General features: G+C 72.1%; 107 protein-coding genes (1 of these 107 cut by a window edge). 43 read left to right on the top strand and 64 right to left on the bottom strand.

The annotated features are described in order from the left end of the window. A protein-coding gene (locus ACGFIE_RS06405) for an Hsp70 family protein (RefSeq protein WP_393291690.1) crosses the window boundary here: on the bottom strand, positions 1–845 show its beginning. Its footprint begins 2,065 nt before the window's first position; only the first 845 of its 2,910 coding nucleotides appear in the window; it begins with the start codon at positions 843–845; the stop codon falls past the left edge of the window. Positions 846–1,059: 214 nt separating this feature from the next. Between ACGFIE_RS06405 and ACGFIE_RS06400 the strand changes: the two genes are divergently transcribed. After that, entirely contained in the window at positions 1,060–1,752 is a 693-nt protein-coding gene (locus tag ACGFIE_RS06400; RefSeq protein ID WP_363681854.1) for a response regulator transcription factor, read from the top strand. Then, on the top strand, positions 1,745–2,764 hold the full coding sequence (locus ACGFIE_RS06395) for a sensor histidine kinase (RefSeq protein WP_393291688.1): 1,020 nt from the start codon (positions 1,745–1,747) through the stop codon (positions 2,762–2,764). The genes ACGFIE_RS06400 and ACGFIE_RS06395 overlap by 8 nt, the downstream gene beginning before the upstream one ends. A gap of 11 nt (positions 2,765–2,775) precedes the next feature. Here ACGFIE_RS06395 and ACGFIE_RS06390 read toward each other — a convergent pair whose 3' ends face one another. The 3 genes from ACGFIE_RS06390 to ACGFIE_RS06380 form a co-directional block, all read right to left on the bottom strand. Continuing rightward, a complete protein-coding gene (locus ACGFIE_RS06390; protein WP_393293181.1) occupies positions 2,776–3,384 on the bottom strand; it encodes a class I SAM-dependent methyltransferase in 609 nt (202 codons plus the stop codon). 119 nt (positions 3,385–3,503) lie between these two features. Next, a complete protein-coding gene (locus ACGFIE_RS06385; protein ID WP_393291686.1) occupies positions 3,504–4,184 on the bottom strand; it encodes a DUF2064 domain-containing protein in 681 nt (226 codons plus the stop codon). Continuing rightward, a complete protein-coding gene (locus ACGFIE_RS06380; RefSeq protein ID WP_363681860.1) occupies positions 4,181–4,855 on the bottom strand; it encodes a glycosyltransferase family 2 protein in 675 nt (224 codons plus the stop codon). Before ACGFIE_RS06380 ends, ACGFIE_RS06385 begins: the two co-directional genes overlap by 4 nt. Positions 4,856–5,000: 145 nt before the next feature. On the opposite strand from ACGFIE_RS06380, the gene ACGFIE_RS06375 reads away from it, so the two are divergent. Continuing rightward, positions 5,001–6,494 carry a hypothetical protein gene (locus ACGFIE_RS06375; RefSeq protein WP_393291684.1) on the top strand — a complete coding sequence of 498 codons (1,494 nt, stop codon included), beginning with the start codon at positions 5,001–5,003 and terminating at the stop codon, positions 6,492–6,494. A 57-nt stretch (positions 6,495–6,551) separates the two neighbouring features. Here the strand turns inward: ACGFIE_RS06375 and ACGFIE_RS06370 are convergent, their stop codons facing one another. Further along, positions 6,552–7,616, bottom strand: a complete 1,065-nt coding sequence (locus tag ACGFIE_RS06370; protein ID WP_393291681.1) for an NAD-dependent epimerase/dehydratase family protein — start codon at positions 7,614–7,616, stop codon at positions 6,552–6,554. Positions 7,617–7,855: 239 nt separating this feature from the next. Between ACGFIE_RS06370 and ACGFIE_RS06365 the strand changes: the two genes are divergently transcribed. Together ACGFIE_RS06365 and ACGFIE_RS06360 are read left to right on the top strand one after the other, a co-directional pair. Further along, positions 7,856–9,226 carry a molybdopterin-dependent oxidoreductase gene (locus ACGFIE_RS06365; RefSeq protein WP_393291679.1) on the top strand — a complete coding sequence of 457 codons (1,371 nt, stop codon included), beginning with the start codon at positions 7,856–7,858 and terminating at the stop codon, positions 9,224–9,226. Continuing rightward, a complete protein-coding gene (locus tag ACGFIE_RS06360) occupies positions 9,219–9,752 on the top strand; it encodes a hypothetical protein (protein ID WP_363681867.1) in 534 nt (177 codons plus the stop codon). Before ACGFIE_RS06365 ends, ACGFIE_RS06360 begins: the two co-directional genes overlap by 8 nt. On the opposite strand, the gene ACGFIE_RS06355 is transcribed toward ACGFIE_RS06360, so the two are convergent. The 7 genes from ACGFIE_RS06355 to ACGFIE_RS06325 form a co-directional block, all read right to left on the bottom strand. Then, complete coding sequence (locus ACGFIE_RS06355; RefSeq protein ID WP_393291676.1) at positions 9,719–10,426, bottom strand: RibD family protein; 708 nt, start codon at positions 10,424–10,426, stop codon at positions 9,719–9,721. The genes ACGFIE_RS06360 and ACGFIE_RS06355 overlap by 34 nt on opposite strands. Next, positions 10,423–11,106 (bottom strand): GTP cyclohydrolase II, encoded by a 684-nt coding sequence (gene ribA, locus ACGFIE_RS06350; protein ID WP_363681871.1) that lies wholly within the window; start codon positions 11,104–11,106, stop codon positions 10,423–10,425. The genes ACGFIE_RS06355 and ribA overlap by 4 nt, the downstream gene beginning before the upstream one ends. A gap of 58 nt (positions 11,107–11,164) precedes the next feature. Further along, complete coding sequence (locus ACGFIE_RS06345) at positions 11,165–12,103, bottom strand: lysylphosphatidylglycerol synthase transmembrane domain-containing protein (protein WP_393291674.1); 939 nt, start codon at positions 12,101–12,103, stop codon at positions 11,165–11,167. A 64-nt stretch (positions 12,104–12,167) separates the two neighbouring features. Then, entirely contained in the window at positions 12,168–12,992 is an 825-nt protein-coding gene (locus tag ACGFIE_RS06340; protein WP_393291672.1) for a class I SAM-dependent methyltransferase, read from the bottom strand. After that, the gene (locus ACGFIE_RS06335) at positions 12,989–14,044 is read right to left on the bottom strand and encodes a glycosyltransferase family 4 protein (RefSeq protein WP_393293180.1); all 1,056 of its coding nucleotides are present in this window, start codon (positions 14,042–14,044) and stop codon (positions 12,989–12,991) included. Before ACGFIE_RS06335 ends, ACGFIE_RS06340 begins: the two co-directional genes overlap by 4 nt. Positions 14,045–14,079: 35 nt before the next feature. Next, positions 14,080–14,478: a 6-carboxytetrahydropterin synthase gene (locus tag ACGFIE_RS06330; RefSeq protein ID WP_363681877.1), complete on the bottom strand. Its 399-nt coding sequence runs from the start codon at positions 14,476–14,478 to the stop codon at positions 14,080–14,082. Between the two features lie 2 nt (positions 14,479–14,480). After that, the gene (locus ACGFIE_RS06325) at positions 14,481–15,464 is read right to left on the bottom strand and encodes a dehydrogenase (RefSeq protein WP_393291670.1); all 984 of its coding nucleotides are present in this window, start codon (positions 15,462–15,464) and stop codon (positions 14,481–14,483) included. Between the two features lie 93 nt (positions 15,465–15,557). Here ACGFIE_RS06325 and ACGFIE_RS06320 point away from each other — a divergent pair, with 93 nt between their 5' ends. The 3 genes from ACGFIE_RS06320 (at position 15,558) to ACGFIE_RS06310 (ending at position 23,165) form a co-directional block, all read left to right on the top strand. Further along, positions 15,558–16,484, top strand: coding sequence for a CDP-alcohol phosphatidyltransferase family protein (locus ACGFIE_RS06320; protein WP_393291667.1), 927 nt, complete (start codon positions 15,558–15,560; stop codon positions 16,482–16,484). Next, positions 16,484–18,229, top strand: coding sequence for a sulfatase-like hydrolase/transferase (locus ACGFIE_RS06315; RefSeq protein WP_393291665.1), 1,746 nt, complete (start codon positions 16,484–16,486; stop codon positions 18,227–18,229). Before ACGFIE_RS06320 ends, ACGFIE_RS06315 begins: the two co-directional genes overlap by 1 nt. A gap of 94 nt (positions 18,230–18,323) precedes the next feature. Continuing rightward, a complete protein-coding gene (locus ACGFIE_RS06310; RefSeq protein WP_393291663.1) occupies positions 18,324–23,165 on the top strand; it encodes a collagen-binding domain-containing protein in 4,842 nt (1,613 codons plus the stop codon). Between the two features lie 95 nt (positions 23,166–23,260). On the opposite strand, the gene ACGFIE_RS06305 is transcribed toward ACGFIE_RS06310, so the two are convergent. Continuing rightward, positions 23,261–23,863: a helix-turn-helix domain-containing protein gene (locus ACGFIE_RS06305; protein WP_393291660.1), complete on the bottom strand. Its 603-nt coding sequence runs from the start codon at positions 23,861–23,863 to the stop codon at positions 23,261–23,263. 74 nt (positions 23,864–23,937) lie between these two features. On the opposite strand from ACGFIE_RS06305, the gene ACGFIE_RS06300 reads away from it, so the two are divergent. The 3 genes from ACGFIE_RS06300 (at position 23,938) to ACGFIE_RS06290 (ending at position 29,091) form a co-directional block, all read left to right on the top strand. Next, entirely contained in the window at positions 23,938–25,500 is a 1,563-nt protein-coding gene (locus ACGFIE_RS06300) for an FAD-dependent oxidoreductase (RefSeq protein WP_393291658.1), read from the top strand. Between the two features lie 211 nt (positions 25,501–25,711). Next, the gene (locus tag ACGFIE_RS06295) at positions 25,712–27,436 is read left to right on the top strand and encodes a hypothetical protein (protein WP_393291656.1); all 1,725 of its coding nucleotides are present in this window, start codon (positions 25,712–25,714) and stop codon (positions 27,434–27,436) included. Positions 27,437–27,696: 260 nt separating this feature from the next. Further along, entirely contained in the window at positions 27,697–29,091 is a 1,395-nt protein-coding gene (locus ACGFIE_RS06290) for a dihydrolipoyl dehydrogenase family protein (RefSeq protein WP_393291654.1), read from the top strand. Positions 29,092–29,130: 39 nt separating this feature from the next. Here ACGFIE_RS06290 and ACGFIE_RS06285 read toward each other — a convergent pair whose 3' ends face one another. Genes ACGFIE_RS06285 through ACGFIE_RS06275 form a run of 3 tightly spaced genes read right to left on the bottom strand, consistent with a single transcriptional unit; the run spans position 29,131 to position 31,811 of the window. Next, positions 29,131–29,898: a nucleotidyltransferase domain-containing protein gene (locus tag ACGFIE_RS06285; protein WP_393291651.1), complete on the bottom strand. Its 768-nt coding sequence runs from the start codon at positions 29,896–29,898 to the stop codon at positions 29,131–29,133. A gap of 54 nt (positions 29,899–29,952) precedes the next feature. Next, complete coding sequence (locus ACGFIE_RS06280; protein WP_393291648.1) at positions 29,953–31,320, bottom strand: hypothetical protein; 1,368 nt, start codon at positions 31,318–31,320, stop codon at positions 29,953–29,955. 5 nt (positions 31,321–31,325) lie between these two features. Next, positions 31,326–31,811 carry a hypothetical protein gene (locus ACGFIE_RS06275; protein ID WP_393291645.1) on the bottom strand — a complete coding sequence of 162 codons (486 nt, stop codon included), beginning with the start codon at positions 31,809–31,811 and terminating at the stop codon, positions 31,326–31,328. A 135-nt stretch (positions 31,812–31,946) separates the two neighbouring features. Between ACGFIE_RS06275 and ACGFIE_RS06270 the strand changes: the two genes are divergently transcribed. After that, positions 31,947–32,747, top strand: a complete 801-nt coding sequence (locus ACGFIE_RS06270; RefSeq protein WP_393291642.1) for a copper resistance protein CopC — start codon at positions 31,947–31,949, stop codon at positions 32,745–32,747. A gap of 41 nt (positions 32,748–32,788) precedes the next feature. On the opposite strand, the gene ACGFIE_RS06265 is transcribed toward ACGFIE_RS06270, so the two are convergent. Together ACGFIE_RS06265 and ACGFIE_RS06260 are read right to left on the bottom strand one after the other, a co-directional pair. Continuing rightward, positions 32,789–33,763: a hypothetical protein gene (locus ACGFIE_RS06265; RefSeq protein ID WP_393291640.1), complete on the bottom strand. Its 975-nt coding sequence runs from the start codon at positions 33,761–33,763 to the stop codon at positions 32,789–32,791. 172 nt (positions 33,764–33,935) lie between these two features. After that, positions 33,936–34,322 carry a DUF2267 domain-containing protein gene (locus ACGFIE_RS06260; RefSeq protein WP_363681905.1) on the bottom strand — a complete coding sequence of 129 codons (387 nt, stop codon included), beginning with the start codon at positions 34,320–34,322 and terminating at the stop codon, positions 33,936–33,938. Between the two features lie 159 nt (positions 34,323–34,481). On the opposite strand from ACGFIE_RS06260, the gene ACGFIE_RS06255 reads away from it, so the two are divergent. The 6 genes from ACGFIE_RS06255 to ACGFIE_RS06230 all read left to right on the top strand — a co-directional run bounded on the left by ACGFIE_RS06255 (position 34,482) and on the right by ACGFIE_RS06230 (position 38,044). After that, complete coding sequence (locus ACGFIE_RS06255; protein ID WP_393291637.1) at positions 34,482–35,288, top strand: SAM-dependent methyltransferase; 807 nt, start codon at positions 34,482–34,484, stop codon at positions 35,286–35,288. Between the two features lie 111 nt (positions 35,289–35,399). Further along, positions 35,400–35,732 carry a nuclear transport factor 2 family protein gene (locus ACGFIE_RS06250; protein ID WP_393291636.1) on the top strand — a complete coding sequence of 111 codons (333 nt, stop codon included), beginning with the start codon at positions 35,400–35,402 and terminating at the stop codon, positions 35,730–35,732. A 34-nt stretch (positions 35,733–35,766) separates the two neighbouring features. Next, positions 35,767–36,603 carry an SDR family NAD(P)-dependent oxidoreductase gene (locus ACGFIE_RS06245; RefSeq protein WP_393291634.1) on the top strand — a complete coding sequence of 279 codons (837 nt, stop codon included), beginning with the start codon at positions 35,767–35,769 and terminating at the stop codon, positions 36,601–36,603. Between the two features lie 158 nt (positions 36,604–36,761). Continuing rightward, entirely contained in the window at positions 36,762–37,094 is a 333-nt protein-coding gene (locus ACGFIE_RS06240) for an STAS domain-containing protein (protein WP_363681911.1), read from the top strand. Further along, positions 37,094–37,519 carry an ATP-binding protein gene (locus tag ACGFIE_RS06235; RefSeq protein ID WP_363681913.1) on the top strand — a complete coding sequence of 142 codons (426 nt, stop codon included), beginning with the start codon at positions 37,094–37,096 and terminating at the stop codon, positions 37,517–37,519. Before ACGFIE_RS06240 ends, ACGFIE_RS06235 begins: the two co-directional genes overlap by 1 nt. A gap of 147 nt (positions 37,520–37,666) precedes the next feature. Then, entirely contained in the window at positions 37,667–38,044 is a 378-nt protein-coding gene (locus tag ACGFIE_RS06230) for a nuclear transport factor 2 family protein (protein ID WP_393291630.1), read from the top strand. Positions 38,045–38,067: 23 nt separating this feature from the next. Here the strand turns inward: ACGFIE_RS06230 and ACGFIE_RS06225 are convergent, their stop codons facing one another. The 7 genes from ACGFIE_RS06225 to ACGFIE_RS06195 all read right to left on the bottom strand — a co-directional run bounded on the left by ACGFIE_RS06225 (position 38,068) and on the right by ACGFIE_RS06195 (position 44,930). Next, a complete protein-coding gene (locus tag ACGFIE_RS06225; RefSeq protein WP_393291627.1) occupies positions 38,068–38,538 on the bottom strand; it encodes a molybdenum cofactor biosysynthesis protein in 471 nt (156 codons plus the stop codon). A gap of 40 nt (positions 38,539–38,578) precedes the next feature. Beyond that, the gene (urtE, locus tag ACGFIE_RS06220) at positions 38,579–39,271 is read right to left on the bottom strand and encodes an urea ABC transporter ATP-binding subunit UrtE (protein WP_358099788.1); all 693 of its coding nucleotides are present in this window, start codon (positions 39,269–39,271) and stop codon (positions 38,579–38,581) included. Then, on the bottom strand, positions 39,271–40,047 hold the full coding sequence (gene urtD, locus ACGFIE_RS06215; RefSeq protein ID WP_393291625.1) for an urea ABC transporter ATP-binding protein UrtD: 777 nt from the start codon (positions 40,045–40,047) through the stop codon (positions 39,271–39,273). Before urtD ends, urtE begins: the two co-directional genes overlap by 1 nt. Next, on the bottom strand, positions 40,044–41,237 hold the full coding sequence (gene urtC / locus ACGFIE_RS06210) for an urea ABC transporter permease subunit UrtC (RefSeq protein WP_393291623.1): 1,194 nt from the start codon (positions 41,235–41,237) through the stop codon (positions 40,044–40,046). Before urtC ends, urtD begins: the two co-directional genes overlap by 4 nt. Continuing rightward, on the bottom strand, positions 41,234–42,121 hold the full coding sequence (gene urtB / locus ACGFIE_RS06205; RefSeq protein ID WP_393291621.1) for an urea ABC transporter permease subunit UrtB: 888 nt from the start codon (positions 42,119–42,121) through the stop codon (positions 41,234–41,236). Before urtB ends, urtC begins: the two co-directional genes overlap by 4 nt. 75 nt (positions 42,122–42,196) lie before the next feature. Further along, positions 42,197–43,441, bottom strand: a complete 1,245-nt coding sequence (gene urtA, locus ACGFIE_RS06200) for an urea ABC transporter substrate-binding protein (protein ID WP_393291618.1) — start codon at positions 43,439–43,441, stop codon at positions 42,197–42,199. A gap of 406 nt (positions 43,442–43,847) precedes the next feature. Further along, positions 43,848–44,930: a substrate-binding domain-containing protein gene (locus tag ACGFIE_RS06195; protein WP_393291615.1), complete on the bottom strand. Its 1,083-nt coding sequence runs from the start codon at positions 44,928–44,930 to the stop codon at positions 43,848–43,850. Positions 44,931–45,026: 96 nt separating this feature from the next. Here ACGFIE_RS06195 and ACGFIE_RS06190 point away from each other — a divergent pair, with 96 nt between their 5' ends. Then, positions 45,027–45,491: a MarR family winged helix-turn-helix transcriptional regulator gene (locus tag ACGFIE_RS06190; protein ID WP_393291613.1), complete on the top strand. Its 465-nt coding sequence runs from the start codon at positions 45,027–45,029 to the stop codon at positions 45,489–45,491. A 14-nt stretch (positions 45,492–45,505) separates the two neighbouring features. Here the strand turns inward: ACGFIE_RS06190 and ACGFIE_RS06185 are convergent, their stop codons facing one another. The 3 genes from ACGFIE_RS06185 to ACGFIE_RS06175 all read right to left on the bottom strand — a co-directional run bounded on the left by ACGFIE_RS06185 (position 45,506) and on the right by ACGFIE_RS06175 (position 47,050). After that, positions 45,506–45,880 carry a cupin domain-containing protein gene (locus tag ACGFIE_RS06185; protein WP_393291610.1) on the bottom strand — a complete coding sequence of 125 codons (375 nt, stop codon included), beginning with the start codon at positions 45,878–45,880 and terminating at the stop codon, positions 45,506–45,508. A gap of 171 nt (positions 45,881–46,051) precedes the next feature. Then, positions 46,052–46,558 carry a GNAT family N-acetyltransferase gene (locus tag ACGFIE_RS06180; RefSeq protein WP_393291608.1) on the bottom strand — a complete coding sequence of 169 codons (507 nt, stop codon included), beginning with the start codon at positions 46,556–46,558 and terminating at the stop codon, positions 46,052–46,054. Between the two features lie 147 nt (positions 46,559–46,705). After that, positions 46,706–47,050: a hypothetical protein gene (locus ACGFIE_RS06175; RefSeq protein ID WP_393291605.1), complete on the bottom strand. Its 345-nt coding sequence runs from the start codon at positions 47,048–47,050 to the stop codon at positions 46,706–46,708. A 132-nt stretch (positions 47,051–47,182) separates the two neighbouring features. On the opposite strand from ACGFIE_RS06175, the gene ACGFIE_RS06170 reads away from it, so the two are divergent. Both ACGFIE_RS06170 and ACGFIE_RS06165 read left to right on the top strand, forming a co-directional pair. Then, positions 47,183–47,578, top strand: a complete 396-nt coding sequence (locus tag ACGFIE_RS06170) for a hypothetical protein (RefSeq protein WP_393291603.1) — start codon at positions 47,183–47,185, stop codon at positions 47,576–47,578. A 220-nt stretch (positions 47,579–47,798) separates the two neighbouring features. Beyond that, a complete protein-coding gene (locus ACGFIE_RS06165; protein WP_393291601.1) occupies positions 47,799–49,520 on the top strand; it encodes a cellulose binding domain-containing protein in 1,722 nt (573 codons plus the stop codon). 455 nt (positions 49,521–49,975) lie between these two features. Here the strand turns inward: ACGFIE_RS06165 and ACGFIE_RS06160 are convergent, their stop codons facing one another. Continuing rightward, entirely contained in the window at positions 49,976–50,491 is a 516-nt protein-coding gene (locus tag ACGFIE_RS06160) for a TetR/AcrR family transcriptional regulator (protein WP_393291599.1), read from the bottom strand. Positions 50,492–50,681: 190 nt separating this feature from the next. Between ACGFIE_RS06160 and ACGFIE_RS06155 the strand changes: the two genes are divergently transcribed. Next, positions 50,682–51,659, top strand: coding sequence for an NADP-dependent oxidoreductase (locus tag ACGFIE_RS06155; protein WP_393291596.1), 978 nt, complete (start codon positions 50,682–50,684; stop codon positions 51,657–51,659). 246 nt (positions 51,660–51,905) lie between these two features. Here ACGFIE_RS06155 and ACGFIE_RS06150 read toward each other — a convergent pair whose 3' ends face one another. From ACGFIE_RS06150 to ACGFIE_RS06125, 6 genes are read right to left on the bottom strand one after another with little or no spacing between them, the layout of a single operon-like run. After that, positions 51,906–52,631, bottom strand: coding sequence for an urease accessory protein UreD (locus ACGFIE_RS06150; RefSeq protein WP_393291593.1), 726 nt, complete (start codon positions 52,629–52,631; stop codon positions 51,906–51,908). Continuing rightward, positions 52,631–53,410: an urease accessory protein UreG gene (ureG, locus tag ACGFIE_RS06145; RefSeq protein WP_393291590.1), complete on the bottom strand. Its 780-nt coding sequence runs from the start codon at positions 53,408–53,410 to the stop codon at positions 52,631–52,633. The genes ACGFIE_RS06150 and ureG overlap by 1 nt, the downstream gene beginning before the upstream one ends. Beyond that, a complete protein-coding gene (locus ACGFIE_RS06140; RefSeq protein ID WP_393291587.1) occupies positions 53,400–54,104 on the bottom strand; it encodes an urease accessory protein UreF in 705 nt (234 codons plus the stop codon). The genes ureG and ACGFIE_RS06140 overlap by 11 nt, the downstream gene beginning before the upstream one ends. Further along, the gene (locus ACGFIE_RS06135) at positions 54,104–55,807 is read right to left on the bottom strand and encodes an urease subunit alpha (protein WP_393291585.1); all 1,704 of its coding nucleotides are present in this window, start codon (positions 55,805–55,807) and stop codon (positions 54,104–54,106) included. The genes ACGFIE_RS06140 and ACGFIE_RS06135 overlap by 1 nt, the downstream gene beginning before the upstream one ends. Beyond that, positions 55,804–56,169, bottom strand: a complete 366-nt coding sequence (locus tag ACGFIE_RS06130) for an urease subunit beta (protein ID WP_393291582.1) — start codon at positions 56,167–56,169, stop codon at positions 55,804–55,806. The genes ACGFIE_RS06135 and ACGFIE_RS06130 overlap by 4 nt, the downstream gene beginning before the upstream one ends. Further along, on the bottom strand, positions 56,166–56,468 hold the full coding sequence (locus ACGFIE_RS06125) for an urease subunit gamma (RefSeq protein WP_007461188.1): 303 nt from the start codon (positions 56,466–56,468) through the stop codon (positions 56,166–56,168). The genes ACGFIE_RS06130 and ACGFIE_RS06125 overlap by 4 nt, the downstream gene beginning before the upstream one ends. 416 nt (positions 56,469–56,884) lie before the next feature. On the opposite strand from ACGFIE_RS06125, the gene ACGFIE_RS06120 reads away from it, so the two are divergent. Next, positions 56,885–57,709, top strand: a complete 825-nt coding sequence (locus ACGFIE_RS06120; RefSeq protein WP_393291579.1) for a hypothetical protein — start codon at positions 56,885–56,887, stop codon at positions 57,707–57,709. Between the two features lie 61 nt (positions 57,710–57,770). Here the strand turns inward: ACGFIE_RS06120 and ACGFIE_RS06115 are convergent, their stop codons facing one another. After that, complete coding sequence (locus ACGFIE_RS06115) at positions 57,771–58,961, bottom strand: LLM class flavin-dependent oxidoreductase (RefSeq protein ID WP_393291576.1); 1,191 nt, start codon at positions 58,959–58,961, stop codon at positions 57,771–57,773. A gap of 192 nt (positions 58,962–59,153) precedes the next feature. Here ACGFIE_RS06115 and ACGFIE_RS06110 point away from each other — a divergent pair, with 192 nt between their 5' ends. Genes ACGFIE_RS06110 through ACGFIE_RS06085 form a run of 6 tightly spaced genes read left to right on the top strand, consistent with a single transcriptional unit; the run spans position 59,154 to position 64,772 of the window. Further along, positions 59,154–60,131: an aliphatic sulfonate ABC transporter substrate-binding protein gene (locus tag ACGFIE_RS06110; RefSeq protein WP_393291574.1), complete on the top strand. Its 978-nt coding sequence runs from the start codon at positions 59,154–59,156 to the stop codon at positions 60,129–60,131. Beyond that, on the top strand, positions 60,128–60,961 hold the full coding sequence (locus ACGFIE_RS06105) for an ABC transporter permease subunit (protein ID WP_363681950.1): 834 nt from the start codon (positions 60,128–60,130) through the stop codon (positions 60,959–60,961). Before ACGFIE_RS06110 ends, ACGFIE_RS06105 begins: the two co-directional genes overlap by 4 nt. Beyond that, the gene (locus ACGFIE_RS06100) at positions 60,934–61,665 is read left to right on the top strand and encodes an ABC transporter ATP-binding protein (protein ID WP_393291571.1); all 732 of its coding nucleotides are present in this window, start codon (positions 60,934–60,936) and stop codon (positions 61,663–61,665) included. The genes ACGFIE_RS06105 and ACGFIE_RS06100 overlap by 28 nt, the downstream gene beginning before the upstream one ends. 15 nt (positions 61,666–61,680) lie before the next feature. After that, positions 61,681–63,087 (top strand): selenium-binding family protein, encoded by a 1,407-nt coding sequence (locus ACGFIE_RS06095; protein ID WP_393291568.1) that lies wholly within the window; start codon positions 61,681–61,683, stop codon positions 63,085–63,087. Beyond that, positions 63,084–63,713 (top strand): hypothetical protein, encoded by a 630-nt coding sequence (locus ACGFIE_RS06090; protein WP_393291566.1) that lies wholly within the window; start codon positions 63,084–63,086, stop codon positions 63,711–63,713. Before ACGFIE_RS06095 ends, ACGFIE_RS06090 begins: the two co-directional genes overlap by 4 nt. A gap of 42 nt (positions 63,714–63,755) precedes the next feature. Then, on the top strand, positions 63,756–64,772 hold the full coding sequence (locus tag ACGFIE_RS06085; protein ID WP_393291564.1) for a methyltransferase: 1,017 nt from the start codon (positions 63,756–63,758) through the stop codon (positions 64,770–64,772). A gap of 84 nt (positions 64,773–64,856) precedes the next feature. Here the strand turns inward: ACGFIE_RS06085 and ACGFIE_RS06080 are convergent, their stop codons facing one another. The 3 genes from ACGFIE_RS06080 to ACGFIE_RS06070 all read right to left on the bottom strand — a co-directional run bounded on the left by ACGFIE_RS06080 (position 64,857) and on the right by ACGFIE_RS06070 (position 67,989). Beyond that, entirely contained in the window at positions 64,857–65,708 is an 852-nt protein-coding gene (locus tag ACGFIE_RS06080) for an alpha/beta fold hydrolase (RefSeq protein ID WP_393291562.1), read from the bottom strand. A 149-nt stretch (positions 65,709–65,857) separates the two neighbouring features. Further along, complete coding sequence (locus ACGFIE_RS06075; RefSeq protein WP_393291560.1) at positions 65,858–67,054, bottom strand: epoxide hydrolase family protein; 1,197 nt, start codon at positions 67,052–67,054, stop codon at positions 65,858–65,860. Positions 67,055–67,266: 212 nt separating this feature from the next. Then, positions 67,267–67,989, bottom strand: coding sequence for an HAD family hydrolase (locus ACGFIE_RS06070; protein WP_393291557.1), 723 nt, complete (start codon positions 67,987–67,989; stop codon positions 67,267–67,269). A gap of 190 nt (positions 67,990–68,179) precedes the next feature. Between ACGFIE_RS06070 and ACGFIE_RS06065 the strand changes: the two genes are divergently transcribed. Beyond that, entirely contained in the window at positions 68,180–69,076 is an 897-nt protein-coding gene (locus tag ACGFIE_RS06065) for an alpha/beta hydrolase (protein ID WP_393291554.1), read from the top strand. A gap of 67 nt (positions 69,077–69,143) precedes the next feature. Here the strand turns inward: ACGFIE_RS06065 and ACGFIE_RS06060 are convergent, their stop codons facing one another. Further along, positions 69,144–70,295, bottom strand: a complete 1,152-nt coding sequence (locus ACGFIE_RS06060) for a helix-turn-helix domain-containing protein (RefSeq protein WP_393291553.1) — start codon at positions 70,293–70,295, stop codon at positions 69,144–69,146. After that, positions 70,282–70,467, bottom strand: a complete 186-nt coding sequence (locus ACGFIE_RS06055) for a hypothetical protein (protein ID WP_393291551.1) — start codon at positions 70,465–70,467, stop codon at positions 70,282–70,284. The genes ACGFIE_RS06060 and ACGFIE_RS06055 overlap by 14 nt, the downstream gene beginning before the upstream one ends. Before the next feature lie 198 nt (positions 70,468–70,665). Between ACGFIE_RS06055 and ACGFIE_RS06050 the strand changes: the two genes are divergently transcribed. Continuing rightward, positions 70,666–71,415 carry a helix-turn-helix domain-containing protein gene (locus ACGFIE_RS06050; protein ID WP_393291549.1) on the top strand — a complete coding sequence of 250 codons (750 nt, stop codon included), beginning with the start codon at positions 70,666–70,668 and terminating at the stop codon, positions 71,413–71,415. A 26-nt stretch (positions 71,416–71,441) separates the two neighbouring features. Beyond that, the gene (locus ACGFIE_RS06045; RefSeq protein ID WP_393291547.1) at positions 71,442–71,912 is read left to right on the top strand and encodes an NUDIX hydrolase; all 471 of its coding nucleotides are present in this window, start codon (positions 71,442–71,444) and stop codon (positions 71,910–71,912) included. Here ACGFIE_RS06045 and ACGFIE_RS06040 read toward each other — a convergent pair. After that, positions 71,900–72,454, bottom strand: a complete 555-nt coding sequence (locus ACGFIE_RS06040; RefSeq protein WP_393291546.1) for an HDIG domain-containing metalloprotein — start codon at positions 72,452–72,454, stop codon at positions 71,900–71,902. The genes ACGFIE_RS06045 and ACGFIE_RS06040 overlap by 13 nt on opposite strands. 322 nt (positions 72,455–72,776) lie before the next feature. Here ACGFIE_RS06040 and ACGFIE_RS06035 point away from each other — a divergent pair, with 322 nt between their 5' ends. Continuing rightward, the gene (locus ACGFIE_RS06035) at positions 72,777–73,193 is read left to right on the top strand and encodes a hypothetical protein (RefSeq protein ID WP_393291545.1); all 417 of its coding nucleotides are present in this window, start codon (positions 72,777–72,779) and stop codon (positions 73,191–73,193) included. Between the two features lie 277 nt (positions 73,194–73,470). On the opposite strand, the gene ACGFIE_RS06030 is transcribed toward ACGFIE_RS06035, so the two are convergent. The 5 genes from ACGFIE_RS06030 to ACGFIE_RS06010 all read right to left on the bottom strand — a co-directional run bounded on the left by ACGFIE_RS06030 (position 73,471) and on the right by ACGFIE_RS06010 (position 78,652). Next, the gene (locus ACGFIE_RS06030; RefSeq protein WP_393291544.1) at positions 73,471–74,220 is read right to left on the bottom strand and encodes a DinB family protein; all 750 of its coding nucleotides are present in this window, start codon (positions 74,218–74,220) and stop codon (positions 73,471–73,473) included. A 161-nt stretch (positions 74,221–74,381) separates the two neighbouring features. Further along, positions 74,382–74,807 (bottom strand): NUDIX hydrolase, encoded by a 426-nt coding sequence (locus ACGFIE_RS06025; RefSeq protein WP_393291543.1) that lies wholly within the window; start codon positions 74,805–74,807, stop codon positions 74,382–74,384. Between the two features lie 16 nt (positions 74,808–74,823). After that, a complete protein-coding gene (locus ACGFIE_RS06020; RefSeq protein WP_393291542.1) occupies positions 74,824–75,486 on the bottom strand; it encodes a tetratricopeptide repeat protein in 663 nt (220 codons plus the stop codon). A gap of 116 nt (positions 75,487–75,602) precedes the next feature. Beyond that, positions 75,603–77,981 (bottom strand): discoidin domain-containing protein, encoded by a 2,379-nt coding sequence (locus ACGFIE_RS06015; RefSeq protein ID WP_393291541.1) that lies wholly within the window; start codon positions 77,979–77,981, stop codon positions 75,603–75,605. A 95-nt stretch (positions 77,982–78,076) separates the two neighbouring features. Beyond that, on the bottom strand, positions 78,077–78,652 hold the full coding sequence (locus ACGFIE_RS06010; RefSeq protein WP_393291539.1) for a TetR/AcrR family transcriptional regulator: 576 nt from the start codon (positions 78,650–78,652) through the stop codon (positions 78,077–78,079). Positions 78,653–78,801: 149 nt separating this feature from the next. Between ACGFIE_RS06010 and ACGFIE_RS06005 the strand changes: the two genes are divergently transcribed. Next, on the top strand, positions 78,802–79,998 hold the full coding sequence (locus ACGFIE_RS06005; protein WP_393291538.1) for an FAD-dependent monooxygenase: 1,197 nt from the start codon (positions 78,802–78,804) through the stop codon (positions 79,996–79,998). Between the two features lie 80 nt (positions 79,999–80,078). Here the strand turns inward: ACGFIE_RS06005 and ACGFIE_RS06000 are convergent, their stop codons facing one another. From ACGFIE_RS06000 to ACGFIE_RS05990, 3 genes are all read right to left on the bottom strand, one after another. Further along, entirely contained in the window at positions 80,079–81,932 is a 1,854-nt protein-coding gene (locus ACGFIE_RS06000; protein ID WP_393291536.1) for an adenylyl cyclase, read from the bottom strand. 148 nt (positions 81,933–82,080) lie between these two features. After that, positions 82,081–83,094, bottom strand: coding sequence for a hypothetical protein (locus ACGFIE_RS05995; RefSeq protein ID WP_393291534.1), 1,014 nt, complete (start codon positions 83,092–83,094; stop codon positions 82,081–82,083). Between the two features lie 133 nt (positions 83,095–83,227). Further along, positions 83,228–83,824 (bottom strand): HD domain-containing protein, encoded by a 597-nt coding sequence (locus tag ACGFIE_RS05990; protein WP_393293178.1) that lies wholly within the window; start codon positions 83,822–83,824, stop codon positions 83,228–83,230. 281 nt (positions 83,825–84,105) lie between these two features. On the opposite strand from ACGFIE_RS05990, the gene ACGFIE_RS05985 reads away from it, so the two are divergent. Beyond that, positions 84,106–84,747, top strand: a complete 642-nt coding sequence (locus tag ACGFIE_RS05985) for a GNAT family N-acetyltransferase (RefSeq protein ID WP_393291532.1) — start codon at positions 84,106–84,108, stop codon at positions 84,745–84,747. Between the two features lie 30 nt (positions 84,748–84,777). Here ACGFIE_RS05985 and ACGFIE_RS05980 read toward each other — a convergent pair whose 3' ends face one another. Continuing rightward, positions 84,778–85,533, bottom strand: a complete 756-nt coding sequence (locus ACGFIE_RS05980; protein WP_393291530.1) for an alpha/beta fold hydrolase — start codon at positions 85,531–85,533, stop codon at positions 84,778–84,780. A 251-nt stretch (positions 85,534–85,784) separates the two neighbouring features. Here ACGFIE_RS05980 and ACGFIE_RS05975 point away from each other — a divergent pair, with 251 nt between their 5' ends. Together ACGFIE_RS05975 and ACGFIE_RS05970 are read left to right on the top strand one after the other, a co-directional pair. Then, on the top strand, positions 85,785–86,459 hold the full coding sequence (locus tag ACGFIE_RS05975; RefSeq protein WP_393291528.1) for a hypothetical protein: 675 nt from the start codon (positions 85,785–85,787) through the stop codon (positions 86,457–86,459). Between the two features lie 18 nt (positions 86,460–86,477). Continuing rightward, positions 86,478–89,519, top strand: a complete 3,042-nt coding sequence (locus ACGFIE_RS05970) for a BTAD domain-containing putative transcriptional regulator (RefSeq protein ID WP_393291525.1) — start codon at positions 86,478–86,480, stop codon at positions 89,517–89,519. A gap of 18 nt (positions 89,520–89,537) precedes the next feature. Here ACGFIE_RS05970 and ACGFIE_RS05965 read toward each other — a convergent pair whose 3' ends face one another. From ACGFIE_RS05965 to ACGFIE_RS05945, 5 genes are all read right to left on the bottom strand, one after another. Further along, positions 89,538–90,092, bottom strand: a complete 555-nt coding sequence (locus ACGFIE_RS05965; protein WP_393291523.1) for a dihydrofolate reductase family protein — start codon at positions 90,090–90,092, stop codon at positions 89,538–89,540. A 71-nt stretch (positions 90,093–90,163) separates the two neighbouring features. Then, complete coding sequence (locus ACGFIE_RS05960; protein ID WP_393291520.1) at positions 90,164–90,730, bottom strand: hypothetical protein; 567 nt, start codon at positions 90,728–90,730, stop codon at positions 90,164–90,166. Positions 90,731–90,747: 17 nt separating this feature from the next. Beyond that, on the bottom strand, positions 90,748–92,598 hold the full coding sequence (locus ACGFIE_RS05955) for a S9 family peptidase (RefSeq protein WP_393291518.1): 1,851 nt from the start codon (positions 92,596–92,598) through the stop codon (positions 90,748–90,750). Then, entirely contained in the window at positions 92,599–94,377 is a 1,779-nt protein-coding gene (locus tag ACGFIE_RS05950) for an N-acetylglutaminylglutamine amidotransferase (protein WP_363682010.1), read from the bottom strand. A gap of 98 nt (positions 94,378–94,475) precedes the next feature. Further along, positions 94,476–97,142, bottom strand: coding sequence for a glutamate--cysteine ligase (locus ACGFIE_RS05945; RefSeq protein ID WP_393293177.1), 2,667 nt, complete (start codon positions 97,140–97,142; stop codon positions 94,476–94,478). Positions 97,143–97,354: 212 nt separating this feature from the next. Here ACGFIE_RS05945 and ACGFIE_RS05940 point away from each other — a divergent pair, with 212 nt between their 5' ends. Continuing rightward, complete coding sequence (locus ACGFIE_RS05940) at positions 97,355–98,026, top strand: GNAT family N-acetyltransferase (protein ID WP_393291515.1); 672 nt, start codon at positions 97,355–97,357, stop codon at positions 98,024–98,026. Between the two features lie 10 nt (positions 98,027–98,036). Here the strand turns inward: ACGFIE_RS05940 and ACGFIE_RS05935 are convergent, their stop codons facing one another. Next, entirely contained in the window at positions 98,037–98,606 is a 570-nt protein-coding gene (locus tag ACGFIE_RS05935; protein ID WP_393291513.1) for a DJ-1/PfpI family protein, read from the bottom strand. A 52-nt stretch (positions 98,607–98,658) separates the two neighbouring features. On the opposite strand from ACGFIE_RS05935, the gene ACGFIE_RS05930 reads away from it, so the two are divergent. Then, positions 98,659–99,603, top strand: coding sequence for a GlxA family transcriptional regulator (locus ACGFIE_RS05930; RefSeq protein ID WP_393291512.1), 945 nt, complete (start codon positions 98,659–98,661; stop codon positions 99,601–99,603). 116 nt (positions 99,604–99,719) lie between these two features. Here ACGFIE_RS05930 and ACGFIE_RS05925 read toward each other — a convergent pair whose 3' ends face one another. The 6 genes from ACGFIE_RS05925 to ACGFIE_RS05900 form a co-directional block, all read right to left on the bottom strand. Continuing rightward, positions 99,720–101,120: a cellulase family glycosylhydrolase gene (locus ACGFIE_RS05925; protein ID WP_393291510.1), complete on the bottom strand. Its 1,401-nt coding sequence runs from the start codon at positions 101,118–101,120 to the stop codon at positions 99,720–99,722. 120 nt (positions 101,121–101,240) lie between these two features. Beyond that, complete coding sequence (locus ACGFIE_RS05920) at positions 101,241–102,107, bottom strand: hypothetical protein (protein WP_393291508.1); 867 nt, start codon at positions 102,105–102,107, stop codon at positions 101,241–101,243. A gap of 87 nt (positions 102,108–102,194) precedes the next feature. Then, positions 102,195–102,956 (bottom strand): maleylpyruvate isomerase family mycothiol-dependent enzyme, encoded by a 762-nt coding sequence (locus ACGFIE_RS05915; protein ID WP_393291506.1) that lies wholly within the window; start codon positions 102,954–102,956, stop codon positions 102,195–102,197. Positions 102,957–103,011: 55 nt separating this feature from the next. Further along, on the bottom strand, positions 103,012–104,034 hold the full coding sequence (locus ACGFIE_RS05910; protein ID WP_393291503.1) for an LD-carboxypeptidase: 1,023 nt from the start codon (positions 104,032–104,034) through the stop codon (positions 103,012–103,014). A gap of 111 nt (positions 104,035–104,145) precedes the next feature. Further along, positions 104,146–104,748, bottom strand: coding sequence for a dihydrofolate reductase family protein (locus tag ACGFIE_RS05905; RefSeq protein ID WP_393291501.1), 603 nt, complete (start codon positions 104,746–104,748; stop codon positions 104,146–104,148). A gap of 179 nt (positions 104,749–104,927) precedes the next feature. Continuing rightward, a complete protein-coding gene (locus ACGFIE_RS05900; protein ID WP_393293175.1) occupies positions 104,928–106,190 on the bottom strand; it encodes an SGNH/GDSL hydrolase family protein in 1,263 nt (420 codons plus the stop codon). Positions 106,191–106,371: 181 nt separating this feature from the next. Between ACGFIE_RS05900 and ACGFIE_RS05895 the strand changes: the two genes are divergently transcribed. Beyond that, positions 106,372–109,761 carry a BTAD domain-containing putative transcriptional regulator gene (locus ACGFIE_RS05895; protein WP_393291498.1) on the top strand — a complete coding sequence of 1,130 codons (3,390 nt, stop codon included), beginning with the start codon at positions 106,372–106,374 and terminating at the stop codon, positions 109,759–109,761. Here ACGFIE_RS05895 and ACGFIE_RS05890 read toward each other — a convergent pair. Continuing rightward, the gene (locus tag ACGFIE_RS05890; RefSeq protein WP_363682030.1) at positions 109,701–110,444 is read right to left on the bottom strand and encodes a DUF2071 domain-containing protein; all 744 of its coding nucleotides are present in this window, start codon (positions 110,442–110,444) and stop codon (positions 109,701–109,703) included. The genes ACGFIE_RS05895 and ACGFIE_RS05890 overlap by 61 nt on opposite strands. A gap of 106 nt (positions 110,445–110,550) precedes the next feature. On the opposite strand from ACGFIE_RS05890, the gene ACGFIE_RS05885 reads away from it, so the two are divergent. The 3 genes from ACGFIE_RS05885 to ACGFIE_RS05875 all read left to right on the top strand — a co-directional run bounded on the left by ACGFIE_RS05885 (position 110,551) and on the right by ACGFIE_RS05875 (position 113,083). Then, positions 110,551–111,519 (top strand): RNA polymerase sigma factor, encoded by a 969-nt coding sequence (locus tag ACGFIE_RS05885; protein WP_393291496.1) that lies wholly within the window; start codon positions 110,551–110,553, stop codon positions 111,517–111,519. Positions 111,520–111,631: 112 nt separating this feature from the next. After that, a complete protein-coding gene (locus ACGFIE_RS05880) occupies positions 111,632–112,516 on the top strand; it encodes an alpha/beta fold hydrolase (RefSeq protein WP_393291494.1) in 885 nt (294 codons plus the stop codon). Between the two features lie 114 nt (positions 112,517–112,630). Then, a complete protein-coding gene (locus ACGFIE_RS05875; RefSeq protein ID WP_007461315.1) occupies positions 112,631–113,083 on the top strand; it encodes a DUF5709 domain-containing protein in 453 nt (150 codons plus the stop codon). Positions 113,084–113,179 lie beyond the last annotated feature (96 nt).

Below are 113,179 nucleotides of genomic sequence, written 5' to 3'. Positions count from 1 at the left end.
GCGGAGCGGGACAGCATCTCCTTCGCGCCGCGTACCTCGTCCCAGAGTCGGACCTGGTCGCGGCGCTGCGCCGCATCCGAGGGCCGGACCAGCCGCGCCCACCGCCGGGCGTGCCGCTCGCCCAGCAGCTCGCCGACCCGCTGCACCAGCGCCGCGTCCAGGTCGAGGCCGCCCAGGTCGGGCAGGCCGCCGTCGGCGACCACCCGGAAGCCGGAGTCACCCCACGGGTCGGCGCCCTCGTTGCGCAGCACCGCGACGTCGAGCGTCCCGCCGCCGAAGTCGAACACCGCGATCGCGCCGCCGACCGGCACCGGCCGGTGCAGCACCTGGGTGTAGTAGCGGGCGGCGGCCACCGGCTCGCGCAGCAGACGCGTGCCCGGCGGCGTCGGCCCGGCGAGGGTGTGCTCGGCCGCCTGCGGCCACCCGGCCCGCAGCAGCGCGTCGGCGAGCACCTGCCGGCGCGTCTCGTCCCAGGCCGCCGGGCAGGTCAGCACGGCAGGAGGCAGGAAGCCGACCGCGTCCACCGCGGCCCGCCCGACCGCCGCCAGCACCGCCGCGAGCAGCTCCGCCGGGAGGTACGAGCGCTCACCGAGCCTGACTGTCGGCTCGTCCACCCGACGCTTCGGGTTCGGCTCGAACCGGGCCGGGTCGGCCTGCGCCAGCCGTCGGGCGTCCGTGCCGACGTGCAGGGTGCCGTCCGGGTCGGCGTACACCGCCGAAGGGCTGACCGGCTGACCGTCCATCAGCACAGGACGGGTCCGCCCGTCCGGCCACCGCAGCACGGCGACCGTGTTGGACGTGCCGAGGTCGACACCGAGGGCGAAACCCTCGTGCTGGCCTGCCATCTGCCCGATACCTCCGCCGCGACGAGGGAAACCCAGCCCCGCATCGTACGCAGCCCGCGCCGCCGGGCTGATCACTCGGTCAGCCCGCGCCGGCCGGCCCGTGCCGGATCAGCCGTCGGGTCGACGACCAGGGGCTCGGCGGTAAGCAAACCGCAAGGTCTGCGCAATCGCCGACCGCATCCGTGCTGGCTACGCTGGCCCGGGGAGGTGGCCAGTGGCGCAGCGGGTGCTCGTGGTCGACGACGACAGGACCGTCAGCGACGTGGTCTGCCGCTACCTGGAGCACGCCGGGTACGAGGTGAGCCACGTCGGCGACGGCCTGGCCGCTCTGGAGGCCGTGCAGGACCGGCCGCCGCACCTGGTCGTGCTGGACCTGATGCTCCCCGGCCTGGACGGGTTGCAGGTGTGCCGGCGACTGCGGGAGCAGCCGGACGGCGTACCCATCATCATGCTGACCGCGCGCGGCGACGAGGCGGATCGGGTGCTCGGCCTGCAACTGGGCGCCGACGACTACCTGGGTAAGCCGTTCTCGCCGCGTGAGCTGGTACTGCGGGTCGGTTCGGTGCTGCGCCGGGCGGGTGAACCGGCCGCCCCGGCGGCCGAGCTGCTGGCCGACGCGGGGTTGGAGGTGGCCACCGGGCCACGGACAGCCCGGCTGCACGGCCGCGACCTGGCCCTGACGCTGCGCGAGTTCGACCTGCTGGCGCACCTGATGCGGCACCCGACGCGGGCGTTCCGGCGCGCCGAGCTGTTGGAGCGGGTGTGGGGGTGGAACTTCGGCGACCAGTCCACGGTGACCGTGCACGTGCGGCGACTGCGGGAGAAGATCGAGGACGATCCGGCCGAACCGCGACGGATCGTCACGGTCTGGGGCGTCGGCTACCGGTACGAGCCGGCCGATGCGTGACCTGGCGCTGATCTTCGCGGCGGCGCTCGCGGCCGCGCTCGGCGTGGGCCTGCTGGGCGCGCTCACGCTGCGGCTGCTGCGGCACCGGTCGATCACCGTGCACGTGTGCGTCCTGCTCACCGTCACGGTGGCCGCCGTGGTGGCCGGGGTGGTGGTGGTCGCCCAGGCGATGTTCCTGTCCCCGCACGACCTCCAGGTCGTCCTGCTGACGGTCGCCGCGGCGGCGGTCGTGAGCCTCGGCGTCGGCTGGTACTTCGGGCGCCGACTGGCCGTGGCGGCGGTCTGGGCGGCCCAGGCCCGGGAGCGGGAACGGCGGGTCGAGAAGGGCCGCCGGGACCTGGTGGCCTGGGTGTCGCACGACCTGCGGACGCCCCTCGCCGGCCTGCGGGCGATGGCCGAGGCGCTGGAGGACCGGGTGGTCGACGACCCCGCGACGGTCGCCGAATATCACCGGCGGATCCGCCTGCAGACCGACCGGATGACCCGACTCGTCGACGACCTGTTCGAGCTGTCCCGGATCAACGCCGGGGCGCTGCGCCTGACACTGTCGGCGGTGCCGCTGGGCGAGGTGGTCTCCGACGCGCTGGCCGGCGCCGCGCAGCTGGCCAAGGCCCGTCGCATCCGCCTGGTGGCCGCCGAGTCGGGCTGGCCCACGGTGCTGGCCAGCGAGCCGGAGCTGGCCCGGGTGGTGGGCAATCTGCTGCTCAACGCGGTGCACTACACGCCGAGCGACGGCACGGTGCGGGTGGACGCCGGGCGGGAGAGCGACGCCGCCTGGCTGGCGATCGCCGACACCTGCGGCGGCATTCCGGAACACGACCTGCCCCGACTGTTCGACGTGGCGTTCCGGGGTGAGCCGGCCCGGACACCCCGCTCCGGCGGGGAGGGCTCCGGAGGGCTGGGGCTGGCGATCGTGCGCGGGCTCGTCGAGGCGCACGGCGGCCGGGTGGACGTGCAGAACGTCGTCGGCGGCTGCCGTTTCGTGGTCCGCCTCCCGCTCCCGACCGCCTGACACCGGCGGCGTCAGCGGCTCGCCGTCAGCTCGCCGAACCAGCGTCGCCCCCTCCGGAACACCTCCCGCACCGCGAGCCCGGCGGCGTCGGCGACCGGGTGCACGGCGCGCGCGTCCAACCGGGCCCACCGGAACGCCGGGCCGAGCAGGAGACGGCCGGCCCGCTGCTCGGCGGCCACCCGGGCCTGGCCCTGCCACAGGCCGGCGCCGGGCGGCTCCAGCTCGACCAGGACCGTGCCGTCGGGTACGAGCAGGTCCCGGCAGCGGCGCAGCAGCGCGACCGGCTCACCGCCGATGCCGATGTTCCCGTCGATCAGCACGGCGTGCGCCCACCGGCCCTCGCCGGGCAGCGGTTCGAACAGGTCACCGTGCACGGCCACCGCGCCCCGGGCCCGCGTCAGCCGCACCGCCGTGGCGGAGACGTCCACGCCTACCGCCGTCCGGCCGGCCCGGGTCAGCGCCACTGTGAGCCGCCCCGGCCCGCAACCGAGGTCGAGTGTCGGCCCGGCACACCGCTCGACAAGCGCGGAGACCGCCGGCTCGGCCGGTCCGTGCCAGCGGTCCACCGGCAGCCGGCTGCGGACACCGTCGCCGTGAACCAGCCACCGGCCACGGGCCACACGGTCGGCGAGCGCGGCGGCGAACGGGTCCGATTCGTCGTACCCCCGGGCCGTCGCCGACGGGAGCGTGGGCGACGGCCTCGCCGGTGCGACGTCGACCGGGGCGGTGTCGACGGGGTTCACCGCCGGCCTCCCGGCAGCAGGGCGAGGCGGACCGCCGCGACCTGTCGGGCGAAGCGACCCTCGGGCACCTCGACGGCCACCGCGAGGGCATCGGACCACTCGTCGACATCGCGCAGGACCGGCAGCGGCGCGGTACGCAGACCGCGCCCGGTCAGGGCCGCCCACGTGCCGCGACCGGTGTCGGGCGTCGACATCGGCACGTCGCGCAGCACCTCGGCGTGCCGGGGATCGCGTAGCCCGAGGGACCACCACCCGCCGTCGCGTGCTCGGCCGAGCACCGCGTCGGCGGCGCGCAGGCGCAGCACCGCCGCGGCCAGCCCGGCCGGCGTGACCTGCGGCGTGTCCATGCCGATCTGCAACACCGGCCGGCCCGGGTAGGCCACCGCGACCTCGGCGTACGCGTTGGCGAGCCGCTCGCCCAGGCCGGCGCCGCGCTGGTCGAGCACCGGCCAGCCGGCCAGCGCGGCGGTCAGCGCGGCCGCGTCCTCGGCCTCGGCCAGCCGACCCGACCAGGCCAGCACCGGGGTGACGCCGGGGGTGGCGCGGACGGCGTCGAGGGTGTCGCGCAGCGCGGCGGCGGCGATCCGGGCCGCCTGCTCCGGGGTGGCGGGTGGGCAGAGCCGCGTCTTCACCGCCCCGGCGACCGGCGCCTTGGCGACCACCAGCAGAACTGTCACCGGGGGCCTTCCACGGTACGCAGCACGCCGGCGAAGTCACGGGTGGCCCGCAGGGTGCCCCGCACCGAGCCGGACACCTTGGACCGGGTGCCGGCGGCCCGCGGCGCGTAGGTGACGTCCAGCTCGTGGATCCGCCAGCCGGCGGCGGCGGCCCGGATCAGCAGTTCGAGGGGGTAGCCGAAGGCCCGGTCGGTGACGCCCAGGCCGAGCAGCGCCTCGCGCCGGGCCACCCGGATCGGGCTGAGGTCGCGCAGCGGTACGCCCCGACGGCGCAGCAGCGCGGCGACAAGCGCCGTGCCGGCGCGGGCGTGCCACGGCCACACCCCGGCCCCGACCGGCCGTCGCCGGCCCACGCTGAGGTCGGCGGTGCCCGCGACCACCGGCGCGACCAGTGCCGGCAGCTCGGTGGGGTCGAACGACCCGTCGGCGTCCAGGACGCACACCACCTCGGCGTCGGCGGCCTCCAGACCGGCGTGCACTGCCGCGCCGTAGCCGCGTCGGGGCTCGTGCACCACCCGGGCGCCGTACCGGGCGGCCACCTCGGGCGAGCCGTCCCGGGAGCCGTTGTCCACCACGATGGCCCGGTAGCCGGGCGGCAGCGCGGTGAGCACGCCCGGCAGGGCGGCGGCCTCGTCCAGGCAGGGCAGCACCACGTCGATCTCAGTCGGCATACCGCCGACGCTAGGGCGGCACTCCGGCGACGGAGGCGGAAATGTGCTTACCGAACCCTTACCACCCGGGCATTTCTTACCGTCCGGTGACGGGAGGCCGATTCCGGGGCGCGGGGTCGGGCTGTCGCCGTACCGTCCGGTGGTCATGGCCTCGACCACCGCTCTCGCCGCCGCCCCCGGGCGGACCCCGCCGCGCCGCCACGCCAGGGACCTCCTGGTGGTGGGCGTGGAGGCGGCGCTGCTCGCCATCGCCGTGCTGGTGGGGGCCGTGCTCAACGCGCGCGGCGCCGGGATGCACGCCGACGCGGCGCCGCTGTACGCGACGTGGCGACCGCACGTCGGCTGGGGCAGCCCGGCCGCGCTTGCGGTCGCGGTCGCGGTGGTGGGCTGGGGAGCGCGGTGGGCCCGTACCGCCCGGTGGGGTGTCCTGCTGACCGCCGCGTGGCTGACGGCGGTGGCCTGGACGTTGTCGCTGGCCCTGGTGGACGGTTGGACGGCGGGGCTGACCCGGAAGCTCACCCCGCAGGCCGAGTATCTGCACGAGGTTCCCGGGATCACCGACATCCCGGCGATGCTCGCCGGTTTCGCCGGGCGGATCCTCGACTTCCAGCCCGGCTCGTGGGCCACCCACACCGCCGGTCACCCTCCGGGCGCGCTGCTCATCTTCGTCTGGCTGGACCGCATCGGCCTCGGTGGAGGCGCGGCCGCCGCGTTGGCCTGTGTGCTGGTCGGCGCCACGGTCGCGGTGTCGGTGCCGGTGACCCTGCGGGCTCTCGGCGCACCCGACGCGGCGCGTGCGGTGCTCCCGTTCCTGGTGCTGCTGCCGGGGGCGGTCTGGGTGGGCGCCTCGGCCGACGGCATCTTCGCCGCCGTGGTCGCGGCCGGCCTGGCGCTGCTGGCGGTCCGTGGCCGCGTCGCCGCTCTGGCCGGCGGGGCCGTGCTCGGGTTCGCGCTGTACCTGTCGTACGGGTTCCTCCTGGTCGGTCTTCTCGCGCTGGCCGTGGTGGCGCTGCGCCGTACGCACCGTGGGAGCGTGCTGCTCGCCGCCGTCGTCGGGGTCGCGGCAGTGGTGGCGGCCTTCAGCGCGACGGGCTTCCACTGGTGGGTCGGCTACCACCTGGTCGTGCAGCGGTACTACCAGGGCTGGGCCGCCGACCGCCCGTACGCCTACTGGGTGTGGGCCAACCTGGCCGCGCTGCTGCTCAGCGCCGGGCCCGTGCTCGGGCCGACGCTGCGCCGCGTGCTGGCGGCCGCGCGATCGTCGTGGCCGGGGTTGCGCGCGGCGCTGCCGGCCCCCGCCCCGACCTCGGCGGGCGGGCCGGCGCCGGGCGGGCCGCGCTTCGGGCCGGGCGCGGCCGCGAGCGGGTGGCGGGCCGTCGGCCGGCTGGCCACGCCTGCGGCAGCAGCGGTACGCGCAGCGGGCCCCACCGTGCTGCTACCGCTTGCCGCCCTCGTCGCTGTCCTCGGCGCGGACCTGTCCGGACTGAGCAAGGCGGAGGTGGAGCGGATCTGGCTGCCGTTCGTCGTCTGGCTGCTGGTGGCCACGGCGTGGTTGCCGGCGAGGTCGCGGCGCTGGTGGCTGGCCGCGCAGGCGCTCACCGCGCTGGCCGTCAACCATCTGGTCTGGACGGTCTCCTAGTCACCCCGGCGGCAGGGGCCACGGACGGCAGGGCCACGGACGGCCGGTGCCGACGGGTCAGCCCGCGACGGCTGCTGGTTCGCGCAGCGGGTCGGTGGCGAAGCCGGCCACGCCCTCGGCGAAGCCGACCCGGGCCGTGTAGCCGAGCAGTTCGGTGGCCCGGCGCGGGTCGGCGACCACGTGCCGCACGTCGGCGGCGCGGGCCCCACCCACGACCTGCGGGGCCGGCCCGCCCATCGCCTCGGCCAGGGTGACCGCCAGCTCTCCGACGGTGTGTGGCTCGCCCGAGCAGACGTTCACCGGCACCAGCGTGGCCGCCGGCGCGCTGCTGGTGAGGGCCAGCAGGTTGGCCCGCGCCACGTCGGTCACGTGCACGAAGTCGCGCCGTTGCCGGCCGTCCTCCAACACGCGCGGCGCCACGCCGGCCGCCAGCGCGGACCGGAAGATCGATGCCACCCCCGCGTACGGAGTGTCGCGGGGCATCCGGGGGCCGTAGACGTTGTGGTACCGCAGCGCCCACACGGCGCCGCCGGTCTGCCGGGCCCATGCGGCGGCCAGGTGTTCCTGGGCGAGCTTGCTGGCCGCGTACGTGCTGCGGGGCTCCAGTGGCGCGTCCTCCGGCACGAGCACCGGTTCGAGTCCGTGGCCGCAGTGCGGGCAGGTCGGGTCGTACCGGCCGGCCATCACGTCCTCGGGGCGGCGGGGCGCGGGGCGCACCGTGGCGTGCTCGGGGCAGGCGTAGCGTCCCTCGCCGTAGACCACCATGGAGCTGGCCAGCACCAGCCGGCCGATCCCCGCCCGGTGCAGGGCCGCCAGGAGCACCGCCGTGCCGTAGTCGTTGTGCGTGACGTAGTCGGGGGCATCCGACGGGTCGAGGCCGTGGCCGACCATCGCCGCCTGGTGGCAGACCGCGTCCACGCCGCTCAGCAGCCGGTCCAGCAGGGGCCCGTCACGAACGTCGCCGCGGACCACGTCGTGTCGGCGGGACCACGCCGGCAGCTCACCGCCGTGCGCCTGGGGCAGCAGCGCGTCCAGCGCCACCACCTCCTGACCCTGCTCGACGAGCAGATCGACGACCTGCGACCCGATGAACCCGGCCGCGCCGGTGACCAGTACGCGCATGCCGGTCACGGTAGGGCGGAACGGGCGCCCGGCGGGCCGGTTCGGCGGACCCGTAAGGACTTCGCAACAGCTCGGACGGCGCCGGCGGCCCGGTAAGCGTTCGGTAATGCGGTAAACCCGGCCCGGCCGTACCCGCGCGGTCTAACCTGCCGGCAGTGCCCGCCGCCGGTCCACGCGCCCGGCCGGGCCGAGGAGTGTGGACGACGTACGGCGCGAGAACGGCGAGGAAGGAGCGGCGGGTGCCGGTAAGCAGACCCGGTTCGGGCGGCAGCGGGACCAGGGCCGCGGACGCGGACGGCGGCTACGGGGCGCCGCGCCGGCTCTGGCGAGGGCTGGCCCAGCACCGCCCGCCCGGTGTGGACGCCGCCGAACGGAGCTGGCGCAGCCCGTTGCGCGGCCCCTGGCTCACCGCCGTCTACGGGTCGGTGCTGCTGGTGGCCCTGCCCCTGGTGATCATCACCGGGCTGCTCGACTACGCCGCCTACGGCCCGCAGTTCGATCAGGCGTTCCCGTCGCACGTGGGCTGGTTGCGGCTACCCGCCTTCGACTGGCCGACGCGGCCGTCGTGGCTGTTCCGGGTCACCCAGGGACTGCACGTGACGCTCGGCATCGTGCTCGTCCCGGTGGTGCTGGGCAAGCTGTGGTCGGTGCTGCCGAAGCTGTTCGACTGGCCGCCGGCCCGCTCACTCGCCCAGGTGCTGGAACGGCTCACTCTCCTGCTGCTGGTCGGCGGGATCCTGTTCCAGATCGCTACCGGCCTGCTCAACATCCAGTACGCGTACGTGTTCGGCTTCGACTTCTACACCGCCCACTACTTCGGGGCCTGGATCTTCACGGCTGCCTTCGTGGCGCACGTGCTCATCAAGTTCCCCCGGCTGGTGACCGCGCTGCGGTCCCGCCCTCTGGGCGCGGAGCTGCGGACCCCGCGCGCCGCGACGCGGCCCGAACCGCCCGACCCGGACGGCCTGGTCGCCGCCGAACCCGGGCCCGCCACGGTCAGTCGACGCGGCGCGGTCGGCCTGGTCGGCGGCGGGGCGCTGCTGCTGGCCGTCCTCACCATCGGGCAGAGCCTCGACGGTCCGCTGCGGCGCACCGCCCTGCTGCTGCCCCGGGGGCGACAGCCCGGCACCGGGCCGAACGGCTTCCCGGTCAACCGCACCGTCGCCGCCGCCGGCATCCGCCCCGACCAGACCGACGCGAGCTGGCGGCTGACCCTGCGCGGCGGCGGCCGGACCGTGACCCTGGACCGGCCCGGCCTGCTGGCCATGGCGCAACACACCGCCGCGCTGCCCATCTCCTGCGTGGAGGGTTGGTCGACCCGGCAGACGTGGACCGGCGTCCGTCTTCGTGACCTGGCCGCCCTCGCCGGGGTCGCGGACCCGGTCTCGGCGCGGGTGTCGTCGCTGGAGCAGGGCGGGCTGTTCCGTACGGCGGTACTCGCCGCCAACCAGGTCCTCGATCCGGATTCGCTGCTCGCCCTGCGGGTCAACGGCGTCGACCTGGCCCCCGACCACGGCTATCCGGCTCGGGTCATCGTGCCGGCCCTGCCCGGTGTGCACTGCACGAAGTGGGTCGCCGAGATCGACTTCCGGGTCCGGACCGATGGCTGAGCGCGACGAGCCGACCGAGGGACGGGACAGACCGACCGAGGGACGGGACAGGCCGACGGCGGGGCCGGCCGGGCGGCTGCGGGCCGGCTACGGCGCGGCGCCGTGGCATCTGCTCCTGGTGACCGCGGTGATCGTGCTCGCCGGCTGGGTGGCGCTGCGGCTGGCGCAGGAGGCGACGTTCGGCCGGATGCTGCTCTGGTTCGTCGGCGCGGTCATCGCCCACGACCTGGTGCTGTTCCCGGTGTACGCGAGCGCCGACCGGGCGCTGCGCGCGGTGGTCCGCGATCGTGTCACGCTGCTCAACCACCTGCGTGTGCCGGCGCTCGGCACGGCGCTGCTGTTCGTCGTCTACTCCCCCGGCATCCTGCGCTGGGGCGAGACGACCCACGAGGCGGCCACCGGCCTGACCCAGCGGCCGTACCTGGTGCGCTGGCTCCTGCTCAGCGCGGCGCTCTTCCTGCTCAGCGGACTCGCGTACCTGCTGCGTCGTATTCAGGCGTCGCGGCAGCGCTCGGAGAGCGCGTAGCGGAGCAGGACCACGTCGCCGATCTGGCGGGTCTCGGCCAGCCGGGCGCGGCGACCGGGATGCCAGGGGAAGCTCCCCTCGCCGACGAAGCGCGGCGCCCGGCGGTCGCCGACGAAGAAGGGGGCGACCACCAGGTGCAGCTCGTCGGCGAGGCCGGCGGTGAGGAACTGGGCGTGCACCGTCCCGCCACCCTCCACCATCAGCCGGCGCACACCCCGCGCCGACAGGTCGGCGAGGACCCACCCGAGGTCGACCGGCTCGCCCCCGTCCACCACGGTGGCCACCCGGCCGACCCGCTCCCGGGCCTTGTCCAGCGCCGCGCTGGCACAGTAGACAAGCCGGACGGCATCGCCCGCGGTGAAGAACCGGGCGGTCGGGTCGAGGTCCCCCCGGGCCGTCAGGGTCACCTTGGTCGGCGACGCGGGCCGCCCGCGCGCCATCCGCTCGGCCCGACGCGACGCGGACCGCACCAGCAGGCGGGGGTCGTCGCGGCGGACCGTGGCGGCGCCGACCAGGATCGCGTCGCAGGTGGCCCGGACCGCGTCGACGCGGTCGAGGTCGTCGGAGTTGGACAGCAACAGCCGCCGCTCGGAAGCGTCGTCGATGTACCCGTCGATACTTGTGGCGCAGCTCAGCAGCACGTAGGGCCGCGTCGGCGCCGGCCGGCAGCTCACCGGGAGACGTGCCGGTCAGGGGTACGACCGGACTCCGCCTCCGCCGCCTCGGTCTGTGCCGCCTTGGCGGCCTTCGCCGCGAGGTACTCGGCGTTGGCCGGGGAGAGGAAGATGCTCGTCGGTACACGTTCGACGACGTCCACGCCCAGGCGGGTGAGCTGTTCGGCCTTGTCCGGGTTGCTGCTGAGCAGGCGGACCCGGGGCACGCCGAGGGTGGCCAGCATCTGCGCGGCGACGCTGTAGTCGCGCTCGTCCTCACCCCGGCCCAGCGCCACATTGGCCTGGTAGGTGTCCAACCCGGCGTCCTGCAGGGCGTACGCGTCGAGCTTGGCGTACAGGCCGATGCCCCGGCCCTCCTGGCGCAGGTAGAGCAGGAACCCGCCGGTCTCGGCGATCCGCTGCACCGCCTCGCGCAGCTGCGGCCCGCAGTCGCAGCGCTGGCTGCCGAACACGTCGCCGGTGAGGCACTCGCTGTGCGGGCGGACCAGCGGCGGCTCCCCGCCGGCGGCGAGCCGGTCCAGCGCCCCGGCCCAGTCACCCAGGCCGAGGGCGAGGTGTTCCCGACCGTCCACCAGTCCCTTGAACGTGAACACCCGGACGGTGGTGGTGTAGCCGTCGGGAAACGCCAGCGGCACCGTGACCTGCGTACGGACCGTGGCGACCGGCAGTGCTTCGAGCATGGGACTCCTTTGTCCGGCGCCGCCCGGAGGCGACGGCGCGTACCGTCTCACCACTGACTCAACAGCCGCCGCCGGAGGCAGCTTCCCGAGCGGTGGCGGGATTGTGGGCCCGTCGGGCGAGCAGGACTGCCGCGCCGGGCAGGCTGGCCACCAGGACGAGGGCGCCGTAGACGGTGGCGGTGGCGACACCTTCGGCCGCGCTGAGCCCGGCCGCGCCGAACACCCACGCGGCCACCCCCTCACGGGGGCCGAAGCCGGCGACGTTCAGGGGCAGGCCCATGGCGAGCAGGGCGAGCAGTGTCAGGGGCAGCAGCCGGGTGAGCGGGGCGTCGGAGCCGGCGGTCCGCGCCGCCAGCAGGAAGGTGGCCAGGTGACCGGCGACCATCACGGCGGAGGCGACAAGGACGCCGAGCCAGGTCCGTCGGGCCAGCAGGCCGGCACGGACGTCCGCCACGGCGGTCCGTACGCCGCGGGCCCACCGGGAGCGGCCGGTGCCGGGCAGGAGCCGCGCCAGCAACACGACTGCCAGCCCACCCGCGAGCAGCAGGGCGGCGGCGGCCGGCAGGTACGGCCGCACCGGGGACGGGAACGCCGCGAGCACCACAAGCGCGACACCCACCAGGACCACCTGGCCGGCGGTACGTTCCCAGATCACCGCGCGGATGCCCCGGCTGACATCGCCGGCGTCGCGGCCGTGGCGCACCGCCCGGTGCACGTCCCCGAGCACCCCGCCGGGCAACGTGGCGTTGAGGAACACCGCCCGGTAGCAGTGCGCCACGGCGGTCGACAACGGCAGGCGTACGCCGAGGCCACCGGCGACGAGGCTCCACCGCCACGCCGCGCAGACAGTGGTGAGCACGCCGATGAGCAGGGCCGCGGCCAGGGACGGCGCGTTGATCAGCCGTACGCCGGCGAGGAACGGGCCGCCACCCACCTGCCACAGCAGGACGGCGAGCAGGCCCACCCCGCCGACCACTCGTGCCCAGGCCCACAGCATCGACGCCGGTCCTCCCCGAAGATCGTCCACTCTCTCTAGAGCACGTACCCAGGGCGGCGACGGTTCATCCGCCGGCCAGCAGGTCCTGATGTTCGACAATCACGCCGAGCCGGCCGGCGGCCGCGTCGGCCAGCCGGCGCTGGGCGTACGCCCGGGCCGGACCGACCAGATCGGAGCGTTGCTCGCAGGCGGCGCCCAGCCAACCGCGGAACCACTCGGCGGCCAGGTCGGCCTGCTCCGGGCCGAGCCGCCACGGGCTGGGCCGCTCCCGTACGCGCACGCCCCGCCGGGCGAACGCGGCGGCGGTGGCGGCGACGGCGTCCGGGCCGAGCAGCCGGCGGCCGTCGACGGCACGCCGCTGGTGCGCGTTGAACGCCTCCTGGACCTCGGCGTCGAGGGGGTCGGCCGGGGTGAGCCGGACCCGTCCGGTCACCGAGACCGCGAACAGGGCGGGACGGTCGGCGTCGACGCAGGCGGCCACCACCCGATCGACCTCCTCGGCGGTCAACATGTCCAGCAGCGCGGACGCGGTGACAAGCGCGCCGTCGGACAGGTCGGCGGCGCTCAGCCGGGTCAGGTCGCCGCAACGGGTGTCGACGGTGACCGGCGCTCCGTCGGCGGCGGTCACCCCGGCCATGCCGTCGGCCGCGCGGGCCAGCAGATCGGCGTCGCGGTCGTGCAGCACCCAGTGCTGCGGCCCGCTCAGCCGCGCCGCCAGCCAGCGGCTCATCGAGCCGGTGCCGCTGCCCAGGTCGTGGATCAGGATCGGGGCGTCGCCGGTCAGCGGGGGCCGGACGGCGTCCACCAGGTCCTCGGCGCGGGCCGCCGCGTCGGCCGGCTCGCGCAGACGCAGCCAGTCGGCGAACGGCAGGGTCTCCTCGACGGTCACTCCGCCACCTCCTTGAGCACTGCGGCCAGGCGCGCGGTCGTCGCCGGCCAGTCGGTCAGGGTGTCGCGGCGGGCGAGCGCGGCACGCCGGAGCCGGGCCCGCAGCTCCTCGTCACCCCACCACCAGCTCAGGGCGCCGGCCAGGGCGGCCGGGTCGTCCGGCGGGACCAGCAGCCCCGGCAGGTCACCGTCGGGCGCACGACCGAGCGCCTCCGGCAGGCCACCCACCTGGGTGCCCAGCACCGGCACGCCCCGGGCCAGCGCCTCGGTGACGACCATCCCGTACGTCTCGCCGCGCGACGGCAGCACGAGCAGATCGGCGGCGGCGTACGCGGCATCGAGCGCCGCAGGAGTCAGCGGGCCGGCCAGCCGGACCCGTTCCGCCAGCCCGGCGCCGGCGAGCCGGTCGCGCAGCCGGCGCACCAGCTCGGGTTCCCGGGTCAGCGTGCCGGCGCAGACAAGCGTCCAGGGCATCTCGGCCAGCACGCACAGGGCGTCGACAAGCACGTCGTGGCCCTTGTGCCGGGTGACCGCGGCGACGCAGAGCAGCCGGTCGCCGGCCGCCGAGCCGGAGGGCGCCGGTGTCGCGGGCGTCACTCCCGGCGGTGCGACGCGGACACGGTCGGCGGACAACCAGTGGCGGGCCAGCAGGCGACGGCGGGTCCACTCGCTCGTGGTGACGACGGCCCGCGCGGTGGCCAGCGCCCGGCCCTCGGCCTCGTCGTTCAGGGGCATGTGCACCAGCACGACGAGGCGCAGCCGTCGGGCGTGCGGGGCGAGCAGGTCCGGCACGGTCGAGGCGATCAGGCCGTCGACGAGCACGACGGCGTCGTCCGGCAGGGCGGCGAGCAGCCGGGCCAGCACCGCCCGGGCGGCCGGGTCGGGGTGCGGCCACGCTCCGGGCGTCGGGTGCTCCCGCACCACCCAACCGCTCTCGCCGAGACCGGCGCAGACCCGCCGGTCGTAGGCGTTGCCGCCGCTGGGCGTTGCCGGGTCGTCGATGTCGCCGGGCAGGACGACGTGCACCGTCCTGCCGTGCGCGCCGACGACCACGGCGGCGTGGGCCGGCGTCGGCCGGCCCGCGTCGGTCACAGCGACCGCTCGTAGCTGGCCCAGGCGACGTGTGACTCGTGCAGGGTGACGGTGATGCCGGCCAGCTCACGCGCCCCCGCGCCCAGCTGACCGGCGTGCACGCGCTCCGCCAGGCGGTCGGCGACGGTACGGGCCAGCACCTCGGTGGTGGTGTTCATTCCGGCGAACGCGGGCTCGTCGTCGAGGTTGCGGTAGGACAGCTCGCCGACCACGGCCCGCAGCTGCTCGGTGGCCAGGCCGATGTCCACGACGATGCCGTCGGCGTCCAGGTCGGGGCGGCGGAACGTCGCGTCCACCACGAACGTCGCCCCGTGCAGGCGCTGGGCCGGCCCGAACACCTCGCCCCGGAAACTGTGGGCGATCATCATGTGATCTCGAACTGTCACGCTGAACACTGTCACTCCCCGTCGTCGTAGGTGATGAGGTGGCAGAGCGCGGGCAGGTCACCCGTGCTCAGTCGGGCGAGTACGTCGGGCAGCTCCGCGAACCGGGACGCGCCGGTGATCAGCGCGTCGAAGGCCGGGTCGTCGAGCAGGTCCAGGGCCAGCGCCAGCCGGTCGGTGTAGCTGCGGCGGCCCCGCCGTGCGGGCGCGACCATGCCGACCTGGCTGCTGCGCACGGTCAGCCGTCCGGAGTGGAAGGCGCCGCCCAGCGACACCTGCACCGGCCGGTCGCCGTACCAGCTCAACTCGATCACCGTGCCCTCGGGCGCGAGCAGGTCCAGCGCGTGTTGCAGGCCGGCGGAGGTGGCGCTGGCGTGCACCACCAGGTCCCGGTCGCCTGTCGCGTCGCCCGGCTGGGCGAACCCGACACCGAGGGCGCCGGCGATCCCGGCCCGGCGGGCGTCGGTGTCGACAAGCTCGACCTGCACGCCGGGGAACCGGGCGAGCAGCGCCGCGACGCAGCAGCCCACCATGCCCGCGCCGACGACGCTGACCCGGTCGCCGACCAGGGGCGCGGCGTCCCACAGGGCGTTCACGGCGGTCTCCACAGTGCCGGCGAGCACGGCGCGGGCGGGCGGTACGTCGTCCGGCACCGGCACCACTGCGGTCGCCGGCACGACGTACGCGCTCTGGTGCGGGTGCAGGCAGAACACCGTACGCCCGAGCAGCTCCGGCGGGCCCTGCTCGACCACGCCGACGCTGAGGTAGCCGTACTTGACCGGGCCCGGGAAGTCGCCCTCCTGAAACGGGGCGCGCATCGCCGCGTACTGGTCGACGGGCACTCGACCGGCGAACACAAGCGTCTCGGTGCCCCGGCTGACCCCGGAGTAGCGGGCTCGCACCAGCACCTCGTCGGGCCCCGGAGCGGGCAGCGACACCGGCCGGATCTCCGCCGCGCCGGGCTCGCGCACCCAGCAGGCGTACGCCTCGCGGATCACCCTCGCACACCTCACCTTTTGTCCCTGTCGAACCGAACGGCCCTGATTTCCGTGTTCCCTGTCGGGGTCGTCGATCATAAACACGGAGGTACGGTGCCCACAGTTCGAAGCGGTCCGGTGATCGGGCTGAGCGCGCAGTTGGTCGTGCTGGCGGCGTTGGCCGCCACCGTGGGTCTGAGCGCGGCGGGTTGGCTGGCCGGGGCCGGCTACGCGGCGTTCACCTGCCTCGCGTTGAGCCGGGGCCTGCACCTGGCCGGCGCGTCCCGTCTCGGTCCCGCGGACCGGGTGACGCTGGCCCGGGCCGTCCTGGTCGGCGCGGTGACCGCGCTGGTGGTGGACTCGTTCGGCCGTCCGACGCCGGTGGGGCTGCTGGTCGCCGTGAGCGCGGTGGCCCTGCTGCTGGACGCGGTGGACGGTCAGGTCGCCCGCAGCACGGGCACGGTCAGCGCGCTCGGGGCCCGCTTCGACATGGAGGTCGACGCGTTCCTCATCCTGGTTCTCAGCGTGTACGTCGCCCCGGCGGCCGGGAGTTGGGTGCTGGCCGTCGGCGCGATGCGGTACGTCTTCGTCGCGGCGAGCGCCGTGCTGCCCTGGCTGCGTGCCGCGTTGCCGCCGCGCTACTGGCGCAAGGTGGTGGCCGCCGCGCAGGGGGTGGTGTTGGCGGTCGCCGCCGCGCGGGTGCTGCCGGAGCCGTGGACCACCGTGGTCCTGGTGGCGGCGCTGGCCCTGCTTGTCGAGTCGTTCGGCCGCGACGTGGCCTGGCTGTGGCACCGCCGCCCGGCCGCGCCGCAGGTCACCGCGCCGACGGTCACCGTGCCGACGGTCACCGCGCCGACCGTCACCGCGCCGATCGCGGTCGCGCCGCCGATCGCCACGCCCGCCGCACCTGTGGCGCTGCCCCTGCTCCCGCTGGGCGGGCACGCGCCGCTCGTCGTGCCGCCGCTGCTGCCGGTCCCCGGACCGGTGCCCGCGCTTGCGCTCCGCTCGGGCGGTACGGTCCACTCCGACTGGAGGTCGTGATGAGCCTTCCCTCCCGGCTGCGCCGGCTGACCGCCCGCCAACGCCCGAGCCCCGCCCCGACCGGTGACGCTTCGGGGCGTACTCCCGTGGTGTCGCCCGTGCGGCGCGGCCGTGCGCGGCGGACGTGGTCGGCGGCCGGCGCGGTGCTGGCCGTGGGTCTGGTGTACGCGGTCCTGGTCGGCCCGGACCGGCTCGGCGAGCTGACGCCCGGCGCGTTCCTGCGCATCCCGCTGGAGGGTCTGCTCGTCGCGGCGCTGCTGCTGGCGTTGCCGCCACGGCCCCGGCGGGTGGTGGTGGCGGTGGTGGGGCCGCTGCTCGGGCTGCTGGCCATCGTGAAGCTCGCCGACCTGGGTTTCCGCACGGCCCTCGACCGGCCGTTCGACCTGGTGCTGGACTGGCTGCTGCTCGACGACGCGTACGGGTTCGTGCGGGACTCGGCCGGGCGGGCCGGCGCGGTCGGCGCGGTGGTGGGCGTCGTGCTGCTGGTGGGCGCGCTGCTGGTGGCGGTGACCGTGGCGGTGCGGCGGCTGGCGTCGCTGCTGGTCGGCCACGAGCGGGTGGCGACGCGGGCGGTGGCCGCGTCGACCGTCGCCTGGGTGCTCTGCGCGGTCGTCGGGGTGCGGATCGTCCCGGGCGTGCCGGTGGCCGACGCCGGGACCACCGCGCTTGTCGGCGCGCACGCCGAGCAGGTGGACGCCCGGCTGGGCGACCGTGGCCGGTTCACCGCCCAGATCGACGCCGACCCGTTCCAGGACGTCCCGGGTGACCAACTGCTGACCGGGTTGCGCGGCAAGGACGTCGTCCTCGCCTTCGTGGAGAGCTACGGGCGCGACGCCGTCGAGGATCCAGAGCTGGCGCCGCAGGTGAACGCGGTGTTGGACACCGGGACGGAGCGGCTGCGCGCGGCCGGGTACGGCGCGCGCAGCGGCTTCCTCACCTCCCCGACGTTCGGCGGCGGCAGTTGGTTGGCCCACGACACGCTGCTGTCGGGTCTGTGGACGAACAACGAACAGCGCCACCGCTCTCTGCTGGCCAGCGACCGGCTCACCCTCAACGGCGCGTTCCGCCGAGCCGGTTGGCAGACCGTCGGAGTGCTGCCGGCGGCGACCCAGCCCTGGCCGGAGCGGGGGTTCTTCTCCTACGACCGCTACTACGACGCCGCGGCGCTCGATTATCGGGGCCCGAAGTTCAGTTACGCCCCGATGCCCGATCAGTACACGCTGTCGTTCTTTCAGCGGCAGGTCCGCGCGGGCGCGGACCGTCCGATCATGGCGGAGATCCCGCTCATCTCCAGCCACTCCCCGTGGACGGCGGTGCCCCACCTGATCGGCTGGGACGAGGTGGGCGACGGCGCGGTCTACCACGGTGACGCCGGCGCGAGGAACGACGGCGCTTCCGACGACCGGGACACCGGCCGGATCCGGGCCGGCTACCGGCAGGCCGTGGCCTACTCGCTGGAGACGCTGATCTCCTACGTGCAGACCTACGGCGACGACGATCTGGTGCTGGTCTTCCTCGGCGATCACCAGCCGGCCCCGGTGGTGACAGGCGAGGGCGCGAGCCGGGACGTGCCGATCACCATCGTGGCCCGGGACCCGGCGGTCCTGAACCGGGTCGCGGGATGGGGCTGGCAGGACGGCCTACGGCCCGGCCCGCAGGCGCCGGTGTGGCCGATGGACACCTTCCGGGACCGGTTCCTGACCACCTTCGGGCCGTCGGCGCCGCCGCTGGCCGCGCCGCGCTGATCTCCCACCCCCGTCATCATTTCGGACAAATAGCTCATAGGTCGACATTTGCCTCGCTACGCTCCCCTGGCACATCGGACACAACGGGGGCGTGATGAGGATTTCTTCGTGGGGTAGCCGCAGGACCCGCGCGGCGGCGCTTACCGCCGTCGGCGCCATCCTGGCGGTGAACGCGCTGCTGGCGCCGACGCCGGCCGCGCCCCTGCCGAATCGGGTACTGACCGCGGCCGAGGACGTCGGACCGGTGGACCCGGTCGCCGAGGCGCTGAGCTTCGGGGTCATGACCGAGGGCGACGCCAACGTCGTCAGCGACGAGAACGAGGGCACCCTCGCCGTCGGCGGAGACCTCACCTTCGGCAACTACCAACTCGCCGGGGCGACCGCCGGGTCGTTCGTCGTACCGGGCGACGCCCGACCGAGCGCCCTGGTCGTCGGCGGGCGCGTGAACTTCGCCGGCAGCGTCGGTGGCACCCGTCTGCAGGTGCTCTCCAACGGGTACGCCAAGGTCGGCGACCTGACCGGCACCTTCGTGCGCGACACCGACAACAACGGCGCCCAGGTCAACACGCGGATCCTGCCGTCGAACAACTACGACGCGTCCCCGCGGGTGGAGCTTGTCACCAGGCAGCCCGTGGCCAGCGTCGGGCCCACCTCGCCGATCAACTTCGCGGGCGCCTTCGCCGCCTTCCGCGACACGACCGCCGGCCTCGCCACCTGCGACAACACGGTGGTGCTCCGGACACCGAACGGCGACGTGCTCCCCCGGCCGATCCCTGCGGGCAGCAACGCAGTGGTCACCCTCACCCCGGGCGTGACGAACGTGCTGAACCTGACCGCCGCCGACCTGGCCAACATCCAGACGCTCACCTTCGCCAACCAGCCCACCGCCAGCACCCCGCTGCTGGTCAACGTGGACACCACGGGCGTCGGCAACACGTTCGCCTGGACCGCCCCGAACTTCTCCGGCATCGGTGGCCCGCAGGCGCGCTACGTCCTGCTGAACTTCCCGACCGCCACGGCGCTCACCCTCACGCCGGGGGCCGCCACGGTCGAGGGCACCATCTACGCCCCCAACGCCAGCCTCACCGACCTCTCGGCCAGCAACACCGAGGGCAGCGTGATCACCCGTACGCTTGACCACCGCGGCGGCGAGATCCACTACTTCCCGTTCAGCACCACGCTGTCCTGTGCGGGCGCGAGCCCGGCCGGCATCGACCTGATCAAGGCGTCGACCACCACGGTGATCACGACCGTCGGCCAGCAGGTGCCGTACTCGTTCCACGTGGTCAACACCGGCGGCGTCCCCCTCACCACCATCTCGGTCACCGACCAGCAGACCCCGCCCTCGTCCAACGACAACCTCGGCCCGATCACCTGCGTGGCCACCACCCTCGCGCCGGGCGCGCGGACGGCGTGCACCGCCACCTACACGGTCACCCAGGCGGACCTCGACAACGGCGGTGTCACGAACGTCGGCACCGCCCAGGGCTCCCCACCCACCGGACCGCCTGTGGTGTCCGATCCGGACACCCTGACCATTCCGGCGCAGTCGCTCACCGCCGCCGTCACCGTCGTGAAGTCGTCGACCACCACGTCCATCACCTCGGTGGGCCAGCAGGTGCCCTACCGGTACCTGATCGCCAACACCGGCGGCCTCACCCTCACCAACGTCGGCGTCACCGACGTGCAGACCCCGCCCTCGTCGAACGACAACCTCGGCCCGATCACCTGCGCCGCCACCACCCTCGCGCCGGGCGCGACCACCACCTGCACCGCCACGTACACCGTCACCCAGGCCGACCTCGACAACGACCGGGTCGCCGACACCGCCACCGCCCGGGGTACGCCACCCACCGGTCCCCCGGTCACCTCACCGCCGTCCACGCTGACCATCCCGGCGGCGGGGCTGATCCCGTCGATAACGGTGACGAAGACCTCCACCACCGCCTCGATCACGACCGTCGGGCAGCAGGTGCCGTACTCGTTCCACGTGGTCAACACCGGCGGACTCACCCTGACCAACGTCAACGTCACCGACGTGCAGGCACCGCCCTCGTCGAACGACAACCTCGGCCCGATCACCTGCGCAGCCACCACCCTCGCGCCCGGCGCGCGGACCGGGTGCACCGCGACCTACACCGTCACCCAGGCCGACCTCGACAACGACGGGGTCACCAACACCGCCACCGCACACGGCACCCCACCCGGCGGTACGCCGGTGGACTCGCCACCCTCGACGCTGACCCTGCCGGAGACCGGCCTGGTCGCCTCGATCGCGGTCCTGAAGACGTCCACGACCACCACGATCAGTGTGATCGGGCAGCAGGTGCCGTACTCGTTCCATGTGGTCAACACCGGCGGGCTCACCCTGACCAACGTCGGTGTCACCGACGTGCAGTCGCCGCCGTCGTCTAACGCCAACCTCGGCCCCATCACCTGCGTCGCCACCACCCTCGCCCCCGGCGCCCGCACCGCGTGCACGGCCACGTACCTGGTCACCCAAGCGGACCTGGACGCGGGCCTGGTGCGCGACACCGCAACCGCACACGGCACCCCGCCCGGCGGAGCTACTCCTGTGCAGTCGCCGCCGTCGACGCTGACCATCCCGACCGGTAACGTGTTTCCGGCCATCGCGATGGTGAAGTTCTCCACCACCGAGACGATCAGCTCCGTGGGTCAGCAGGTGCCCTACCAGTTCCTGGTCGCCAACACCGGTGGCATCACGCTGAACAACGTCAACGTCACCGATGTGCAGGACCCGCCGTCGTCGAACGCGAACCTCGGCCCGCTCACCTGCCCACAGACCACCCTCAGCCCCGGCCAGACAACGACGTGCACCGCGACCTACACCGTCACCCAGGCCGACCTGGACCATGACGAACTGACCGACATCGCCACCGCACACGGCACCCCGACGGGGACCGAGGAGCCGGTCGACTCGGACCAGGTCGTGCTGACCATCCCGGCGGCCGACGTCACGCCGTCGCTCTCGGTCGTCAAGTCGTCCACCACGACGACGATCACCACTGTCGGGCAGCAGGTCCCCTACCAGTTCCTCGCGATCAACACCGGTGGCGTCACGCTTACGAACGTCAACGTCACCGACGCGCAGACGCCACCCTCGTCCAACGCCAACCTCGGCCCGATCACCTGCCCACAGACCACGCTCGCGCCGGGTGCGGTGACCGCCTGCACGGCCACCTACACCGTCACCCAGGCGGACCTGGACAACAACGCGGTCGCCGACACCGCCACCGCGCACGGCACGCCACCGGGCACCGAGACTCCGGTGAACTCGCCGCCGTCCACACTGACGATCCCCGAATCCGGGCTGGTCGCCACGATCTCGGTGGTCAAGGTCTCCGACGTCACCACGATCGGCACGGTCGGGCAGCAGGTGCCCTACCGGTTCCACGTCGTCAACACCGGCGGGCTCACCCTGACCAGCGTGAACGTCACGGACGTCCAGGCACCGCCCTCGTCCAACGCCAACCTCGGCCCGATCACCTGCGCGACGACGACCCTCGCGCCGGGTGAGTCCACCGCCTGCACGGCCACCTACACGGTCACCCAGGCCGACCTCGACAACAACGGCGTCACCGACACCGCCACCGCACACGGCACCCCACCCGGGGGTACGCCTGTGAACTCGCCGCCCTCGACGTTGACCATTCCCCAGGCGGGGCTCGTGGTCGACATCGACGTGATCAAGTCGTCGACCACCGTGGCGATCACCGCGGCGGGCCAGGAGGTGCCGTACACCTTCCTGGTGGTCAACACCGGCGGCCTCACGCTGACCGGAGTGACAGTCAACGACACCGTGTTGCCGCCGTCCGAGCGGGGCGAGCTCGGCGAGATCACGTGCGGACCGCAGAACATCCCGAACGGCGAGGTGACCCTGACGCCGGGCGCGTCCATCCAGTGCCGGACGACCTACATCGTCACGGCGGAGGAGTTCGCCGGCTCGTCGCTGCGCAACGTCGCCACCGCCACCGGCACGCCACCGTTCGGGCCGCCGCCGGTCTCACCGCCGTCCCCGTTGGACATCCCGATCCCGCACCCGGCGATCGCCATCACCAAGTCGGTCACACCCACGGTGGTGTCGACAGCAGGTGACGTGGTCACGTACCGGTTCGTGGTGACCAACACCGGCACCACCGCGCTCAGCGCGGTGAACGTCGACGAGACGGAGTTCTCCGGCACCGGCACGCCCGGGGCGATCACGTGCGGCAGCCCGCCGGTCGCCAACGGCAGCGTCACCCTGGCCGCCGGGGCGAGCACCACCTGCACGTCGACCTACGCCGTCACCGCGGCGGACATCGACGCCGGCACGATCACGAACACGGCCGTGGCGGCCGGCACGCCGCCGACCATCCCCGGCCAACAACCACCGTCACCGGTACGCTCCCGACCGGCCACCGCCGAGGTCACGGCCACCCGGGGCGGCGCCGCCATCACGGTGGTGAAGTCCAGCAGCACCGAGAAGATCACTCGTCCGGGTCAGCAGGTGCCGTTCCAGTTCGTGGTCACCAACACCGGCCGCGTGGCGCTTACCGACGTGACTGTCACCGACACCCTCACGGCACCGGCGGCATCCGCCAACCTCGGCCCGATCACCTGCGGCCCGGAGCGGACACCCAACGGCTCGGTCACCCTGGCCGCCGGTGCTGCCGTGACCTGTGCGGCGACGTACACGGTCAGCAAGGCCGACTACCACCACGGCTCGCTGCGCAACACCGCGACGGCGACCGGTACCCCGCCGGAGGGCCCCGCGCCGGTGGCGCCGGAGTCCACCATCACCATCCCGGTGAAGGGGAAGCTGCCGGTGACCGGCACGTCGTTCCCGATCGGCGGCTGGATGTCGGCCGGTGTGCTCGCGGTGCTCCTCGGTGCCGCGTTGCTGCTGGTCGTCCGGCAGCGCAGACTCCGCGCCTAGCGCGGAACGTTCGCGAGGGTCGGACCGGAGGGGAACCGGTCCGGCCCTCGCGGCAGGTCACCAGCAGGTTGGGCGGTGCGCACGGCCGCGAATGATCAGCGCTCGGTCTCCCGGTCGGACGTGGCGGGGCGGGCGCGGACGTGCAGCCGCTCCCCCTGCGGCCCGAAGAGACTGAGCGCCTCGGCGGCGCCGGGGCCGGGATTCATGATCAGGTGCGGGACGCGGGTGTCGAACTCGGCCACCTCCCCGGGCGTCAGGATGATGTCGCGGTCACCCAGCAGCAGGCGCAGCCGACCCGAGAGCACGTAGAGCCACTCGTACCCCTCATGGGTCTGTGGGGTCCGCCCCCCGGCGGTCGGGTCCGGCGGGAGGATCTGCTTGAACGCCTGGAGGCCGCCCGGTCGGCGGGTCAGCGGCAGGTATGTCACGCCGTGCATGACTATCGGCTTGGGGCGTACGCGAGGGTCGCCGGTGGCCGGGGCGTCCACCAGCTCGTCCAGCGCCACCTGGTACGCCCGCGCGAGCGGGAGCAGCAGCTCCAGGGTGGGCCGGCGGGTGCCGGACTCCAGCCGGGACAGGGTGCTCACCGAGATGCCGGTCAGCTCGGCGAGCTGGGTCAGCGTGGTGCCGCGCTGATGGCGCAGGGCACGTAGTCGGGGGCCGACGGCCGCCAGCGCGGCGCTGTCCTCGTTTGCCATAACGGCAACGATACTTGCCACCGGGGCGACGGCGACGGATGGTGGGCTCAGCCGACAAGTAGGGGGACGATCCGGTGGACGAGACATACGACGTGGTGGTGGTGGGCGGCGGCGCGGCCGGGCTCAGCGGTGCGCTGGCACTGAGCCGGGCCCGGCGGTCGGTGCTGGTGATCGACTCCGGCGAGCCGCGCAACGCGCCGGCCGACCACGTGCACAACTACCTGGGCCGGGAGGGCACGCCTCCGGGTGAGCTGCTCGCGGCCGGACGCGCCGAGGTGGCCGGGTACGGCGGGCAGTTCCGCGCCGGCCGGGTGCAAACCGCGAGCCGCGACGGCGACGGCTTCCGCCTCGCCCTCGACGACGGTGCTTCGGTGTGGGCCCGTCGCCTGCTGGTGGCCACCGGGCTCACCGACCAGTTGCCCGACGTGCCCGGAGTGGCGCAGCGGTGGGGCCGTGACGTGCTGCACTGCCCGTACTGCCACGGCTGGGAGGCGCGGGACCGGCGGGTCGGTGTGCTGGCGACCGGGCCGATGTCCGTGCACCAGGCCGAGATGTGGCGGCAGTGGACCTCCGACGTGCTGCTCCTGCTGCACGACGCCCCGACCCCGGACGAGGAGACGGCCGAGCGACTCGCCGCGCGGGGAATCGCGGTGGTGCCCGGCCCGGTCGCCGCGCTGGAGGTGGACGGGGACATGCTGAGTGGAGTACGGCTCGCCGACAGCCGGGTGGTGGCCCTCGAGGTGGTGGTGGTCGGGACCCGCACGGTGCCCCGCGCCGACCTGCTGGTGGGGCTGGGCCTGGCCCCCGAGGAGGTGACGATGGGCGGGCACGTGATCGGCACCCAGATCCCGGCCGACGCGACAGGCGCGACGACGGTGCCGGGTGTCTGGGTGGCCGGCAACGTGGCCGACCTGCGAGGCCAGGTCATCACCTCCGCCGCCGCCGGCCTCACCGCCGCGGCGGCGATCAACGCCGACCTCATCGCCGAGGACACCCGCGACGCGGTGACCGCGTACCGGCAGTTGGTGGCCACGACCTTCGAGGAGCCGGCGTGGGAGGAGCGGTACCAGTCCAAGCCGGCGGTGTGGAGTGGCCGCCCGAACCCTCAACTCGTCGCCGAGGCCACGGACCTGGCGCCGGGGCGAGCCCTGGACGTGGGCAGCGGTGAGGGCGCCGACGCCGTGTGGCTGGCCGAGCGGGGCTGGCGGGTGACGGCTGTGGACATCTCGACCACCGCGCTGACCCGGGCCGCCGAGCACGCCGAGGCCGCCGGTGTCGCGGACCGGATCGAGTTCACACACGTCGACCTGCGTGACAAGCCGCCCGCCGAGCAGGCGTACGACCTGGTGTCGGCGCAGTTCATGCACCTGCCCCCGACACCACGGCGGGAGCTGTTCGCCAGGCTGGCCGACGCGGTGGCCCCGGGCGGCGTGCTGCTGATCGTCGGGCACCACCCGTCGGACCTGTGGACGTCGGGGCACCGGATGCACATGCCGGACATGATGTACACGGCCGAGGACGTGGCGGCCTCGCTGGACCCGACCCGGTGGGACGTGCTCGCCACCGACACCCGCGCCCGTCCCGGCCCGCACGACGTCGTCCACCACGACGCGGTTCTGCTGGCTCGCCGCCGCTGAACCTGTCGATCGTGGAGTCGTGGCGGATGACAAGAGCCGCGGATCAGGGCCTTCCGGACGCCACGACTCCACGATCGACAAGCGTGCGGCATCGAGACGGGGCGGGCCTTCGCACCGGAGTGGGCTCGGCGGTAGCGTTGCGCCACACTCACGGCCCGCAGGGGCGGCCGACAGCCGGCCCTGACGCCCCCGATCGTACGGAGGATGGTGCATGTCCATCGGCGCTGAGCCGCTCGCAGCACGCGACGACGCGGCCTCGCGGCCGAGCTTCGAGCTCGCCCTGCGCGGCTACGACAAACGCCAGGTGGACCGGCACCTGGAGCAGCTCGACGGCCAGATCGCGATGCTCAGCGGCGAGCACGGGCGCTCGGCGGTGCGGGTTCGTGAGCTGACCGCCGAGGTGCAGCGGCTGCGCGCCGAGCTGGCCGAGCTGCACGAGCAGCCGGTACAGGTGGACCGCGCCTCATTCCAGGACCTGGGCCCGATGGTCGGCGAGATCCTCACCCTCGCCGAGAAGCAGGCCGCCCTCATCACCGAGTCGGCAAGCGACCGGGCCAACGAGTTGCGCACCGAGGCGGAGCGGATCCTCGCCGACACCCGCGAGCGGGCCGCGCAGGCACGCCAGGACCTGTCGGAGGAGCTGGCCGCGCGGCGCACCGAGCAGGAGCAGGCGTACGAGGAGCGACGCGCGGTGGCCGAGGCGGAGCTGACCGCGATCCGGGAGCGCGCCGAGCAGTTGCGCGCCGACGGCGAGGCCGCGCACGAGCGCGCCCAGCACGAGTCGAAGCGCATCACCGAGCAGAGCGCGCAGCAGCTCAACCAGACACGCGTCGCCGCCGACGCCCTGATGAAGTCGGCCCGCACCCAGATCCAGCAGGAGGTCCAGGCGGCGCGGGCCAAGAACCAGCAGGAGATGGCCCAGTGGCAGGCCGGTGTGGAGCGCGAGGTCGCCGAGCGGCGCAGCGCCGCCGAGCAGGAGATCGCCGAGTTGCAGGCGGCCGCGGAGGACGAGCTGGCCGAGCAGCGCAGCTTCACCGAGCAGCAGATCGCCGCGCTGCTGGCCGAGGCGCAGCAGCATGTGACCGAACTGCGGAACCGGGCCGACGAGCAGGCGGCCAGCCACCGGGAGCAGCTGACCGCGCTTCAGCAGGAGATCGCTGAGCGTCGGGAGGAGTCGGCCGAACTGCACGCCGAGTTGGAGACTGCCCAGCAGCAGCTCGCCGAGGTCCGCCGGGAGGGCGAGGCCCTGGAGAACGAGCTGTCCCGCGTCCAGCAGCGGTTGAGTGAGGTGCGGCGGGACCTGACCGCCGAGGCGACCCGGCTGGACGAGGCCCGACGGGCCGGCGATTCCGCCGAGCGGCACGCCAAGGACGTCCGCGCCCGGGTGCAGCGGGAGGCGAAGCGGGTGGCCGACCTGGCCGCTGCCGCCGTGATGGCCGCCGCGGCCGGCGGTACGGAGACCGCCGAGTACCCGATGGTCGGTTCCCGGTCGAGCGCGGCCCGCACCGGTGTCGACCTGCTCCCCGTCGACCGGCCCGCGAGCGACCGGGCCGACGCCGACCGGGCCGACGCAGACCGGGGCGACGCAGACCGGGGCGACGCAGACGACAGCCGGGCCGACCAGACCCGGGCCGAGGCCGAGCACTCCGACGCCGAGCACCCCGAGGCCGAGCACCCTGAGGCCGAGCACCCCGAGGCCGAGCACGCCGACGCCGAGCACGCCGACGCCGAGCGCACCGGTGGTGACCAGGCCGGCGGTGAGCGCCCGGCTGGGGTGCCCCTGCGGTATCCGGTGGAGCCGACCGATCGGACGGCCACGTCGGGGATGCAGGCCAACCGCCCCGAGCCGATCTTCACGCGGCCCGAGCCTCCGACGCCCGTACCGTTCCTGGCCTTCGGGCAACCGGTCAGCGACAACGGCACCGCCCGGCACTGACCTCGCCGTGCACCCGGGTCCGTGCGCCTGCGCGCGGGCCCCGGGTAACGGTCTACCGCTGACGACGGGGAGCCCGGCCGAGGATCGACCCGCGCGCGGTGGGCCGGTCGCGACGGTCGGGGACGACGTACGCCAAGGCGGTTATGCGCGGAATCGTCCCGAACGTCCCAGCGGAGCTGGCAGGCTGGGTTGGCCGACACGCACCGACGGCCGCCGGCCGGACCGGCGACCAGGAGCGCCGCGCGGCCGAGAGGAGCCCCGTGACCGACCAACCGGAGGACTTCGACCTGCTCGTCGTGGGTGGCGGCAAGGCCGGCAAGACACTCAGCATGGACGTCGCCCGGTCCGGCCGTCGGGTGGCGATGGTGGAACGCGGCATGATCGGCGGCAGCTGCATAAACGTCGCGTGCATCCCCACGAAGGCGTTGGTGACGAGCGCGCGGGCGGCTCGCCAGCTCCGCGACGCCGCCGCGCTCGGCCTCGTGGTCCAGGGCGGCCGGGTCGACGTGGACCTGCTGCGGGCGCACAAGCAGGACGTCGTCGAGGGGATGGTCGCCGCCAACCGGCAGCAGTTCCTCGACTCGGGTCTGCACCTGGTGATCGGTCAGGCGCGGTTCGTGGGCGCGCGGACCGTGCAGGTGTCGCTGGCCGACGGCGGCGAACGACTGCTGCGCGGCGACGACGTGGTCATCAACACGGGCACCCGCCCGTATCTGCCGTCCGTACCCGGGATGGTCGAGGCCGGGGTGCTGACAAGCGACGACCTGCTGCGCCTGGATCGGCTGCCGGCACGGCTGGTGGTGCTCGGCGGCGGCACGGTCGGGGTGGAGTTCGCGCAGATGTTCGCGTCGTTCGGCAGCGCGGTGACGGTGATCGAGGGCGGTCCCCAACTGCTCACCCGCGAGGACCCGGACATCGGCGACGCGATGATGCGGGTCTTCCTCGACGACGGCATCGACGTACGCGTCGGGGTGACTGTCGCCCGGGTCGACCGCGACGCCGACGGTACGGCCCGGATCACCCTCGACGACGGCAGCGTGGTGACCGGGGACGAGGTGCTCGTGGCGGCCGGTCGGGCGCCTGTGACCGACGGGCTGGGGCTGGACGCGGCAGGTGTCCGCCTCAACGACCGGGGCTTCGTGGTCGTCGACGAGTACCTGCGTACCAGCGCCGAGCGGACGTGGGCCGCCGGGGACGTCGCCGGCAGCCCGCAGTTCACCCACGCCTCGCTCGACGACTACCGGATCATCCGGGCGAACCTGGCCGGTGAGCAGCGCAGCACGGCGGGCCGGCTCATCCCGTACACCGTCTTCACCACCCCGGAGCTGGCGCGGGTCGGTCTCAGCGAGAGCGACGCGCGCCGCGCCGGGTACGACGTCCAGGTGGCCCATCTGCCCGTCGCCGCGATCCCCCGGGCCCGCACCCTGCGCCAGACGCGGGGCATGTGGAAGGCGGTGATCGACGCCCGCACCGACCAGATCCTGGGCGCGGCGCTGCTCGGCCCGGAGGCGGGCGAGGTGATCACCTCGGTGCAGTTGGCCATGCTCACCTCGATGCCGTGGACCGCGCTGCGGGACGCGGTCATCACGCATCCGACGATGACCGAGGGCCTCAACCTGCTCTTCGCGTCGCTGAAGTCCCGCCCGGTGCGCTGAGCCGGCCCGACAACGCTGAGCACGTCCCGCCGGGTGAGGTCAGCCGGCGATCTCGGCGCGTACCCGCTCCTGGAAGGCGCGCGCCTGGGTACCCGTGGGCGGTGGCCCGCCGTGCCGCGCGGCGATCGCCCGGCGGATCACCTCGGCCGGGTCGCCGGTGTCGACGAGCCGCCGGCCGGCCGCCACCTTGGACAGCCACACACCGTCACGGTGGCACACCAGGGAACGGCAGGCGCCGAGCACCGCGTCCTCCGCGCCGGGCGCGGGCCTCTCACCCGGCGGCGTCGGCAGGGCCAGCCACCAGGTCAGCGCCTCGATCAGCAGGCGGCGCCTGTCGGCCGGGGTGAGGTCGGCGAAGACCTCCCCGGCCGGCGGCCCGGCCAGCGCCAGCCCGCTCTGGTGCAGGATGCTGCGGTCCAGCGCGTACCAGAACCGGCCGTCGCTCGGCGGGCGGTCGGCCGGGTCGAGGGTGCGGCGGAACGGCATCGCCTGCCCGGTGTTCAGCTCGACCTCGAAGCCGGGCTCGGGGCTGCCGGCCGCGGCCACCGCCCGCCGGTACACGACCAGTTCCAGCCCGCGTGCCGGGCAGGGCAGCGCCTCGTGCCGCAGCCGCGCCACAAGCGCCACCTTGGCCGCCTCGGTCAGCGGGCCGGCGCAGACCAGCGCCACGTCCACGTCGCTGCGGCCGGCCTGGTACGCGCCGAGACCCACCGAGCCGGCCGCGTACGCGCCGACGAGGTCGCCGCCGAGCACGTCCCGGGCGGTGTCCACGAGGTCGTCGAGGTAGCGCCGAAGAGCGGAGTCCACGCCCCATCCTCACCCGTGTTCGCGGGCACGTCGGCACCGGGCCGGTGCGCCGCCCTAACCGGCGTAGAGCAGCAGCAGTCCGGCGACGGTGTACGCGACCATCAGCGCGAGCAGCGGGAGCTGACCGGCGACCGCCCGCGCCCGGGGGAACAGGTACAGGGCGCGGTCGTGGGCGAGCAGTGTGCCGAGCAGGTGCCCGACGATGATGACGGTGATCTGCAGGTTGGCCACCCCGGACGGGGTGACGAGCGCGGTGTGCGGTTGCCAACCCGCCGTGCCGAACCAGTCCGCTCCGGTGTCGCGGGGGTCGGACAGCAGGGCGACGGTGCGCTGACCCTCCAGGATCAGCAGCGAGTAGTAGTGCGCCACCACGTAACCCACGGCGATCGGCACGATCGAGTGCGCGAGTTCGCCCGGCACCCGCCGGGACCCGACACTGACCGCCGGGTCCGCGGCACCGGCCGATCCCGCGCGACCGACGCGGGCGGCGGCGACGGTGGCGACGAGGTACGCCACGGCGACGACGCCGATGACCCCGACCAGTCCGGCGCTGCCGGTGACCGCCGGGTGCAGGCCGTTCTCCTGGGCGAAGCGCAGCCACGCCGGCGCGTTGGAGAGGCTGTCGAACAGGGTCGAGCCGAGCAGCACGATCACCACCGCGACGAGTCCGGGGCGGGGTCGCAGCCCGGCGATCCCGTCGAGCGGGTTGCGCCACACCAGCACACCGTCGGCGGCCCTGCCGATCGGGGCGAGCCGCCCGACGAGCGCGCCGTAGACCTCGAACGGATCGGCCCTGTCGAACCAGTCCGCGCCGAACAGCGCGGCCCCACCCAGCATGACCACGGCGTACCCGGCCAGCCACGCGGTGATGACCGGCAGGGTGGCACGCTCCGGCGCGACCAGTTCCAGCCAGACGAACCCGAACAGGGTGAGCGCGGCCGGCCAGAGCCCCAGGCCGGCGGGCAGCTCCCGGACGCCGCGCGCCGGATCGCGCCGCGCCGCCAGGGCGACGAGCAGATGCACCGTACGCAGTGGGCTGACCGCCCGCCAGACCGGACCGAACAGCAGCGAGACGGGAACCAGCCCGACCCAGAGGAGCACGTAGAGCGCGCCGGCCGTCGGGTTGTCCGGGGTGTCCGGCCCGGCGAGCAGGCCCACGCAGAACCAGCCGGCGGCGAGCAGTCCCAGTCCACGCAGCGTCCACCGGAACGCGGGGGCGTCGACGAAGCCGGCCAGCCGGTCGGGCACCGGCCGACCACCGGCGGCGTCCCGGTCGAGGCGTGGCTCGCGCCAGAGCAGGCCCAGGGCGACGAACGTGACGACAAGGGTGAGGGCGGCGGCGACGACCAGTTCGGGCAGCGTGATCGGCAGGTCCTGACGGCCGCCGACGCCGTGCGCCAGCAGCGCGGGTCCGGCGGTCATCGGGCTCAGCGGACGAGGAGCTGGAACAGCACCAGCTCGGTCTCGTGCGTCTCCACCTCGAACAGCCCGGTCTTGTCGGCCCGGAACTCCACCGAGGCGGGCTTGGCGGCGGGCAGTCGGGCGCCCAGGTCGTAGCCGTGCACGTGCAGTTCGTCGGCGACGTCCGAGGTGACCGTGATCCGGACCAGTTGGCCCTTGGCCACTGTCACCCGGCCGGTCGGCGGGCTGATCCGTCTCTTGGCGATGGTCACGGTGATCTCGCGGTCGACAGCGGGCGTGCTGGCGGTCGCGGAGGGAGTGGGACTGTCCGTCGAGGCCGGCGAACCAGCGGAGGTCGGTGCGGCGGCCGACGTCGGCGGCGTCGCGGGGGTGGCCGCGGACGGGTCGTCGTCGTGCCCGCAGCCGGCGATGAGCAGGGTGCCGAGTAGACCGGTCACGAGGAGGGTGGTGGGGATGGCGGTGCGGCGGGCACCGGGGGTGCGGACGTACACGGGCGGACTCCGAACGACGCGGGGGGACGGGGTGTCGAGCTGATCGTCGGAGGGTGAACTCTACGTCTTGTTCGGCGGTGGGGAAATGACCATGATGAACGAATGCGATCGAGGCTGGTCACTTTCTGTCACGTTGTGTGCCGTACCGTCGCCGTGCTGGCGGCGCTGCTGGTGGTGTCGCTGGCGTTGCCCGCCGCCCCGGCGTCGGCGCACGGACAGTTGGCGACCTCCACGCCGCTGACCGGCACCGTGGTCCGCAAGCCCCTGACCCAGATCGGCCTGTACTTCACCGAGAAGCCGGCCACCAACGCGCACTTCACAGTCACCGGCCCGAACGGGTCACGGGTGGACAGCGGCTGGTCACACGGCGAGCCGAAGCGGCTGGACAAGCCGGTGCAGGAGTACTTCCTGGTCAACGGCACCTTCGAGCCGCGGCTCTACCACACAGGCTTCCCCGCCATGGTGACCGTCGCGCACTGGCCGGCGAAGGGCCGCTACACCGCCACCTACCTCACTGTCGCCTCGGACGGCGAAGCGGTGCGGGGCACCGTCACCTTCGACTACCAGGGCCCGAGCACGGCGGCCCCGGCCGGCTGGACGGCACCGACGAACGGTCCCGATCCGGCCCTGCTCGCCCAGGCCGAGGGCACCCCCTCGGCCTCGGCCGTGCCGTTGGCGACACTCGACCCGGCCGTCACCCCCGCGGCCGCGCCGCCGGCGTCCCCGCCGTCCGGAGGGCTTCCGCCCTGGCTGGTGCCCGCCGCCGTCGTGCTGATTGTCGGCACGATCGTCGTGGTGGCGGCCCGCCGCCGGCCGGCGGCACGCCCATCCCGCGGCGCCACCCCTGCGCGCGGCGCGGTCCCGCGTCCACGGGGCGGGGCCTCTCGTGCGCGCGGCGGAACGAACGGTCGGCCGGCGCGACGCGGCCGCCGCTGACCGCCGTCGGCACTCCCAGTCAGGACCGCGTTCCGCGCCGGTCAGCGGAACAGGAGTGGCCGTCCCTCCCGGCCGCCCACCAGCCAGCCCCGGCTGTTGATGTCCTCGATCGAGTCGTCCACCCGTACGCCCCGGCCGGTGAGGTCGGTCAGCACCCCGTCACGCCACAGGAACGCGTGCCGCCCCTCGTTCGGAACGCTGCTGAAGCCCACCACCACGCCCCGGTCGTTGATCGCCGTGGCCCAGCTCCGGCTGCCGCCGAGGGTGCCCAGATCGGTGAGCCTCCCGTTCTGCCACCGGAACGCGTGACCGTTGGCCTCGCCCACCACCTGACCGCGGTTGTTGATTCCGAGGGCCGCGCTGCCGATCTGGGTGAACACCCCGTCGCGCAACAGGCCGCCCACGCAGGTGCAGGGGTAGTCCCGCGGTGGCACGTTGAACCCGCCCACCACGTCGCCGCGGTTGTTGACGTCGGCGGTGAACTCGTAGAAGTACTGCAGTCCCAGGTCGGTGAAGACGCCGTCGCGCCAGAGGAAGCGGTGCGGCATTTCGCCGGCGGGTTCGCTGGTGCCGAGGACCTGCCGCCGGTCGTTGACGCCTATCGCCTCGCTGTTCTCGCCGCCCAGGGTGCCCAGGTCGATGAGCCGGCCGTCGCGCCAGAGCACCGCCCGGGTCAGGTAGTCAGCGCCGTACGAGGTGATGGCGACGTCCCCGAACTCGTTGACGTCCACGGCGGCGGAGTCGGTGTCGCCGGGCAGCACGCCGAGGTCGGTGAGGACACCGTTGCGCCAGCGTACGGCGTGCCGGGCGCCGCTGGCGACGGTGCTCCACCCGACGATGTCGCCACGGTCGTTCATCGCTGTCGCGGCGCCGGCGCCGCCGCTCAGGGTGCCGAGATCGACGACGCGGTAGGAGGGCGGGGATGCGAGGGCGGAGGTCGGGGTGAGAACTGTCGACGCGACGATGGCGGTCGTCGCGGCGGTCAGCAGGGTGCGCGGGGACAGCAGGGACGTCAAGGGGGCGCTCCTCGGCTCGGAGCGGCGGAGCTCCGGCGGACGGGAGCGGCCGGTCGCCACCACTGCGCGTTCGATCAGTCACGCACAGTAGATACGCCGACGCGTCGAGACGCCAGGGACCGAACGGTCATCGATGCCAGGCGTCCGAAAGCCGGGGTGAAGTGGCTCTCGGTCAGGGACCGTGCGGCAGGGGTTGGGCCAGTGCGCGCAGGTCCGCCGGGAGCTGGGCCAGGGCATCGGTGAACTCCCGGTGACCGACCACCCGGTGCATGGTCTGAAGAACCGCCCGTACGCCCCGTTCGGCCCCGGGCCGGTCCGTCCCGGCGCGCTCGGCCACGCGGCGCAGGAACTCGTCGTACCCGAAGGTTTCCGGCGGTTCGGCGGCCTTGACCAGCAGGGGGCTCAGCTCGTCGGCCAGATGGGGGGCGAGCGCCGCGGCCTCGCCGCCGCTGAGACGTTCGGTGAGCGTCCGCAGCACGGCCTCGGTCAGCGGGCGTGCCTGCGTCGGTGAGACGCCCGCCCGTGCCGCGACCTTGTCGACGAATCCGAGATCGGCCATGGTCCCGCCCTTCCGTTGCCGAGACGCGTGGCTACCCCCGCCCACCGGCGGCAAACCCTGGTGCGTCGCAGGGCACAGGTGTCCGCTTTACGCATCGAAGGGCTGTGCGAACATGGTTGTCCTTCGTGTCTTCCCCACCCCCGAGCGGAAGGACGCCCCATGGCGGAAACCGCCCCCCTGTCGGCCGCCGACCAGCCCAAGATCGACACCAACGTGCCGCACTCGGCCCGGATCTGGAACTACTGGTTGGGCGGCAAGGACAACTTCGAGATCGACCGGCTGGCCGGCGAGCAGGTACGCGAGCTGTTCCCCGCGATGATCGAGACCGCCCGCGAGTCACGGGCGTTCCTGTCCCGCGCGGTGCGCTTCCTCGCCGGTCCGGCCGGGATCCGCCAGTTCCTCGACGTGGGCACCGGTTTGCCGACCGCCGACAACACCCACCAGGTGGCCCAGCGGGTCAACCCGCGGAGCCGGGTCGTCTACGTCGACAACGACCCGATGGTGCTGGCCCACGCGCGGGCGCTGCTGATCGGCAGCCCGGACGGGCTGACCCGCTACATCCACGCCGACCTGCGCGAGCCGGAGGCGGTGCTCCGGCAGGCCACCGAGCACCTCGACCTCAGCGAACCCGTCGCCGTCCTGCTGTTCGGGGTGATGGGCCACGTCGGCGACGACGACGAGGCGGTCGCCATCATCCGCACGCTGCTCGACGCGGTCCCGTCGGGCAGCTACCTGGCGCTCTCCGACGGCACCGACACCAGCGAGGCCGTCGTCGAGTCGCACCGCCAGTACAACGAGAGCGGCGCGCTGCCGTACCACCTGCGCAGTCCGCAGCGGATAGCCCGGTTCTTCGACGGCCTGGAGCTGGTCGAGCCCGGCCTGGTTCCGTTCACCCACTGGCGACCCGAGCACGACGGCACGCCGGCGCCCCTGGACGGCTATTGCGCCGTCGGCCGCAAGCCCTGACCCGCGTCGGTTCTGTGGTTGCTCCGCGCCCGGCCGACGCCGTCTCGTACGGTGAGGTCGGACCGGTACACGCCGGCCGCCCGACGGCGGCCCGTGCCGCAGGAGGAGCAGATGGCGGTCGACCTACCCGACGTGATCGACCGGTACTTCCGGGCCGTCGGCGACGGTGACGTCGACGCCCTCGTCGCCTGCTTCGCGGACACCGCGAGCGTGGCCGACGAGGACCGGCTGTACGACGGCAGGCCCTCGATCCGCTCCTGGGCGCAGCGGACGACGGCGGCCACCTCGTACACCGCCGAACCGGTGGGGGTGACGCCCCAGGCGGGCGACTCGTACCTGGTCCGCACGCGGGTGTCGGGCGAGTTCGCGGGCAGCCCGATCGAGCTGCGGCACCGGTTCACCCTGCGCGACGACCTGATCGGCGCGCTGGACATCCGCCCGTAACCACTACGCGGACCGCCCGTCAGGAGGAGACGTCGTGCCCCGAGTCTGGCTCGTCACCGGTTGCTCCCGAGGGCTCGGCCGGGCGCTCGCCGAGGCCGTGCTGGCCGACGGCGACCGGCTCGTCGCCACCGCCCGCAACCCGGCACAGCTCGACGACCTCACCGACAGGTACGGCGACCAGGTCCGGACGGTCGCGCTCGACGTCACCGACCCGGCCGCCGCCCGGAGCGCCGTACGCGGCGCGGTGGACGCGTACGGAGGCCTGGACGTCCTGGTCAACAACGCCGGGTACGCCGACGTGGCCGCGATCGAGGACATGTCCGAGGACGCCTTCCGGGCACAGATCGAGGCGAACTTCTTCGGGGTGGTCAACCTGACCCGCGCCGCCCTGCCTGTCCTGCGGGAGCAGGGGCGTGGGCACATCGTGCAGATCTCCAGCGTCGGCGACCGGGTCGCCAGCACCGGGCTGGGCGCGTACCAGTCCGCCAAGTGGGCGGTCGCCGGCTTCTCGGCGGTGCTCGCCACGGAGGTCGGGTCGTTCGGGATCCGGATCACGACTGTCGAGCCGGGCGCGCTGCGCACCGACTGGGCGGGCGCCTCGATGAGCATGTTGCCGGTCAGCGAGCCGTACCGGCCGGTCATCGAGCCGGTGGTGGAGCGGATGCGCCGCACCAGCGGGAACCAGCCCGGCGATCCCGGCCGGGCCGCCCAGGCGATCATCCGGATCACCCGCGTCGACGATCCGCCCGCACGGTTGCTCCTCGGCGCCGACGCCGTGGCGGCCGCCTCGACGGTCGCCGAGGCGCTCGCCGCGTCCGACGCGCGGTGGCGCGAGCTGAGCGAGTCGGTCGCGTTCGACGCAGCGCCCTGACCCGTCGCGCCCGCCGATACCGCACGCGTCCGGCCTCGGCCGCTCGGCGGAACGGCTCTTCGTGATCAACCGCCGAACGGACGACGTGGCCGGTCCGCCGACGGATGACATGATGTGCCGACAACAGCTGACGCTACGAGGAAGGGTGCTGCTGTCCGATGGCGCACTTCGAGGCCCGCACGTCCACGACACCCGGGCGGATCGTGGTCACGCTGACCGGTGAGTGCGACCTGGCGGCCCAGCCCGAGCTGACGGTCGTACTGTCCGCGGCGGTGCGCGCCGCGCCGGTGGTGGTGGTCGACGTCGGCGGGTTGCGCTTCCTCGACTCCACGGGCCTGCACGGCCTGGTGACCGCCCACCAGGAGGCCCGCGCCAACGGCCGCCACCTGTACGCGGTGAACGCCGCCGGCCCGGTCGCGACAGTCCTCGACATCACCGGCATCGGCAACCTGCTGCGCCCGCCCGCCGACGACCCGCGGCTGGCGGGCTGATGGCGGCCAACCAGCGGGAGACCCGCGCCGTCGCCGAACAGCTCGCGCCCGCCCTGCCGACGGACACCATGGCGTACGAGGTGGCGACCGACCTGCGGGAACTGCGGGCGTTCGTCTGTGCCGGCGCCACCGCCCGGGGCCTGCCGGCCGAGCGGGTGGAGCTGCTGGCGCTTGCGGTCAGCGAACTGGCCACCAACACGTTGCAACACACCGCCGAGGGTGGACGGGTCCGGCTCTGGGCCGAGGGTGACCAGTTGTTCTGCGACGTCGTCGACCAGGGCCCGACGCGGGCGTTCGGCCGGGGCATGCCGGCCGCCGACGCGGTACGGGGCCGCGGGCTGGCCATCGTCGAGCAGATCTGTGACGAGGTGGCCGTGTTGGCAGCCGGTGAGGGCACGGTGGTCCGGATCCGACTGGCCCTGTGAGTCGGGCGGCTCCGGGCAGCACGCGCACGGCCAGGGTGCACGGAACGCGCCACCGCGCCGATGCGCCCACGTCGGGGCGGCGCCGGCTGCCACAATGCGGTCAGTCCGGACGGTGGCGCCGGGCGGAGCAGACCAGGAGGACGGCCCATGCCGGACAGCGCACGCGAGGCGGAGCTGCTCGACGCCGAACGCACCCTGCAGGCCGCGCAGCGGGCCGGTGACGTCGCGGCCCTCGACCAGTTGCTCGTCGACCAGCTCATCGCGATCGGCCCCGACGGCCGCCAGCACGGCAAGGCCGAGGACCTGGCCGCGCACCGGGACCGCACCTCGATCATCGAGGAGCTGGTCGAGGAGGAGCTGGACCTGCTCGTCGTCGGCCGGACGGGTGTGACGTTCTTCCTGGGCCGGGTCGCCGGGGTGTTCAACGGTCAGCCGTTCGCGGCCCGACTGCGCTACACGCGGACGTGGGTCCACGACGACCCGCACGGCTGGCGGATCCTCGCCGCCCACATCAGCCCGGTCTGACCCACACGACTGGGCTGTCCCGCTCAGCTCACGGTGGCGTCGAGCGGGCCGATGCGCAGCACGCCGTCGTCGAGGGGCGTACAGCGGATGCCGCCCGTGGTGCGCAGCGCCTTCCAGGCGCCCGGCCCGACCGTGACGTCCATCCAGGCGCACGGCCGGGCCGCGCGGTTGACCCGTAGGCTGACCGGGCCGTCGCCGGAGTCCAGGATCAGGACCTTGCCGATCAGCTCGTCCACGGCGATGCCTGTGGTGAGGATGTTGCGGCGGACCTGCGCCAGGCCGATGCCGGCCGGCAAAGACTCCTGGGCGATCACTGTCACGCTGGCGTCGCGGTGCGCCGGTTTGCCGAAGTAGCGGTCGCCGACGATGCCGAGGCCGGCCCGGATCTGGACGGCGTCGACCAGCTCGCCGGGCGGGGCCGGCGTCGGACCGTCGGAGGGCCGGCCCCGGAACCGGTGCACGGGCGAGGCCAGCAACTCGACGATCTGCGCCATGGCACGGATTCTACGAACCGGAGGACGCCGCCGGGCGCGGTCAGACCGCCAGGGCCGCCCGGACGTCCCGCTCCGCGGTGACACCGCCGTCGCCGTCCGAGGTGACCCGGCCGGACTCCAGCACGTGGTAGCGGTCCGCCACCCGCAGCGCGAAACCCAGATGCTGCTCGACCAGCAGCACACTGAACCCGGACTGCCGGGTCAGCTCGACGATCCGCTCCTGGATCTCCGCGACCACCGACGGCTGGATGCCCTCGGTCGGCTCGTCGAGCATCAGCAGCCGCGGCCGGGTGATCAGCGCACGGGCGATGGCCAACTGCTGGCGCTGGCCGCCGGAGAGCAGCCCGGCCCGCCGGCGCAGCAGCGGGCGCAGCGCCGGAAACAGGTCCAGCACCTCCGCCGTGGCCACCGGGCCGTCGCGCCGGCCGTCGGCGACCAGCCGCAGGTTCTCCGCGGCGGTCAGGTGCGGGAAGCACTGCTGGCCCTGCGGGACGTACGCCATTCCGCGCTGCACCCGCTCGTGCGGCGCGAGACGGGTGACGTCCTCGCCGTCCAGCTCGACGGTGCCGGCGCTGGGACGCAGCAGGCCCGCCGCGACCCGCAGCAGGGTGCTCTTGCCGGCGCCGTTGTGCCCGAGCACCGCGGCCACCCCGTCGGGCGGGACGGCGAGGTCCACCCCGTGCAGCACCCTTGAACGCCCGTATCCGGCGTGCACCCCGCGCAGGGTCAGCATCATGCCTCCAGACCGCTGGGGGCCGACCCGGCGGCGACCGGGTGGCCAAGGTAGACCTCCTGCACACGCGGGTCCGCCTGGACCTGCGCCACCGTGCCCTCACTGAGCACCTTCCCCGCGTGCAGCACTGTGACGCTGCGCGCGAACCGACGCAGGAAGTCCATGTCGTGCTCGATCACCACCACCGTGCGGTCCCGGCTCACCGTCTCCAGCAGCGCCCCGGTCGCGTCACGCTCCTCGTGGCTCATCCCGGCGACCGGCTCGTCGAGCAGCAGCAGCCGCGCGTCCTGCACCAGAAGCATGCCGATCTCCAGCCACTGCTTCTGGCCGTGCGCGAGCGTCCCGGCGAGCTGGTCGGCCCGCCCGGTCAGACCGATGGTCTCCAACGCGGCCGCCACCTCGTCGGGGATCCCACGCCGCCGGCGGGCCAGGGTCACCCAACTGCGCCGGGCGCCGGCCGCGATGTCGAGGTTCTGCACGACCGACAGCTCCTCGAAGATCGTCGACGTCTGGAAGGTCCGCCCGATGCCGAGCCGGCTGATCCGGTGCACCGGCCGACCGAGCAGCTCCTGGTCACCGAACCGGACCGAGCCGGTGGCCCGCACCAGGCCGGTGATCGCGTCGACGAGTGTGGTCTTCCCGGCGCCGTTCGGGCCGATCAGGAACCGGATGTCGCCGGCGGGCACCTCCAGCGAGACGCCGTCGACGGCGGTGAAGCCGTCGAAGCTGACCCGCACGTCACGGACGGACAGGCCGTCCAACCGCTCGCCGCTCATAGGGCCTCCACCTCCGTCCGCTCGGCGCGTCGTCGGCCCAGCGGTGACCACCCGCGCCGCGCCGGCCGCGCGCCGACGTCGCGCCGGCGGGCCAGCGCCCACAGCGACGCCAGGCCGCCGGGAAGGAACGCCACCACCACCACGAATAGCAGACCCTGCAGGTACGTCCAGGTGCCCGGGAAACGCTCCGACAGGGCGGTACGTGCCCAGGCCACCGCCACCGCGCCGAGCACCGGCCCGAGCAGCGTGGCACGGCCGCCCACCGCTACCCCGATGACGAACTCGATCGACGGGACGATCCCGATCAGCGCGGGCGAGATGATGCCCACCGCCGGCACGAACAGCGCACCGGCCAGCCCCGCCATGCCGGCCGCGACGACGTACGCCACCAGCTTGACCGACGCCGGGTCGTAGCCGAGGAAGCGGACCCGCTCCTCGCCGTCGCGGACCGCCACCAGCAGCTCGCCGTAGCGGCTCTGGATGAGCTGACGGGTCAGCGCGAGCAACGCCAGCAGGACGCCGGCGATGATGAAGTACACCATCCGCTGGTTGACCGGGTCGTCCAGGTCGTACCCGAAGAAGCCCTTGATGTCGGTGAGCCCGTTGGTGCCGCCCGTGGTGCCCTGCTGGCCGATCAGCAGGATCACCATGGCGGCGGCGAGGGCCTGACTGAGAATGGCGAAGTAGGCGCCCCGGACCCGGCGGCGGAACACGAGCGAACCGAGCCCGAAGGCGACAACCATCGGCAGCAGCACCGTGGCGGGCAACGCGAACCAGGGGCTGGCGAACGGACGCCACCACAGCGGCAACTCGTCGAGCTGCCCGTACAGCTGCATGAAGTCGGGCATCCCACCGGGACCCGCGTCGGCGAGCTTGAGGTGCATGGCCATCGCGTAGCCGCCCAGGCCGAAGAAGACGCCCTGACCGAGGGTGAGCATGCCGCCCCGGCCCCAGGCGATCCCGATGCCTACCGCGACCATGGCGACGCAGAGGTACTTGGCGAGCAGCGCCAGCCGGAAGTCCGACAGCAGCAGCGGTGCCACGGCGAACAGCAGCGCCGCGCCGAACGCGAAGCCGGCCACCGTCCGTAGCCGCGAACGGCCGCCGGAGCGGGCCGGGGGCGCGGCGCCGGCCGAGGCCGTGGCCGGTGCGGTGGCGGTGCTCAAAGGCGCGGGCGTCACGGCGGTCATGCGAGGCTCCTCGTCCGCAGGGTGAACAGGCCCTGTGGCCGCCACTGGAGGAACGCGACGATCGCCACGAACACGATCACCTTGGCGATGCTGAGGGTCGTCAGGTACTCCCCGGTGGCCTGGAGCACGCCGAGGGCGAAGGCGACGATCACGCTGCCCTTGAGTTGGCCGATCCCGCCGACCACGACCACCAGGAAGGCGTCGATGATCAGGTTGGTGCCCATGGTCGGGCCGATCGGACCGAGCAGGGTCAGCGCCACCCCGGCGAGCCCGGCCAGGCCGGACCCGAGAAAGAAGGTCGTCCGGTCGACCCGGGCGGTGGGAATGCCGGACACCGCGGCGAGGTCGCGGTTCTGCACCACCGCGCGGATCCGGCGACCGAGCGGGGTGAGCCGTAGCGCCAGGGTGAGCGCCGCGACGGCCGCCAGGGCCAGCGCCAGGATGAACAGCCGGTTGTTGGCGACGGTCAGCCCGCCGGGCAACGCGACGTTGCCGGTGAGCAGTTCCGGCGCGCGGGTCTGCACGTTCGGGCTGCCGAAGACGTCGCGGGCGAGCTGTTGCAGCATCAGCGACACACCCCAGGTGACCAGCAGGGTGTCCAGCGGGCGGGCGTAGAGCCGACGGATCAGCAGGACCTCCAGCAGCACACCCATCGTGCCGGCGACCACGAACGCCACCGGCAGCGCGACCACAAGCGACAGGCCCGCGCCGGTGATGCTCTGCTGCAGGACGTACGTGGTGTACGCGCCGGCCATGATGAACTCGCCGTGCGCCATGTTGATGACGTTCATCTGGCCGAAGGTCAGCGCCAGCCCGAGCGCGATGAGCAGGAGCACAGCGCCGATGCTGATGCCCGTGAAGAGTTGACCGAAGAGGACTGTCACGGTGGGTACTCCGTACTGCTGGTCGGGTGGCCCGGGCGAGCCGCGCGGCAACGCGCCCCGCCCGGGCCGGCGTCGTCAGCTCAGGCCGCTCGCCCACGGGTAGGTCTTGAGGTACGGGTCCGGAGCGACAGGCTTGCCGGAGTTCCACACCTCGGTGATCAGACCGTCGGCGCCGACCTTGCCGACCCGGGCGGTCTTGGCGATGTGCTGGGTCTTCCCGTCGACGGTGACCAGGCCCTCCGGCGCGTCGAAGGTGATCCCGTCGGAGGCGGTGCGGACCTTCTCGACGTCGAACGCGCCGGCCTTCTCGACCATCGCCTTCCACAGGTACACGCTGACGTAGGCGGCCTCCATCGGGTCGCTCGTCGGCTTGTCCGCGCCGTACTTCGCCTTGTACGCGGCCACGAACTTGGTGTTCGCCGCGCCGGGCGTGGTCTGGTAGTAGTTCCAGGCGGTCAGCTGGCCCTCCAGGTACTGGGTGCCGATGCCCTTGACCTCCTCCTCGGCGATCGACACCGACACCACAGGCATCGCGGCGGCGGTCAGGCCGGCCGACTTGTACTCCTTGAAGAACGCCACGTTGCTGTCACCGTTGAGGGTGTTGAACACGGCGTCCGCCCCGGAGGACTTGACCTTGTTGACGATCGTGCCGAATTCGGTGGACCCGAGCGGCGCGTAGTCCTCGCCGAGCACTGTCATCCCGTTGGCGGCCGCGTACGCCTTGATGATTTTGTTGGCGGTACGGGGAAAGACGTAGTCACTGCCGACCAGATAGACCGACTTCGCCCCCTGCGCCTTGAGGTAGTCGAGGCCGGGAACGATCTGCTGGTTGGTCGTCGCCCCGGTGTAGAAGATGTAGGGCGACTGTTCCAGACCCTCGTACTGCACGGGGTAGAACAGCAGGGCCTTGTTCTTCTCGAACACCGGCTTGACCGCCTTGCGGCTCGCCGACGTCCAGCAGCCGAAGACGGCGGCCACCCGATCCTCGGAGATGAGCTTCTCGGCCTTCTCCGCGAAGGTCGGCCAGTCCGAGGCGCCGTCCTCGCCGACCGGCTGGATCTTCTTGCCGAGCACCCCGCCGGCCGCGTTGATCTCCTCGACGGCGAGCATGATGGAGTCGCGGACGGTGACCTCACTGATCGCCATGGTGCCGGAGAGCGAGTTGAGCAGGCCCACCTTGACGGTGTCGCCGGAGACGTCGGCGGTGACGCCGGCCGCGCCGCCCTCGTCGGAGGTCTTGCTGCCGCAGGCGGTCAGCGCGGCCGCGGCGACGAGGGTCAGGGCGCCCGCCAGGATGCGGCGGCTCCAAAGAAGTGACATCTATTCTCCCTGCGGTGCACTCAAGTGGCGAATGGACGGTCGGTGCGGTCCGGTGGAGCTGACGTGGGCGATGCCGGGGTCGACGGGTGGACGCCGCCTCTGGCCATCGCATCGGGTACGGGCACGCAAAGCGTCGACCGACTTGATTGCGTGAGTGTTTCCCGGCCCTTAATTGACTGTTTCCCACGACCTTGCAGATGCGCCCACCACAATGGCCGGCACCGTCAGTCGAAGACGGTGCCGGCCAGGGAGAATCCTGCGATAAAATTGCCACCACAATGGCCGGCGAACAGATTCCGCCGACGGTGGACACACATTCGCGGCATCCGACCCTCGGCCAGATACTTCACGCAGGAAGCATCTTAGGGTCGAGCCGGGTGGGGCTGTCAAGGGCCGGGAACGGCGGTCAGAGCTGGGCGAGCACCGTGAAGTCGAGACCGTCGGCCTCGGCGAGGTAGATCCGCTGGCGCACGTGCCGCCGTCGCAGTCGCAACCGACCGCGCGGCCCGTGGTACGCCACCGTGTCGGCGGCCGTCTCGATCGCCCGCACGTCGAGGGTGCGGGCCTGCCCGATCAGGGCGGCGAGCAGCATCACGCCCTCGTAGCAGGACTCCCCCAGGCTGCCCAACGGCGGCGCCTCCACCCCGAACCGGCGGGCGAACTCACCGTGGAAGTCGAGATTCTCCTGCGTCACGAGACCCGCGAAGAACCCCGCCGTGCTGTAGAGCCGCCGCGTCGCGCCGACGCCGCTCGCCAGCAGCATGTTCTCGTCCATCAGGGTGCTCAGCCGCAGGCAGCGTTGATCCATCCCGACGCGGGCGAACGCCCGGTTGAACCGCACCGCGTCGGCACCGACGAGCAACATCACCACCGCGTCGGCCTCGCTGCGCTCGATGTGGCGCAACACGTCGTCGAAGTCGTGCGTCTCCAACGGCAGGAACGCCTGCCCCACCACCCGCCCACCGCCGCGCAGCGCGTACCGCTGGGCGGCCCGCGCGGTGCGCCGCGGCCACACGTAGTCGTTGCCGACCACGAACCAGCGTCGTACGCCCTGCTCCCCGGCGAGCAGCCGCATCGCGGGCCACAGCTGGGCGTCCGGCGTCTCGCTGGTCAGGAACACCCCCTCGGTACGCTCACCGCCCTCGTACAGGGCGGTGTAGACGTACGGCACCCGGTGTGCGACACGGGGCGCCAGCGCCTGCCGCACCGAGGAGATGTGCCAACCGGTCACACCCTGCACGGCGCCCACCGACACCAGCGCCTCGACCTCCGCGGCCACCTCGGCCGGCGGGGCGCCGCCGTCGACAGGCACCAGCCGCACCTCGCGGCCCAGCACCCCACCACACCTGTTGATCTCCTCGACCGCGAGCTGGGCGCAGAGCTCGCAGGTCGGGCCGAACATTCCCGCCGGCCCGCGCATCGGATAGACAAGCGCGATGCTGACCACGGCCCGATCGACGGTGAGCCACGGCGGTGCCGGCGCGGACATGAGCACATGATTGCCCGGCCCACGTCGGAAGACCAGAGCTCACCACGGACCGGGACGACTCGGTAACATGGCAGGGCCACCGGACCAGGGAGATCCATGTCAGACGTGCCCGGGGCGCCAGCCGACCTGCTGCGCTCGCTCACCCGCGCCGAACGGCTGCTCTCCCGCCGGCTGGGCGCAGTCCTGGCCGACGACGAGCTGACCACCGAGGCGTGGCGGGTGCTCTGCCTGCTCGCCGACGGTCAGGGTCATCCGATGAGCGAGGTGTCGGCCGAGGCGTCGCTGCCGCCGGGCACCCTCACCAAGCTGGTCGACCACCTTGTCGACCGTAACCTCGTCTTCCGGCGGATCGACCCCTTGGACCGCCGACGGATCCGCGCCTACCTGACCGCCCGGGGCCGCCGCGAACACGCCCGCCTCGACGAGCGGGTCCGGGCCAGCCTCGCCGACCTGGGCGTACCGGCCGACGCCGCCCTCATCGGCCAGCTCGACGACCTGATCGACCGCCTCGACCCGGCCCGTCCTCGCGATCACGCCGATGCGGCCGGCTCGCGCCACTGACCCGATCCCGGCGGTCACTCCACCTTGGTGAGAAGCGGCTTACCCTTCTCGACGACGTACGTGGCAAGTTCGACCGCGACGCCAGTGCCCACGTTGCGGGCCTGGTGGTGGACGCCGTACGGCACGGTCAGCGCATCGCCGGCGTTGCACACCACCGGTGACTGGCCCTCAAGGGTGTACTCCAGCGATCCCTGAAGCACGCAAATGATCTCTTCGCCGGGGTGGAAGTGCTTGAACGGCGGCGAGTCCGGCGTGAACTCCACCCGACTCTGGATGACCTCACGGCCCTCGATGCTGAGATCGTGTCTCTGGAGATCGACACGCCACAACCCGGGAGCGCCCTCCACCGCTGTCGGACTGATGCCCTCGGGTCGATCTTTCCCACTCATCACGGCCTCCTGTGAGCCGTCATCCGAACGGCAGTCGCTCCGGTTGGCACATCCTCTCGAGGATAAGAAGCCGCAGGACCGTCAGGTGCGGGGATGCGCAAACGGGGCAGACTCCCACGATCGTGTACACGGTCGGGGAACTCCTGCGGCAGTGGCGACGGCGCCGAGGGATCAGCCAGCTCGACCGGGCGAAGCCCTGGGCCCGAGGATCCGATGGTCGGCTGCCTCGGCAGCGGTTCCCGGAGCGCCGAAAATCTGATCCACGCCGTTGCTGTCGTCGTAGAGGTGAACGAAGCCGACTCGCTCGTAGAGCCAGCGCGCCGTGCTGCCCCGGTCGATGGCAAGCCGGAAAGGCCTCGCGTCACGGTGGGCGTCCATGACGTGCCTGAGTACCTGACCGCCTATGCCCTGACCCTGAATCGCAGGATCGAGATAAAAGTGCTCTATCCACTGCGCATCGACCTCGGGCCGCACGGCGATGACACCCACCGGCTTCTCGTCGACCTCAATGATGTCGGTGTTGGCAGGAACGTAGGTATCCAGGAACCGGCGGCGAGCCCACTCCTTATCCCACAGTCCCAGGCGTTCCAGGTCTGGGCGCATGGCGCGCGCCTTGAGGTCAGCAAGCCATTCCGCATCCGCAGGCAGCGCCGGACGAAGCCTCCATGCTCTATCCATGGAAGCGAGTATGTCGCGCCCGCGCCCAGCATCCGCATCTGCCGCCGATCGTGCGTGCTGTCCGATCGCACGTTCGCCACCTACGTTGACCGTTGGGTGTCCGAAGCCGGGTACACAGCTTGCGCGCCAGCGGGAAGTCGACGTCAGCTAGGAGCGAGAACTGCCCGAATTTGCCAGTTCGCGGATCATGCTGACCAGCTCTGCGGCGCGGGGACCACGTTGCCGTAACACCATCTTGAGGTGTTCCTGGGCGTTGCTCCCGGCGAACTGGATGCTCGGCGCCCTCGCTGGCAGCACGATGCCCACGTAGGCGCGCCGCTCATCCGTGGTTTCCAACAGCGTGCCGTCGGGATCCACACCCCACGAGTGCTGCCGCCAGAGTTCGTCGTCAGACAGCGCGTAGCCCGTGCCGATTGACTCGATGACTCCGTCGATCCAGAGCGCCGCGACGTTGCGATGACACTCACTGGCGTCGCCCTGTACGTACCGCACGGTCGATCCGAACGCAGCCGCGTGGGCACGCAACTCTTCAAGATCGGACTTGGGCTTGCCTGGCGGAACGACGAGCGAGCCCCCGAACGACAACGTGGCGGGCAGCCGCCGGCCGCCGAAATCATCGCGACGGTGCTGCGCTGGACGGAGTGGGTCGTCGCCCCGGCCGCCGTAGCGGGAGCCGTCGTCATCGGAAGGGAGATGTTCCTGGCCGACCGCCCCGGTAACAACGCCGGCCTGCCGTCACACCTCGCCGACGAGCCGTCCCCGTGGACCCGGCCGGTGTTCGTGGTGTCGGCCGTTGTGGTGGGACTCATCGTGCTGGGCGGCATCGTCGTGGCCGTCCAGTCGGCCAACCCCGACGATCCGCTCTCCTCCGCCGACGGCGCGCCGGGTGGGCGCGCCGATCCGCGCCGGCCGCCTCGACAACGCGGGCGCGCCAGGGGTTGGTGCGGGCAGCCGGGCGGTCCGTCCCATCTTCGCCCGCGGGTGGCGCGAGGCAACGAAACGGTTCGATCAGGGTCGTAAAGTCACACGTATCGATTGACATCGACGAAGGTCGCTGCCTATGGTCGCGTTCGAACCGATTCGACTGGGTGTCGAGCGGCCGTAGGCCGACGACGCCACGGACCCCGAGGAATCCATCGCGCAGCTTCCCGCCGATCTCGCTGCGTGACAGCACCGTCCCCGCACCCGCCCGAGCCGCTTCCCCGTCCCCTGAAGCCGTTCCCCGTCCCCTGGAGGCAACGTGAGATCCGCACCCCCACCCCGCTTCCGCGCCAGCCATTTGCTGGCCGGTGTGCTGATAGCGGCCGGCGTTTTGTCCGTCTCGGTTCCGGCGCACGCCGACAACCAGAGCATCAGCGTGAACTTCGCCACCGGCACCGCAGCGCCGACCTACCGGGCGTCCGGCTGGATTTACGGCATGTCCGAGAACGGCGCCAACCCACCGAGCAACTACTTCACCGACATCAAGTTCCAGGCGATGCGCGCGGGCGGAGCGCAACTGTCCGGCGGCGGCTGGCAGGGCGGCGGGTACGACCGGCGGTGGAACGCCACCCGGGCGCAGATGCTGCGCACCAAGGCCCTCGGCGGCACGTTCATCCTGCTCCCCCACGACCTGTGGGGTGCCGACGGCGCCAACATCCCGCGTTACCCCGGCGACAACGGCAACTGGACCGACTACAACAACTTCCTCACCCGGGTGATCGCCGACGTCAAGGCCACGGGTGTGCCGGTGCAGTGGGACATCTGGAACGAGCCCAACATCTCGATCTTCTGGAACCGGCCACAGTCGCAGTATTTCGAGCTGTGGCGGCGCACCTACCAGCGCCTGCGCGCAGAGATGCCGGGCACCCTGATCGTCGGTCCCAGCTATGCCGGCGTACCGACCACCAACACCGGTGCCTGGTGGAACCAGTACCTCGACTACGTCAAGGCCAACAACGTGGTGCCGGACATCTTCAGCTGGCACTCCCTGCCCGGTGACCCGGTCGCCAACGTCGCGGCGGCGAACACCACGCTCGGCTCCCGCGGCATCCCGCACACCCGGCCGTACCAGATCAACGAGTACGGCGCCTCAAACGAGCAGAATCCCGGTGACGGCGCCTGGTACATCACCCGGCTGGAGCGGGCCGGCGCCGACGGGCTGCGGGCCAACTGGGCCAGCGGCGGCAACCTGCACAACGACCTGGGCAACCTGCTGATCCACAACTCCGCCGGTCAGTACCAGACCAAGGGCGAGTGGTGGGTCTATCGGTTCTACGCCGGACAGACCGGCACCGTGGTGGCCACCACGCCGTCGGCCGGCTACGACGCGTACGCCACGAAGGACACCGGCACCGCCAAGGTCCTGATCGGCGGGGGACGCACCACCGGGAACATCGCCGTCTCGCTGCAGGGACTCAACGGCACCAGCGGACTCGTCGTGAACAACCAGGTCCGCGTCGTGGTGCAGCGCATCCCGGACAACAACGGCGGCGCGGTCACCGGCCCGGTCACCGTGCAAGACCAGGTGGTCAGTGTGAACGGCAACTCGGCCACGGTGAACGTCGCCAACAGCAACGTCAACGACGCGTACACGATCACCCTGCTGCCGTCGTCCACGCCGCCGCCGACCTCCCCGCCGCCGACCACGCCGCCGCCGACCTCCCCGCCGCCGGTGCCAGGTACGGCGTGCAGCGCCAGCTACCAGGTCGTCGGCAGCTGGCAGGGTGGATTCCAGGCCGAGGTGGCGGTCGCGAACACCGGCTCGGCGGCCACCCGCGGTTGGACCGTGAGCTGGACGCTGCCGTCCGGGCAGACGATCAACCAGATCTGGAGCGGTTCCCTCACCACCAGCGGAAGCACCGCCACGGTGACCAACGTGTCCTACAACGGGACGCTGGCGCCAGGTGCCAGCGCGACGTTCGGCTTCCTCGGTTCCGGCAGCTCGGCACCCACGCCGTCACTTACCTGTTCAGCGACCTAGGCGAAGAAGTCAGGTAACACTCCGAACGAGTAACGGACCACACGAACACCTGTGCACTGTCACAGGTGTTCGTGTGGTCCAGTCGAGTCCGCGACCGAGAGAGGGCAGTCAGCGGCCGAAGGTGAGCCTTGTGCGCGAAAGTCGATAACCACGTTGGACAGATGCGGCAAAAGTGTCTTCTGAAGTCCCGTGAGCACGGCCCAGATGTTGATAGTCCACCAGCCGCCGTCACAAGATCAGCGACAGAGCCGCTGAACGTGCACAGCGTCCTGCAGACGGCGGAGGCACGCCCGAGCCTTCAGCCGCCCGCGAGCCGGTCAGCGGATTCAGCGAGCTCCACAGGAACGTGCGGCCGGCCATCGTGACGTTCCGTCACCAGCGAGCCAGCACCGGCGGTATGGCGTATCCGCTTCTGCCGAATAGAGTGCGTTGCCGAAAAGTCCAAGCTTATGACGCTAATCTGGCCGCCGGAAGGCGAGAGCGTCGATCACTAGCGCAAGCATCTTCTCTCGCCGATCTGCCAAAGTTGGATCCTGTTCAGCGACCCATCCCACGGCATTGACAAGCGCAAACAGGTCGGTCCCGTCGACGTCGGACCTGATGTCACCGGCACCCTGGGCTCGAGCCAGCAGCTGCGTGCCGGCTTCTCTCATCGCCTGACAGGACGCATGTAGGGGCGAACGCTCGTCGGCAAGTGTAGCCAGCATGGAAGCAGGAAGGCCTCGGAATGCGCTGGAATTCTGAACGAAATCGCCCATCCAAGTTCGCAGCGCCTCTGCTGGTGCAGGCTGCGTCAGTAGGTGGCCGGCTTCGGCGGCCAAGCGGTCGAATTCTTGCCGGAGAAGGGCCTCCAGTAACGCCTCACGAGTGGGGAAATGTCTATACAACGTGCCGAGTCCCACCTCGGCACGACGTGCGATCTCACGAAGGGAAGCTTGGATCCCTTCCTTGCCGATGACGGTTCTGGCCACCGCCAGAAGGTGATCGTAGTTCCTCTGGGCGTCCGCGCGTTGCCCCCGCGGCTCACGTGCACCCGGGGCGGATGGATCAGGCACGCGGCACCTCCCACCGTTGACATCCGGAGCAGTGCCCCGCTTAGATAGACGGAGCAGTGCTCCGAATATACCGGACAGCTGATCCGTATGCTCACCAGGAGGCACGATGTCCGCACCGACGATGCGAGCGATACAGGTCCACGCCTTCGGCGGACCCGAGGTGCTGACGTACGAACGAGTACCTCTGCCGGAACCCGCACCAGGTGAGGTCCTCATTCGCGTGCACGCGGCCGGCCTGAACCCTCCGGACTGGTACGCCCGTACGGGATTCGCCACGCTGCCGTCGACGATCCGACCTGAGCTTCGGCTGCCCTTCACCCCGGGCTCCGACGTATCTGGCGTGGTCGCGAAGGTCGGATCCGGCGTCACCCAGTGGCGGGTGGGCGATCCGGTATTCGGCCTGGTGCGATTCCCACAACTGAACAACGGCGGTAAGGGCTACGCCGAATACACGACATCGCCATCCGCGCATCTGGCGCGTAAGCCCGCCAACCTCAGTCACATACAGGCCGCCGCCGTACCGATGTCCGCCTTGACGGCCTACCAGTTCCTGTTCGACCACATCAAGCCCTTGCCGGGCACGACCGTGGTGATCAACGGCGCGGCTGGGGGAGTCGGACACTTCCTGGTGCAGTTGGCCAAGTTGCGGCAGGCGCGCGTCATCGCCATCGCCTCGGGGCGGCACGAAGCGTTCCTGCACAAGATCGGCGCTGATGAGTTCATCGACTACACCACCACCGACGTTCAACACGTGCTGCGGGACGTCGACCATCTGATCGATACCGTCGGCGGCCCACAAGGTCACCGATTCGTTCCCCTCGTGCGGACCGGTGGCACGATCAGTCCAGTCTTCTTCGGCGAGTACCACCGGGAGGAGGCCGCGCACCGGCGCATCACCTTGCCTGCTGGCCAAGTGCACTCCGACGGGCACCAGATGAACCAACTCGCCCACCTCATCGAAGGAGGCCGCATTTGCGTTGGCGTCGACAGCACATATTCATTGCCTGACGCAGCGAAGGCTCATGAACGTGCCGAGCTCGGGCATATTCAAGGCAAGATCGTCCTATCCGTCGTGGAGGAGTAGGCCTGCTTCCGTGCCCGCTCGAGCTCAACGGCTATGCCGATCAACGGCCATCACAATTTAGCTGAACTTCTGCGACGTCCTCAACTGCCGCGATACGCGCGTTCAGCCCCGCTCCCGACGACGTCCCCGCACGTACCTCCGCCCTGCGGTAACCAGACGTAGTCAGTTCAGTCGGCCGGGCGCTCACTACCAGCGCAGACAGGCGAAGTCAGGTTGGAGTACCAGGGGATCGGCTGTCGGACTCGATCACTCCTCGCGCACGGTGAGGTGGGCGCGCAGGGTGTGCGCGTCGGGGGCGGTGGCGGTCCACAGGGTCGCCGGGCCACCGGCCAACGGCAGCCGGGCAACGGTGCCTTCGGCCGTCGCGGGCTGGGCGGGCCGCGACGGGTCCACCACCAGCAGCGAGCCGGTGGCCGGGGCCCCACCGAGCACGGCGGGGCCGGCCCAGCCGGGTGCCTGCGGTCCCACTGCCAGCGATTGGCGCAACAGCGGCCGGCCGTCGTAGTCGACCCGGGTGTGCACGACAGCGCCGCCGGGCGCCTCGCCGTACCGGCCGCAGATCAACTCGTCCCGCCAGCTCAGCCTCGCCCCGGCGGCCAGCTCGATCCGGGATTCGGCGAGGTGGGCGCAGCCGGCCGCCGCGACCAGTTGCTCGGGCAGCCAGTGCAGTGCCGCGCCTTCGTGCACCACCGCCCGCACGGCCATCCGCGACACCGCCCCGGGCCGGCCCGGCAGGACCACCGACGCGGCGACGCTGTGCACCCGTACCGCCGCTCCCGGTCCCACGTCGATCTCCAGGCGGAGGTCGTCACCGGCGAGCGGGCCGGCGGCCCCGCCCACGACGTGCACGGTCGCGACGCCACAGTCGCCCGGCGTCTGCCGCAGCAGCAGCAGCGTCTCGCCGTGCACCTCGGTCAGGACCGTGCCGCCCCGGCCGTCGGCGCGGGCCACCAGCCGGGCGAACGCTCGCATCAGGCCGGGCCGGCCGGTGCGGCGACGGGGTGCAGGGCCACGTGATGGGCCAACTCGTGCCGGATCCAGTCGGCGACCCGACCCGCCGTCGGATCGCCGACGATCGACAGGAAGAGGGTCGGGAGGTCGCCACGGCGGGCACGGGCGTCCCGGGCCATCACCGCGAGGTCGGCGCCCACCATGGGCGCCAGATCGGTCTTGTTGATCACGAGAAGGTCCGCGGACGTGACGCCGGGCCCGCCCTTGCGCGGCACCTTGTCCCCGCCGGCCACGTCGACCACGAAGATCTGCCGGTCGACCAGGCCCCGGCTGAACGTGGCGGTCAGGTTGTCCCCGCCGCTCTCCACCAGCACCAGGTCCAGAGGGCCGAGCGCCTCGGCCAGTTCGTCCACCGCGTCGAGGTTGGCGCCGATGTCGTCGCGGATGGCGGTGTGCGGGCAGCAGCCGGTCTCCACCGCGCGGATCCGGCTCGGGTCCAGGACGCCGGCCCGCTTGAGGAAGTCGGCGTCCTCGGTCGTGTAGATGTCGTTGGTCACCACGCCGAGCCGCAACTCGTCGGCGAACGCCCGGCAGAGGGCCGCCACCAGGGCGGTCTTGCCGGATCCGACAGGTCCGCCGATGCCGACCCGCAGCGCCCGGCCCGACCGGGCCAGGGGCGGGTGCGGGTCCACCCCCGGTTCGGGGTGGGTGTGCGGAACGCTCTCGTCGTGCGGTGGAATCGGCCCGGCGGCGGGCACAGCGGCGGGTACAGCGGTCGGCTCAACAGTGTCAGGACGCAAAGAGACGCACCTCCCAGGTGGCGTGGGCTTCGGCATGGATGTCGGCGAGCGGGGCGGCGGCGGCCGGCAGCCGCTCGGGTGGATCGTCGGCGGCGCGTGCCGCTTCGGCGGCCGTGCCGTCGCACAGGTCGGCGAGGCCGACCAGCAGGGCCTGGACCTGGTAGGGATCGAGACCGAGCAGACGTACGCCGGCACTGGCCGCACCGGTCACCGTCCCGTACGCGGCGACCGTGGCGGTCTCGGTGCGGCTCAACCCGGCGGCGGCGCAGAGCAGCCCGAGCACCAGCGGCTGGTGCGCTCCCCCGGGTGTGGCGGGCAGGTCACCGAACGGCGCCTGCGGCCAGATGGCCCGTCCGGCGCGCAGCAGTGCCCGTCCCTGACGGCGGGACACGGCCCGCAACGCCGGGGCGGCGGTCCGCGCGTCCAGCTCCGCGTCGAGCTGGGCCAGGGCACGCGACCGCGCGCCGGAACCGTCCGGTTCGCCGACCGGCAGCGCCACCCGGTGCGCCGCCGCCGCGAACGCCGCGCCGACCAGCCCGGCGGTGGTCAGCCGGCCGACCAGGAACGACTCCAACGAGGCCAGGTCGGTGACCCGGCCGGCGGCGACGGCCGCCTCCAGACCGCCGGAGTGCGCGTGCGCGCCGGCCGGGAAGCGGCCGTCGGCGAGCAACAGGAGCAGGCTCGACGTCGCCATCAGAACAGGAAGTACCGCTGAGCCATCGGCAGCTGAGGCACCGGGTCGGGCTCCACCACCTCGCCGTCGATCCGCACGGTGAAGGTGTCCGGGTCCACCTCGATGTGCGGCATGGCGTTGTTCTCCGGCAGGTCCGCCTTGCCCCGGGACCGCACGTCGGCGACCGGCACCACGCGCCGCCGCACGTCCAGGCGCAGACCGGCGTCCAGGGCCGCCGGCGCCACGAACGTCAGGCTGGTGGCGGCCGCCGCGGCGCCGTACGCCCCGAACATCGGCCGCGGCAGCATCGGCTGCGGCGTCGGGATCGACGCGTTGGCGTCACCCATCTGGGCGTACGCGATCATGCCGCCCTTGAGCACGAGGTGCGGTCGTACGCCGAAGAACGCCGGGTCCCAGAGCACCAGGTCGGCGAGCTTGCCGGGCTCGACCGAGCCGATCTCCCGCTCCAGCCCGTTGGCCATCGCCGCGCAGATCGTGTACTTCGCCACGTACCGTCGGGCGCGGTGGTTGTCGGCCGCGCCGTCGCCCGGCAGCGCGCCCACCCGCTCCTTCATGACGTGGGCGCTCTGCCAGGTCCGCAGGATCACCTCACCCACCCGACCCATCGCCTGCGCGTCGGAGCCGATGATGGAGATCGCGCCGAGGTCGTGCAGCAGGTCCTCGGCTGCCATGGTGGACGGTCGGATCCGGCTCTCGGCGAAGGCCAGGTCCTCCGGCACGGACGGGTTGAGATGGTGGCAGACCATCAGCATGTCCAGGTGCTCGGCGAGGGTGTTCCGGGTGTACGGGCGGGTCGGGTTTGTCGACGACGGCAGCACGTTCGGCTCGCTGGCCACCGTGATGATGTCCGGCGCGTGCCCGCCTCCCGCTCCCTCGGTGTGGTACGAGTGGATTGCCCGTCCACCGATCGCGCGCAGGGTGTCGGCCACGAAACCGGCCTCGTTGAGGGTGTCGGTGTGGATCGACACCTGCACCCCGGAGGCGTCCGCCACCCGCAGGCAGGCGTCGATCGCCGCCGGCGTGGTGCCCCAGTCCTCGTGCAGTTTGAAACCGCCCGCGCCCGCCCGCAGCTGCTCCCAGAGCGCCTCCGTGGAGACGGTGTTGCCCTTGCCGAGCAGCAGCACGTTGACCGGCAGCGTGTCCAGCGCCTCGTGCATCCGGGCCAGGTGCCAGGCGTTCGGGGTGACAGTGGTGGCCCGGGTGCCCTCGGCGGGACCGGTGCCGCCACCGACGAGCGTGGTGATGCCGCTGGCGAGCGCCTCGGTGACGATCTGCGGGCAGATGAAGTGCACGTGGGTGTCGACCGCGCCGGCGGTGAGGATCCGGCCGTTGCCGGCGATCACCTCGGTGGCCGGGCCGATGACCAGGTCCGGGTGGACGCCGGGCATGGTGTCCGGGTTGCCGGCTCGGCCGAGGGCGACGATCCGCCCGTCCCGCAGTCCCACGTCGGCCTTGACCACACCCCAGTGGTCGAGCACCACGGCACCGGTGATGACGGTGTCGAGGGCACCTTCGGCGCGGGTGGCCCGCGACTGCCCCATCGACTCCCGGATCACCTTCCCACCGCCGAAGACTGCCTCGTCGCCGCCGACGCAGTGGTCGGTCTCCACCTCGATCAGCAGGCTCGTGTCGGCCAGCCGGATGCGGTCGCCGGTGGTGGGTCCGTACAGGTCGATGTAGCGGTCCCGCCGCACGGCGCTCACCGCGCCGGCCCGTCAGTCGCCGCCACGTCGGTCGTCGGCGTGGCCGGGGATGGCTCATCCAGCGGGCCGGCGCACTCCCCGCGCAGGCCCGGCACGATGCGCGCGCCGCCGAGCGGGACCAGGTCCACGCTGCGGCTGACGCCCGGCTCGAAACGGACCGAGGTGCCCGCCGGTACGGCGAGGCGCTGCCCCCAGGCGGCGTCCCGGTCGAAGCTCAGGGCCGGGTTGGTCTCGGCGAAGTGGTAGTGCGAGCCCACCTGCACCGGCCGGTCGGCGGTGTTGACCACGACCAGAGTGGTCACCGGCCGGCCCACGTTGATCTCCACCGGGCTGGCCGCCGGCAGGATCTCTCCGGGGATCACGGGATCGGGTGGTGCACCGTCACGAGCTTGGTGCCGTCCGGGAACGTGGCCTCCACCTGCACCTCCCTCAGCAGCTCGGGGATGCCGTCCTGGACGTCGTCGCGGCCGAGCACGGTCCGGCCGGCCGACATGAGGTCGACCACCGACCGGCCGTCGCGGGCCCCTTCGAGCAGGAAGGCGGTGATCATCGCGACAGCTTCGGGATAGTTGAGGCGCAGGCCGCGTTCGCGGCGGCGCCGGGCGACATCGGCCGCGACGTGGACGAGCAGGCGGTCCTGCTCGTGGGGGCTGAGGAACACAGGGACTCTCCGGTGGTGATCGGCGTGTCCGGCTCGCCGTCGGCTCCGCCTGGAGCCGCGCCGGGCAGCAGCCACCCGGGGTACGAGCTGGAGTCACACGTCCGCCGGAACTCCCGCCCACGGGGTGGCCCGGGACTCCACCATCCCGGCCCGCGCGACGAGCATCCGGCGGTGTTCGGTCGGATGCGGACCGCACCGCCCACCGCTTCAGCAGACCGTAGAGGATCGTCACCGGCCGGGGCAACAGTCCGTTCGGGATCGACGGCGACGCCGTGGCCCGTCGGATAGCCGACTCGCCGTCCGCACATCCTCGCGGTGTGCGGCGCCTGGCGTACGAGCGCGTCGATGGAATCATGACGGGGCGGGTGGTCCCGCCCACCCGTGAAGTCGTGCTACATCCACAGTGGAGGCAAGCGTTGGGAGAGTCGGCCACGCCGCCCGCAGCGAGCGGCAGCGGCGATCATCGGATCCGGACGCTCGCCGTGATCGGCGTGGTGGCCAACGTCCTCGGTGTGGTGACCGCTGTGGAGAGCGTGCTGCGCCGGGACGTGCTGCTGTTCGCTCTCACCCTCACCGCGGTCCTGCTGCTCGCCGGGTTCTGGCTGTGGTATCGGCGGACCCGCCTCGCGATCGCGCTGCTGGCGCTGGGCTGCCTGGTACTCGGCGGTGTCGTGGCGACCCAGCTCGGCCGCCAGTCGACGCCGCCGCCCACCGCCGGCTCGTCGACGGCAACGCCGCCGACGTCGGCGCCCGCGCCCGCACCGACCACCACCGCCGCCGCCGCGCCGCTCGGGTCGACGCCCACCCAGGCCACCACGGCCCCAGGGGGTACGACCGCGACGGACCCGGACGCGCCCCGCACGCTCGTGGACCGGAGCGTCGTGTTGCCCCGTTTCGCCGCCGTCGACGTCGACCGGCCCGAGCAGCAGGTCGTCGCGAAACACTCCGGCGGGGCGACCGACGGGCTCGACCTCTACCACGACTGGGGACAGGTGCGGGCGGACAACGTCCGGGTCGCCAACGGGCCCAACGTCTACCCGTATTCCGGGGGCAACCCCGCCCAGGCGTACGCCGGCTGCGTCGCGTCGGCCGCCGGGTCGGCGCTGCCCTCGTTCACGGACGGCGCCGACTTCTGCTTCCGTACCTCGGAGGGTCGGCTCGGGTTCGCGACGATCACGGACACCCGCGCCGACCAGGCGTTCGTCGTGCACGTGGTGGTCTGGGACGCCACCGGCGCGTAACCGGAGGCGGCGCGGCGATCGGTGGCAGCTCAGCAGGGCGGTGCGCGGCGTGTCGAGTTGCTCAGCTGCCACCGATCAGGGACGCGGGTCGCGGGCGCGGCGTCGACGTCCCGGCGAACGGGACCTCGACGTGGTCCGTCGGCCCCGGCTGGCCGTCGGGGTGCCGCCACAGGCCGCGCTCGCGCAAAATCGGCAGGACGCCCTCGCCGAACCAGTACGCCTCCTCCAGGTGCGGATAGCCGGAGAGGATGAACTCGTCGATGCCCAGCGCGTGGTACTCGGCGATCCGGTCGGCGATCTCGCGGTGACTGCCGACGAGTGCGGTGCCCGCGCCGCCCCGGACCAGCCCGACGCCTGCCCACAGGTTGGGCGAGACCTCCAGGCTGTCGCGGGAGCCGCCGTGCAGGTCGAGCATCCGGCGCTGTCCCTCGGACTCGCTGCGGCGCAGCCCGTCCTGCACGGCCCGGATGTCCGCCTCGGAGATGCCGCTGAGCAGGCGGCGAGCCTGCGCCCACGCCTCGTCGGCGGTGTCCCGGGCGATGACGTGCAGTCGGATGCCGAAGCGCAGCTCCCGCCCGGCGTCGGCGGCCAGCGCTCGCACCCGGTCCAGTTTGTCGGCGACCTGGGTCGGCGGCTCGCCCCAGGTGAGGTAGACGTCGCTGTGCCGCACCGCCACCGGCAGGGCGGCGGCGGACGAGCCACCGAAGTAGACAGGCGGCGTCGGGTCGGGCAGCCGATGCAGCCGCGCCTGCTCGACGCGCAGGTGGTCGCCGTGGTGGTCGACCGTCTCACCTCGCCACAGCGCGTGGACGACGTGCAGGAACTCGTCGGCCCGCGCGTACCTGGCGTCCTTGTCCAGGAAGTCGCCGTACGCCCGCTGCTCCGAGGACTCTCCCCCGGTGACCACGTTGAGCAGCAGACGGCCCCGGGACAGTCGCTGGAACGTCGAGGCCATCTGAGCCGCGAGGGTGGGTGAGGTCAGGCCGGGCCGGAAGGCCACCAGGAACCTGAGGCGTTCGGTGACCTCGGTGAGCATCGCCGTGCTCAACCAGGCGTCCTCGCACCACGCGCCGGTGGGGGTGAGCGCGCCGACGAAGCCGAGCTGCTCGGCGGTGCGGGCGATCTGACCCAGGTAGGCCACGCTGGCCGGTCGGGCGCCTCCGGCGGCCCCCGTCGGCACGCCGTGGCCGCCGCCGACGACGTCCCGGCTGTCGCCGTTGGTGGGCAGGAACCAGTGGAAGGTGAGGGTCATCGGGGCTCTTTCCTCCAGTGCGCGGCGGTGCGGGTGCGGGCGGCGCGCGCGGTGAGGCGGGCACCTCCTGAGGGGTGGGACGATCCCGGCGACAGCCTACCCATAAAACCTATCGGGTTAGTAGGCTACCGCCCACGCCACCCCACGCCGGTCGATGCGGCCCGGCGCACCTGCCCGATCCAAGGAGCCGCCATGCGTACCCCCTCGCCGAGTCATCCCCCGCGTCGCCGCCTGCTGACGGCCGCGTTCACCGCAGTGGTCCTGCTCGCCGGCGCCGCCGTGAGCGCCTGCGGCGAGTCCGCCGACGCCGGAGGCAAGGCGGGCAAGCTGCGGATCGGCTACCAGCGCTTCGGAGGGCTCAGCCTGGTCAAGGCGCGCGGCGAGACCCCGGGCGTCGAGTGGTCGCTGTTCGAGAGCGGGCCGGCGCTCACCGAGGCGCTCAAGGCCGGCTCGATCGACATCGGACAGGTCGGCGAGGCCCCACCCGTCTTCGCCGCCGCCGGAAAGATCCCGTTCTCCATCATCGGCACCTCGGCGCCGATCCCGCAGGGTGAGGCGGTGCTCGTCAAGGCCGACAGCGGCTACCGCAGCTTCGCCGACCTCAAGGGCAAGACCATCGCCCTCAACAAGGGCTCCAACGTGCACTGGCTGCTGGTCCGGCTGCTGGAGGCCAACAAGATGACGTTGCAGGACATCAAGGTCAAGTACCTCAAGCCGGCCGAGGGGCGACCCGCGTTCGACAGTGGGCAGGTCGACGCCTGGGTGATCTGGGACCCGTACTTCGCGCTTGCCGAGCAGCCGGGCGTGCGGGTGCTCGCGGACGCGACAGGCCTGGCCAGCAACCGCGAGTACGTGCTGGCCGCCCCCGACGCGGTCGCCAAGCGCACGGACGACATCCGGGCGTTCCTACAGCGCTACCGCGAAGTGACCGACTGGGGCATCGCGAACCCGCAGGAGCGGGCCCGCACGCTCGCGCCGGAGCTGAAGATCCCGGAGGACGTCACCAGCCGCGCCCTGGACCGCAGCGCCAAGCCGCTCGCCCCGGTCACTCCGGCCATCGGCGACGAACTCCAGGCCATCACCGACAGCTTCATCGCGCTGGACCTCATTCCGGGCCCGGTCGACATCAAAGGCCGGGTGGACGACCGCTTCAGCGCGGTGTTCCAGTGAGCCGTACACCTCTGTTGGAAACGCCGCCGGAGGCCGCGGCCGTCGCGGCGCCCGACCTCCGACGACCCCGGCCGACCCGGCGGTGGCGACGGCTGGTCAGCCCGGTCGTGTTGGTGCTGGGCTGGGAGCTGGCCGCCCGCACCGGGGTGCTGGCGCCGGAGAAGCTGCCCGCGCCGAGCGACGTGCTCGCCACCGGCTGGCGACTGTCCCGCGACGGTACGCTCGCCGTCCACCTCCTGGACTCGCTCACCCGGGCCGGCGCGGGGCTGCTCATCGGCGGCGTCCTGGCGCTGGTCCTGGGTACGGTGGCCGGCCTGTTGCGCCTCGGCGACGACCTGGTCGACCCGCCGGTGCAGATGGCCCGGATGCTGCCGCACCTGGGCCTCGTGCCGCTGCTGATCATCTGGGTCGGCATCGGTGAGTCGTTGAAGATCAGCCTGGTGGCCCTGGGCGCGTTCTTTCCCATCTACTTCAACACCTACGCCGGCATCCGGGACATCGACGAACGGTTGGTGGAGGCGGCCCGCGCCTGCGGGCTCGGGCAGGCCGCCCGGCTGCGCCACGTGGTGCTGCCCGGCGCGCTGCCGTCGCTCTTTCTCGGCCTGCGCCTCGCGATCGGGGCGGCCTGGCTCAGCCTCGTCGTCGGCGAACAGGTCAATGCCCAGACCGGCATCGGTTTCCTGATGATGGAGGCGCGGGAGTTCAGTCAGACCGACGTCGTGGTCCTCGGCCTGCTCGTCTACGCGCTGCTCGGGCTGATATCCGACCTTGCCCTGCGCGTTGCGGAGAGGAGGATGTTGACATGGCGACGCGGACTGCGAGCCAGCTGACCGGCGCGACGCCGGTGCTGACCGCCCACGCGATCCACCGGGCCTTCGGGCCGGCGGTCGTGCTGGCCGGGGTCGACCTGACCATCGCGCGGGGTGAGGTGGTGGCTCTGCTGGGCTCCAGCGGTTCCGGCAAGAGCACCCTCCTGCGGGTCCTCGCCGGCCTGGACGGCGACGCCGGCGGCGAGACGGTCGTGCACGGCACCGCCGCCGTGGTCTTCCAGGAACACCGGCTCCTGCCCTGGAAGCGGGTGGCGGCGAACGTCGGGCTCGGCCTGTCCGGTCCGGACACCGCCGGGCGCGTCGACAGGGCGTTGCGGGAGGTTGGGCTTGCCGAGCGGCACCGGGCCTGGCCGGCCGAGCTGTCCGGCGGGCAGGCGCAGCGGGTGGCCGTCGCGCGGGCCCTGGTCCGCGAACCGGACCTGCTGCTGCTCGACGAACCGTTCGGGGCCCTGGACGCGCTCACCCGGCTGCGGATGCAGGTGCTGCTGCGCCGGCTGCGCGCCGAGCACGGTTTCGCCGCCCTGCTTGTCACCCACGACGTGGAGGAGGCGCTGCTGCTCGCCGACCGGATCCTGCTCCTCGACGACGGCCGCATCGCCGCGGAGTTGCCCGTCGACCTCGGCCCCACCCGTACGCCTGACGACCCGGGCTTCGGCGCGCTGCGCCGCCACCTGCTCGACCGACTCGGCGTTCCCACCACCTGAACGAGCGGAGACCCGATGACCCGCTGGACGCCCGACCCCACCTTCTACCCGTCGCCCAGCGAGGCGGCGACCGCGCCGGCGGAGAAGCTCGCCTACGTGGCGGCCTTCGACCGCAGCGCCAGCCGTCCGGACGCCATAGCGGTGCTGGACACCGACCCCGACTCCCCCGACTACGGCCGGGTCGTCGGCTGGACCGACCTGCCGCACCTGGGCGACGAGGTGCACCACTTCGGGTGGAACGCGTGCAGCAGCGCGCTCTGCCCGACCGCCCCGCACCCGCACGTCGAGCGGCGCTACCTGATCGTGCCCGGCCTGCGCTCGTCGCGCATCCACGTGCTCGACACCCAGCCCGACCCGCGCCAACCGCAGGTCGTCAAGGTGATCGGGCCGGAGGAGCTGTCGAAGCGGGCCGGCTACTCCCGGCCGCACACCGTGCACTGCGGCCCGGACGGCATCTACCTGTCCGCCCTGGGCGGCGCGGACGGCGCCGAGGGCCCGGGTGGCATCGCCATCCTGGACCACACCACGTTCGACGTCCGCGGGGCGTGGGAGGCCGACCGGGGCCCGCAGTTCCTGGCGTACGACGTGTGGTGGCACCTCACCCAGGACGTGCTGGTCACCAGCGAGTGGGGCACCCCGTCGATGATCGAGGACGGGATCATCGGCGAGCTGCTGCTGGGCCGACGCTACGGCCATGCCATCCACTTCTGGGACCTCGCGAAACGTCGGCACGTGCAGCGGGTCGACCTGGGTGATCAGTACCAGATGCCGCTGGAGCTGCGCCCGGCGCACGATCCGCGCAAGTCGTACGGGTTCGTCGGGGTGGTGATCAGCGTCGAGGACCTGTCCGCCTCGATCTGGCTGTGGCACCGCGACGGGGACGCCTGGGCGGTCACCAAGGTGATCGACATCCCGGCCGAGCCGGCCGACCCGGCGGATCTGCCGGACCTGCTCAAGCCGTTCGGCGCGGTGCCGCCGCTGGTGACCGACATCGACCTGTCGGTGGACGACCGGTTCCTCTACGTCTCCTGCTGGGGCACCGGTGAGCTGCGCCAGTACGACGTCAGCGACCCGCTGCACCCGGTGCAGACCGGTTCGGTGCACCTCGGCGGGATCGTCCGCCGCACAGCGCACCCGTCCGCACCGGACGAGGCCCTCGCGGGTGGTCCGCAGATGGTCGAGGTGAGCAGGGATGGGCGGCGGGTCTACGTCAGCAACTCCCTCTACGGCGCGTGGGACGACCAGTTCTATCCGGACGGCGTGGGCGCCTGGCTGGCGAAGCTCGACGTCGACGTGGACGCCGGCGGCCTCACGCCGGACGAGAGGTTCTTCCCGCACGGTGAGGAGTTCCGGGGCCGGCGGGTGCACCAGACCCGCCTGCAGGGCGGGGACGCGTCCTCCGACTCGTACTGCTTCCCGTGACCGTCGGGACCCTCGCCACGCTCGCGGCGCTCGGCGCGTTCCACGGCCTGAACCCGGCGATGGGCTGGCTGTTCGCGGTGGCCCGGGGCCTGCAGGAACGCGACCGGGCGGCGCTGCTGCGCGCGCTGCCACCGATCGCGGCGGGGCACCTGGCGTCGGTGGCGATCGTCGCCGCCCTGGTCACCGCGACCAGGTCGGTGACGGCGAGCACCGCCCTGGCGGTGGTCGGCGGCGTGCTGCTGGTCGGCTTCGGGTTGTGGCGGCTGCTCTCCGAGCGGCACTTCCGCTGGGCGGGGATGCGGCTGTCCTCGGCACAGCTCGTTGGCTGGTCGTTCCTCATGTCGTCGGCGCACGGCGCGGGGCTGATGCTGCTGCCGGTGCTGGTCGCCGAGCCGGTGCCCGGAGGTCACTCCGGGCACCTGGCCGCCGCGCCGGTCGGTGCGCTGACCGGGTTGGCGGCGGCGGGCGTGCACACCGTGGCGATGCTGGGCACCGCGTTCGTCGTGGCGATGCTTGTCTACCAGGTGCTCGGGGTCGGGGTGCTGCGTCGGGCCTGGTTCAACGTCGATCGGCTCTGGGCCGGGGTGCTGGTGGCCGCGGGGCTGGTGACGCTGATCCGGGCGTGACCGTCCATCGTGGAAACGTGTGATGTGTGATCTCATGTCGCCATGGTCACTCCGACTCCGCTCATGCAGCTCGTGGCCGGCGTGTGGGGGTTCAAGACCCTCGCGGCCGGCGTCGACCTCGGTCTGTTCACCCGGCTAGCCGGCGGGCGGACGATGACAGTCGAGCAGGCCTCCGCCGAGTTCGGGCTGCCCGACCGGCCGGCGGACCTGCTGCTCGCCGCGTGCGCCTCGCTCGGCCTGCTCGAGAAGGCCGGCGACGGCTACCGCAACACCGAGTTGGCCGAGCAGTTCCTGGTCGAGGGCCGCCCCTACTACTTCGGCGCCCAGATCCGCTACTCCGACCTGCGCACCTACCTGCCGTGGCACCGGATCGGCGACGCGCTGCGCACGGATCGACCGTTGACCTGGGACCCCGAGTCGCAGCAGTCCATGTTCGACACCGAGGACCCGTTGATGCTGGCGCAGTTCTGGGACGCCATGTATTCGACGTCCAGCTTCACGGCGAGCGCGCTCGCCGACGCGTACGACTTCTCCGCGTACCGTCGGCTGCTCGACGTGGGTGGCGGGGCCGGCGCGTTCCCGATCGAGTTCTGCCGCCGCCTACCCGAGCTGCGCGCGACGGTCCTGGACCTGCCGCACGTGTGCGTGCGGGCGCGGGAGCGGATCGCGGAGGCGCGTCTGACCGATCGGATCGACGCGGTGCCCGGCGACTTCCTCGCCGATCCCGCGTTGCCGGACGGGCACGACGTCATCCTGCTCAGCATGATCCTGCACGACTGGGACGAGCCGACGAACCGGGCGCTGTTGGCGAGGTGTCATGAGGCGCTGCCGTCCGGCGGGGCGATAGTCGTCTGCGAGCTGCTGCTCAACGACGAGCGCACCGGGCCACCGGAGGCGGCCCTGATGGGCATGAACATGCTTGTCGAGACCGAGGGGGGCCGGAACTACTCGGCCGCCGAGTACGGCGCGTGGCTCACCGACGCGGGTTTCGTCGACGTCCGTACCGTGCCGTTCGACGCCCCCGGCGCGAACGGCGCGGTGGTGGCCCGCCGGCCGTGAAACGCCGACGGCACCCGACCCGGGAAGGGGTCGGGTGCCGCAGCGTCATCGTGACGCTGGCGTCCGATCGGCTACCGGTACTCGTCAGGCGCGAGCCTTGGCCGGCTGCTTCATGAAGTCCATGATCGCCTTGTTGACCTCGTCGGCGTGCGTCCACGGAATGCCGTGCGGCGCGCCCTTGAGCGTGATCAGATTGGCGGTCGGCATCATCGGCCCGAGCCGCTGACCGGTCACCGGGTAGGGCAGCACGTTGTCCTTGTCGCCCTGCATGATCAGGATCGGCACGTCGATCTTCGGCAGGTCGGGGCGGAAGTCCTCCTGCCAGGCGCTCACGCTGTCGTGGGTGGCCCTGGCGGAGGCCATCGCGCCGATCTGCCAGTGCCCCCGGTAGGCATCCTCGCTGACCGACTTGCCCTTGTTCTCGCTGTAGTTGAAGAACGCGTCGCAGAACGACGTCAGGTAGGCGTAGCGGTCCTTGATGATGGCCTGCTGGAATCCCTTGAAGAGGCTCGTGTCGACGCCCTCCGGGTTGTCCTTCGCCTTGGCCAGCATGGGTTGCAGCGGGCTGAGCAGCACACCGCGACTCACTCGCTGGGAGCCGTAGTTGGCCAGGTAGCGGACCACCTCGCCGGTGCCCATCGAGTGACCCACGAGGGTCGCGTCGTGAAGGTCCAGCTCGGTCATCAGCACGTCCAGGTCTGCCGCGAACGTGTTGTAGTCGTACCCGAACGCCGGCTGGGCGGAGTTGCCGTAGCCGCGTCGATCGTAGGTGATCGTCCGGTATCCGGCGTTGAGCAGGGCGTTTGTCGCCTTCTCGAAGGTCGCCCCGTTGAACGGGAAGCCTGCGATCAACACGACCGGCTGACCGGATCCGTGGTCCTCGTAGTACAGGTCGATGGGTGCGGAGTTTTCCGTCCCCACGGTGATGAAAGGCATGTTTTTCTCCTGCTCCGGTGTGGGCTCTCGGACGCCCCGCGCTTTCCCGTCGGGTCGCCGGATATGCGGCCGGCCACCGTCGCCCAGGTCAGGCCAGATGCCACGCACAGGGGTGTTCCGATCGGCACGTCCGTCAGCGGGTGAGGCCGTCAGGCGTTTCGCAGCGGTCGGAACGACGCCCGCAGCTCGGCGGAGAAGAGTTCCGGCTCCTCCCATGCCGCGAAGTGCCCGCCGCGGTCGGCCTCGTTGAAGTACGCGATGCCGGGGTACACCGCCTCGGCCCAGCTACGCGGAGCGGCCCAGATCTCGCCCGGGAACGTGGTGAAGCCAACCGGAACCGTGACCGGCGGCGGAGTCTGACCGGCCGCCTGGGCCGCTGCTTGAAACCGCCCCTGCTCCCAGTACCACCGGGCGGACGAAGCACCGGTGCCGGTCAACCAGTACAGCGTGATGTTGTCGAGGATGCTGTCCCGGGTGAGACCGCCGACGGACTCACCGTCGAGGAACGCGCGGGAGATCTTGTAGTAGCTGTCCGTGTCGTGGTCGAGCATCCAGGCCGCCATCCCGACAGGCGAGTCCAGCAGCGAATAGCCGATCGTCTGCGGCCTGGTGGACTGCTCCAGGAAGTAGCCGAAACCGTCCATCGAGAACAGCTTGAGCGCGTCGAGCGCGGCGCGTTCCTGCTCAGAATTTGCCGGCAGCTGATCCTTGATCGCGCTCGCCCCGGCGAGCAGATTCACGTGAATGCCGACAAGCCCTTCGGGTCCTTGGCGCCCCATGGCGTCCGTGACGGCGGCGCCGACGTCGCCACCCTGTGCGACGTAGCGCGAATACCCGAGGCGGTCCATGAGTTTCGCCCACGCCTGTGCCATCCGCGCCGAATTCCAGCCAGGCTCGGTCGGCTCGCCGGAGAAGCCGTAGCCGGGCAAGGAGGGCAACACCAGGTGGAACGCGTCCTCGGGGGTGCCGCCGTGCGCCGTCGGGTCGGTCAGCGGACCGACGGCCCCGAGCAGCTCGACGACCGAGCCCGGCCAGCCGTGCGTCATGATCAGTGGCAAGGCGCTCTCGTGCTGCGACCGCACGTGGATGAAGTGAATCTCGACGCCGTCGATGTTCGTCGTGTACTGCGGCAGCGAATTCACCTTCGTCTCGCACGCACGCCAGTCGTAGTCGGTCATCCAGTAGCGGGCCAACTCCTGGACCGTCGCCAGCTGCACCCCCTGCGAGCGATCGGTGACCAATTCGCGAGTGGGCCAGCGGGCAGCCGCAATCCGGCGACGTAGGTCGGCGATGGCGTCCTCCGGTGTGTCCAGCCGGAAGGGACGGATTTCGTTGTCGTTGGCCATCTTCCCCACCTCGCCACGTCGAGTCGGCCAGCGCCGACGCACCGACAGTGCCGGCACTCGCCCAGTCTCACAGCGGGCCGGCACCACCCGGGCGGAAACGCGATTCGTCGACGCGCCTCCGCGTCAAACCCGCGGGACGATCAACCGGTGAGCCAACCGGACGAAGTCGACGACAACTGGCTGAATGGCTGAGGGCGACACTTGAGGCGCGGCTACGCCGATGCGACTCCGGCGGGCGATTCCGTGACTGACGTGAAGGCGGAACGTGGACCGGTCGACTCGCGCAGCAGGCCGGGCAGGTCGCCAAGGGTAGCGATCGCACGTCCGCCCCAGCCTGGGTCGGTGTCGTTGTGCTCGGTGGTACGAAGCACTGTCATACCGACTGCCGCCGCGCCGGCCAGTTCGCCGTCTGCGCCGTCACCGACGAAGACGCATTCTGGCGGCGCGACGCCCAACCGCTCAGCGGCGATGCGATAGATCGCGGGGTCGGGCTTGGCCAGTCCGACTTCGCAGGAGAAGACCGCGACGTCGAAGCGGCGGGCAAGCCGGCTGTCCGGCCATGCCTCGGCGGTCTCCGAGGTGGCGTTGCTGATCAGGGCCAACGGATGCCCGTCGTCGCGCAGCGCGTCCAGCACGTCCAACGTGGCGGTCGAGACAGTGCCCAGCACCCGGCGCGCGAGGGCTCGCCGATGTCCACCGGCCCGTGTCACCTGTTCGTCGGTTGGCGTGCCGCCGAGGCGACCGGCGAGAATGCGGACGGTCTCCTCCACGTCCCACCGGACCAGCCGGTCGCGCCAGGTGGCGTGGTACGCAGCGACCAGCGCGGCCGGCGCCACCCCGACCACGAGCGCCATCTCACCAACTACCCGGTCACGTTCGTCGTCGGCACCGTGGACGAGAGTGTGGAATAGGTCGAAGATCAGTGGCCGAGACATGCGCGCATCCTATTGAGATCGCCACCGCTGACACCTTCGGACGTCGTCGGTAACCCGCTACTCTGCCCTGGCAGCCCGAGGGGCGCGACAGGACGGGTGATTCTTCGCCGATTGCCACGGCTGGGCTGAGAAGCGCAGCTCGGTCAAGTTCACCACCCCCTGTTCGGAGCGCAGCCACTACGGTGACCGGATGCCGATCAGTCGACGCCGATTCCTCCAGTTGGTGGCCGCCGCTGGCGGCGTCACCGCGCTCGGCGTGGGCGGCATCGCCCTGGTGGACGCCGAGGTGCTGCCCGGCCGGTCGGTGCTCGACCACGCGCTGGGCCGCTGCGACGCCGCACCGCCGACCGCGCCGCAGGGCACGCCCCAGCCGCCGGTCATCGGCAGCTTCCGCTCGACGGCACGCCGCCGGGAGGTCGGCTTCGCCACCTCCTACCCACCCGGGTACGCCCCGGGCGCGCGGCTGCCCGTCTGCCTGGCCCTGCACGGGTACGGGGCCGACGCCCGCTCCGCCGTCACCGCCGCCCGGTATCCGGAGTTCCTGGCCGGCGCGCTCGCGGCAGGGGTGCCCCCGTTCGCGCTGGCCGCACCGGACGGCGGCGACGGCTACTGGCATCCGCACGCCACGGACGACCCGCTCGGCATGCTCGTCGACGAGTTCCTGCCGCTGCTGGCCGGGCGCGGCCTGCGCACCGACCGGGTCGCGGTGGCCGGCTGGTCGATGGGCGGGTACGGCGCGCTGCTCGCCGCGCTGACCCATCCGGACCGGTTCCGGGCGGTGGTGGCCACCTCACCGGCGATCTTCCGCTCGTACGCCGACGCGGAGGGGGTCAACGCCGGCGCGTTCGACGATCCCGACGAGTGGGCCCGGTACGACGTGACGGCCCGCGCCGCGCAGTTCGCCGGCCTGCCGGTGCGGATCGCGATCGGCGCGGCCGACCCGTTCGCGGACGCGGTCCAGACACTGCGGGACCGGCTGCCCGACCCGGGGGTCGTGACGATCGGCGTGGGCTGCCACGACGCCGACTACTGGGCGTCGGTCGCGCCGGCGCAGGTGCGGGCGATCGGCGCGGCACTGGCCGGCTGACCCGTAGCCGAAGCAGTGCCGACGGACGCCCGCACCTGCGCCGGGGCGACGGCCCGGCGCGCGTCCGTCAACGAATGAGGCCGACGAGCGTCGCCAGTCGCGCCACGCCGGCCGGTGCCGGCTGCGCACGGGCGACATCGGCGATGAGAGTACGCGCCAACGGCCGGCACCGGACCTCAGCGGGCGCGACACTGTCCGCGTCGACCAGGGCGCGTGCCGCCCCGCGCAGGTCACCGATCTGGAGGTACGCCCGAGCGGCGTCGAGCAGGTAGGCGCCCCGATGCTCGGCCGGCAACCGCCGCCACCCGTCCCGCCGAACGACCCTCACATGCCGGTGCACCGCCTCGTCGGCGTCACCCCGTAGCGCCGCCACCAGCACCCGCGCCAACTCGACGGCGACCGGCCCGAAGCTGGTGCGGTGCTGATCGTCGTACCCCCGAAGGTGTGCGGCGACGCCCGCGGCCCGGTCGGCCAGCTCGTCGGCGCGGCGGTGCTCGCCGCAGCCGGCGGCGGCCAGGGCGGCCTGGACCAGCAGCGTCCCACCCACCGCCCACTCCCCCGGCGACCGCTGCGGCCGGACGCGGTTCGCGGCGGCGAGCGTCGCGGCCAGGGCGAAACGGTCGCGGCCCGACGCGCGCAGCGCCTGCCCGACCGACACGGCAGCCGTCGCCGCGAGCGCCGGATCGTCACCGGCGGCGGCCATCGCCCGGTCGGCGGCCAGCCAGGCCAGGTCGGCCTCGCCGAGCTTGACCAGCAAGGCGGAGGTGATCCGGTACGTCTGCACCCCCACCTCCGGTGACCGCGCGCCCTGCACGACGTCGAGCAGGCTCGGCAACACCCGCACCAACTGCGCGTAGTGCGCGTGCTGGTAGGTCAACCAGGCGTACCCGACCTGCCTCCTCGCCTTTTCCGTCGTCTGCGGTGCGGCCTCCGGGGCGTCGTAGCGGGCGAGAGCGGCTCGGATGTCGTCCACCCCTTCGAGAGCGCCGACCGGCGTCCTCTGCGGCTGCTGGCCGAGCAGCACCTCCGGGTCGACCCGCAGCACATCGGCCAACTCCTGGATCACCGAGTACCGGTCCAGGGCCCGCACTCCCCGCTCGACCTTGTCGACCCAGCTCTTCGACCTGCGGAGACGATCGGCGAGCTGCTGCTGGGTCATCGACCGCCGCACCCGCCAGCGGGCGACCCGGCGGCCGATCGGCAGGTCATCGCTTGTCACGCCGCCACCGCCGGTCCGGGACCGCACGAGTCGTGTCTTCCACGGGTACGCGGTCCGCCTCGGCCTGGGCCAGGAGGCGCTGCTTGGCAGCCTCCCGCTCGGCTGCCTCGGCCTGCTCACCCTTGCTCGCCGTCTCGTCGCCCTGCATTCCCACCTCCGTCAACCGGCGCACGACAAGCCCTGCTTCTGTGAAGCGAGCTTCGAACTCTGGCCGGACCGCCCATGTCCTGTCTGGACCACAGGACTTGCAGAACCAGGCTCCGCCGATTGGTAGTGACAACCTCACCGCGAGTCACGGACGAGTGGGGACGTCCTTGTTAGGGTGAGTCGTCCCCGATGCCGTCCCAAACCCCGGTGAGCAGGAAACGCGATGCCGAACGACCGTCTTCGCAACGGGATGCTCAAGAAGGGCCTGACCGCATCTGCGCTGGCCGAGAAGCTTGGTGTCGACCCGAAGACCGTCGAGCGGTGGGTGACGCAGACCCGCAACCCGTACCCGCGCTATCGCCACTCCATCGCCGAGCTGCTGAACGAGAGTGAGTCGTACCTCTGGCCGGACGCGCTTCCGACGCAGCGAGCCGTACAGATCAGCCAGTCGGAGCTAGTCCACGTGTACCCGCGCCGCGGAGCCGTTCCTACCGACCTCTGGCAGCATCTCTTGGAGCAGGCCACCCGACAGGTCGGCGTCCTGGTCTACGGAGGGTTGTTCCTCCCGGAGTTCAACCACCGCTGGATCCCGACGCTTCGCGAGAAGGCGTTGGCCGGGGCGCAGGTGGAGTTGCTGTTCGGCGACCCGGACGGCGAGCACATCACCGAGCGTGGAGACGCCGAGGGCATTGGCCCAGCCATGTCCAACAAGATCCTGAACGCGTTGGCCTTCTATAAAGAGCTTCGGGACCTGGACAACGTCGGGATCTACTACCACGACACCATCCTCTACAACTCCATCTACCGCTTCGACGACGAGATGCTGGTCAACACCCACCTCTACGGCACGCCGGCCGCTTACGCGCCGATGCTGCACCTGCGACGGCTTGGAGGTGGGGACCTGTTCGACAGCTACGTCGCCAGCTTCAACCGAGTACTCGGCAAGAAGCGTGCCGTCTGGCCCGAGCACTGAGTCGCCAACCGAGAAAGGCTGAGGGCATGGCCCGGATCGAGCACTTCAACAACGCGAACGCCCCGAAGCCGAACAGCATCGTTGTAGCCGTGACCGTCTTCGTTCAGGACGAGCAGGGGCGAGTGCTGCTCATCCAGCGGACCGACAACGGCCTGTGGGCACTGCCGGGCGGTGCTCAGGACTTCGGCGAGTTCATTGCCGAGACAGCCGTTCGGGAGACGCGCGAGGAGACCGGCATTGAGGTCGAGGTGACCGAGATCGTGGGGATCTACTCCGACCCCAGGCACGTGGTGGAGTACAGCGACGGCGAGGTCCGTCAGCAGTTCTCAATCTGCTTCCGCGCCCAGTACCTCTCGGGCGACCCCAAGACCAGCGACGAGTCCTCGTCCGTGGTCTGGATGGCCCGCGACCAACTGGACCAGCTTCCAATCCACCCGTCGATGCGGCTCAGGGTCGACCATGGACTTCAGCGGCGTCCTGCCCCCTACATCGGCTGAGCTGACAGGCGATGCTGAGTCCTGCTTATGGCATATCGGAGCATCGGCTCAGCTCTCTCCCAGAACCGTGTCACGACGTCGTCCGGCCCATAGCGCTGCCGGATCTCCGTCAGCCTCTCATCGACGGTGAGGTCTTGGCCGTCCGGCCCAGTCGTCATGTCCACGTACCAGAGCGCATCCGAAGTCGCCGTTTCCTCGCGCGGGAACTCGTTGGCCAACGCCTGTCCCAGACCCCGCTCGTCTGCTTCGTGGACAGCGCAGGAGTGGTAGGCAACCAGAGCCGCGATCCGATCTGAAAAGCCATGCCTCCGAAGCCATCGTGCGCCGTCCAGTGCGTGGAAGCCTGTATCTGCGATATCTGGGGCGTACCCGATGTCGTGCAGCCACGCAGCAGCCGTCAGCACGTCCGCGTCGTCTCCGACCAGGCACGCAAGCTGCTCCGCCTTGGCTGCCACTGCCTGCACGTGCAGCCAGCGGCGGGGTAGGACATTCCGCAGATGGCGCTGCGAGGTTGCCGCAGCTAGCTCGGACGAGGGGCCCACTCGCGAATTCTAGAGCCTCGGCCCACCTGAAACCTGCCCGCTAGCGTCCCCAAGGTGACCTGGACGGGTCCCTCGCCAGTCTTGACGGCGTCACGTTGTCGAGGCAGGAGTTGGAGGACATCGCCCTTCTTCACCCGCCGAGAGGCCGAGCAGCGTCTTCCCGCCAACGTCGCCACAAGCATCCGTGCGGCGGCGAGGGCCCGTGACCAACAGGCGCCGGCGGCTCAACAGTGCCGCCGGACCGGGTTCGCGGGCCAGACAGTGTCAGAGGTCGCGAGTAGCTTGTCTCCGACGCGGACCACGTGACGGAGGAGGGCCGAGGATGCACCTGCCGGTCAGGCGAGTCGAGCGCACCGAGACGCCTGTCATGTTCATCGAGGCAAGAGACGGGTCCGACGAGATCGGGCCGGCCTGGGACCAGCTGGAGACGGTGCTGGGGTCGATGCGCGGACGCACATTCCTCGGCGTGTTCGACGACACCGGCATCTACCGCTGCTGCGTACAGATCCGGGCCGGTGACGCCCCCGACCACCTCGGCCTACGAACGGGCGTCGTTCCGGGCGGCCGATACCTGAGCGCGACCGTGCGTGGCCCGCAACCCGCCGCCTATGCCCTGCTCACGCCGACCTTCGAACAGTTGCAGCGCACGGCCGACCGAGACGACACGCGCCCGTGCATCGAGTACTACCGCCGCCACGACCGGATCGATGTGCTGATGCCCCTGCGAGACGGAGACTGACCGCTCCTCCACTCCACAATCGCCTACCGTGCACCGGTGCATAACGCTTCCGTCTCGGACGGCCTGGCGGAGTTGGCCGGCGTGCGGCCCGGTGGTGCCGAGGCGGCTGCTGCCTGGCTAGGTATCCACAGCTGGGTCGTGGACGGCGGCCCCTAGATCGTTGCCGGTAATTCTGGGCAGGTCATCAATGGTCGTAGGCGATCAAGGAGCGTTCGACGGGTGCGTCGATGGTCCAGTTGTGCCAGATCGCGGCCTCAGCAGTGGACCTCCCGGAGCATCACGCATACTCCTGTTCCAGGATGGCCAGGTCGCGGTCGGCGAACTGCACGTGCGCCCACTGGTCGCTGAAGATGACTTGCAGGCACTTGACCGCCGTACGTTCGGCGGGCGGCGGGCAGCCGATCGCGGTGTTCGGCCCCCGCACGCGGTCCAGCTCCTCCTGCGTGACCTGCGCCAGATATGCGCGCAGATCGGCGATCCGCTCGGCGCGCACGGCGAGGATTTCGCCGAGGGTGGGCGCGGCCGACTCGTCGATGCCGAACTCGGTGCCGTTGGTGGTGAACGATGCGGGTACGCCGATCGGATGGAACGGGTTCGGGCGAAGGGCCGCCGCGTGGCCATACCAGGCGTCCACGACGAAGATCGTGTGGCGCAGGGTTTGGGCGAGCGACCATTCGTCGTTCACTGATCTGTGGACGGCTTCCTCTGGCAGCACGCTTGCGCGTCGCAGCGTCGCTTGCCACAGCTCCTCGATGACATCCACCGCATCGCGCATCGTCTCGGGCGTGGTTGGCTGCAGTCGAAGCCGTTCGGGGTGCAGGCGATCCAGCTCAGCCTCGATCAATGGCATGATCTCCACGCCGTTGACGCGCAGGCCGTCGATCGCCCCGTCGATGTCGGCGTCCAACAGCAGCACGCCACGCATCCGGGCGCCGCTGAGATCCACCTCGCGGAAGGTTGCGCTGGCCATTGACAGGTCGACGAACTCCGCACCCTCGTAGTCGGGCTGCTGTACGAATCGCGTCATCGGCACAACGTAGGGGCCCGGTACGACAAGACCACCAAATCAAGATCCCAGCATTGGGCTGCCCGGAGGTTTCCGGACAGGGGTTCCATTCGGGACCATTGACCGGGAGCGGAGGAGATAGTAGTGGCACCGGGTGAAGAGGAGAAATACCGGTGAACGATCTAGCGGCCGCGAAGCATGTCGGCGAGGCCTGCGGGATAGAGCGGGCTGCCTGCGGTGAAGCTGCTCAAGGAACGCCACACGACTTTCGTGCCCGGCTCGTCGAGTATCTCGCCGACCGTGTCCCGCTCGTAGAGCGACTGGTCGGTGAGCCGGCAGTCGTAGACGAAGACGATCTCATGCCCGTCGCGGTCGAACGCGTGAAAGAGGTTTTCCAGAACGCCCAGCAGGCGTACGTCGAGGAGTTCGACGTCGAGTTCCTCGCGCAGTTCGCGACGTACGGCGGCCTCGGCTGTCTCGCCGAATTCGATCCCGCCGCCCAGGGGACGGTAGAAGGTTTCGTCCTTCGCGGAGTCGTGGCTCTCGAACACGAGCAGGTCCTCACCACGACGTGGCACGGCAAGGGCGACCGGGCGGATCGACGACATCAGTCGAGGCTAGTGCCTAGATCTGTGTTCTTGCCTGCTCGATCTGCCGCACGATGGCATGGGCGCCGTGGGCCTGGGCGATGGCGTTCGCCTCGTCGAGTGTCGCGAGCGCGTCCGCATGGCGGTCCTGGGCAGCGGCGATGTAGGCCAGGCCGACCATGTTCGCGGCCACGCCCGGCAGCGCCCCCACCTCACGGCGCAGCCGTGACGACTCCTCCAGCCGCTCGCGCGCTTCGTCCAGTCGGCCGGCCGTGTGCGCCGCGATGCCCAGGTGTCGCAGTGCCTCGGCCTGAGTGGGCTTGTCGCCGACCTGCGCCGCCATCCGGTGGGACCGTGCCAGGTACGGAACCGCGGTCTCGTTGTCGCGCCGGATCACCTGATGCAGGCAGCCGATCCAGAACAGCGCCTCGGCCTGGCCGCGCGTGTCGCCCAGCGCCTGGTACAGCGCGATCGCACGCTCAAACAACCGCAGTTCAGCCGGGTCTTCGACGGGTGACGAGCCGATGACGGCGCGTTCGTTGAGGAATCGCGCGTGCAGGATCCGCCCCCGGGCCAGCGCGGCGTCGGCCTCCACCGCGTCCAGGTCCCGTTCGGCGTCGACCAGCACGCCAGCATCGCCGCTGAACACGGCGTGTTCATAGAGGACCCTGGCCCGTTCGATGCGATCTTCGGTGCTCATCGCCGCCCCCGTCCCGGCATCGCCACTGCGTGCCGGGTAAGCAGTTTAGTGCTGCGCCCGTTCGCCGCATGGGTGGCGGCCGCCGGTCGGCGTCCGGCGGCCGCCCCCACAACCGGTCAGCTGGCGTACACCTCCAGTGCCGCCAGTTGCCCGGCCGGCCAGCCGGTGTTACCGGTCACGGTGACCCGCACGTAGCGCGTCTGCGCGGCGCCGAACGTCAGCGCCACCTGGTTGCCCGTCGACGGGTTGAAGGTCCGCGCCGCCGAGGAGACAAGGGTGCCGAAGCTGCTCCCATCAGCGCTGCCCGTCACGGCGAGGGTCTGCGTGCGGGTCGCCCAAGCCGACGACGGCGGCAGCTTCAGCACCACCCGCCCGACCGTGCGCGTCGCACCCAGGTCGACCTGGACCCACTGCGGGAACGCGTTGTTGGCGCTCTCCCAGTAGCTGTTCGCGTCGCCGTCGACCACGCTGCCCGACCCGTAGCTCTGGACGTGGCTGCTCTCGCTCGTGGATCGGCCGCGGGCGAGGTCGGAGTTGGCCGGGGGGTCGGTGGTGACGGTGACCGCGTTCGAGGCCGCCGAGGTGTTGCCGGCCGCGTCGCGGGCGGTGACGGTGAAGGTGTACGAGGTGGAGGCGCTGAGCCCGCTCACGGTCGCCGTGGTGCCCGTGACGGTGCTGACCACCGTGCCGCCCTGGCGCACCTGGTAGCCGGTCACGCCGTTGTCGTCGGTCGACGCCGTCCAGGCCAGGGACACGCTGCTCAACGTCCGGCCGGTCGACGTGAGGCCACTCGGGGCGGACGGCGGGTTGTCCGTGGTGCCGCTTGAGGCGTACACCTCGACCTGGGATAGCTGGCCCGCCGCCCAGCCGGTGTTGCCGGCGATGCTCAGCCGGATGTGGCGGGCCGTGGTGGTCGTCAGCGTGCGCGTGACGGTGTTGCCGGTGGCCGGGTCGAAGGCGAACGCGGAGGCCCCGGCGATTGTGGAGAAGGAGCTGCCGTCGACGCTGCCCTGCACGGTGATGGTCTGGGTACGCGCGCCCCAAGCGGCGGGCAGCCGCACCACGAGCTTGTTGACCGGGTGGCTGGCGCCGAGGTCGACCTGCCACCAGTGCGGGAACGAGCCGCCGCCGCTCTCCCAGTAGCTGCCGGCGTCGGAGTCCACCGCGTTCGAGGCGGCGAACGAGCCGTTCTGGCTGCTCGCGGAGGTGGACCTGCCGGCCGCGAGGTTTCCGGTGACCGGCGGCGGGGTGCCTACCATCGGCGGCGTCGGGCGGACGGCGGTGAGTGCGAGTTGGCCCTTGAGCATCCGGCCGCCGTCGCCGGTGATGCGCAGGTAGTAGTCGGAGGAGCAGGCCACGCCGTCCTCGTCGAGCGCCCGGATGTTCGCGCCGGCCGGGGTGGTGGCCTGCGTCTCGGACGTCTTGGCGATCTGGTTGCCCTCGTTGTACTCGTCGAACATGGACACGTACAGGCCCTGGGAGCCGAGCCGGACCATGTTGTAGATGTGCCGCCAGTAGAAGTCGCCGTGCTTGCGGTGCCCACCGGCGAGGTCGCCGGGCATCACGCAGGGCAGGTAGTCGATGCCGCGCGCCGCGCAGTCGGCCATGTCACCGATGTTGACGTTGTTGTAGTACGAGTCCAGCTCCTCCACGGTCCGGGCGCGGTAGACCATCCACGGCGAGATGGCGTGGAAGGCGTGGTAGACGTCGAGGAAGCCGGGGCGGGAGTCCTCGATGCCCTGCCGCCACCAGGTGGGCACGCCACCGATGACGTAGCAGCCCTGCGCCTTGAACCAGTTGATGACCTCCAGGCAGGGCCCGGGGGTGAAGGGTCGGCTCGACTCGCTGAAGCCGAACCCCCAGATGCAGACGACAGGCTTGCCGTTCTGGCGGGCGTACGCGCTGGACGCGGTGTGCGCCGACATCTTCGTCGTCCAGTCGGTCTTGATGTCGGTCTGCATGGTCAACCAGTCGGTGACGTCGTACATGATGTAGAACTTGCGGCCGTAGCGCTCGGCCGCCGAGCGGACCTTCTGCGTCATCGCGTCGCGGGTCGGCCCCTCGTCGCCCGTCGGGTTGAACCGTTGCAGCGCGGCGGTGTCGCAGCCGTACTCCTGCATCCAGCGGAAGTGGGTGTCCACCGTCTGCTGGTCGTACGAGGAGAAGAGGGTGGCCGGCGATCCGTTGCCGAGGTTGGGGTACGCGGTGGGATAGCTGCGCGTGTACTCGCGCATGTCCGGCCAGGACACGATCGTGGTGTTCGACGGCGACGGCGGCTGGAAGCGGTCGCGGCTCCAGTGCCACCAGCCGCCGATGGGCGCCGAGTCGCCGGGCGCGCTGAACCAGCCCTGGTAGCCGACAGTCACCTTGCCGACCACGTCCCCGACAGGGCTGGCGGCGCGCGCGGGGCTGGCGAGCAGTTTGGTGGTGGAGGTGGCGGCGAGGGCGGACCCCGCTAGCACGGACGTGACGAACCTGCGGCGGGAGACCGCCATGAGGACCACTCCTTCGGGACGGAAGGCATTGACGGCCATCGTGGCAGCAGTGGATGCTTCCCCGCAAGAGTGCGACTGATCGATGAAAATTTGAATCAGCGAGCCGGAAGCGGCCGCTTTCGCTGGGGGCGGAGGCCGTCCATGATCACCGTCAGGTAGCTCTCGGCGAGGGCGCGCGACGCCGACGCCGACCTCGCAATCGCATAGGTCAGTTCGTTGATCAGCACGGCGACGACCGTGGCGTCGATGTCGGTACGGATGGCACCGTCGTCGCGGGCCCGGCGGATCAGATCGAGCCCCACCCTGTCCAGAGCGGCTCGTTGCGCCGTCGTGGCGGGCAACTCCATCGCCCCGAGCCGCTCGCCCATGACCCAGTGGGCGGACTGGAACGCTATCGCCTCGACGAGGAAACCCCGAAGGGCCTGCTCGGCGCCTGGCTCGGACAGCGCATCTCGGCCTCGTTGAATGAGCGGTTCGAGCAACTCGGCCACGGCGGCGTCGACGAGCGCTTCCTTGCTGCCGAAGATGCGAACGACGGTAGCCGCCCCGACGCCGGCCCTGCGCGAAATCGCGTCGACGGTCAGGGCGGCGCCACCCTCGGCGAGGAGCGCCTTGGTCGCCTCCAGGACGAGGTGGTGGTTGCGGACGGCATCCGCCCGACGTCGGGTCACACCGTTCCCGGCAGGGGTTGACATCTGAAACGTCCGTTCCATATCGTGAAGTGGAACACGCATTTCACTTAGACTACGAACCCTCACCGGATGACGCAAGCCGCGCGCCCTACCCGCGTGCTCCTCGTCATGCCAGAAGGCAGGAGTCAATGAACCGGCGGATTCTGATCTCGGGGGCCAGCATCGCTGGACCGACGCTGGCGTACTGGCTGGCCAGGTACGGATTTACGCCGACGGTGGTCGAGCGTGCACCTCGACTGCGCGAGGGCGGCAACGGAGTTGACGTACGTGGACAGGCAGTTGAGGTCGCCGAGCGGATGGGGATCATGCCGCGGATCCGAGCGGCGGCAACCGACGTCACCGGCCTGTCGTTCGTGGACGCCGCCAACAGGAGTGTGGCCCGCATCGACATGCGGGCCATCCAACGGCGGGCCGCCAGCGCCGAGGTAGAGATCATGCGCGGTGACCTGGCCGCGATCCTCCACGAGGCGACGAGGGACGTCGAGTACGTCTTCGGTGATTCCATCCGCGCCATCGAGCAGGACGAGGACGGAGTGACAGTCGGCTTCGAGCACGGGCCGACCCGCCGCTTCGACCTGGTCATTGGCGCCGACGGCACGCATTCCACGGTGCGGCACCTGACCTTCGGCCCGGAAGCACAGTTCGTCAAGCACCTGGGCTACTACTTCGCCTTCGCCGAGGCGGACCCCGCCCTGGGTGAGCAGCGGTGGGTGACCCTCTACAACATGCCCGGCCGGGCCGCCTCGATCTACCGCTCCGGCACCCATGCCGGGGCGAAGGCGAACTTCATCTTCCGCAGCCGGCCGATCCCGTACGACCACCGCGACGTGGAGCAGCAGAAGCGCCTGTTGAGCGAGGCGTTCGCGGGCCTGCCATGGCTCGTACCGGACCTGCTGGCAGGCGCACTCGCCGATCCTGACTTCTACTTCGACGCGTTGAGCCAGGTAAGGATGGCGTCGTGGTCGTCGGGGCGGGTGGCCCTCGCCGGAGACGCCGCGCACTGTGCGTCACCGGCTGCGGGTGCCGGGGCGACGCTGTCTCTCGTCGGCGCGTATCGACTCGCGGGCGAGCTCTCGTCGGCTGCCGGGGATCACCGGATCGCCTTCCGCCGGTACGAGCAGGGCTACCGCACGACGGTTGAGCGAAGCCAGTCGAACCTCTTCATCGGCATGCTCGCGCCGAAGAGCCGCCGCGGCATCTGGGCTCGCAACACGATGGCCCGGCTGCCACTGCTCGCAGCGATGGCCCGAGTGGAACGCCGCCTGCAGCCCAGGATCCGGCCGCTGCCGGACTATGGGTCGGCCACGGGCTCGTTGCGGGCCTGACAACGGAGCTGATCCGCAGCGGGGCCGTCGGGGCCGGAGCCACACCGGCTCCGGCCCTCCTGTCGTACGCCCCGAAACGGCTACGGCGTCGGGTACTGCGCGACGAAGACCGGCTCGCCGACCTTCGTCATGTCGGCCGCGTCGCCGACGCCGTTGACCACGTGGTCGATCGTGCCGGCGCTGAGGTTGACGGTCATGATGTGGTGCAGTCGCACTCCCGGCGTGACAGGCGCCTCGAAGCCGTTCTCGGTGTGGATCGACGGGTTGTTCTGGTTGAAGACGTACACCCCGCCGCCGTAGAGGTCGTGGTGGCGGACCCGGTCGCCTACCTTGTATCCGGCGAAGCCCTCGACCGTGCCGTTCATCCAGTCGGCAGGCGTCGGCGGATCGTACGGCAGCTCGTTCTGGTAGAGGATCGTGGTGCCGTGCTCGCCGTTCCAGACGGTGTTGTACCGCTGGAAGTGCTCGACGAACAGGCCGGTGGCGGTCACGTGGTCGCCGTTGATGACAGCGCCGTAGCGGCCGGTGTTGGTGCGCCAGCGATCGGTGTCGCCGTTGACGCCCTCGGTGAAGCCCTCAACGCCGTGGTCGCCGCGCCACACCCAGGTGTGGTCGATGAGCACGTTGTCGCTGTTGACCTCCAGCGCCGTGTTGGTCCGGCCGATGTGCGGGCCACCGACGCGGAAGTACACGTCGGACAGCGTGGTCGGGTTGACCGGGCTGCTGTGACCGTGGCCGTGCTGACGGCCCACCCGCAGCAGGGCCGGCGACTCGACGGTGCCGGCGTCGATCGTGACACCGGCGACGATCACGCCGGGCACGTCGGCGACGTCCAGCGGGACCGCGCCGTTCACCGCGGTGAGGGTGGCGTGGCCGATGCCGAGCACCACCGTGTCGGCCCGTCGGATCTCGATGCTGCGGGCGATGTCGTAGACGCCGGGGGTGAGCAGCAGGTTCTTGCCGCGCGCCAGTTGACTGTTGATCAGCCGTACCGGGTCGGACGGCTTCGCGACGAAGAAGTCGTCGATCCCGATGGACCGCCCGGGGGTCAGGCCGTCGGCCCACGAGACGCCCCGACTGTCGCGCTGCGCCGCCGGCACCCGCACGTTGTAGCGGCCCTTGCCGTCCACGTACAGGTAGGGCTTCTCCCGGCTCAGCGGGGTGGCGTCGAGCGTGGTGTACGGCGGGTCCGGGAACGTGGCGTCGTCAGGTGCGCCCTCGACGCCCGCGAAGACCTGGTTCCACACGGCGTTAGACCACCCGGCGACCTCGCTGTTGCGGGTGAGCCACTGCTGCTGGGAGCCGTTGGTGGTGGCCGGCAGCCGCGAGTCGGCGATGAAACCGCCGCTGGCGTACTGCGGGCCGGCCGTGCAGTAGTCCATCAGGGACAGACCGCCACCGGCGATGTTCAGTCGGCGCATCGAGACCGCCTGGGACACCGCCCAGAAGTTCGCCGTCGCCCGGCAGCCGTCCTGCCCGGCGCCGTCGACGGTGAGCGAGAGATTGGACAGGGTGCGCCAGAAGTTGACGAGCGCGAGGCAGTTGCCGGTGCCACCGTCGGCCAGGCAGCGGTTGTAGACCTCCAGCTTGCCGTTCACGGCGACGTCGGTGGGCGAGCCGCCCAGGCCAGCGACCTCGGTGTAGTAGCCGACCTTGGCCTGCAACGGCTGCTCGGCGGTGCCGTACGCGCCCGGCTTGAACAGGTAGGCGTGCCGCTCGGTGCCCATCTCGTTGTCGACCTGCCGAGCGTGCGCGGCGTCGAGGGTCTGCTGGATCTCGCCTACCGGCATGGTCGGGTCGAAGATCGTCACGTTCGGCCCGAAGTCGGGTGCGCCGTGCGTGGGGCGGCCGGCGGTGGCGGCGGTGCCGCTCGTCGCGAGGGCGGTGGTGACCAGAAGAGCGAGGATCAGGGTACGTCGGGACGGGGTTGTCATGTGGTTCGTCCTCTCCGCTGACCGGGCGTGCTCCCGGCGCAGCTGGGGGCGGTGAGAGCGCTCTCTGATGTTTCTACCCGGTTCTCCGGCCCCACGCCATGTCGTCACGGGCGGCGGATTGGACATCTTCGCCTACCTCGTCGTGAGGTCAGGCCCGGCGCCCGCCCGTCCTGAGCGCGAACCAGCCAGCGGTGAGGACGACGAGCAGCATCACCACATTGTGGGCGTACTTGGCGCCGACCGAGACCTCGCCCAGCAGGGGAAAGTAGGTGAAGGCCAACAGGCCGTTGGCCACCAGGAACGCGAGCGCGACTGCCGCTGCGTGCCGGATCCCCCATCCCGGACGGCGTGCCGACCACCAGACAAAGGCAGCCGCGAGGGCGGTCACGACGACGCCCTGCGCTAATCCCGCCCAGGTCTCGGCCACGAGCGCTCGTGCCACGGCGAGGACCAGCGCGATCGTGAAGGTCACCGCGATGGTCGGCGCCCGGCGACCGCGTCGCACCTCCGGCGCGGGTCGCTGACGGTGGCGCCGGCCGACCAGGGCAGCCAGCCCTCCGCAGCCGACAACCAGTCCGACCGACACCACCAACTGGGTCTGCGACGCCGCGTGCGACCCGGGCTGGAACATGATGAGGGTCGCAGCCGCGAGGTAGGCAAGTCCGGCGATGATCAAGCCACGGCGCCCAAGCCAGGGCGCGCGGGCGCGGTCGCGACGCCATGCCTCGGCGAGGGCGACTGGCGCGCCGAAGCTGAAGATTACGTGGCCCACGAGAAAGTTCAGAGTGTTGGAGGCGTTGATTCCCAGAGGTTGAACAAGGGTGGCCTTCCAGCTCTCTTCCCAGCCGTCGTATCCCTCGTAGTCGTCGCTGAACATGGATTGGTCGATAATGCAGGCCTGAGTGAGGCCGAGGGCGAGGAAGAGCAACAACAGCGACGGCCAGCCCCAACCCGCTCGCCGGGCAACCTCTCGTGCGAGCAGCGCCGGGGCACCGTAGAGCGCGGAGAAGTAGACGACAGAGAACGCGGCCGGGCCCAGATGCCCAGTACTATCGCCGTACGCCGCCAACAACTCCGCGCTCACCGCGCTGAGCGCCACCATCGCGGTGACCTGTACCGGTATGAGCAGGTCACGCCGCCCTGCGAGGCTGGGTGTATCCACTCCCCGATCGTCGCGTCTCGGCCGGTCAGCCACATCTGCCGCACGTCTACCCCGACGTGACTTTAGTTCACCCCCGACGCCGACTTACGTCCCAGGGCAGCCAGCACCTCCCGCGTAGAAACGCCCGAACATGTCAGACCATCGGATGCTGATAGCGGCGGGACAGGGACAGGAGATCCGGCTCACCGAACATCTCCACCATTGCCGCGAAGCGGTCAACCTTGTCGTCACCAAACCGCCGCACGCTGGCAGCGTAGGAACTCGCCGTCACAAACGTTGGCGGCGTCGTCTTGCTGTGAAACTTGTCCGCGTACATCACCAGTTGCTCCTCCACCGTGTCAGCCGTGTAGTCGCGAACTGGCAGCGGCAGGCCCTGACGCAGCACGTCTTCACGGGTAAGCCCGACCCCGGTGTGATGGGAACAGAACCTGCTCACCAACTCGGGGAACCCGAGATCACGCAGCAACGTGTGCCCCAAAATCCCGTGCCGGACATACGTCCCGTGGTCGAGCTGTCCGGCCGCGTCGTACAGGCGGTAGACGCCGATGTCGTGCAGGAGGCTGCCCGCACGGACGAGAGCGGCGTTGAGGGGCAGGGGGTAGTCGGCCAGGAGCTGCTCGGCCACCGCGCAGATGATCTCGCAATGGGTGTAGACGAGCTCGAAGGCCTCTTCGGTCGGCGCGAACCGCTCATGCAGCGCCCGGATCTGCTCGTCAGTGGGAAGCAGCATCCGATGCTCGGTCGTCAAGCGGCTACCTCCCCCAAACATTGCACTCGCCACCCGTATGGCCACATGCTCTCCCGACAGCCATCGGCGACAGCACCGACCGAATTACCAACCCTAGCGACAGCCTGCCGCGCCGGCTGTCCGATGCCCGCTGCGCCGCGCGCATCGAAGGGAGAACGAGGTCGACCAGACGGTCCCACCAGGTGCGGATCGACCGTGGGGCGGCGGACTTCCCCTCGGACCGGTGAGAATGGACGCTGGCTCGCAACGGGGAGGCGACGATCGTGGGTGGCACGTTGGCCGAAGTCCTGGACGCCGCAGCACGCGGGCACTTCCCGCCCCCGGACGGCGGGACCACGATCGTGGCGCAGCACAGCCGTCGGGACGCCGGGGTCATCGCCTTCACCGCGCACTCCGTGGTGTTCACCGACGAGGACCCCGACTGGGTCCGCGACACCCTGGCCGCCCTCGACTGCGACGGCCTGGCGGCCACGATGAATCCGCGCTTCCTGAGCGCGCTGCTCGAGCGCACCGGCCGGTCGACGGACACGATCGACCTGCTGACCGTCGCCTCCCCCCTCGCCGGTGCTCCCCCGCTCGCGCTGCGCGAGCTGACCGACGCCGAGCATCCCCGCGAGGCCCGGGCACGCAAACGCCGTGACGACGTCCGCGTCTGGGCGGCCGAGGGCGGCGTGGTCGTTCTCGGCCGAGGTGTGGCGGGCCGCTGGGAGGCGGCGATCGAGGTCGACGAGGACGTTCGCCACCGGGGCCTCGGCCGGGCGCTGGCGACCGCCGCCCGCCATCTGGTCCCCGAGGGTCAGCCGGTCTGGGCGCAGCAGGCCGCCGGCAACGCGCGCAGCGTGCGAGCCTTTCAGGCGGCTGGTTTTCGACCGGTGGGCGCCGAAGCGCTGCTCCTGGAGAAGTAGCCACTTCGGCCCCCACCGCCCCGGGGGGCCTCACCCGTCGCTCAGGAACTCGTCGATCATCGGGGCCAGCCAGTCGGCGCGCTGCGGAATCGTGGTGTGGGTGGTGCCGGGGAGGATGGCCAGCCGGCAGGCCGGCAGACCGGTCAGGTCGCCGGGCACCGCGCCGCCGAGTAGCCGGAACATCAGCACCGCGTGCTCGGGCTGGACGATGTCCGAGTCGGCCAGCACGATCATGGTGGGCGCGGCCAGGGCCCGGATCTGCTCGGGCGTCCAGCGCGGCAGGTTCGCGTCCAGCACCTTCATCTTGGTGACCAGGTTGGCCCAGCCCGCCGGGTCCGGCGCGGTCCGCAGGTACTCCTCGTGGAACTCCGAGCCGTGCAGGTGCTCCGGTTGCAGATCCTGGATCCCGTCGAGCAGCCCCGGGTGCAGGCCGGCGTCCTCGAAGCTCACCGAGGCGAGGACCAGCCGCCCGACCCGCTCGGCGTGGTCGGTGCCCAGGCGCAGCGCCACCGCAGCGCCCATGCTCCAGCCGTACACGTCCGCCCGCTCGACACCGAGCCGGTCGAGCAGTTCGACCACGTCGGCGGCGAAGTGCTCCACGGTCAGCGGCCGGTCGGCGTCCGGGGTGTGGCCGTGCGCCTGCAACTCCACGGCGATGACCCGCCGGGACTTCGCCAGGTTCGGCAGGATCGTGCCGAACGAGGTGCCGATGCCGGAGAGCGCGCCGTGGATGAGCACCAGCGGCCGGCCCTCGTCACTTCCATGTGTCTCGTGGTAGATCTCCATGCCCACATGGTGCGCGGGCGCGCTTACGGTCTGCTTTCGATCTCCTTTCCGAGGCTGGTACGAATGCCACCGTACGGAATTGTGGTTGACCATCGGCATTGAGACGGTCGTTCCTACTGGCCCGTGGGACGCGAACTCTCTCGGGGATGAGTCGCTCTTCCGACGGGGCAATGGCGCAACTATTGATATTGGTTGATGCTTACCTGGATGTCGTACGGCGGCTGCCCCTCGAATTACACAAGGAGTCGAAGATGCCCACACCCAATGCAAGCGACCTGTCCGGGAGCGCAGCTTTTCAGGGACTGCTGTCGGTTGGCCTGATGGTTTTGCCCGCGCACACCGCGGCGGTCCGCCACCTGACCGCCGATCAGATAGGCGTTCAACAGGCCGAGGCAGAGGCCCTGGCGCGACGGTTGCGCGCTCTGGCTCGGCAACGTTCGGAGATTTCCGAAGCCGAACTGGCGAAGCTGGCCCAGTTGGCCGGGCTCACCCCGACCGACATCACCGACATCATGCACAGAGCTCTCACCCACGGGTTGGCGCTGATCGAGGCGTTCCCGGAGCTGACATCAATGGACGATCACGCGAAAAACATGCTGATCTTCGACGCGATGCGGCGTGACGAGGCGTTCATGAATGCACTCAAGCGCGCGACCACCGACGGCGTCGCCGCCGGCGATCAAGCCAGCGCGTGCAAGAACGCATGTCTTCTGACGTTCATGATGAAACTGTTCGCCGCGCAGATCGATGCCGTTCAGCGGATGATGGCTTGTGCGGTCCTGGTGTTCCCGCCGCTGGTCCTCGCCTGCGCTGCGGTCATGCTGATACTCATGATCGTGGCGATGACGAAAGCGAACAAGGAGTACACCCAGTGCATCGAGGACTGCCTGGAGGAAAACGGCGGAGGAGGAGGAGGAGAGGATTAGCACTCCAGCCACACTAGGATGACGGCCGTGCAGTTCGGGGTGCTCGGGCCGCTCGCCGTCACCACGGACGCCGGCGAGCCGGTGGTGGTGCCCGGCACCAAGGTCCGCGCCCTCCTGGCCGACCTGCTGACCAACCGCAACCAGGTCGTCTCCGCCGACCGGCTCATCGACGACCTGTGGGGCGACGACTCCCCCGCCAACCCCGCCGGCGCCCTCCAGGTCCGGGTGTCGCAGCTGCGCAAGGCGCTCAACGACGCCGAGCCGGGTGCCCGCGACCTGGTCGAGTCCCGCGCTCCCGGCTATCTGCTGCGGGCCGGCACTGTCGACGCCGACCGGTTCGCCGAGCTGGCCCGGCACACCGACGTCGACAGGTTGACCGAGGCCCTCGCGTTGTGGCGGGGCGAGGCGTACGCGGACGTGGCCGACGCCGAGTTCGTCCGCGCGGAGGCCACCCGCCTCGCCGAGCAGCGTCTCGCCGTGCACGAGCGACTGGCCGAGGCGCGGGTGGCCCGGGGCGAGCACGACCTCGTCGCGGCCGACCTGGCCGAGTTGGTCACCCGGCACCCGCTGCGCGAGGGCCTGCGGGCGGTGCAGTTGCGCGCGCTGTACGCGGCCGGTCGCCAGTCCGAGGCCCTGGACAGCTACGCCGACCTGCGGGACCGGCTCGCCGACGAGCTGGGTCTCGACCCCGGCCCCGAACTGGTCGCCCTGCACCGCCGGATCCTCGAACAGGACGCCGGCCTGAGCGCGCCACCCAAGGCCGCGATCATCCGCAACAGCCTGCCCGCCCAGCTCGACGAGCTGGTCGGCCGGGCCGAGGCGCTCACCGAGCTGCGGGCCCTGCTGCCCGCGCAGCGCCTGGTCACGCTGATCGGGCCGGGCGGCGTCGGCAAGACCCGGCTGGCCACCGAGACCGCCCGCACCCAGTCCTTTCCCGACGGCGTCCTGCTGGTCGAGCTGGCAGCGCTGCCCGCCGGCGACCCGGGCGTCGCCGAACAGGTGCTCGGCGCGCTGGACGCCCGCGAGGCCGCCGGCACGAGCCTGTCGGCCACCGACCGACTCGTCGCGGCGCTGCGGCAGCGACACCTGCTGCTCGTGCTGGACAACTGCGAACACGTCATCGAGCCGGTCGCCGCGCTGGTGGCCCGGCTGCTGCGCGACGCGGCCGGGGTACGCGTGCTGGCCACCAGCCGCGAGTCACTCGGCCTGACCGGGGAACTGCTCTGGGAGGTACCCCCGTTGTCGCTGCCCCAGGACAGCGACCCGGACGCGGTCCGGCGCTCGGCGGCGGCCCGGTTGTTCGCCGCCCGCGCCGCCGCCCAGCACCGCGGTTTCCGCCTCGACGAGCACACCGCGCCGGCGGTCGCCCAGCTCTGCCGTCGCCTGGACGGCCTGCCGCTGGCGTTGGAACTGGCCGCGACCCGGGTCCGCGCGTTGGGCCTGCGAGGTGTCGTGGATCGGCTCGACGACAGGTTCCGGCTGCTCACCACGTCTCAGCGCGACGTGCCGTCGCGACAGCGGACGCTGACCGCGGTGATCGGCTGGAGTTGGGACCTGCTCGACGAGGCCGACCGGGAGGTGCTCGCCCGGCTCGCGGTGTTCCGCGACGGCTGCACGCCGGAGGCCGCCGAACAGGTCTGCCAGGCCGACCTGGACGCCCTCGCCCGGCTGGTGGACCGGTCGCTTGTGGTGCTTGACGACTCCCCGGCCGGTCCGCGCTACCGGCTGCTCGAATCGGTGGCCGCGTTCTGCCTGGACCGCCTCGCCGACGCCGACGCCGTCCGGACGCGGCACGCCGCCTACTACACCGACCTGGCCGAACGCGCCGACCCGCAGTTGCGGGGAGCCGACCAGCGGCGGTGGCTGGCGCTGCTGGACGCCGAGACGGCGAACCTGCGCGCCGCGCTGGCCCACGGCGGCGGGCTCCGGCTGGCCGTCGCGCTGAGCTGGTACTGGTATCTGCGCGGCCGGCTCACCGAGGCGCGACGGGCCCTCGCCGTCGCGGGCGACCCGGCACAGGAGTCCCGCGCGGCCCCGTGGCGGATCGGCTTCGCGTTGCTACGCGGCGAGGCGGTCACGCCCGAGGACATCCGTGCCGCGCTGGCCCACGACCCGGACGGCCGGGGCGCCTGGTTCGCGGCGAACGCGGTCATCACGCACAGCGAGCTGGCCCTGGCCGCTGAGTTGCTGCCCCACGCTCCGGCCGACACGTGGACCGAGGCGGCGGTGCTCGCCTCCCGGGCCATGCTCGCGCACGCCGCCGGCGACCAGAGCACCCTGGAGTACGCCTCGACGCGCAGCGCCGCGCTGTTCGCCGACCTCGGTGACCGGTGGGGTCGGCTCCAGGCCACCGAGTGGGTGGGTGGGCTGGCCGAGATGCGCGGCGAACACGAACGCGCGGTCGACCTGCACCGCGAGGGACTGCGCTGGGCCGAGGAACTGGAGCTGTGGCCGCAGGTCGGCACCGAACTGTCCTGGCTGGCCTGGCTGGCGGTGCAGACCCGCGACTACCCGCAGGCCCGGGAGTTCGCCGAGCGCGCGTACCGGCTGGCGGTCGAGCAGGACGCGCCGGGCGCGCTGGTCTTCGCCGAGATGAGCCTCGGGTTCGCCGCCCGCCGCGACGGCAAGCTCGACCTCGCCGTCACCCACCTCACCCACCTCGCCGAGCGGGGGCGCGGCGAGACGCGGCCCGCGCTCTACCTGCCGATGGTCCTGGTGGAGCTGGGGTACGCCGTCGAGCAGGGCGGCGACCCCGACGCCGCGCTGGCCCTGCACGTCGAGGCGTACGCGGCCGCCGAGGCGATGGCCTCGCCCCGCGACGGGGTCGCCGCGGTGGAGGGGATGGCGTCGGCGGTGCGCTCGCCGGAGGCGGCCGCCCGGTTGCTCGGCTCTGCGGCAGCCGCCCGGGTGGCCCTGGAGGCCCCGGCCTCCCCGAGCGAACGCGACGAGGTCGACCGGGTGACCGGCCGCGTGCGGGCCGCCCTCGGGCCGGAGCGCTTCGACGCGCTCGTCGACGAGGGCACGAAGCTGAGCCCGGGCGAGGCCCGGGCTCAGCTCTGAGGCGACGGTCAGGGTCGGTCAGGCAGCGGTCTTCGGCCGGTACGAGGCGACGATCACGCCGCTCTTGTGCACCCGGGTGTCGACGAGGTCGAACGACGTCTGGAAGTCCGTCAGCGGCACCGTCAGGCTGGGCGTGCCCTGCAGCACCGGGTGGATCCAGAAGCGGACCTCGTCCACCAGGCCCGCGGTGATCAGTTGGGCGGTGACCGAGCCGAAGCCGTACTGGATGATGTTCTTGCCGTCCTGGGCCTTGAGCGCCGTGACCGCCTCGACCAGGTCGCCCTGGAGCACCTCCGTGTTGTTCCAGGTGGGGTTGGTGAGGGTGGTCGAGGCGACGTACTTCTTGACGTTGTTGAAGTAGGCGGCCCCGGTCGTCGGGTCGCTCTCGTCCTGCTGCGGCCAGGCGACGGACATGCCGTCGTAGGTGGCCCGACCCATCAGCATCGCGTCCGCGGCGTCGGTCAGCTCGCCGGCCACGACGATGGACTCCTCGTCGAAGTACGGGCCGGTCCACATCGGGTTCTCGATGACGCCGTCGAGGGTGATGTAGGTCGAGTTGATGAGCTTGCGCATCGGAATCTCCTGGGTGTCTGTCGTGTTCTGCTGACACCCGGAACACTGCCGGCCCCCGCTTACGATTCGCTTCAGGTGCCCTTACCCGCGTCCCCGGCCACGCCCGAAGCCGGGTCGACAAGCGGAATCGGCAGCGCCTGCGGTGCCGCCGTGCCGCCACCGGTCGAGTGCGCCGGCGCGGGCCGGTCGTCGGTGCGGCTGTGCAGGCGTCCGCGCCCGGCCGGCCCGGCGCGGCGGGTCACCTCGACTGTCACCATCCGCACCGGCGGTGGCGGCGCGGTGAAGCGGCCGACGCCCCAGCGCACCCAGATCGGGATCCGGCCGGCCTCCGCCTCGGCTGTCAGCTTCTGCACCGTACGGGCCCGGTCGGTGTGGTCGACCTCGATCACCACCGGCGGGCCGTCCGGGCGGGCGCACGCCACATCCAGCACGGAGTGCCGCTGCTGCATCGGCGGCGGAAGCGGCACGACACTTGGCGCGCGCCGGTAGACCCGCCAGCCCCGCGCCTGCCCCCACCGTGCCACCGCGTCGATGACCCGCGCGGTGACGTCGTCGGCGTCCAGGTCGACGAAGGTCAGCTCGGCCAGCCACCGGCCCAGGTCGGCGGCCAGCCGCTCACCCTGCGCCGCAACGTCCACGGGCGCAGGATAACGCCTCAGCCGAGGGCGGCCGCCGTCACGGCGAGGTGCCGGGTGAGCCAGGCGGTGGTGGCCGTACGCGCCGTCTCGGCGTTGTCGCGGGCCAGGAAGTCGTGCCCCTCGCCGGCGAGCACGAGATGCCCGTGCGGCACGTCCCGCGCGGCCAGGGCCTGCGCCACCTGGGCCGACTCGCCGGCCGGCACGTTCGTGTCGTTGGCGCCGTGGATCAGCAGCACCGGCACGTCGAGCTGGTCGATGTGGGTCATCGGCGACAGGTCCCGCAGCAGGTCGGCGTCGCGCACCGGATCGCCGTACTTGCTGACGGCGGCGGCGGCGATCCACGGCTCGGTGCCGGCGTAGAACGTGCGGAAGTCGGAGATGCCACACTCGGCCACCCCGGAGGCGAACAGGCCGGGGAAGTTCACCAGCACCGCGAGGACCAGGTAGCCGCCATAGGAGCGGCCCAGGCAGCCGAGCCGGCCCGGGATCGCGACACCGCTGTCGACCAGGTGGTCGGCACACGCCGCCACGTCCGCGATGGCCCCGTACCGGCCGGCGAGGTTGTCGGCGGCGACGAAGGTGCGACCGAAACCGGACGAGCCGCGCACGTTGGGCGCGAACACCGCGACGCCCTGCGCAACGAGGGCCTGGAACAGCGGGTTGTAGCCGGGACGCTCCTGCGCCTCGGGGCCGCCGTGCAGGCTGATCGCCGTCGGCCAGGGGCCCGGACCGGGCGGGCGGTAGAGCCAGCCGGACAGCGGCATCCCGTCGCGGGCGCGCAGGTCGACGAGCTGCGGCGCGACACCGCTTCCGCTCGTACGCGCGGCGCCGGTGTCCGGCCGCAGCGGACGGGGCGTCCCGGTCGCCGGATCGACAAGCCAGACCTCCCGGGGCTGCACCGGCCCCTGCGCGGTGAGGCAGAGCAGGTCACCGTCGGCGGCGAAGACGACGCCGTCGAGCACCTCGCCCGGGGCGGCGACGGCCCGCTGCACACCGCTGGTGAGGTCGAGCAGGCTCAGCTCGCTGCGCCCGCCGTAGGTGTTCCACAGCAGCGCGGCGCGTCGCCGGTCGGCGCTGAGCGCGACGTGCTCCAGCTCGGCGTCCGGTCGGCCGGCGAGCCGCGTCGGCGTCGGCATCGCCGCTGGCAGGGTGAGGTCGACGCGCACCAGGGCGGCCAGTTCCGAGAACGCGTCGGTGCGCGCCAGCACGCTCGTCCCGTCAGGGCCGAACCAGCCCTGGTCGGTGCTGCCCCGGCCGGTGTCCGGCAGCAGGCGTACCCGGTCGCCGGTGGCCACGTCCAGCAGCTCCAGCCAGCGGGCGTTGCGCGGACCGCGCCGCAGCAGGGCGGACCCGCCGTCCGGGCTGACGTCCAGGAGGGTGAGCAGGTCGCCCTCGGCGAGCACCCGCCGGTGCCCGGTGTCGGCGTCGACGAGCACGGCGGCGCCCCGCTCGGCGGTCTCGGTGACCGCCATCAGCGCGCCGCCGGGCAGCCAACCGGACAGGGCCGCGCTGCGCCGGCCGAACCCGGCGACCTGGCGGCGCTGCGTGCCGTCCGGGCTCAGCACCCACAGCTCGGTGCGGGGAGCGCCACCGGGCGCGACGACGTAGGCCAGCCACTGACCGTCCGGGGACCAGCTGACCGCCAGCACCGGTTCGTCGCCGCTGGGCAGCGCGACGGCCTCGGCGGCCCCGACGTCGCGTACCCAGACGGCCGGGGTGCCAGCCCGGTCGGAGAGGTACGCCACCCGTCGGCCGTCCGGCGACGGCGCGGGCGCGAAGTCCTCGCCGGCCGGCAGCGGCGGCACCGGCCGGTGCGCGGTCAGGTGGGCCAGGCGGGTGGTAAGCGGCGCCTGCGTCCGTACGCTCATCTAAACCCCGATCCGCTGCAACCAGAGCTCCAGCAGCCCGAGCTGCCAGAGCGCGTTGGAGCCCAACGTGGTCCGCCGGGCGTTCGGCGCGTCCAACAACTCCTCCAGGTAGTCCTTGCGGAACAGGCCGCGCTCGCGCGCCGGGCGGGCGGTGAGCGCGTCCCGGACGTCGTCGAGCAGCGGGCCGGACAGGTGCCGGATGGCGGGCACCGGGAAGTAACCCTTCGGCCTGTCGATCACCTCGTCGGGCACGATGCCCCGACTCGCGGCCTTCAGCACACCCTTGCCGCCCTGGGCCAGCTTGAGCGCCGGTGGGCAGGCGGCGGCCAGCTCGACGACCTCGTGGTCGAGGAACGGCACCCGGGCCTCCAACCCCCACGCCATCGTCATGTTGTCGACCCGCTTGACCGGGTCGTCGACGAGCATCACCAGGCTGTCCTGGCGCAGCGCCGCGTCGAGCGCGGTGTCCGCGCCCGCCGCGCCGAAGTGGGCGGTGACGAACTCCAGGCTCGCGTCGTGGTCGAGCATCCACTCCGGCGCCAGGTGCCCGGCGAGCGCGTCGTGCCGACGATCGAAGAACACCCGGGCGTACGCCTCGACGGCGTCCGCGCGGGACACGTTCGCCATCGGCGGGTACCAGTCGTAGCCGGCGAAGATCTCGTCGGCGCCCTGGCCGGACTGCACCACTGTGATGCGCTGCGACACCTCCTCGGAGAGCAGGTGGAACGCGACGCAGTCGTGGCTGACCATCGGCTCGCTCATCGCCGCGATGGCCTCGTGCACCGCCGGCACGAACCGGGCCGCGCCGATGCGGATCTGGTGGTGGTCGGTGTCGTACTCGCGGGCCACCAGGTCGGAGTAGTGGAACTCGTCGCCGCTCTCCCCCGCCGCCGCCTCGAAGCCGATGCTGAAGGTGGCCAGCCCGGTCTGGCCCTCCTCGGCGAGCAGGGCGACGATCAGACTGGAGTCGAGGCCGCCGGAGAGCAGCACGCCGACCGGCACGTCGGCGACCATCCGACGGCGTACGGCGGTGCGCAGCGCCGCCATGATCCGTTCCTGCCACTCCTGCGGGGACATGGCCGGCGCGGCGGCACGGGTGAAATCCGGCCGCCAGTAGACGGTGTCGGTGCTGCGGCCGTCGGCGGTGACGACCCGCACGGTGGCCGGGGGCAGCTTGCGGACGCCCGCCAGGATGGTGCGCGGCGGCGGCACCACCGAGTGGAAGCTCATGTAGTGGTGCAGCGCCACCGGGTCGAGGTCGGTGTCCACGTCACCGGCGGCGAGCAGCGCCGGCAGGGTCGACGCGAAGCGGATCCGGCCCGGCGTCTCGGCCAGGTAGAGCGGCTTGATGCCGAGCCGGTCGCGCGCCAGCACCAGCGTGTGCGTGGCCAACTCGACCAGGGCGAACGCGAACATCCCGTAGAAGCGCTCGACGCAGGCCGCTCCCCACCTGTGGTACGCCTTGAGGATCACCTCCGTGTCGGAGGTGGACCGGAAGGAGTAGCCGGCGGCGGTCAGCTCGTCGCGCAGCTCCCGGTAGTTGTAGATGCAACCGTTGAAGACCAGGGCGAGGCCCAGCTCGGGGTCGACCATCGGCTGGGCGCCGGTGTCGGACAGGTCGATGATGCGCAGCCGGCGGTGCACAAGCGCCGCCGGGCCGTGCTGCCAGCTCCCCTCACCGTCCGGCCCTCGGGAGGACAGAACGGGGAGCATCCGCTGCACCGCCGCCAGGTCCGGTGGCGCCCCGTCGAGGCGGAACTCGCCTCCGATACCGCACATGGCACACACCTCTCATCGGCTCGGTCCGCTCGGGCCGCTGACCGGTCCAGGCTTGGCGGACCGGGTTGCGTCCCGATGACATCTGCGTCAAGCGTGAGTTACACCGGGGGCCGATCGGCTCCCCCGAGCAGCCAGGTGTCCTTCGACCCACCGCCCCGCGACGAGTTGACGATCATGCTGCCGGCCGGCGCGACCCGGGTCAGCGCCACCGGCGCCACCTCCGCAGTCTCGCCGAGGAACACGAACGCCCGCAGGTCAACGTGGCGCGGCGCGAGGGCCGTACCGTCGAAGACCGGGTGGGTGGTGAGCGCCACCACCTCCTGGGCGATCCACCGGTGCGGGGCGGCGAGGATCTGCTCCCGGACGGCGTCCAACTCCTCCGCCTCGGCGCGCGGGCCGATCACCACCCGGTCCCCGCCGTACCCGTCGACCGGCTTGAGCACCAGCTCGTCGAGCCGGCCCAGCACCTCGGCACGCTGCTCGGGCAGCCCGCACAGGTACGTCGGCACGTCGCCGAGCAGCGCCTTCTCCCCCAGGTAGTACTCGATGAGCCGCGGCACGTACGCGTACAGCGCCTTGTCGTCGCCCACGCCGTTGCCCAGCGCGTTGGCGAGCGTGAGCCGCCCGGCGTGCACCGCCGCCAGCAGCGGCCAGCCCAGCGGCACACCGTCGGCACCCGGGGCGTGCAGCAACGCGTCCTCGTCCATCCGCAGGTAGAGCACGTCGACCTGGCTGCGGCGGCCGTCGCGGACCAGGTGGACGCGGCCGTCGGACACCAGCAGGTCGCCGCTCTCGGCCAGCGGCACGCCCATCTCGTCGGCGAGCAGCCGGTGCTCGAACCAGGCCGGGTCGCCCGGACCGCTGCTGAGCACCACCACGGCGGGGTCGTCGGCGGCGGCGGGTGCGGCGGCGAGCAGCGCCCGGTGCAGCATCGCGGGCGTCTCGTCGGCGGGCAGCAGGTCGTCGGGCACCGGCAGCTCCGGCAGCACCGCCCGGGTGAGGCGGCGGTTCTGCACGGCGTAGCCGATTCCCGAGGGCACCCGCAGGTTGTCCTCCAGCACGTACCAGCCGCCGTCCGGGTCGCGGACGAGATCGGTTCCGGACACCTGGGCGCGTGTGCCGCGCCGGCCCATCAGCGCCCCGGTCGGACGCAGCCCCGGTGAGGACTCCACCACCCAGGCCGGCACGACCCCGTCGGCCACCACCGCCCGGTCGGCGTACACGTCGCGCAGGAACGCGTCGAGCGCGCGGGCGCGCTGCACCAGGCCGGTCCGTAGCGTCCGCCAGTCGTCGGCAGGCACGACCCGGGGCACCAGGTCGACAGGGAAGAGCCGGGTGCTGGCCTCGCCGGCCACGCTGAAGGTCACGCCCCGGGCGCGCTGCTCCTCGTCCCGGTCGTGCTCGCGTTGGCGCAGGCCGGCGGCGCCGAGGGTGCGCAGGGCGGCGAGCAGCGGACGGAACGCCGGCTCCGGCCCGTCCGGGCCGAAGACCTCGTCGCCGACATCGGTGTACGTGGACAGCGCGGGCGGCGGCGACAAACCGGGCAGAGGGGGACGCACCCGGCCCCGGGTCTCGTCGAGCAGCAGGTCGACCACGTCGGCCAACCGGCCCCGCCGCTCGTACGCCCGCCGCTGCCGCGCGGCGGAGCTGCCGCGTTCCAGCGCGTACCGGGTCAGCTCGCTGACCTGTTCCCAGTCACCTGTCGCCTCCAACTGCGGACGCAAATCGGTCACCAGGCGGCGTACCGCCTCGGCGGCCGGCACCGGCCGGGCCGAGCGGGGCAGGTCGAGCAGGTCGCCCTCCAGCCCGGAGCGGGCGGCCCGCCACACGGCGGCCCGCAGCACCGGCGGCCGGACGGCGGTGCGTTCGACCCCGGCGCGCAGGGCGGCGACCTCCCGGCGCACCAACGCCCGGAACAGGCCGGTGAGCAGGACGATGGTCTCCACGTCGGCGTTGGCGTCGGTGATGCGCAGCTCCACGGTGGGCACGTGCGCCGACGGCCGGACATCGAAGTAGATCATGGCAGGATCGGTGATGGTCTCCGAGGAGATCAGCTCGGCGACAAGCGCCTCGTGGTCGGCGGCGCTCGTCACCTCGCCCGGGTCGCCGGCCGTGGGCCAGCGCTGCCAGACCAGCGAACGGACGCTGGCGTAGCCGCTGTCCTGACCCATCCAGTACGGCGAGCTGGTGGACAGGGCGAGCAGCACCGGCAGCCACGGCTGGACCCGCCTGGTGACGGCCACCGCCAGGTCCCGGTCGGAGACGCCCACGTGCACCTGCGCGCCGCAGATCAACTGCTCCCGGGCGAGCATCTGGTACTCGTCGAGCATCCGGCGGTAGCGCGAGGTGGGAGTGACGCTCGGGTCGCCGTCGGCGCGCAGCGGCACCGTACCGGCCGCCACGATGCCCAGCCCGGCCCGGTCGGCGACCTGCACCGCCGACTGACGCAGCCGGGTCAGCTCGGCGCGGATCTCGTCCAGGGTGCGGCAGACCGCGGTGTTGGTCTCCACCACGCTGCGGTGCAGCTCGGCGGTGAACGACGTGGCCGGCAGCCGGTCGAGCAGTTCTCCGGCCCGGGGCACCAGCTCCCGGGTGTGCAGGTCGACGACGTGGAACTCCTCCTCCACGCCGATGGTGGCGAGGTCGGCCGGGTCGTCCTGCACGGCGGTCGTCGGTGCGGAACGGGACGTCGGCACGGCCCGGCCGTTGTTGGACCGGCCCACCGGCCCGTCGAACGTCGCCGCGTTCGTGGTGTTGTCGACCATGGTCACCCCGGTTCGCGTGTCGGTGGTCTCGACTGTCCGACGAGCGTTCCCAGGCTTGGTACCGGGGGTGTTTCCGGCACGTTAAGGTGACGCACCGTTCTGCTCGGGGTCACCCAGCGATGAGGTGCGCCGCTGATCCCCTTCGGACACTCGAATCTCGACCGAGGCAGAATCGACAGACCTGACCGAGACGATCACCGGAGAGGTGCGGCATGACTGCTCTGAGCGATGTGGCCCAGGGGCCGATCGGCGACCAGGATGTCCGGATCGTGCCCGCCAACGAGGCGTCCCGGGAAGATCTCCAGGACATTCTCGGCACGGCCGACGCGGGCCGGTGCCAGTGCCAGTGGTTCAAGGTCCGCGGCTGGCTGTGGCAGGTGTCGACGCAGGAGGAGCGCATGGCCGCATCCCGCGAGCAGACCCGCTGCGGTGAGCCGGACGCCACGGACACCAGTGGGCTGGTCGCGTACCTCGACGACCAGCCGGTGGGGTGGGTGGCGGTCGAGCCGCGCACGGCGTACCCCAAGCTGCGCAACCAGCGGGTGCCCTGGCTCGGTCGCGACGAGGACAAGGACGACGACGCCGTCTGGGCGGTGACCTGCCTGGTGGTCCGCAAGGGCTACCGGGGTCGCGGCCTGACCTATCCCCTGGCCCGCGCCACGGTGGGCTTCGCGCGGGAGCGTGGCGCCCGGGCGCTGGAGGCGTACCCGATGCTCGCCGAGGCCGGCAAGCAGATCACCTGGGGCGAGGCGCACGTCGGGGTTCGGCAGGTCTTCGAGGAGGCCGGGTTCACCGAGGTCAGCCACCCCACGCTGCGTCGGGTGGTCATGCGGATCGACTTCCCGACCGACACGTCCCGGCCGACCACGCCACGCTCACGCTGACCGAACCCGGCTACCGGCTCGGGGTCCGCGCGTACTCGATCGTCGCGGCGACACGGCTGGCGGTGGCGGCGCCGAGTTCCCGTTCGGTGAGCCACAGTCCCAGGTCGAGCCCGGCCGCGAGCGCACCCGCGGTGACACGGTCGCCGTCGTCGACCACGCGCTCGTCGAGGACTGTGACGTCGTAGGCGCGCAGTTCGTCGTACGCCTCGCGGTTGGTGGTCGCCCGCCGGCCGCTCAGCAGACCGGCGGCCGCGAGGAGCAGCGCGCCGGTGCACACCGATGCCATCCACCGTGTCGATGGCGCGAGCGCGGCCAGCTTCGCCGGAAGAACGCCGCGCTGTGCCTGCGCCCAGGTGCCCTCGGCGGCCCGGTTCAGCCATCCGCCGCCGGGGACGACCACGCCGTCGGCCCGGCCCAGCACGTCGGGGACCTGGAGCTGCACCCCACGCATACTGGTGACCGGCCCGGGCCGCTCGACGGCGACCAGGCCCACGTCGAACCCGGCAATCGCCAACACCTCGAAGGGCCCGAAGACGTCCAGCTCGTCGAAGCCGTCGAACACCACGATCTCAATTCGCACCCGGTCAGGATCTCCCGTCGACCGGAGGGTGACGAGTGGCATCCTTGCCATCATGCGTAAGAGTTCCGCCACGCATCGGGTCGTCGTCCTCGCCCTACCCCGGGTCGTCGCCTTCGACCTGACCATCGCGACGCACGTCTTCGGCCACGAGGGCCACGGTCGGTACGCGATGACGGTGTCCGCAATGGACGGTGGTCAGGTCCGCACCACGACCGAGGGCCTGAACCTGACAGTCGCCACGGCGCTCGCCGCCCTCGGTGATGCCGACACCGTGATCGTGCCCGGATTCCGCCGCGGTCCGGCACCGGCGCGCGCTCTCCACGCGCTGCGGCTGGCACACCGTCGGGGCGCGCGCATCGCGTCGATCTGCACCGGAGCGTTCGCGCTGGCTCAGGCCGGGCTGCTCGACGGCCGCCGTGCGACCACCCACTGGGCGCACGCCGAGGCGCTTGCCCGCGAACACCCCCGGGTGCACGTGGACGCCACTGCGCTGTACGTCGACGAGGGCCAGGTGATCACCAGCGCCGGGCTCGCCGCGGGCCTCGACATGTGCCTCTACCTCGTCGGCCGCGACCACGGGCAGGCGGTCGCCATCGAGCGGGCCCGTCACCTGGTCACCCCACTGCACCGAGCGGGCGGCCAGGCGCAGTTCATCCCGGCCGGCGTGGCGGTTGAGGACGACGAGCTGGCTGTGGTCACCGCCTGGGCGAGCGGCAACCTGCATCGTCCGATCACCGTCGCGGACCTTTCCCGGCAGGCGGTGATGTCCACTCGGACGTTGCACCGCGCCTTCCGGAACCGGTTCCAGATGAGTCCGCGAGCCTGGCTGATCCAGCAACGGTTGCGCGCCGCCTGCACGCTGCTCGAAGACGGCGGGATCAGCGTCGACGAGATCGCTCGGCGAACCGGATTGGGCACGGCCACCAACCTGCGTGCGCATTTCCAGCGGGCCTTCGCCACCACCCCTACCGCGTACCGGCGGGCCTTCACACCCTGAGCCGACGCTCGGGGTCGGATGCGGTGATCGACACAGGATCGGCGATGTCGGGGTGTCCGGGCCAGCGGGACACCCCGACATCAGCGAACTGGAGTTGATCAAGAACGCGATCTGGGTTACCTCATGTTGGCGACCACGAACGGCGCGTGGCCGTGCAGGTAGTTGTTCCATCCGCCGGTCACCGGCGCGCCGGGGTTGAGCAGGTTGGTGGTGTCGGTGCCGACGTCGAGCTTCCACGCCGTCCAGGAGACGCCGTTCGTCTTCATCCAGTCGATCCAGGACTGCGCCTCCGACAGACAGGCCCGGCCGTCGAGGCCGCCGTCGGCGTTGCTGGCACCCCACTCGGTGACGAACAGCGCCAGGCCGGCCCGGATCGCCGCGTCACCCTTGGCGCGCAGTGACGCGCCGTGGGTGCACGAGTAGAAGTGCAGCGTGTACATGAGGTTGGTGCCGGAGACGGGGCTGGCCGCCGCGACATCCACGTCCTGCGACCAGGTCGGCGTTCCGAGCACAACGATGTTGTCCGGGTCGGCGGCGCGGATCGCGGACACGACCGCCTGGTGGTACGGCTTGATGACGCCGGTCCAGCTGAACTGCAACGGCTCGTTCCACGTCTCCCAGATGACGTTGGGCAGGTGACCGTAGCGGCGTGCCAGGTCGCCGAAGAACGCCACCGCCTGGGACTGGTTGTTCTGCGCCTCGTGCGCGTGCCAGTCGACGATCACGTACACCCCGGCGGTGACGGCGTTGTTGATGATGGTCTCCACCTGCGCCCGCGCCCTGCCCGGGTCGCTCAGGTACGCCCCGGCCGGCTCGACGCCCATCGCCGCGCGGATCACCTGGAGGTTCCAGTTGTCGCGCATCCAGGTCAGCGCGGACAGGTTCTCGGCGTAGGGAGCGGTCTCCCAGTTGAGCCACATGCTGCTGACGCCGCGCAGCTGCACCCGCGCGCCATTCTTGTCGCACATCGTCGTGCCGCAGACCCGTAGCTGCCCGTACCGCTGCACAGGCGTGCCGGTCGTCGGCGGCGGGGTGGTGGGAGGCGGAGTCGTGGGCGGCGGAGTGGTCGGCGGCGGAGTCGTGGGGGGCGGAGTCGTCGGCGGCGGGGTCGTGGGCGGCGTGCCGCCGGTGCAGGACACGCTGGTGCCGTTGACCGTGCAGTTCACCGGAGTGCTGGAGCCGTTGACCAGGAAGCCGAACGACGTCGACGCACCGGCGCCGAGCGCGCCGTTCCACGACACGTTGCTGAACGTGTAGTGGCTGCCCGAGGTCACCTGCTGGGCGTTCCACGACTGGCTGACTGTCGACCCGGCCGGCAGGTCGAACTCGACCCGCCAACTGCTGATCGGCGCGGAGGTGTCGTTGGTGACGGTGACCTGGCCCTGATAGCCACTGCCCCAGCTGTTCGTCACGGAGAACGCGGCCGTTGCCGCGCTGGCCGGCGTGGCGATCATCGCCACCGTGCCGGCGAGCAGGCCGGCGACGGCCAGCGACGTGACAAGTCTCAGTGTGCGCATGCGGAACCCGCTTCGGATCGACGGTGGTGGTCTGCGGCGGGGCGGCGCCTGCACGCACAGTATCGATCGGCGACGATGCCATGCAAGCCGGGGGCGGGCGGATGCCGGCCGATCGGCAGGTCACCCCCGCCGCCGGCCCCAACGGCGCGAGCCGGTCACGCGCCCCGACCCACCCTTCTCCCGGGCCAGCATCTCGGCCGCGACCCGCAGCTTCTGGGCGGGCTCCGCCGCTGCCGGGCCCAACGTCTCCACGAAGCGGTTGCCCATTCCCAGCACCATGGCCGCCCGGTCCAGGTCGCCGATCAGGATCAGGCACTGGGCGTACACCCCGTAGGTGTTGGCCATCTCCCAGAAGGTCAGCGGACGCGCCAGGTCGAGCAGTCCCTGCCGCAGCTCGCAGGCCCGCGACGCCGCCAGCGCCGCCTCCTGGGCGCCGTCGCCCGACGACGGCCGGGTGAGGTGCCGGTGCAGCAGCGCCGTCGCCTGGTTGTGGTAGGCCGTGCCCATCGCCTCCCGGGTGCGCGGCCCGGCGGACGGCGGATTCCCGGCGGAGGTCAGGCCCACCGTCACGGCCCGCTCCAGCAGGTCCCGCCGCGTGGCGGGCTGACCGGCGGCGAACGAGACCTCGGCCAGGTCCACCAGTGCGGTGATCAGCTCGGCGAGGGCGTCGTCGCGGGGCGCGGCCGCCACGTTCCCGCCCTCGGCCGCCACGGCGTCGTACGCCCGCTCGAAGACGACCACTGCCTCACCGCCGGGAGCCATCCCGTCGGCGGCCCTGCCGAGCGCGGACAGCAGCATGCTGTGCCGCCACAGCGCCCGGGCCAACTGCTGCTGATCCTGTAGGGCCACCCGACCGGGACCCCGCACGGCCTCCCGGTACGCCTCGATCACCCGGACCCACAGCCGGTCCGCCTCCGCCCAGGTGTCCTGTCGCGCCGCGCGCTCCCGTGCCTGCTCGAACAACCGTCGCCGCTCGTCCGGCCCCATCGTCCTCACCGCCCATCGTGGTAGCCCCCAGCCCTCCACCACCGAAGCAGTGAGGTCAATCGATTCTAGGGCCGCCCTCGCACCGCCTCATTGAGTGGCGACGACGATGCACCGGCGCAGCTCGGCCACCGCCTCCGCCGGCCCGTCGACGCGGACGCCGCTCGGCTCGCCGGCCAGCTCCCGCCCCCACGCCCAGCGCAGCATCGCCGCCGGCGGGCCGGTCACCGTCACGTCCGCTGCGTCGGCCACGCGGTCGGTCACGCGGAACACCGCCGGTTGGGTACGCACCGACCACGCCGTGTCGTCGGCCCGGACGGCGAACGTCCAACCCGGTGAGCCGGCCAGGATCTCGCGGAAGGCATCGGCCCACTCGGCGACCGAGTACTCCACGAACACGCGGAGCAACTCGTCGACGCCGTCCACGGCGAGGTCGTCCGGAACGGGCGCGACCGGCGCTCCGACGCCCAGCTCGGCATCGATGCGGTGGATGACCGTCTCCTGCGCCATGCGGCGGATCCAGAAACCGACGGACCGCCCGGGCGCATACCACGAGCCGGCCGGATCCTGCGGGTCGTGGGCGGCGAACTCCGCCCGCAGCTCGGCGTACGCGCGGTCGAGCAGCGCCAGCGGCGCCTCGGATGCCAGCTCCGCCGGGGGCCACGGCTCGGCCTCGACGCCGTCGCGGATCGCCAGGGTCTTGTGCAGGTAGACCTCGCCCACGTGCCGGGCCAGGTCGGCGACGGTCCAGCCGGGACAGGTCGGCACCGGCGCCGCGGGGTTGGTCGGGGCGAGGGAGCGCAGGCGGGCGAAGTCGTCCGCGAGGCAGTCGAGATATCGCGAGTAGTCCATGCTGTCCAGCTCAGCACATCGCACCGACAGCCTCGCGTCTGCGCGCCCGCTGGCCTCAGTCGACCGGGCCGGTCGTCAGGTGCGGCCGTACCGCCGGTTCCCGCAGCGACAACGTCCGCTGCCGTGCGTCGAGGGCGACACGGACGCCGACCGGCATCGGCAGATTGGGGCCCGCGTGTCCGAACTCGACGTTGCCCAGGACCGGGATGTCACGGTCGCCGAGGACGTCGAGCACCATCTCGGACAGGGTCGGGGACGCGTCGGGCGCGTCGAGCCCGTCGATCGCGTGCGGTACGCCCACGACCATGCCACCGATCCGGTCGAGGATGCCGGCGTGCCGCAGCACGTGCAGATAACTCCACACGTACGACGCCTGGCCGCCCATCTCCTCCCAGAACAGCACCGCGCCGTCGAACCAGTCGAGCGGTAGCGCGTACCGCGTCGCCTGCACCAGCGCGATGCGATTGATCACCCCGCCGATGAGCCGACCTTCGGCACGGCCGGGACGCCAGCACTCCCAGGACGGGCTGGCAGGCAGCGCGCCGAGCGGCTCCGTGCCGGTCAGCAGCGCCGAGTAGAGCCTCTCCAGCTCTGCTCTGCGCGCCGCGGACGCACGCTGCCACGCGCCGCCGAGCCCGGGAGTGGCCAGGTCGGTGTGGAACCCGACCAGACCCGTACGCACGTACAGCACCAGATGCAGCAGCGAGATGTCGCTGTAGCCCAGGATCGGCTTGGGGTCGGCGGCGATCGCCTCGACATCGATCAGGTCGAGGTAGCCGAGCGCCGTCTGACCGCCGTCGTGGGCGATGATGGCGCGCACCTCGGGATCACGCAGGAGCCCGTTGAATTCGGCGGCGATCTCCGCTGGCGTGGCCGCGCTCCACCAGCGCTGCCGCCCCGCGTCGACAAGCGGTGCCCGCCGCACCCGGAACCCCATCCGCTCGAGCACGACCACCGCCTGCGCGAGGTCTGGCTCGTAGGCGGTGTGCAGCGGCCCGGACAGCGCGGCGACAACGACCAGATCGCCGGGCCGTAGGGCAGGCGGTCGAAGCAGCCGAGGCGATGCGGAACCAGTCACCGACGCAGTGTTCCCGACACGCGCACCAGCGCGCCACACCAATTCCGATCAAGCTCCACGCCGACAGACGGATGCGGGGGGCCGGCCGTGCTGGCCGGCCCCCCGGAGCGTTCAGGCCACCGGGCGTACGCGGTAGGCCAGGTGTGTGACGCCCTCGCCCTCGACGACGCGGAACGGGCCGTCGAGCTGCAGCGGCGCGATCGTGAGCCCGGCGAAGAGCGGGGTGCCGGCGCCGAGCACGACCGGGACGAGGTCGACGTGCACCTCGTCGAGCAGGCCGGCCTCGACGACCTGGGCCGCGATGGTGCCACCGTTGACGCCGACCTCCTTGTCACCGGCGAGCGCCTTCGCGCGGTCGATGGCGCTGGCGATGCCGTCGGTGACGAAGACGAAGGAGTCGCTCTCCGGCTCCCAACCCTCCGGCACGGTGTGCGTGACGACCACGACGGGCACGTCCATCGGGTGCCGGCCGCCCCACCCCTTGGTCATGTCGAACAGCCGCCGGCCGACGACAAGCGCGCCGGTGCGCTCGTTGAGGTCCCGCAGGTGCTGGGCGCTCGCGGCGGACGTCCGGAACGTCATCTCGGGGTTGGCCGTCGGCGTCTCGACGTCGCCGCTGCCGTACCACTGGAAGAGGTGCTCGAAGCCGCCGTGGGAGGCGTCCGCGATGTAGCCGTCCAACGACATCGTCGCCCCGGTCGTCACCTTCGTCATCGGTCCACTCCTTGTTATGTGCGGTGTCAGCCTGCCGGTGGGGCCGGTCGTGCCCGGCCCTCACCCCAAGGTCGAAGCAGGCCCTACCGTCCTCGACACGCCGCCGAACTTTTTTCCGGCCAGGTTCGGACCGTCGCCGGTCGCCCCCGGTCGAGCTGCACGGCCCGGTCGACGGATGGTCAACGGATCTGGGCGGCGACGGCGACGGCGGCTGCGGTCGCCCCGGCGTCGTTGAGGTGCACGAGGTCATCGGCGGCGTACGCCTGTCGCAGGGCGTCCCGGTCGGCCGGGTCGGCGAGGATCCGGTCGAGGTCGACGACGGCGTCGTACTCGCCGCTGGTGCGGATCCAACGGTTCACCTCGTCGCGTACCGTCTCCTTCTCCTGGGTGTAGTCGTACGAGCCCTTCAGGGGCGGCAGTGTGGCGCCGATGACGGTGACGCGGTGGGCCCGGGCGGCCCGGATCAGCGCCCGGTGACCGTCGATGAGCTGCGCGGCGGTCACCACCGGCGAGGCGCCGCAGCCGAAGTCGGGGTAGCCGCCGCCGTTGATGTCGTTGATGCCGATCAGGACGACCACCGACCGTACGCCCGGCTGCCCGAGCGCATCGTGCCGGAACCGGCTGACGCCTCGCTCGCCGAAGCACTGTGAGTCGGCGAGCAGCTTGTTACCGCCGACGCCGGCGTTGGCGACTGCCAGGGGGCGGCCGGTGGCGACCAGCCGCTCGGCCAACTGGTCGGGGTAGCGGTTGTCGGCGCCGGGGGTGGAGCCGTAGCCGTCGGTCTGCGAGTCGCCGAACGTCACCACAGTGCCCCGGGTACGCGGTGACCCGGCGACGTCCACGCCGGCCAGGTGGTACCGGGACTGGCTGGTCTCGCCGGCGAACGCGGCCGCGCGATCGTCGAAGCGGTGATCGCCCGCCGCGCGGTACGAGGTGGTGAGTCCGTCCTGGTGGTAGGTCGCCGGGCCGGTGGGGCCGGCGAAGTACAGCGTGACGGTCAACGACTCCAGCGCCCGGACCGGCAGGAACACCGGGTCGGAGGTGCTCTCGGCGCCGATGGGCACGCTCGTCGAGCGCCGCTTGTCGAAGGTGACCGGTCGCAGGGTGCCGGGCCGCACCGCCGCCCCGGAGGAACTGCGGCCCACTGTGGCGCCGGTCAGCCGCAGCGGTTGACTGCCGTAGCGGTTGGACACCCGGATCCGGATGTGGGAGCCGGCCGCGCTGACCCGGACCACCTGCCGGACCGACTCGTCGGCGAAGCCGGGAACGGACCAGTTCGTGCCGAGCCAGTCGCTGCTCGGCACGGGGTGGTGGTGGGCGACCGACCAGGCCGTCGACCAGGTGCCCGACCGGTCGGGTCCGGTGGGCGCGGCGCTCGCCGGGGCGGCAGGCGCCAGCAGGATCAGGGCGGTGAGGACGGGAAGAATGCGACCTGTCGACATCGACACGGAGGTGTCCCTTCGGGAGCGGGGTGGGTGGGCGCTGGGGCCGCCCGCGACGGCCGACCGATGTGGTTCACCCTGCGCCGACCGCCTTACCGTTTCTTTACGGTCTTCTGGCCCGCCGAACCGCCGCCACCGTCGGGGCCTCGTGCGGCAGGTCAGGGGCCGTATCCTGACCGCCATGCGGTTCGGGGTGCTGGGTCCGTTGACGGTGTGGACCACGCACGGCGCCGTGGTCGCCGTCCCGGGGTTGAAGGTCCGGACCCTGCTCGCCGCGTTGCTGCTGCACGAGGGGCAACCGGTTCCGGCGGATCGGCTGATCGACCACCTGTGGGGCGACACCCCGCCGACGAACGCCGCGGGCGCGCTGTCGGCCAAGGTGTCCCAGCTACGCCGGGTGCTGGCCGAGGCCGAGCCCGGTGGTCGGGAGCTGGTGCGGTCACCACCGCCCGGCTACCGGCTCCTGGTCGACCGCGACGAGGTGGACGCCTGCCACTTCCAACGGCTGGTGTCGGATGCGCGCGGCACTCAGGACGTCCGCTCGCGCGTCGCGCTCTTCTCGGCGGCGTTGGCGCTGTGGCGGGGGCCCGCCTTCGCGGACTTCCGCGACGAACCGTTCGCCGCCGCCACGATCGCCGGTCTGGAGGAGCAGCGGCTCACCGCCCTGGAGGACTGTCTCGACGACCGGCTGGCGCTGGGCGAGCACGCGAGCGTCGTCGGTGACCTCGGCGACCTGCTGGCCCGGGAACCGCTGCGCGAACGTGCTCGTGGACTGCACATGCGCGCCCTGTACCGGGCCGGACGGCAGTCCGAGGCGTTGCGCAGCTACGACGAGCTGCGCGTCCGACTCCGCGACGAGTTGGGGCTCGATCCCGGCCCCGACCTGGTCACGCTGCACCGGGCCGTCCTCGCCCACGATCCGACGCTCGCCGTGCCCCCGGTGGCGGCTGTCGCTCCGCCCCGTCGGCCGGTGGACGGGGTCGTCACCGCGCGGCCGAACCTGCCGACCCCGTTGACCGAGCTGATCGGCCGTGACGCGGCGGTCGCCGAGCTGGTCGCGGAGCTGGGACGCAACCGGCTGGTCACCCTCGTCGGCATCGGCGGGGTCGGCAAGACACGGCTCGCCGTGGAGGTGGCTCGCGCGGGGACGTCCGCATACCCGGACGGGGTGGCTCTGGTCGAGCTGGCGGGCGTCGACCGCTCCGACGCGCCCGAGACGGTGGACGCGTTGGCGGGCCTGGTGCTGGCGGCGCTCGACGTACGGGACGCCACCGAGGCGGGTGGGGCCGTCGCGCCTGTGGACCGGCTCTCCCGGCTGCTGGGCGACCGACGGCTCCTGCTCGTGCTGGACAACTGCGAGCACCTCGTGGACCCGTTGGCGGACCTGACCGCCGCCCTGCTGGGCGCGGCACCCGGCGTGCGCGTGCTGGCGACCAGCCGCGAGCCGCTCGGGCTGGCCGGCGAGGTCGTGTGGGCCGTACCGCCGCTGCCGGTGCCCGACCCGGCCGACGGAACGGACCTGGCCGCGCTGGCACGCTCCGACGCGGTGCGGCTCTTCGTCGCCAGGGCCGCCGCCGCGGATCGCGGTTTCGTGCTGGGTGTGGAGAACGCGGCGCCGGTCGCCACCGTGTGTCGCCGGCTCGACGGGATCCCGCTCGCGCTGGAACTGGCCGCCACTCAGGTGCGCGGGCTGGGTGTGCGGGGGCTGGTCGCCGGACTCGACGACAGGTTCCGGCTGCTGGGCGCGCGGCATCGAGGCGTACCGGCCCGGCAGCGGACGCTGCTGGCGATGCTCGACTGGAGCTGGCAACTGCTCACCGAGCCGGAACGGGTGGTGTTGCGGCGGCTGGCCGCGTACGCCGACGGCTGTGACGTCGACGCGGTGCGGGCGGTCTGCGCGCCCGATGGCGTGCCCGCCGCGGACATCGCGGATCTGTTGGCCCGCCTCGTCGACCGCTCGTTGGTCGTCGTCGCGCCCCGCGAGGGCACACGGCGCTACCGGCTGCTGGAGTCCGTCGCCGCGTTCGGCCTGGACCAGCTACGCGCCGCCGGGGAGCTGCGGGACGTTCGCTCCCGGGCCCACCACTACCAGGTGGAGCTGGCCGAGCGGGCGCACGAGGGTCTGTCCGGCCCGGAGCAACGCCTGTGGCTGCGGCGGCTCGACGTCGAGGCCGCCAACCTGCGCGCGGCGCTGGACACGGCGGTACGCCAGCGTGACGCCGACCTCGCGCTGCGCCTGGCCAACGCGCAGAGCTGGTACTGGTTTTTGCGGGGTCGGTTCACGGAGGCGCGGCGGTGGCTCGCGGCGGCGCTCGACTGCCGGCCTGGAGGCGGGACCGCCGCCGGGGCCCGTGCCGCCGCGTGGCACCTGGGGTTCGCCCTCCTGTCCGGCGACGTGGCGGACTGGGTGACGCGCCACCGCGCGATCCTGCGGCGCTACGACGGCGTCGACGATCCGCACGGCCGACTCCGGGCGCTGTGGTTCCTCGCGTACGCGGAGGTCGACCTCGGTGACGTGACGGCCACCGGCGACCTGCTCGATGAGGTGCTGGCCGAGGCGCGGGCGCTGCCCGACGAGTGGGTCGTGGCCGCCACCCTGAGCCTGCGCGCCAAGCACGCGCACATCCGTGGAGACGCGGCCGCGGTGGGGCGCGACGGCGCCGAGAGCGCCGCGCTGTTCCGTCGGCTCGGCGATCGGTGGGGGGTGTTGCAGGCCACCGAGTGGCTCGGCGCCCAGGCGGGCATGGCCGGTGACTACGAGCAGGCGAACCGACTGTACGAGGAGGGGCTGCGCGTCGCGGAGGACCTGGGACTGCGGTTCGAGATGTCCGGCCAACTGTGTTGGCTGGGCTGGGTGGCGTTGCAGCGGGGTGACTACTCGCGGGCTCGGCAGCTCAGCGGTCGAGGGTTGGGGCTGGCCACCGAGCAGGGATCCCCGCTCGGCATCGTGTTCGCGGAGCTGTGCCTGGCCGCCGCCGCGCGCCGGGAGGGCAGCCTCGACACGGCGGAGGCACACCTCGAGAACCTGCTGGATGCCGCCGGGCGGCAGCAGGACGGGCCGGGGCATCCGCTCTACCTGACCGGGGTCCTGGGCGAGCTGGGGTACGTCGCCGAGCTACGCGGCGACCCGAGGGCGGCCCTGGACTGGCACCTGCGGGCCGCCGAGGTCGCCGCGGAACTCGGTGCCGAGCAGGTCCCCTGGCAGGTCCTGGTCGGTGTGGCCGCCACCGGTGGCCGTCCACAGGATGCGGCCCGTCTGCTCGGCGCGGCGGCGGCGGGCCGGGAGGCGACGGGGCTCCCGCTGGCCCTCGCCGACCGGCCAGACGTCGAACGGGCGACAGCCCTGGCCGTGGCGGCGCTGGGCGACGAGGACTTCGCCATGGCCCACGAGCAGGGGCGGCGGCTGTCGCCCGAGGAGATCCGGCACGCCGTACGCGCATTCTCGGACGATGACGCACACCAGCTCGCGGCGGCATCCAGCGGCGGTCGAGGGATCCGGTGGCTCGGCGCTCAGCCGGGCCGCCCGGCCGTCACCGGTGCGCCGAACCGGACCCCGACGCCGGGCGAGTAGAGCACGCTTACCGGCGGTCCGACCGGCGCCGGCAGCCCGGCGGCGGCGACCAGTTCGTCGTCCAGGTGCAGCAACTCGGCCCGGTGCAGCGGCCAGCGGGGATGCCAGTTCGGCAGGTGCAGCGTGCGCCCGTACGCCCGGGTGTGCAGCCCCCACCGGGCGGTGACGAAGTGTTCCAGTGGGGTCGGCTCGGCGATCCGCTCCCCCACCCGGACCGCCATCCGGCTCGTCGTACCCGCCGGGCCGGGCCAGCGACGCCGGCACCGGTAGGTGAGCCGGTCGCCGTCGCGGTCCAACCGCATCCGCGACCAGAGGTACGGCAGACGCAGCGTCGCCCGTGCCACAAGCACCGGCACCAGGCGGGACGCGTCGAGCGAGCGGAACACGACGGCCCGTCGGCCGGTGTCGTCGACCGAGTAGAGCCGGACGTTCGTCTCGGCGAAGGTGCCGAAGTACGGCACTCCCGGGCCGCGGCCGAAGCCCAGCCCGACCATCCGGAAGCCGATCAGCCCGACGTAGCTGACATCGTCCAGCGTGTCCGGGTGGGTGCCGGCGGGCAGCAGCGGCGCGACGGTCGCCGGGTCGACGGCCCAGTGCAGGAAGGTGAGGTCCTCCCAGCGCTGGCGCAGGAGCGCCCAGGGAAACGCCTGTCGGGGCGCATGGTCGACGGGTTCGATGTCCACGCCCCTCATCCTGACTCAGGCGTGCGGACCGCGCCGAGGGCCCACAGGCTGCGGAGACGGGCCGCCCCACCCTCGGCGAGGGCACGCCGGCCCGTCGTACGCTTGGGTGAGCAGAAGCGTTCAGAACAGGCGGTTCGGGGAGGAACTGGGCGTGACGCAGGGTGACGCGGAACTGGTGGCGCTCGCGCAGGCGGGCGACGCGGGGGCGCTCGGCGTGCTGCTGAGCCGGCACGAGGCGGGGATGCGGGCCGTCGCGTTGAGCATGCTCGGTTACGGACCGGACGCCGAGGACGCGGTGCAGGATGCCCTGGTGACGGCGCTGCGGCGCATCGGCGAGGTCCGTGATCGGGCCGCCGTCGGCCCGTGGCTGCGCACGATCGTCCGCAACAACGTCCGGATGGCCCTGCGCGGGCCGCGCCCCGTGCCGGTCGCCGAGCCGGAGTGGTTCGCCCAGCCCGCCATGAGCCCCACTCCCGAGGAGGCCCTGGACTCCGCCGCCCTGCGCGACTGGGTGTGGCACGCCATCGGGCAGTTGTCCGAGTCCGACCGGTTGGTCACCCTGCTGCGCTACTTCAGCGACGCGTCCTCGTACGAGCAGATCGCGGCCGTGTGCGGTGTGCCGGTCGGCACCGTCCGCAGCCGCCTCAGCCACGCCCGCCGGGCCCTCGCGGGTGGTCTGCGGACGGCGGCGACCGCCGCGCACGCCGACGTGCGCGCGGCCGGCGACGCCCGCTGGCGCGAGGGCCGCGACATGATCGCCACGGCGATGCGGGGGCACTTCGACCGGGTCGTGCAGGAGAGCTGGTGGCCGGACGCCGAGATGGTGGTGCCGGGTGGGCCACGCGGTGGCCGCGACCTGGCGATCCGCGGCATGACCAGCGACCTCGAGATCGGGGTACGCCAGCGGCTGCGCAACGTCGTCGCCAGCGGCGACGTGCTGATCTGGGAGACCGACCTGATCAGCCCGCCGGACGATCCGGAGCACTGCCCGCCCGGGGCGCTGTGGTTGCAGCACCTGCACGAGGGGCGGGTACGCCGCATGACCCTCTTCCACCCCGTTCCGGCGCTGGCCTGAGAAACGTCGCGGACCGAGCGAACTTTCCCGTCGACCCGTGCATCTGGTCCGCGTCAGTCACCAGCCGCGCGGTGGACACCCGCCGCGCGGGTCACGGATCGGGAGACAGTTCATGGGTTCCACCAGCCACGATGTCGACGCCCTCGCACCCGGCGCGCACACCTTCAGCGTCGACGGCGTCGAGCAGGTCTACCACGTCGCCGGAACCGGCCCGGTGTGTGTGGCGCACTCCGGCGGCCCCGGCATCGAGTGGGCCTACCTGCGGGCGCCCGGCCTCGAGGAGCACTTCACGATGGTCTACGTCGAGCCGGTCGGCACCGGCGCGTCGGGGCGGCTCGACAACGCCGAGGACTACCGCCTCGTCACGTATGTCCGGTTCCTCGACGCCGTGATCGAGCACCTCGGCGAGCCCCGGGTGCACCTCCTCGGCCACTCGTACGGCGGTTTCGTCATCCAGCGGTACGCCCTGGACCACCCGGACCGGGTCGCCGGCCTCGCCCTGTACGACACGTCACCCGTCACCGGCGCCGACTTCTGGGCCGAGGCGATGGCCAACCTCGCCGCGTACCCGCAGCGGCACCCGGACCGGCCGGAGGCGGCGGAGATCCCGGCCGCCTTCGCGCAGATCGGCGCCGCCACCGACGACGAGTCCCTGGGAACCGCGCTGCGCGCCGCCCTTCCGGTGTACTTCGCGGACTTCTGGGGTCGGCAGGCCGAGTTCGCCCCGTTCCAGGCGGCCGTGCGGATCTCTGCGGCGCCGGCCGGCGCGCAGGACCCGACGCCCTTCGACGTGCGCGACCGGCTCGGTGAGATCACCGTGCCGGCCGTGGTGATCGTCGGGGCGTACGACTTCATCTGCGGTCCCCGCTACGCCGAGGAGCTGCACGGGGGCCTCAAGGACTCGCGCCTGGTGGTGCTGGAGGACAGCGGGCACTTCGCGCACATCGAGCAGCCGGCGGAGTTCACCGAGGCCGTGGTGGAGCTGCTCAAGCGGTGACGCTCGCGCCGCCCCCGAGGTCCGTTCGTCACAGCGGGCAGGCCTCGGGGGGCGGCGGCGTTGCACAGTCCTAGGCTTGGCACTTCGCTGCGCCGTGACGAAGGAGAAACAGCCGTGAGCCAGACGGATTCCGTCGACGAGTGGAACGTGGCCGAGGACGACGGCGTGCTGGACGCCTCCGACACCCTCGACGACGACCGCGTCGGCGACCCCCTCGACACCGGAATCGTCGCCGCGGACCACTGGACGGCGGCGAACCGGTTCGGCACCACCCCCGCCGAGGAGCGGGCAGGCGAGTCGTTGGATCAGTACCTCGCTCAGGAGGAGCCGGACGTCGACCCGTACGCCGAGGGCGGCGACGACGAGGACGAGCTGACCCGCCGAGGCTACGAGACCGAAGCGCGCGCGGGCCGTCTCGTCGAGTACGACGAGGGCGTCCGCGAGGACGACGAGGCCGAGTCGGTGGCGTGGGACGCCGGGATCGACGCGGGCGCCGCCAGCGCCGAGGAGGCGGCGGTCCACGTGATCGAGGACCCCGACGGCCCGGGTGACGGTCCGCTGCGCTGACCTGCGCACCGCCGCGCTCGACGCCTCAACGGGCGTCGAGCGCGGCGGGGGGATAAACCCCCCGGGGACGGGAAGATGAGGGGCGCCAAGGGCACC

This window comes from Micromonospora sp. NPDC049275 (genome assembly GCF_043197115.1).
In the GTDB taxonomy this organism is placed as follows: Bacteria; Actinomycetota; Actinomycetes; order Mycobacteriales; family Micromonosporaceae; genus Micromonospora.
Note: the sequence above shows the minus strand (reverse complement) of the source record. Positions and strands in the feature narration are given on the sequence as shown.

Bases quoted from the DNA above. Each gene is read 5' to 3' on its own strand.
- ribA (WP_363681871.1), bottom strand. From the start codon at position 11,106: ATGCTCGAAGCACTGCCGGTCGCCACGGTCCGTACGCAGGTCACGGTG.
- ACGFIE_RS06280 (WP_393291648.1), bottom strand. From the start codon at position 31,320: ATGACCGCCGGACCCGCGCTGCTGGCGCACGGCGTCGGCGGCCGTCAG.
- ACGFIE_RS05980 (WP_393291530.1), bottom strand. From the start codon at position 85,533: ATGGAGATCTACCACGAGACACATGGAAGTGACGAGGGCCGGCCGCTG.
- ACGFIE_RS06100 (WP_393291571.1), top strand. From the start codon at position 60,934: ATGGCGACGCGGACTGCGAGCCAGCTGACCGGCGCGACGCCGGTGCTG.
- ACGFIE_RS05930 (WP_393291512.1), top strand. From the start codon at position 98,659: ATGCGTAAGAGTTCCGCCACGCATCGGGTCGTCGTCCTCGCCCTACCC.
- ACGFIE_RS06380 (WP_363681860.1), bottom strand. From the start codon at position 4,855: ATGCCGACTGAGATCGACGTGGTGCTGCCCTGCCTGGACGAGGCCGCC.
- ACGFIE_RS05950 (WP_363682010.1), bottom strand. From the start codon at position 94,377: ATGTGCGGTATCGGAGGCGAGTTCCGCCTCGACGGGGCGCCACCGGAC.
- ACGFIE_RS06360 (WP_363681867.1), top strand. From the start codon at position 9,219: ATGGCTGAGCGCGACGAGCCGACCGAGGGACGGGACAGACCGACCGAG.
- ACGFIE_RS06370 (WP_393291681.1), bottom strand. From the start codon at position 7,616: ATGCGCGTACTGGTCACCGGCGCGGCCGGGTTCATCGGGTCGCAGGTC.
- ACGFIE_RS05880 (WP_393291494.1), top strand. From the start codon at position 111,632: ATGGGTTCCACCAGCCACGATGTCGACGCCCTCGCACCCGGCGCGCAC.
- ACGFIE_RS06190 (WP_393291613.1), top strand. From the start codon at position 45,027: ATGTCAGACGTGCCCGGGGCGCCAGCCGACCTGCTGCGCTCGCTCACC.
- ACGFIE_RS06345 (WP_393291674.1), bottom strand. From the start codon at position 12,103: ATGCTGTGGGCCTGGGCACGAGTGGTCGGCGGGGTGGGCCTGCTCGCC.
- ACGFIE_RS06110 (WP_393291574.1), top strand. From the start codon at position 59,154: ATGCGTACCCCCTCGCCGAGTCATCCCCCGCGTCGCCGCCTGCTGACG.
- ACGFIE_RS06255 (WP_393291637.1), top strand. From the start codon at position 34,482: ATGGCGGAAACCGCCCCCCTGTCGGCCGCCGACCAGCCCAAGATCGAC.
- urtC (WP_393291623.1), bottom strand. From the start codon at position 41,237: ATGACCGCCGTGACGCCCGCGCCTTTGAGCACCGCCACCGCACCGGCC.
- ACGFIE_RS05955 (WP_393291518.1), bottom strand. From the start codon at position 92,598: ATGAGCGTACGGACGCAGGCGCCGCTTACCACCCGCCTGGCCCACCTG.
- ACGFIE_RS06065 (WP_393291554.1), top strand. From the start codon at position 68,180: ATGCCGATCAGTCGACGCCGATTCCTCCAGTTGGTGGCCGCCGCTGGC.
- ACGFIE_RS06310 (WP_393291663.1), top strand. From the start codon at position 18,324: ATGAGGATTTCTTCGTGGGGTAGCCGCAGGACCCGCGCGGCGGCGCTT.
- ACGFIE_RS06020 (WP_393291542.1), bottom strand. From the start codon at position 75,486: ATGAGCACCGAAGATCGCATCGAACGGGCCAGGGTCCTCTATGAACAC.
- ACGFIE_RS05915 (WP_393291506.1), bottom strand. From the start codon at position 102,956: ATGGACTACTCGCGATATCTCGACTGCCTCGCGGACGACTTCGCCCGC.
- ACGFIE_RS05975 (WP_393291528.1), top strand. From the start codon at position 85,785: ATGCCCACACCCAATGCAAGCGACCTGTCCGGGAGCGCAGCTTTTCAG.
- ACGFIE_RS06375 (WP_393291684.1), top strand. From the start codon at position 5,001: ATGGCCTCGACCACCGCTCTCGCCGCCGCCCCCGGGCGGACCCCGCCG.
- urtE (WP_358099788.1), bottom strand. From the start codon at position 39,271: ATGCTGACCCTGCGCGGGGTGCACGCCGGATACGGGCGTTCAAGGGTG.
- ACGFIE_RS06225 (WP_393291627.1), bottom strand. From the start codon at position 38,538: ATGGCGCAGATCGTCGAGTTGCTGGCCTCGCCCGTGCACCGGTTCCGG.
- ACGFIE_RS06015 (WP_393291541.1), bottom strand. From the start codon at position 77,981: ATGGCGGTCTCCCGCCGCAGGTTCGTCACGTCCGTGCTAGCGGGGTCC.
- ACGFIE_RS06315 (WP_393291665.1), top strand. From the start codon at position 16,484: ATGAGCCTTCCCTCCCGGCTGCGCCGGCTGACCGCCCGCCAACGCCCG.
- ACGFIE_RS05900 (WP_393293175.1), bottom strand. From the start codon at position 106,190: ATGTCGACAGGTCGCATTCTTCCCGTCCTCACCGCCCTGATCCTGCTG.
- ACGFIE_RS06260 (WP_363681905.1), bottom strand. From the start codon at position 34,322: ATGGCCGATCTCGGATTCGTCGACAAGGTCGCGGCACGGGCGGGCGTC.
- ACGFIE_RS05920 (WP_393291508.1), bottom strand. From the start codon at position 102,107: ATGGGGCCGGACGAGCGGCGACGGTTGTTCGAGCAGGCACGGGAGCGC.
- ACGFIE_RS06005 (WP_393291538.1), top strand. From the start codon at position 78,802: ATGAACCGGCGGATTCTGATCTCGGGGGCCAGCATCGCTGGACCGACG.
- ACGFIE_RS05940 (WP_393291515.1), top strand. From the start codon at position 97,355: ATGACTGCTCTGAGCGATGTGGCCCAGGGGCCGATCGGCGACCAGGAT.
- ACGFIE_RS05990 (WP_393293178.1), bottom strand. From the start codon at position 83,824: ATGCTGCTTCCCACTGACGAGCAGATCCGGGCGCTGCATGAGCGGTTC.
- ACGFIE_RS06000 (WP_393291536.1), bottom strand. From the start codon at position 81,932: ATGACAACCCCGTCCCGACGTACCCTGATCCTCGCTCTTCTGGTCACC.
- ACGFIE_RS06045 (WP_393291547.1), top strand. From the start codon at position 71,442: ATGGCCCGGATCGAGCACTTCAACAACGCGAACGCCCCGAAGCCGAAC.
- ACGFIE_RS06240 (WP_363681911.1), top strand. From the start codon at position 36,762: ATGGCGCACTTCGAGGCCCGCACGTCCACGACACCCGGGCGGATCGTG.
- ACGFIE_RS06250 (WP_393291636.1), top strand. From the start codon at position 35,400: ATGGCGGTCGACCTACCCGACGTGATCGACCGGTACTTCCGGGCCGTC.
- ACGFIE_RS06150 (WP_393291593.1), bottom strand. From the start codon at position 52,631: ATGCGAGCGTTCGCCCGGCTGGTGGCCCGCGCCGACGGCCGGGGCGGC.
- ACGFIE_RS05905 (WP_393291501.1), bottom strand. From the start codon at position 104,748: ATGACGAAGGTGACGACCGGGGCGACGATGTCGTTGGACGGCTACATC.
- ACGFIE_RS06080 (WP_393291562.1), bottom strand. From the start codon at position 65,708: ATGCCTTTCATCACCGTGGGGACGGAAAACTCCGCACCCATCGACCTG.
- ACGFIE_RS06155 (WP_393291596.1), top strand. From the start codon at position 50,682: ATGTCCGCACCGACGATGCGAGCGATACAGGTCCACGCCTTCGGCGGA.
- ACGFIE_RS06295 (WP_393291656.1), top strand. From the start codon at position 25,712: ATGTCCATCGGCGCTGAGCCGCTCGCAGCACGCGACGACGCGGCCTCG.
- ACGFIE_RS06070 (WP_393291557.1), bottom strand. From the start codon at position 67,989: ATGTCTCGGCCACTGATCTTCGACCTATTCCACACTCTCGTCCACGGT.
- ACGFIE_RS06195 (WP_393291615.1), bottom strand. From the start codon at position 44,930: ATGTCCGCGCCGGCACCGCCGTGGCTCACCGTCGATCGGGCCGTGGTC.
- urtA (WP_393291618.1), bottom strand. From the start codon at position 43,441: ATGTCACTTCTTTGGAGCCGCCGCATCCTGGCGGGCGCCCTGACCCTC.
- ACGFIE_RS06140 (WP_393291587.1), bottom strand. From the start codon at position 54,104: ATGGCGACGTCGAGCCTGCTCCTGTTGCTCGCCGACGGCCGCTTCCCG.
- urtD (WP_393291625.1), bottom strand. From the start codon at position 40,047: ATGAGCGGCGAGCGGTTGGACGGCCTGTCCGTCCGTGACGTGCGGGTC.
- ACGFIE_RS05925 (WP_393291510.1), bottom strand. From the start codon at position 101,120: ATGCGCACACTGAGACTTGTCACGTCGCTGGCCGTCGCCGGCCTGCTC.
- ACGFIE_RS06075 (WP_393291560.1), bottom strand. From the start codon at position 67,054: ATGGCCAACGACAACGAAATCCGTCCCTTCCGGCTGGACACACCGGAG.
- ACGFIE_RS06025 (WP_393291543.1), bottom strand. From the start codon at position 74,807: ATGTCGTCGATCCGCCCGGTCGCCCTTGCCGTGCCACGTCGTGGTGAG.
- ACGFIE_RS06035 (WP_393291545.1), top strand. From the start codon at position 72,777: ATGCACCTGCCGGTCAGGCGAGTCGAGCGCACCGAGACGCCTGTCATG.
- ACGFIE_RS06050 (WP_393291549.1), top strand. From the start codon at position 70,666: ATGCCGAACGACCGTCTTCGCAACGGGATGCTCAAGAAGGGCCTGACC.
- ACGFIE_RS06230 (WP_393291630.1), top strand. From the start codon at position 37,667: ATGCCGGACAGCGCACGCGAGGCGGAGCTGCTCGACGCCGAACGCACC.
- ACGFIE_RS06185 (WP_393291610.1), bottom strand. From the start codon at position 45,880: ATGAGTGGGAAAGATCGACCCGAGGGCATCAGTCCGACAGCGGTGGAG.
- ACGFIE_RS06180 (WP_393291608.1), bottom strand. From the start codon at position 46,558: ATGGATAGAGCATGGAGGCTTCGTCCGGCGCTGCCTGCGGATGCGGAA.
- ACGFIE_RS06235 (WP_363681913.1), top strand. From the start codon at position 37,094: ATGGCGGCCAACCAGCGGGAGACCCGCGCCGTCGCCGAACAGCTCGCG.
- ACGFIE_RS06095 (WP_393291568.1), top strand. From the start codon at position 61,681: ATGACCCGCTGGACGCCCGACCCCACCTTCTACCCGTCGCCCAGCGAG.
- ACGFIE_RS05945 (WP_393293177.1), bottom strand. From the start codon at position 97,142: ATGGTCGACAACACCACGAACGCGGCGACGTTCGACGGGCCGGTGGGC.
- ACGFIE_RS06085 (WP_393291564.1), top strand. From the start codon at position 63,756: ATGGTCACTCCGACTCCGCTCATGCAGCTCGTGGCCGGCGTGTGGGGG.
- ACGFIE_RS06395 (WP_393291688.1), top strand. From the start codon at position 1,745: ATGCGTGACCTGGCGCTGATCTTCGCGGCGGCGCTCGCGGCCGCGCTC.
- ACGFIE_RS05965 (WP_393291523.1), bottom strand. From the start codon at position 90,092: ATGCGCAAGCTCATCAACTCGACCTACATCACCCTCGACGGCGTCATC.
- ACGFIE_RS05895 (WP_393291498.1), top strand. From the start codon at position 106,372: ATGCGGTTCGGGGTGCTGGGTCCGTTGACGGTGTGGACCACGCACGGC.
- ACGFIE_RS06305 (WP_393291660.1), bottom strand. From the start codon at position 23,863: ATGGCAAACGAGGACAGCGCCGCGCTGGCGGCCGTCGGCCCCCGACTA.
- ACGFIE_RS06115 (WP_393291576.1), bottom strand. From the start codon at position 58,961: ATGACCCTCACCTTCCACTGGTTCCTGCCCACCAACGGCGACAGCCGG.
- ACGFIE_RS05970 (WP_393291525.1), top strand. From the start codon at position 86,478: ATGACGGCCGTGCAGTTCGGGGTGCTCGGGCCGCTCGCCGTCACCACG.
- ACGFIE_RS06030 (WP_393291544.1), bottom strand. From the start codon at position 74,220: ATGACGCGATTCGTACAGCAGCCCGACTACGAGGGTGCGGAGTTCGTC.